General features: G+C 47.6%; 104 protein-coding genes, 2 pseudogenes and 3 riboswitches. Of the genes and pseudogenes, 38 read left to right on the top strand and 68 right to left on the bottom strand.

The window, feature by feature from the left end; all coding sequences use genetic code 11:
• Window positions 1-117 precede the first annotated feature (117 nt).
• Window positions 118-256: riboswitch (cyclic di-AMP (ydaO/yuaA leader) on the top strand.
• A 3-nt stretch (window positions 257-259) separates the two neighbouring features.
• Window positions 260-736 (top strand): C40 family peptidase, encoded by a 477-nt coding sequence (locus QFZ80_RS35375; protein ID WP_307550554.1) that lies wholly within the window; start codon window positions 260-262, stop codon window positions 734-736.
• Between the two features lie 122 nt (window positions 737-858).
• Window positions 859-961, top strand: a riboswitch (guanidine-I (ykkC/yxkD leader).
• Between the two features lie 87 nt (window positions 962-1,048).
• Complete coding sequence (gene sugE, locus QFZ80_RS35370; RefSeq protein ID WP_307563364.1) at window positions 1,049-1,369, top strand: quaternary ammonium compound efflux SMR transporter SugE; 321 nt, start codon at window positions 1,049-1,051, stop codon at window positions 1,367-1,369.
• An 18-nt stretch (window positions 1,370-1,387) separates the two neighbouring features.
• Here the strand turns inward: sugE and QFZ80_RS35365 are convergent, their stop codons facing one another.
• Entirely contained in the window at window positions 1,388-1,837 is a 450-nt protein-coding gene (locus QFZ80_RS35365) for a YdeI/OmpD-associated family protein (protein WP_307550557.1), read from the bottom strand.
• Window positions 1,828-2,325, bottom strand: coding sequence for a DinB family protein (locus QFZ80_RS35360; protein WP_307563362.1), 498 nt, complete (start codon window positions 2,323-2,325; stop codon window positions 1,828-1,830). Before QFZ80_RS35360 ends, QFZ80_RS35365 begins: the two co-directional genes overlap by 10 nt.
• A gap of 188 nt (window positions 2,326-2,513) precedes the next feature.
• On the opposite strand from QFZ80_RS35360, the gene QFZ80_RS35355 reads away from it, so the two are divergent.
• Both QFZ80_RS35355 and QFZ80_RS35350 read left to right on the top strand, forming a co-directional pair.
• Window positions 2,514-2,789, top strand: a complete 276-nt coding sequence (locus tag QFZ80_RS35355) for a hypothetical protein (RefSeq protein ID WP_307563360.1) — start codon at window positions 2,514-2,516, stop codon at window positions 2,787-2,789.
• Window positions 2,790-2,844: 55 nt separating this feature from the next.
• Window positions 2,845-3,039 carry a hypothetical protein gene (locus QFZ80_RS35350; RefSeq protein ID WP_307550564.1) on the top strand — a complete coding sequence of 65 codons (195 nt, stop codon included), beginning with the start codon at window positions 2,845-2,847 and terminating at the stop codon, window positions 3,037-3,039.
• Between the two features lie 161 nt (window positions 3,040-3,200).
• On the opposite strand, the gene QFZ80_RS35345 is transcribed toward QFZ80_RS35350, so the two are convergent.
• On the bottom strand, window positions 3,201-4,094 hold the full coding sequence (locus QFZ80_RS35345) for a methyltransferase domain-containing protein (protein WP_307563358.1): 894 nt from the start codon (window positions 4,092-4,094) through the stop codon (window positions 3,201-3,203).
• Window positions 4,095-4,292: 198 nt separating this feature from the next.
• Between QFZ80_RS35345 and QFZ80_RS35340 the strand changes: the two genes are divergently transcribed.
• Window positions 4,293-4,868 carry a hypothetical protein gene (locus QFZ80_RS35340; RefSeq protein ID WP_307550567.1) on the top strand — a complete coding sequence of 192 codons (576 nt, stop codon included), beginning with the start codon at window positions 4,293-4,295 and terminating at the stop codon, window positions 4,866-4,868.
• Window positions 4,869-4,927: 59 nt separating this feature from the next.
• Here QFZ80_RS35340 and QFZ80_RS35335 read toward each other — a convergent pair whose 3' ends face one another.
• The 3 genes from QFZ80_RS35335 to QFZ80_RS35325 all read right to left on the bottom strand — a co-directional run bounded on the left by QFZ80_RS35335 (window position 4,928) and on the right by QFZ80_RS35325 (window position 8,817).
• Window positions 4,928-5,884, bottom strand: a complete 957-nt coding sequence (locus QFZ80_RS35335) for a hypothetical protein (RefSeq protein WP_307550568.1) — start codon at window positions 5,882-5,884, stop codon at window positions 4,928-4,930.
• A gap of 2 nt (window positions 5,885-5,886) precedes the next feature.
• Window positions 5,887-6,957 (bottom strand): ABC transporter permease subunit, encoded by a 1,071-nt coding sequence (locus tag QFZ80_RS35330; RefSeq protein WP_307550569.1) that lies wholly within the window; start codon window positions 6,955-6,957, stop codon window positions 5,887-5,889.
• Between the two features lie 144 nt (window positions 6,958-7,101).
• On the bottom strand, window positions 7,102-8,817 hold the full coding sequence (locus QFZ80_RS35325) for an ABC transporter ATP-binding protein (protein ID WP_307550571.1): 1,716 nt from the start codon (window positions 8,815-8,817) through the stop codon (window positions 7,102-7,104).
• Window positions 8,818-8,966: 149 nt separating this feature from the next.
• On the opposite strand from QFZ80_RS35325, the gene QFZ80_RS35320 reads away from it, so the two are divergent.
• From QFZ80_RS35320 to QFZ80_RS35305, 4 genes are all read left to right on the top strand, one after another.
• Window positions 8,967-9,749: a lipase family protein gene (locus tag QFZ80_RS35320; RefSeq protein ID WP_307550572.1), complete on the top strand. Its 783-nt coding sequence runs from the start codon at window positions 8,967-8,969 to the stop codon at window positions 9,747-9,749.
• A gap of 185 nt (window positions 9,750-9,934) precedes the next feature.
• Complete coding sequence (locus tag QFZ80_RS35315) at window positions 9,935-10,405, top strand: hypothetical protein (RefSeq protein ID WP_307550573.1); 471 nt, start codon at window positions 9,935-9,937, stop codon at window positions 10,403-10,405.
• Window positions 10,402-10,908 carry a hypothetical protein gene (locus QFZ80_RS35310; protein WP_307550575.1) on the top strand — a complete coding sequence of 169 codons (507 nt, stop codon included), beginning with the start codon at window positions 10,402-10,404 and terminating at the stop codon, window positions 10,906-10,908. The genes QFZ80_RS35315 and QFZ80_RS35310 overlap by 4 nt, the downstream gene beginning before the upstream one ends.
• Before the next feature lie 118 nt (window positions 10,909-11,026).
• Window positions 11,027-12,562, top strand: a complete 1,536-nt coding sequence (locus QFZ80_RS35305) for an MDR family MFS transporter (RefSeq protein WP_307550577.1) — start codon at window positions 11,027-11,029, stop codon at window positions 12,560-12,562.
• A gap of 80 nt (window positions 12,563-12,642) precedes the next feature.
• Here QFZ80_RS35305 and cysK read toward each other — a convergent pair whose 3' ends face one another.
• The gene (cysK, locus tag QFZ80_RS35300) at window positions 12,643-13,575 is read right to left on the bottom strand and encodes a cysteine synthase A (RefSeq protein WP_307550578.1); all 933 of its coding nucleotides are present in this window, start codon (window positions 13,573-13,575) and stop codon (window positions 12,643-12,645) included.
• Window positions 13,576-13,796: 221 nt separating this feature from the next.
• Between cysK and QFZ80_RS35295 the strand changes: the two are divergent.
• From QFZ80_RS35295 to QFZ80_RS39235, 3 genes and pseudogenes are all read left to right on the top strand, one after another.
• Window positions 13,797-14,174: pseudogene (locus QFZ80_RS35295) on the top strand (hypothetical protein); the annotation flags it as partial.
• 226 nt (window positions 14,175-14,400) lie between these two features.
• Window positions 14,401-15,159, top strand: a complete 759-nt coding sequence (locus tag QFZ80_RS35290) for an exodeoxyribonuclease III (RefSeq protein ID WP_307550580.1) — start codon at window positions 14,401-14,403, stop codon at window positions 15,157-15,159.
• A gap of 70 nt (window positions 15,160-15,229) precedes the next feature.
• Window positions 15,230-15,541, top strand: coding sequence for a DUF3817 domain-containing protein (locus QFZ80_RS39235; protein ID WP_373460313.1), 312 nt, complete (start codon window positions 15,230-15,232; stop codon window positions 15,539-15,541).
• Window positions 15,542-15,750: 209 nt separating this feature from the next.
• Here the strand turns inward: QFZ80_RS39235 and QFZ80_RS35285 are convergent, their stop codons facing one another.
• The 8 genes from QFZ80_RS35285 to QFZ80_RS35250 all read right to left on the bottom strand — a co-directional run bounded on the left by QFZ80_RS35285 (window position 15,751) and on the right by QFZ80_RS35250 (window position 23,117).
• Window positions 15,751-16,260, bottom strand: a complete 510-nt coding sequence (locus tag QFZ80_RS35285) for a DUF4188 domain-containing protein (protein WP_307563356.1) — start codon at window positions 16,258-16,260, stop codon at window positions 15,751-15,753.
• A gap of 16 nt (window positions 16,261-16,276) precedes the next feature.
• Window positions 16,277-16,912 (bottom strand): TetR/AcrR family transcriptional regulator, encoded by a 636-nt coding sequence (locus tag QFZ80_RS35280; protein WP_307563354.1) that lies wholly within the window; start codon window positions 16,910-16,912, stop codon window positions 16,277-16,279.
• A 264-nt stretch (window positions 16,913-17,176) separates the two neighbouring features.
• Window positions 17,177-18,748, bottom strand: coding sequence for an ABC-F family ATP-binding cassette domain-containing protein (locus QFZ80_RS35275; RefSeq protein WP_307563352.1), 1,572 nt, complete (start codon window positions 18,746-18,748; stop codon window positions 17,177-17,179).
• A gap of 78 nt (window positions 18,749-18,826) precedes the next feature.
• On the bottom strand, window positions 18,827-20,104 hold the full coding sequence (locus QFZ80_RS35270) for an MFS transporter (protein WP_307563350.1): 1,278 nt from the start codon (window positions 20,102-20,104) through the stop codon (window positions 18,827-18,829).
• Complete coding sequence (locus QFZ80_RS35265) at window positions 20,083-20,754, bottom strand: ArsR/SmtB family transcription factor (RefSeq protein ID WP_307550590.1); 672 nt, start codon at window positions 20,752-20,754, stop codon at window positions 20,083-20,085. Before QFZ80_RS35265 ends, QFZ80_RS35270 begins: the two co-directional genes overlap by 22 nt.
• Window positions 20,755-21,033: 279 nt before the next feature.
• Complete coding sequence (locus QFZ80_RS35260) at window positions 21,034-21,870, bottom strand: sulfurtransferase (RefSeq protein ID WP_307563348.1); 837 nt, start codon at window positions 21,868-21,870, stop codon at window positions 21,034-21,036.
• 30 nt (window positions 21,871-21,900) lie between these two features.
• Entirely contained in the window at window positions 21,901-22,374 is a 474-nt protein-coding gene (locus QFZ80_RS35255; protein ID WP_307563345.1) for a GNAT family N-acetyltransferase, read from the bottom strand.
• An 83-nt stretch (window positions 22,375-22,457) separates the two neighbouring features.
• Window positions 22,458-23,117, bottom strand: coding sequence for a hypothetical protein (locus QFZ80_RS35250; protein WP_307563344.1), 660 nt, complete (start codon window positions 23,115-23,117; stop codon window positions 22,458-22,460).
• Between QFZ80_RS35250 and QFZ80_RS35245 the strand changes: the two genes are divergently transcribed.
• The gene (locus QFZ80_RS35245) at window positions 23,100-23,669 is read left to right on the top strand and encodes a GNAT family N-acetyltransferase (protein WP_307563342.1); all 570 of its coding nucleotides are present in this window, start codon (window positions 23,100-23,102) and stop codon (window positions 23,667-23,669) included. The genes QFZ80_RS35250 and QFZ80_RS35245 overlap by 18 nt on opposite strands.
• Here the strand turns inward: QFZ80_RS35245 and QFZ80_RS35240 are convergent.
• The 3 genes from QFZ80_RS35240 to QFZ80_RS35230 are packed head-to-tail and all read right to left on the bottom strand — an operon-like array spanning window position 23,658 to window position 26,130.
• On the bottom strand, window positions 23,658-23,969 hold the full coding sequence (locus QFZ80_RS35240) for a 4a-hydroxytetrahydrobiopterin dehydratase (protein ID WP_307550597.1): 312 nt from the start codon (window positions 23,967-23,969) through the stop codon (window positions 23,658-23,660). The two genes, QFZ80_RS35245 and QFZ80_RS35240, sit on opposite strands and share 12 nt — an antisense overlap.
• 20 nt (window positions 23,970-23,989) lie before the next feature.
• The gene (recQ, locus tag QFZ80_RS35235) at window positions 23,990-25,798 is read right to left on the bottom strand and encodes a DNA helicase RecQ (RefSeq protein WP_307563340.1); all 1,809 of its coding nucleotides are present in this window, start codon (window positions 25,796-25,798) and stop codon (window positions 23,990-23,992) included.
• Window positions 25,799-25,836: 38 nt separating this feature from the next.
• Window positions 25,837-26,130 (bottom strand): hypothetical protein, encoded by a 294-nt coding sequence (locus tag QFZ80_RS35230; RefSeq protein WP_307437597.1) that lies wholly within the window; start codon window positions 26,128-26,130, stop codon window positions 25,837-25,839.
• 212 nt (window positions 26,131-26,342) lie between these two features.
• On the opposite strand from QFZ80_RS35230, the gene QFZ80_RS35225 reads away from it, so the two are divergent.
• Both QFZ80_RS35225 and QFZ80_RS35220 read left to right on the top strand, forming a co-directional pair.
• Window positions 26,343-27,941 carry an SWIM zinc finger family protein gene (locus QFZ80_RS35225; RefSeq protein WP_307563338.1) on the top strand — a complete coding sequence of 533 codons (1,599 nt, stop codon included), beginning with the start codon at window positions 26,343-26,345 and terminating at the stop codon, window positions 27,939-27,941.
• On the top strand, window positions 27,929-30,805 hold the full coding sequence (locus tag QFZ80_RS35220; protein ID WP_307550603.1) for a DEAD/DEAH box helicase: 2,877 nt from the start codon (window positions 27,929-27,931) through the stop codon (window positions 30,803-30,805). Before QFZ80_RS35225 ends, QFZ80_RS35220 begins: the two co-directional genes overlap by 13 nt.
• Window positions 30,806-31,051: 246 nt before the next feature.
• Here QFZ80_RS35220 and QFZ80_RS35215 read toward each other — a convergent pair whose 3' ends face one another.
• Entirely contained in the window at window positions 31,052-32,239 is a 1,188-nt protein-coding gene (locus QFZ80_RS35215) for an EAL domain-containing protein (protein WP_307563335.1), read from the bottom strand.
• 204 nt (window positions 32,240-32,443) lie between these two features.
• Here QFZ80_RS35215 and QFZ80_RS35210 point away from each other — a divergent pair, with 204 nt between their 5' ends.
• The 3 genes from QFZ80_RS35210 to pyrH all read left to right on the top strand — a co-directional run bounded on the left by QFZ80_RS35210 (window position 32,444) and on the right by pyrH (window position 37,904).
• Window positions 32,444-35,326, top strand: a complete 2,883-nt coding sequence (locus QFZ80_RS35210; protein ID WP_307563333.1) for an ATP-binding protein — start codon at window positions 32,444-32,446, stop codon at window positions 35,324-35,326.
• A 211-nt stretch (window positions 35,327-35,537) separates the two neighbouring features.
• A complete protein-coding gene (locus QFZ80_RS35205; RefSeq protein WP_307564316.1) occupies window positions 35,538-36,833 on the top strand; it encodes an MFS transporter in 1,296 nt (431 codons plus the stop codon).
• A 336-nt stretch (window positions 36,834-37,169) separates the two neighbouring features.
• Complete coding sequence (gene pyrH, locus QFZ80_RS35200; protein WP_307550607.1) at window positions 37,170-37,904, top strand: UMP kinase; 735 nt, start codon at window positions 37,170-37,172, stop codon at window positions 37,902-37,904.
• Between the two features lie 84 nt (window positions 37,905-37,988).
• Here pyrH and QFZ80_RS35195 read toward each other — a convergent pair whose 3' ends face one another.
• Window positions 37,989-39,002, bottom strand: coding sequence for a zinc-dependent alcohol dehydrogenase family protein (locus QFZ80_RS35195; RefSeq protein ID WP_307550609.1), 1,014 nt, complete (start codon window positions 39,000-39,002; stop codon window positions 37,989-37,991).
• A 112-nt stretch (window positions 39,003-39,114) separates the two neighbouring features.
• Between QFZ80_RS35195 and QFZ80_RS35190 the strand changes: the two genes are divergently transcribed.
• Window positions 39,115-39,522 (top strand): winged helix-turn-helix transcriptional regulator, encoded by a 408-nt coding sequence (locus QFZ80_RS35190; RefSeq protein ID WP_307550610.1) that lies wholly within the window; start codon window positions 39,115-39,117, stop codon window positions 39,520-39,522.
• 394 nt (window positions 39,523-39,916) lie between these two features.
• Here the strand turns inward: QFZ80_RS35190 and QFZ80_RS35185 are convergent, their stop codons facing one another.
• Complete coding sequence (locus tag QFZ80_RS35185) at window positions 39,917-40,807, bottom strand: GNAT family N-acetyltransferase (RefSeq protein ID WP_307563330.1); 891 nt, start codon at window positions 40,805-40,807, stop codon at window positions 39,917-39,919.
• A gap of 169 nt (window positions 40,808-40,976) precedes the next feature.
• Between QFZ80_RS35185 and sigY the strand changes: the two genes are divergently transcribed.
• From sigY to QFZ80_RS35170, 3 genes are read left to right on the top strand one after another with little or no spacing between them, the layout of a single operon-like run.
• The gene (gene sigY, locus QFZ80_RS35180) at window positions 40,977-41,498 is read left to right on the top strand and encodes an RNA polymerase sigma factor SigY (RefSeq protein WP_307550613.1); all 522 of its coding nucleotides are present in this window, start codon (window positions 40,977-40,979) and stop codon (window positions 41,496-41,498) included.
• Window positions 41,499-41,852, top strand: coding sequence for a YxlC family protein (locus QFZ80_RS35175; RefSeq protein ID WP_307563328.1), 354 nt, complete (start codon window positions 41,499-41,501; stop codon window positions 41,850-41,852).
• Window positions 41,845-42,066 carry a sigmaY antisigma factor component gene (locus QFZ80_RS35170; RefSeq protein WP_307563327.1) on the top strand — a complete coding sequence of 74 codons (222 nt, stop codon included), beginning with the start codon at window positions 41,845-41,847 and terminating at the stop codon, window positions 42,064-42,066. The genes QFZ80_RS35175 and QFZ80_RS35170 overlap by 8 nt, the downstream gene beginning before the upstream one ends.
• Before the next feature lie 274 nt (window positions 42,067-42,340).
• Here QFZ80_RS35170 and QFZ80_RS35165 read toward each other — a convergent pair whose 3' ends face one another.
• Window positions 42,341-43,144: a helix-turn-helix transcriptional regulator gene (locus QFZ80_RS35165; RefSeq protein ID WP_307550621.1), complete on the bottom strand. Its 804-nt coding sequence runs from the start codon at window positions 43,142-43,144 to the stop codon at window positions 42,341-42,343.
• Window positions 43,145-43,233: 89 nt separating this feature from the next.
• Between QFZ80_RS35165 and QFZ80_RS35160 the strand changes: the two genes are divergently transcribed.
• Entirely contained in the window at window positions 43,234-43,683 is a 450-nt protein-coding gene (locus QFZ80_RS35160; RefSeq protein WP_307550623.1) for an SRPBCC domain-containing protein, read from the top strand.
• 272 nt (window positions 43,684-43,955) lie between these two features.
• Here the strand turns inward: QFZ80_RS35160 and QFZ80_RS35155 are convergent, their stop codons facing one another.
• The 7 genes from QFZ80_RS35155 to QFZ80_RS35125 form a co-directional block, all read right to left on the bottom strand.
• Window positions 43,956-44,627 (bottom strand): GNAT family N-acetyltransferase, encoded by a 672-nt coding sequence (locus QFZ80_RS35155; protein ID WP_307563325.1) that lies wholly within the window; start codon window positions 44,625-44,627, stop codon window positions 43,956-43,958.
• A gap of 21 nt (window positions 44,628-44,648) precedes the next feature.
• Window positions 44,649-45,359, bottom strand: a complete 711-nt coding sequence (locus tag QFZ80_RS35150; protein ID WP_307563323.1) for a GNAT family N-acetyltransferase — start codon at window positions 45,357-45,359, stop codon at window positions 44,649-44,651.
• Window positions 45,360-45,391: 32 nt separating this feature from the next.
• Window positions 45,392-46,249, bottom strand: coding sequence for a carbon-nitrogen hydrolase family protein (locus QFZ80_RS35145; RefSeq protein WP_307563321.1), 858 nt, complete (start codon window positions 46,247-46,249; stop codon window positions 45,392-45,394).
• 50 nt (window positions 46,250-46,299) lie between these two features.
• On the bottom strand, window positions 46,300-47,289 hold the full coding sequence (locus QFZ80_RS35140) for an acrylyl-CoA reductase family protein (protein ID WP_307563319.1): 990 nt from the start codon (window positions 47,287-47,289) through the stop codon (window positions 46,300-46,302).
• A gap of 650 nt (window positions 47,290-47,939) precedes the next feature.
• Window positions 47,940-49,517 (bottom strand): UDP-glucose--hexose-1-phosphate uridylyltransferase, encoded by a 1,578-nt coding sequence (locus tag QFZ80_RS35135; RefSeq protein ID WP_307563317.1) that lies wholly within the window; start codon window positions 49,515-49,517, stop codon window positions 47,940-47,942.
• Window positions 49,518-49,581: 64 nt separating this feature from the next.
• Complete coding sequence (gene galE / locus QFZ80_RS35130) at window positions 49,582-50,568, bottom strand: UDP-glucose 4-epimerase GalE (protein WP_307550634.1); 987 nt, start codon at window positions 50,566-50,568, stop codon at window positions 49,582-49,584.
• A complete protein-coding gene (locus QFZ80_RS35125; RefSeq protein WP_307563315.1) occupies window positions 50,569-51,750 on the bottom strand; it encodes a galactokinase in 1,182 nt (393 codons plus the stop codon).
• Window positions 51,751-51,983: 233 nt separating this feature from the next.
• Between QFZ80_RS35125 and QFZ80_RS35120 the strand changes: the two genes are divergently transcribed.
• Window positions 51,984-52,841: an AraC family transcriptional regulator gene (locus tag QFZ80_RS35120; protein ID WP_307563313.1), complete on the top strand. Its 858-nt coding sequence runs from the start codon at window positions 51,984-51,986 to the stop codon at window positions 52,839-52,841.
• A gap of 155 nt (window positions 52,842-52,996) precedes the next feature.
• Window positions 52,997-53,761 carry an SDR family oxidoreductase gene (locus tag QFZ80_RS35115; protein ID WP_307550640.1) on the top strand — a complete coding sequence of 255 codons (765 nt, stop codon included), beginning with the start codon at window positions 52,997-52,999 and terminating at the stop codon, window positions 53,759-53,761.
• Window positions 53,762-53,811: 50 nt separating this feature from the next.
• Here the strand turns inward: QFZ80_RS35115 and QFZ80_RS35110 are convergent, their stop codons facing one another.
• The 7 genes from QFZ80_RS35110 to ilvA form a co-directional block, all read right to left on the bottom strand.
• Entirely contained in the window at window positions 53,812-55,812 is a 2,001-nt protein-coding gene (locus QFZ80_RS35110) for a methyl-accepting chemotaxis protein (protein WP_307563311.1), read from the bottom strand.
• A gap of 179 nt (window positions 55,813-55,991) precedes the next feature.
• On the bottom strand, window positions 55,992-56,975 hold the full coding sequence (locus tag QFZ80_RS35105; protein WP_171649599.1) for an ABC transporter permease: 984 nt from the start codon (window positions 56,973-56,975) through the stop codon (window positions 55,992-55,994).
• A 1-nt stretch (window position 56,976) separates the two neighbouring features.
• Complete coding sequence (locus tag QFZ80_RS35100; protein ID WP_307550642.1) at window positions 56,977-58,056, bottom strand: ABC transporter permease; 1,080 nt, start codon at window positions 58,054-58,056, stop codon at window positions 56,977-56,979.
• The gene (locus QFZ80_RS35095) at window positions 58,049-59,590 is read right to left on the bottom strand and encodes an ABC transporter ATP-binding protein (protein WP_307550643.1); all 1,542 of its coding nucleotides are present in this window, start codon (window positions 59,588-59,590) and stop codon (window positions 58,049-58,051) included. Before QFZ80_RS35095 ends, QFZ80_RS35100 begins: the two co-directional genes overlap by 8 nt.
• A 129-nt stretch (window positions 59,591-59,719) precedes the next feature.
• On the bottom strand, window positions 59,720-60,793 hold the full coding sequence (locus tag QFZ80_RS35090; protein WP_307550644.1) for a BMP family lipoprotein: 1,074 nt from the start codon (window positions 60,791-60,793) through the stop codon (window positions 59,720-59,722).
• 256 nt (window positions 60,794-61,049) lie between these two features.
• Entirely contained in the window at window positions 61,050-62,588 is a 1,539-nt protein-coding gene (locus QFZ80_RS35085; RefSeq protein WP_307550645.1) for a putative bifunctional diguanylate cyclase/phosphodiesterase, read from the bottom strand.
• A gap of 87 nt (window positions 62,589-62,675) precedes the next feature.
• Window positions 62,676-62,764: riboswitch (cyclic di-GMP riboswitch) on the bottom strand.
• Window positions 62,765-62,825: 61 nt separating this feature from the next.
• Window positions 62,826-64,082 carry a threonine ammonia-lyase IlvA gene (ilvA, locus tag QFZ80_RS35080; protein ID WP_307550647.1) on the bottom strand — a complete coding sequence of 419 codons (1,257 nt, stop codon included), beginning with the start codon at window positions 64,080-64,082 and terminating at the stop codon, window positions 62,826-62,828.
• 167 nt (window positions 64,083-64,249) lie between these two features.
• On the opposite strand from ilvA, the gene QFZ80_RS35075 reads away from it, so the two are divergent.
• Window positions 64,250-64,411: a hypothetical protein gene (locus tag QFZ80_RS35075; protein WP_173184903.1), complete on the top strand. Its 162-nt coding sequence runs from the start codon at window positions 64,250-64,252 to the stop codon at window positions 64,409-64,411.
• 156 nt (window positions 64,412-64,567) lie between these two features.
• Here QFZ80_RS35075 and QFZ80_RS35070 read toward each other — a convergent pair whose 3' ends face one another.
• From QFZ80_RS35070 to QFZ80_RS35060, 3 genes are all read right to left on the bottom strand, one after another.
• Window positions 64,568-66,928, bottom strand: coding sequence for an S-layer homology domain-containing protein (locus QFZ80_RS35070; RefSeq protein WP_307550649.1), 2,361 nt, complete (start codon window positions 66,926-66,928; stop codon window positions 64,568-64,570).
• 260 nt (window positions 66,929-67,188) lie between these two features.
• Window positions 67,189-67,902, bottom strand: a complete 714-nt coding sequence (rluF, locus tag QFZ80_RS35065) for a 23S rRNA pseudouridine(2604) synthase RluF (RefSeq protein ID WP_307550651.1) — start codon at window positions 67,900-67,902, stop codon at window positions 67,189-67,191.
• A gap of 118 nt (window positions 67,903-68,020) precedes the next feature.
• Window positions 68,021-68,188: a hypothetical protein gene (locus tag QFZ80_RS35060; protein ID WP_307563308.1), complete on the bottom strand. Its 168-nt coding sequence runs from the start codon at window positions 68,186-68,188 to the stop codon at window positions 68,021-68,023.
• Window positions 68,189-68,430: 242 nt separating this feature from the next.
• Here QFZ80_RS35060 and QFZ80_RS35055 point away from each other — a divergent pair, with 242 nt between their 5' ends.
• Window positions 68,431-69,054, top strand: a complete 624-nt coding sequence (locus tag QFZ80_RS35055; RefSeq protein ID WP_307550654.1) for an NAD(P)-dependent oxidoreductase — start codon at window positions 68,431-68,433, stop codon at window positions 69,052-69,054.
• 545 nt (window positions 69,055-69,599) lie between these two features.
• Here QFZ80_RS35055 and QFZ80_RS35050 read toward each other — a convergent pair.
• The 3 genes and pseudogenes from QFZ80_RS35050 to QFZ80_RS35040 form a co-directional block, all read right to left on the bottom strand.
• Complete coding sequence (locus QFZ80_RS35050; protein ID WP_307550655.1) at window positions 69,600-69,914, bottom strand: hypothetical protein; 315 nt, start codon at window positions 69,912-69,914, stop codon at window positions 69,600-69,602.
• Window positions 69,915-70,081: 167 nt separating this feature from the next.
• A pseudogene (locus tag QFZ80_RS35045) lies at window positions 70,082-72,137 on the bottom strand (ABC transporter ATP-binding protein).
• 34 nt (window positions 72,138-72,171) lie between these two features.
• The gene (locus QFZ80_RS35040; protein WP_307550656.1) at window positions 72,172-73,917 is read right to left on the bottom strand and encodes an ABC transporter ATP-binding protein; all 1,746 of its coding nucleotides are present in this window, start codon (window positions 73,915-73,917) and stop codon (window positions 72,172-72,174) included.
• Between the two features lie 590 nt (window positions 73,918-74,507).
• Here QFZ80_RS35040 and QFZ80_RS35035 point away from each other — a divergent pair.
• Window positions 74,508-74,690 (top strand): hypothetical protein, encoded by a 183-nt coding sequence (locus QFZ80_RS35035; RefSeq protein ID WP_307550658.1) that lies wholly within the window; start codon window positions 74,508-74,510, stop codon window positions 74,688-74,690.
• A gap of 59 nt (window positions 74,691-74,749) precedes the next feature.
• Here QFZ80_RS35035 and QFZ80_RS35030 read toward each other — a convergent pair whose 3' ends face one another.
• From QFZ80_RS35030 to QFZ80_RS35020, 3 genes are all read right to left on the bottom strand, one after another.
• A complete protein-coding gene (locus QFZ80_RS35030; protein WP_307550660.1) occupies window positions 74,750-75,226 on the bottom strand; it encodes a DUF2231 domain-containing protein in 477 nt (158 codons plus the stop codon).
• Between the two features lie 169 nt (window positions 75,227-75,395).
• A complete protein-coding gene (locus QFZ80_RS35025; RefSeq protein ID WP_307550662.1) occupies window positions 75,396-76,235 on the bottom strand; it encodes a M56 family metallopeptidase in 840 nt (279 codons plus the stop codon).
• A 2-nt stretch (window positions 76,236-76,237) separates the two neighbouring features.
• Complete coding sequence (locus QFZ80_RS35020; RefSeq protein ID WP_307550663.1) at window positions 76,238-76,654, bottom strand: BlaI/MecI/CopY family transcriptional regulator; 417 nt, start codon at window positions 76,652-76,654, stop codon at window positions 76,238-76,240.
• A gap of 165 nt (window positions 76,655-76,819) precedes the next feature.
• On the opposite strand from QFZ80_RS35020, the gene QFZ80_RS35015 reads away from it, so the two are divergent.
• A complete protein-coding gene (locus QFZ80_RS35015) occupies window positions 76,820-77,590 on the top strand; it encodes a pirin family protein (protein WP_307563306.1) in 771 nt (256 codons plus the stop codon).
• Window positions 77,591-77,653: 63 nt separating this feature from the next.
• Here QFZ80_RS35015 and QFZ80_RS35010 read toward each other — a convergent pair whose 3' ends face one another.
• The 8 genes from QFZ80_RS35010 to QFZ80_RS34975 all read right to left on the bottom strand — a co-directional run bounded on the left by QFZ80_RS35010 (window position 77,654) and on the right by QFZ80_RS34975 (window position 87,640).
• Window positions 77,654-77,908 (bottom strand): hypothetical protein, encoded by a 255-nt coding sequence (locus QFZ80_RS35010; RefSeq protein ID WP_057302804.1) that lies wholly within the window; start codon window positions 77,906-77,908, stop codon window positions 77,654-77,656.
• 59 nt (window positions 77,909-77,967) lie between these two features.
• Entirely contained in the window at window positions 77,968-78,435 is a 468-nt protein-coding gene (locus QFZ80_RS35005; RefSeq protein WP_307563304.1) for a VanZ family protein, read from the bottom strand.
• A 94-nt stretch (window positions 78,436-78,529) separates the two neighbouring features.
• On the bottom strand, window positions 78,530-81,040 hold the full coding sequence (locus QFZ80_RS35000; protein ID WP_307550669.1) for a S1C family serine protease: 2,511 nt from the start codon (window positions 81,038-81,040) through the stop codon (window positions 78,530-78,532).
• A 95-nt stretch (window positions 81,041-81,135) separates the two neighbouring features.
• Complete coding sequence (fdhD, locus tag QFZ80_RS34995; RefSeq protein ID WP_307550671.1) at window positions 81,136-81,990, bottom strand: formate dehydrogenase accessory sulfurtransferase FdhD; 855 nt, start codon at window positions 81,988-81,990, stop codon at window positions 81,136-81,138.
• Between the two features lie 5 nt (window positions 81,991-81,995).
• Window positions 81,996-84,350, bottom strand: a complete 2,355-nt coding sequence (locus QFZ80_RS34990; RefSeq protein ID WP_307550674.1) for an FdhF/YdeP family oxidoreductase — start codon at window positions 84,348-84,350, stop codon at window positions 81,996-81,998.
• A gap of 531 nt (window positions 84,351-84,881) precedes the next feature.
• Window positions 84,882-85,241, bottom strand: a complete 360-nt coding sequence (locus tag QFZ80_RS34985) for a Na-translocating system protein MpsC family protein (protein ID WP_307550677.1) — start codon at window positions 85,239-85,241, stop codon at window positions 84,882-84,884.
• 148 nt (window positions 85,242-85,389) lie between these two features.
• Complete coding sequence (locus QFZ80_RS34980) at window positions 85,390-86,400, bottom strand: ABC transporter substrate-binding protein (RefSeq protein ID WP_307550679.1); 1,011 nt, start codon at window positions 86,398-86,400, stop codon at window positions 85,390-85,392.
• A 406-nt stretch (window positions 86,401-86,806) separates the two neighbouring features.
• Window positions 86,807-87,640: a DUF72 domain-containing protein gene (locus QFZ80_RS34975; RefSeq protein ID WP_307555831.1), complete on the bottom strand. Its 834-nt coding sequence runs from the start codon at window positions 87,638-87,640 to the stop codon at window positions 86,807-86,809.
• Window positions 87,641-87,813: 173 nt separating this feature from the next.
• Between QFZ80_RS34975 and QFZ80_RS34970 the strand changes: the two genes are divergently transcribed.
• Window positions 87,814-88,992, top strand: a complete 1,179-nt coding sequence (locus tag QFZ80_RS34970) for a winged helix DNA-binding domain-containing protein (RefSeq protein ID WP_307550681.1) — start codon at window positions 87,814-87,816, stop codon at window positions 88,990-88,992.
• Between the two features lie 58 nt (window positions 88,993-89,050).
• Here QFZ80_RS34970 and QFZ80_RS34965 read toward each other — a convergent pair whose 3' ends face one another.
• The 6 genes from QFZ80_RS34965 to QFZ80_RS34940 all read right to left on the bottom strand — a co-directional run bounded on the left by QFZ80_RS34965 (window position 89,051) and on the right by QFZ80_RS34940 (window position 95,664).
• Window positions 89,051-89,617, bottom strand: coding sequence for a DM13 domain-containing protein (locus QFZ80_RS34965; RefSeq protein ID WP_307550683.1), 567 nt, complete (start codon window positions 89,615-89,617; stop codon window positions 89,051-89,053).
• Window positions 89,618-90,334: 717 nt separating this feature from the next.
• Window positions 90,335-91,069 carry a hypothetical protein gene (locus QFZ80_RS34960; protein ID WP_307550685.1) on the bottom strand — a complete coding sequence of 245 codons (735 nt, stop codon included), beginning with the start codon at window positions 91,067-91,069 and terminating at the stop codon, window positions 90,335-90,337.
• A 67-nt stretch (window positions 91,070-91,136) separates the two neighbouring features.
• Window positions 91,137-92,549 carry a sensor histidine kinase gene (locus tag QFZ80_RS34955; protein ID WP_307550686.1) on the bottom strand — a complete coding sequence of 471 codons (1,413 nt, stop codon included), beginning with the start codon at window positions 92,547-92,549 and terminating at the stop codon, window positions 91,137-91,139.
• The gene (locus QFZ80_RS34950) at window positions 92,543-93,247 is read right to left on the bottom strand and encodes a response regulator transcription factor (RefSeq protein WP_307563302.1); all 705 of its coding nucleotides are present in this window, start codon (window positions 93,245-93,247) and stop codon (window positions 92,543-92,545) included. Before QFZ80_RS34950 ends, QFZ80_RS34955 begins: the two co-directional genes overlap by 7 nt.
• A gap of 203 nt (window positions 93,248-93,450) precedes the next feature.
• Window positions 93,451-93,891, bottom strand: a complete 441-nt coding sequence (locus QFZ80_RS34945) for an SRPBCC family protein (RefSeq protein ID WP_307550692.1) — start codon at window positions 93,889-93,891, stop codon at window positions 93,451-93,453.
• Between the two features lie 108 nt (window positions 93,892-93,999).
• Window positions 94,000-95,664, bottom strand: a complete 1,665-nt coding sequence (locus QFZ80_RS34940; protein WP_307550695.1) for a glutamine--tRNA ligase/YqeY domain fusion protein — start codon at window positions 95,662-95,664, stop codon at window positions 94,000-94,002.
• Between the two features lie 84 nt (window positions 95,665-95,748).
• Between QFZ80_RS34940 and QFZ80_RS34935 the strand changes: the two genes are divergently transcribed.
• Window positions 95,749-96,978 (top strand): aminopeptidase, encoded by a 1,230-nt coding sequence (locus QFZ80_RS34935; RefSeq protein WP_307550697.1) that lies wholly within the window; start codon window positions 95,749-95,751, stop codon window positions 96,976-96,978.
• Window positions 96,979-97,053: 75 nt separating this feature from the next.
• Here the strand turns inward: QFZ80_RS34935 and QFZ80_RS34930 are convergent, their stop codons facing one another.
• Window positions 97,054-97,869 carry a hypothetical protein gene (locus QFZ80_RS34930; protein WP_307550699.1) on the bottom strand — a complete coding sequence of 272 codons (816 nt, stop codon included), beginning with the start codon at window positions 97,867-97,869 and terminating at the stop codon, window positions 97,054-97,056.
• A gap of 179 nt (window positions 97,870-98,048) precedes the next feature.
• Here QFZ80_RS34930 and QFZ80_RS34925 point away from each other — a divergent pair, with 179 nt between their 5' ends.
• From QFZ80_RS34925 to QFZ80_RS34905, 5 genes are all read left to right on the top strand, one after another.
• On the top strand, window positions 98,049-98,993 hold the full coding sequence (locus tag QFZ80_RS34925; RefSeq protein ID WP_307550701.1) for a helix-turn-helix transcriptional regulator: 945 nt from the start codon (window positions 98,049-98,051) through the stop codon (window positions 98,991-98,993).
• A 154-nt stretch (window positions 98,994-99,147) separates the two neighbouring features.
• Window positions 99,148-99,648, top strand: coding sequence for a DinB family protein (locus QFZ80_RS34920; protein WP_307550703.1), 501 nt, complete (start codon window positions 99,148-99,150; stop codon window positions 99,646-99,648).
• A 422-nt stretch (window positions 99,649-100,070) separates the two neighbouring features.
• Complete coding sequence (locus QFZ80_RS34915; protein ID WP_307550704.1) at window positions 100,071-100,925, top strand: SDR family oxidoreductase; 855 nt, start codon at window positions 100,071-100,073, stop codon at window positions 100,923-100,925.
• Window positions 100,926-101,039: 114 nt separating this feature from the next.
• Window positions 101,040-101,780: a DUF421 domain-containing protein gene (locus tag QFZ80_RS34910; protein WP_307550706.1), complete on the top strand. Its 741-nt coding sequence runs from the start codon at window positions 101,040-101,042 to the stop codon at window positions 101,778-101,780.
• A gap of 317 nt (window positions 101,781-102,097) precedes the next feature.
• A complete protein-coding gene (locus tag QFZ80_RS34905; RefSeq protein WP_373460451.1) occupies window positions 102,098-103,150 on the top strand; it encodes an ATP-binding protein in 1,053 nt (350 codons plus the stop codon).
• Here QFZ80_RS34905 and aroA read toward each other — a convergent pair.
• Entirely contained in the window at window positions 103,147-104,502 is a 1,356-nt protein-coding gene (aroA, locus tag QFZ80_RS34900; RefSeq protein WP_307550710.1) for a 3-phosphoshikimate 1-carboxyvinyltransferase, read from the bottom strand. The two genes, QFZ80_RS34905 and aroA, sit on opposite strands and share 4 nt — an antisense overlap.
• Before the next feature lie 109 nt (window positions 104,503-104,611).
• On the opposite strand from aroA, the gene QFZ80_RS34895 reads away from it, so the two are divergent.
• Window positions 104,612-105,493 carry a LysR family transcriptional regulator gene (locus tag QFZ80_RS34895; protein ID WP_307550712.1) on the top strand — a complete coding sequence of 294 codons (882 nt, stop codon included), beginning with the start codon at window positions 104,612-104,614 and terminating at the stop codon, window positions 105,491-105,493.
• A 13-nt stretch (window positions 105,494-105,506) separates the two neighbouring features.
• Here the strand turns inward: QFZ80_RS34895 and QFZ80_RS34890 are convergent, their stop codons facing one another.
• The 5 genes from QFZ80_RS34890 to QFZ80_RS34870 all read right to left on the bottom strand — a co-directional run bounded on the left by QFZ80_RS34890 (window position 105,507) and on the right by QFZ80_RS34870 (window position 112,915).
• Window positions 105,507-106,094 carry a TVP38/TMEM64 family protein gene (locus tag QFZ80_RS34890; protein ID WP_307550714.1) on the bottom strand — a complete coding sequence of 196 codons (588 nt, stop codon included), beginning with the start codon at window positions 106,092-106,094 and terminating at the stop codon, window positions 105,507-105,509.
• Window positions 106,095-106,770: 676 nt separating this feature from the next.
• Window positions 106,771-108,483 (bottom strand): glycerol-3-phosphate dehydrogenase/oxidase, encoded by a 1,713-nt coding sequence (locus QFZ80_RS34885; protein WP_373460302.1) that lies wholly within the window; start codon window positions 108,481-108,483, stop codon window positions 106,771-106,773.
• Window positions 108,484-108,616: 133 nt separating this feature from the next.
• A complete protein-coding gene (gene glpK / locus QFZ80_RS34880; protein ID WP_307563300.1) occupies window positions 108,617-110,125 on the bottom strand; it encodes a glycerol kinase GlpK in 1,509 nt (502 codons plus the stop codon).
• A gap of 24 nt (window positions 110,126-110,149) precedes the next feature.
• Entirely contained in the window at window positions 110,150-110,707 is a 558-nt protein-coding gene (locus QFZ80_RS34875) for a glycerol-3-phosphate responsive antiterminator (protein ID WP_307550717.1), read from the bottom strand.
• A 198-nt stretch (window positions 110,708-110,905) separates the two neighbouring features.
• Window positions 110,906-112,915 carry a GTP-binding protein gene (locus QFZ80_RS34870; RefSeq protein ID WP_307563298.1) on the bottom strand — a complete coding sequence of 670 codons (2,010 nt, stop codon included), beginning with the start codon at window positions 112,913-112,915 and terminating at the stop codon, window positions 110,906-110,908.
• A 165-nt stretch (window positions 112,916-113,080) separates the two neighbouring features.
• Here QFZ80_RS34870 and QFZ80_RS34865 point away from each other — a divergent pair, with 165 nt between their 5' ends.
• Complete coding sequence (locus QFZ80_RS34865; protein ID WP_307563296.1) at window positions 113,081-113,800, top strand: DNA-3-methyladenine glycosylase family protein; 720 nt, start codon at window positions 113,081-113,083, stop codon at window positions 113,798-113,800.
• Window positions 113,801-113,875: 75 nt separating this feature from the next.
• Here QFZ80_RS34865 and QFZ80_RS34860 read toward each other — a convergent pair whose 3' ends face one another.
• Together QFZ80_RS34860 and QFZ80_RS34855 are read right to left on the bottom strand one after the other, a co-directional pair.
• Window positions 113,876-114,445: a TetR/AcrR family transcriptional regulator gene (locus tag QFZ80_RS34860; protein ID WP_307563294.1), complete on the bottom strand. Its 570-nt coding sequence runs from the start codon at window positions 114,443-114,445 to the stop codon at window positions 113,876-113,878.
• A 21-nt stretch (window positions 114,446-114,466) separates the two neighbouring features.
• Complete coding sequence (locus QFZ80_RS34855; RefSeq protein WP_307550724.1) at window positions 114,467-115,192, bottom strand: MBL fold metallo-hydrolase; 726 nt, start codon at window positions 115,190-115,192, stop codon at window positions 114,467-114,469.
• Window positions 115,193-115,343: the final 151 nt, after the last annotated feature.

Genomic DNA, 115,343 nt, shown 5'->3' with positions numbered 1-115,343 from the left:
AAAGGGGCTTTTTTTTGTCTCTTTTCCGAACTATTGACATATTTTTAAGACAAAATGCGTAGAAAAGGAGGAATTTCGATGTTTATGACGAATTACAAGGATTAGCATCAAAAAACCAAATATTTCATGCCGAATTCCCCATTTCTTGGGGAAACGGGGGAACCACACCGGGTGAATTGATCTTGCAAGACAGGGATCATAGGGAACCTTCAACCGAACCCTCCAGCTAACCTCGTAGGCACCGGAAGGAGACAAGCAGTTGAAAAAGATTGTTGCTCTTGTTTTTAGTCTTGTTTTGTTTTTGAGTGTAAGTTTAGGAAGTGTGTCTGCGTCACAATCCACTTTGGATGAAACGGTTGACGGATTGCTCGGAATTCCGTACAGAGATGCGGGAACGACAACAAGAGGCTTTGATTGCTCTGGTTTCACCGCATACGTTTTCGACAAATTCGGCATTGACCTTCCGCATAGCTCATCATCTCAGAATAAAGAAGGCTACTGGATTGACAAAAAGGATCTTCGCAAAGGTGATCTTGTGTTCTTTGACACAAGCGGTGGCAAAGGTATTTCTCACGTTGGTATCTACCTTGGAGACGGTGAATTCATTCACTCTGCATCCAATGAAGGTATAGTGAAAAACAAATTAAGCCAATCTTATTACGCGAAGCGGTATGTATCAGCTCGACGTGTTCTGTGGGATGATATCTACAACCAATTAACTGCTGAATCCAAGTAATTCTTGTACGATTCATGAATAAAGCCCGGACAAGCCCCGCTCGAAAGAGCAGCTTTCAGGGCTTTTATTCATTTACTAATCTTGTAACTTGACATCGCATGTTAGCCGTTCTATAATAACTGCATATTGTTTTCTAGGGTTCCGTGGCGTTCAATGCCAGACTGGTCCGAGGGGAAACACGCAGCGAATACGCTGTGGTCACGGAGGGGAAAAAGCCCGGGAGTCATATCGCTTAGCGATATAACTTCCAGGCTTTTTCCTTTTTTTGCGGCTAAATAGGTCGTATAACAAATTTAAGAGGAGTGATTCATCATGGCATGGTTATATCTCGTCATTGCAGGTGTATTTGAGGTAGTATGGGCGATCTCATTGAAATTTTCTAATGGTTTTACACGTTTAGTTCCTTCCAGCGTCACGATCGCAGGGATGATTGTAAGTTTCTATTTTCTAGCGGTAGCCACGAAAACCCTCCCCATCGGCACAGCTTACGCGGCTTGGACCGGAATTGGTGCTGTCGGTGCGATTATAATCGGCACCCTTTTTCTCGATGAACCCATTAGTTTAATAAGGATCTTATTCATGATTCTGATCTTAGTTGGCGTTCTCGGTCTTAAATTTACTTCTGGACATTAGGAAGTCCGAAAAACTGCGTCACGTAACGCTCAGTTTGGTGACGATTCCTAAGATTCGACGATGCCTGGTATCTTGCGTTTTGGCATCGTCCACCTGCCGGACAAATTCTTTCCGCTTCGAGAATGCCAATGCTTCAAAGGCCTCGATTGCACCCTCCTGAGAAGACAATGCCGCCCTAAGGTCATCCGGAATCTCAACGGTTCGAGGCTCCAGATCAAGGTTGAGTATAACCTCTACCTGGTCACCGGCCTTCAAGCCAGACGCTTCTCTGTGGGCTGCACTCAATGGAAGGAGGAACTCATTCCCCATAACTGCAACAGTGCTGCGATAGGTGTAACCGTTCAAGCTCACCGTGACACTTGGCTTCTTATGTCCACTGAGCGCAGCTATGACCTCAGCTGGAATGGAAATTCCAGTGGCGTTTTTACCCTGTGCTTGCATAACGGAAGTGGTGAATGTTACCCCCATTTCGATTGCTCCCCCTTGGATAACAAAATTTTATAAAGTTTAATGACACTCATGTGCATGCCTTCATGGTACAAGCTAAAGCTGAGGAACTGTTCCGGCGTTTCCAAGGTCATTCCGGCCGACGTCGTGTAAGGTTGAACAACCTTTTCCTGCAAGTGGTCCCTCAGTCCCTCACGTATTCGCTCTTGCTGCCCTTTCAATAAGGTCTCCAACTCTTGTAAGGTCGGGATGTCAACGAAATTCGGAACGTTCAATGGTGAAGTGCCATTCTCAAATTGCTCTTTGAATCCTTCTGGCAAATGAAGCGGAAGCCCTATATATTGAAATGCTATTCTTTCCAATACCACATATATGTGCCCCAGCTGCCAGCGGATCGTATTCCGAAACCCTTCCGGGATCCGGTCGGCGGTTTCCTCCGATACCCCCTCCATCAATTTTAAGGTTTGAGCCCTCACGAAGGCCAGCTGTTTGAACAAATAATGTTCCATCGTTCTCACTCCTTTAGATCGCAATTTATGGGATATTATACCATACTTTTTTGAATAAATCGGACCCTATCTATGCAGATTAATCCATACAAGGATGGAGGGGCGTTATGATGTAAGGTTCGGATTGTAACTAACGTTATTACGGAGTCAATTCAACAGGATAAAAATGTTTAGGAGGGAAATTCAACATGGATACATCGGATGATATCAATCGAAAACAGAATCGCAATGACGGGCTTCTCGGAAATGAGATAGAAGTGGACTCCGATGTTAACGAGGATCGTAACCGAGAGCAGCAATTGGACGATTCGTTTCAGTACTGGTATCGTAACGTCGGTTATTGGGTGCAGCAAAAGGAAGATATAACTCAGGTGCCGAAGGCGAACGTATTCGACGCCGCTGTTGAGATGGATGCCGAGCAGGAGTTAAACGTGACTACGGAAGACGATGAGATGGATAGATAAGGTCAACCGACAGTTCAAATATTACATTTAGAATCTATCATTGGAGGTTGGAACGATGTCTGACAATACGAATAACCTGAATAAAGTTGATGTAAATAAAACGAGTATCTTTAAAAACGGGGTTCAATCAGCAACGAATTATGTACAGAACGCCATTGAAAACGTAACGGCATCCACGCAAGACGCAACTCAGAACTTAGTGAATAATGTAATGAAAAGACGACAAAATGAAGATGAAAATAATAAATAATTAGATTGGCGATATGCATTTAAATGAGGAACTCATTGTGCTATTCGGAATCTCATACGGAAAAAAGCTTAGTCAGAATGCAGCCTCAGGGCTTTGACTAAGCTTTTTTTGCTTGTCTAATGTATATCGTGAGTAATTGCTACCAATAAACTTTCTCTATTTCAAGCAACTGTGTAGCTAACATACCAGAAGCTGTTTCCAACAAATATTTGCAAATGTTGAGATAAAGGCTTAAAAATGTCGTTCAGCTCTTCATACGAGTAGTAGTTTTTGATAATTTCATGCATGGATCCATCAGCCAGCTCGCGTCTTTTGTAGGTATCCTCACTATGTTCTTTCGTTATCAGCTCTCCGCCTCTTCCCGGTACGTAAACATTATCGGCGATAAAGACGCGAGCACCTGTGCCTAAACGTTGGTGGAAACTCTGCAGAAATGACTCAATCCGATTCTTCGGAATATGCGAAAACCAGAAGTTGGCAAGACCAAAGTCGAAAACCCCGTTCACATCGGAGAGCTGGTACGCGTCCCCCTGAACAAATGCTGCATTCGATGCTGGCCACGGCTTAGACTTAGCAATTTGCAGCACTTCAGGACGAATATCAACACCTACGATGCGCTTCGCAGTGCCCGCGGCAATTTCGGTCCAATACCCGGTTCCACAAGCTATCTCAAGAACGTTGCGCCTCTCCACCTGCTTCTTCACCATTTCGCTCAAAAGACCAAGCTCTTGTTGGAACCCAGCGTCCTCTCGGTGATAAATCCATTCATACTCCTCCGCTCGAGCACCGTAGTATTCTTGCATTTTCACTTTTTCTTCGTTTAAAAGCTGATGCTTATCCTTCACTTCGTGGAGAATTCGTTGTCTGGCTGCCAATAAATCAGCGAAAATAGCTCCACCCTGTGCGGAGTAGTTGGCTAGAAGGCCATGCGTGGCCATCACAATTAACTGTGTCATTGACAAGCCTGTTTCGTCAGCCATTTGCTCCAGATCCGACTTTACTTTCTCCGGTAAGTAAACAGAGAGTCTCTTAGTTTTGTCGTTTTTGTCATCCACGTTAGGTTTCCCCCTCATAATTTTTTATTATTTTAACATATAATATGTGTTATTGTAACATTAAATTTACGTTTTCATGATAAATAAAAATTAGGGCAACCTTTTTTAGAACTCTATCAGCTATTAACCCTCGCAAATCTCTCTATCAAACATAGAATACTTTGTAAGTAAATTCATATTTTGATAGGAGATGGTTAGATGATTAAGAAACAACGTATCGCAGGTAGACCGAGTAAAATTGTTAAACTTCCCAAAAGTGCAGGCCTACCGAAAACGAAGGCTATGCTGCTGTACCACGCTCAATTGAGAAAGCACAACAGACTAGGAGCAGGCCGCTTCCTGAGCCAGCGTACAATTTCGATCGGAACCGATAACTCTTGGTTCAACGCCCAGATTATTCCCCGTAATCCAGCATGGGTACCGGTTACTAACGCCAACTATGTGTGGTACTCCGGCAATCTGAGCGCTGAGAATGCCGTCATTTCGACACGATTCTCGCTCTCTCAGCGGAGAGCCATTCTCGCCGCATCCCTCTTCTTGTCGGTCGACAATTACGCTGTAGTGATCATCAATGGTGTGCCGCTGGTCTATGATGCACCACAAAATACCCCTCCATTCTACAACACTGGTCGTACCTTCAACATACGTCGGTTCTTGAGACGCGGCCGTAATGACATCGTCATCGTCGCTTTTAACTTTGGTGGACCTCGTAGTGACGCTGCGCCTGCAGGCGTTGCTGCTAGATTGGACATCCAACTCAGCTCATTGCGATAATTCACATGGAAAAAGGTCGGGAGCCCATCTTTAGGATGGAACCCGACCTTTTTGCTTGCTTACATCAATTGACGTTCACTTCCGTAGCGTCGTTTGAGCTGATTCAAGAAAAACTGCAGCGCTAGGAATAGTCCTGCGAAGCTGGTGCCTGCACTCAGAATAATCCATGGATGCAGTCTAATGTATCTTGAGCCATAGGCGATTAGCGATAACCATTCACCCGATGTTGTGATGGCGATGGAATAGCCGGCATCGCTATCACCAATTGTCTCAATCCCGCCAAGTACAATGTTAAAAACAGCCAACTGCCCTAACAAGAAGAGCACCTGCATGAATTCGCTAAGGAAAATGAACAACATTTCATTTCTCATACACGGAACCAAGTGCCGCATCGTTCGATGGAACACAGAACCGCCCATCAAACGAGAAGCTTCAATATATAGTCGTTCATTATAATAACGTGTCCGATCTGCCACCTGATGGGCTAATGGGAATATCCCAATGAATGTGACTAGGCTAACGAAAGTAACCGTGAACAGCAGCTGGTAATGCGGGTCTGCCTTCAACCCCTGATCGAGCCGCAGCCCAAAGTACATGCCCGCTAAAGGCGGGAACAAGAAAATAAACGCAGGCATAGAGGAAACGACCCACTGCATGGAGCGAAGAATGCCCCATCCTTTGCCCGAGGTTCCGCTCCACAATCCCCATGGCAGAGCAAAAACAAAGCGAAACAAGGTTAACGCTAGCGCCGTGCCCAATGTATATTTCAACCCATTCAGCAATAAACTCAGCACATCAAAGCCCCTATGGTCGGTGCCCAGGAGGAAGGTGCTGTTCGGCGCGTATGGAGGAATACTGTATCTCGTTTTGCCGTCTTCTTGATATTGGAGCATATTAATCTTGTCATCCGGTGTAATCCCATGGGGCATCAGCCATGTGCCGAATATCATCACAAGCAGGATGAGTACGATGAGTGCAATCGAACAGTAGTAAGCAGTTGATGAGCGTTTCATCATCGTCAAGCCACCTCCCCTGTCCGAACAATAAACTTCTTACGTAGGAGTGCGTATAACACATGAAAAGCCATAGCGACTAGCGCAAGTGCCATACAGATAGCCGACATGGAGGAGACATTCTGTAAAGCTGGCGAGACGATAAAGCCTCCCAAACCGGAAATTCCGCAAATGGCTTCCGCAACCGCCATACTGGCCAGTGCCAGTGTTGTTGCTTTGGGCAAGATCGCCAGCAAATCAGCCATTACATTTCGCATAACGTGAGAGATCAGCACCTCTCTGCGGGTTAACCCTTTAGCTAGTGCCGTAACGACATAGTCCTGTCCAAGCTCACGTGCGATCGCAATGCGAAGGGTACCGTAGATAGTGACCGAGGGAATCAGCGCGATCGTGAGAAACGGGATGAGGAACGGCGTCTTATCACCGACTTGAACAATAAGCAGCACAAAGTGCCCCAAATATTTCGTCGCATAGATCGCACCCAATTGGATGAGAACGATTAAGAAAAAATCAGGCAAGCCAACAAGCAAGGCATGTGTACCATCCATTAAGGCACCTAATCGGCGAAACATGGATGCTATCATCGCAAAGAGCACACTAAGCACAATCGCGAGCAGTAAACCAGGAATGAAATAAGTGCATGTGCGAAGAAGCATCTTGGGGAGCTCCCCAAGAACAGCAACCTCTTTCCTATTGAAAGGATTGCGGAATTTGCCAAAGTCACCATGAGCGAAACCTTTGATTTGCTCTTTCAGCGAGTAACCGTAATAACGCCAGGAAATAATGGGATGCTCGAGAGGCACAGTGGTCGCTCGAAATATGCCTTTGATCGTCATTGTCTTTCCGATATAGTCCCACGACTTTCCATAAGGAACAGACAGTAAGCCAGCTTTATCATTTAGAACTTGACTGCCAGGCAACTGCTCACTTATTTTCTGGATGCTCGTATCCGGACCTATTGCGATCCGAATCTGATCCGGCTGCGTAGATAAGAAGGCGTTACGGAAATTGCTCAGAAAGAAGATGCACACGAGTGTAAATACCCCAAGCAACAACCACCGAAATATCGACTTCACCTATCGTCACCTCGTTCTATTATTCACCGTCGGTAGATAACCATTTCCATAGTTTATCACGATTCATTTGGAAGTTCTATCCTATCTTTGGGAATAAAAAGAGGCTGCAGCAAACTAGCCTAAGCTAGCTTACTGCAGCCCGGCTCAAGAGCTGAACTGTGCTTGGTGTAAGCGGCTATACACACCGCCTACAGCGATGAGCTCCTCATGTCCGCCTTGCTCGGTAATGCCTTGCTCTGTCACGACGACGATACGGTCGGCATTCTTGATCGTCGCCAGCCGGTGGGCAATGACTAGCGTCGTGCGGCCACGCGACAGCTCGGAGAGCGACTGCTGAATCGCCGCCTCTGTCTCCGTGTCGAGTGCCGATGTCGCCTCATCGAGGATGAGAATCGGCGGATTCTTCAAAAACATCCGCGCGATCGCGAGGCGCTGCTTCTGACCGCCTGAGAGCTTGACGCCGCGCTCACCGACAACCGTATCCAGCCCCTTCGGCTGCGTCTGAATATAACCCTGCAGCTGCGCGCGCCGCGCAGCATCCCAGATTTCCTCATCCGTCGCGCCAAGCTTGCCGTACGCGATGTTCTCCCGCAAGGTGCCGGAGAACAGGAACACATCCTGCTGCACGATGCCGATCTGACGGCGCAGCGACTCCAGCTGGATGCTGCGAATATCGAGTCCATCAATGGAAATGCTGCCGGCACTCACATCGTAGAATCGAGGCAGCAAGCTGCAGATCGTAGTCTTCCCTGCGCCCGAAGGACCTACGAAAGCAACGGTTTCCCCTGCTCGAATAGATAAGCTGATATCATTCAATACTCGGGCTTCATCTCCGTAGCCGAATGACACCGAGTCGAACGTAATTTGGCCATCTAGATGACTAACCTTCACTGCGTTCGGCAGATCAGCTACCTCAGGCTCCGTATCAATAACTTCAACATACCGTTTAAAGCCAGCAATTCCCTTGGGGTAGCTCTCAATGACATTATTGATTTTCTGAATGGGACCGAGGAAAACGTTCGTTAAGAGAACGAATGCAATAAATTCCCCATAGCTAATCTGCTTGTCAATCACGAACCATGTGCCGCAAATAAGGACAAAGACCGTTACCAGACGCATCAAAATGTAGCTCAGCGAGACATTCCACGCCATGATTTTATAGGAAATCAGTTTCGTCAACCGGAACCGTCCATTGTTATCCTCAAACAGTTTCTTCTCATAGGACTCATTTGCGAAAGCTTGAACAACACGAATCCCGCCAATATTGTCTTCGACTCTTGCGTTAATATCGGCGAGGTCGCCCATCATTCGACGGAACGTTTTCGTCATTTTTTGGTTAAAATACACCGCTATCCATAGCAAGAATGGGACGATAACGAAGGTTAAGAGCGCTAACTTCATATTAATATGAAGCATAAGCAGAAGTGCACCGATCAGGGTCATTACTGCAATGAACAAGTCCTCAGGACCATGATGCGCAACTTCACCAATCTCAAGTAGATCGTTTGCCATACGGGACATCAATTGACCCGTTTTGTTATTGTCATAGAACCGGAATGAAAGCTTCTGCAGATGATCGAACATCTTTTTCCGCATATCCGTCTCGATATTAATCCCTAGCTTATGCCCCCAATACGTGACTATGAAATTTAGCACCGTGTTGAGTCCGTAGACAGCAAGCAAACCCGCGCAAGCCCAAAGAATCCAAATCCAATTCCCGGCAGGAAGCAATTTATCGACGACCTGATTAACAGCAAGTGGGAAACCTAGTTCTAGGAGCCCAGCCACGACCGCACAGATAAAATCCAAAATAAATAAGTGCTTATAGGGCCGATAATACGAAAAAAAGCGTTTTAACACATGTATCTCCACCTTCCTTCGCCTATTATACCTGATAGGATCTGCAAGCTGGAAGTCTCCTAGAAAATAGGCGATTGTCGGAGGACAGCTGTCCACTATTTTCATATATATAGGAGAACAGCATCCTGCGTGTATGGAGGAATGGACTTATGCTCAGCAACTCATTAGATACACGGACGGCTATCTTTCTAGCAGCTATGTGCAGCCAAAGTTATATCCTACTTGCAAATGGTCCCGAAAGCGTTATTATGCCACACAATTACCGGATGGTGTCTTCCTTCAAGGCAACTTCCATCCTGAGTGAAAAAGAGTTTTTCGGCTTTATTGCCGAATCCGATGCGCAAATTGTCATTGTATTTCGAGGCACGCATACGACATCCGACTGGATCTCCGATGCCATTGCGAGGCAAATCCAGTTTCCTTACACAAAAGAGCAGTGCTTCGTACACGAAGGTTTTCTCGACATCTACCGTTCAGCCCGCAAATCGATTGTGACAGCGCTAAACAAGCTTTCCACCGAGAAGACGCTGTACATTACAGGACACAGTCTTGGAGGAGCGCTCGCTGCTTTATGCGCCACCGATATTTCTACAAACACGAAATTCAAAAATCCTTCCGTGTATACTTATGCTTCACCGCGTGTTGGAAATCAGGCATTCGCCAGCTTATTCAACCTTAGGACCGGGCCTCACTATCGGATTTATAATACCAACGACTTCGTCCCTTTGCTTCCGCCTTTCATTTATAGATCTCCTCGAACGGATAAGGTTTACCACTATATTCATGTGAAAAAGGGGGTTGAATTCACTTTTCAAGGGGGCTCTGTCTCCGCTAACCACGCGATTAGCAGCTATTTCGCCGAACTTGCCAAGCTGGATCCCCGCTTCATGCAGCAGTTATACGCCCAGACTCCGGGATTTTGCCCGATCTGAAAAAAGATTGCCAACCACCTGACCAGAAAGGCCGGGTAAGAGGCGATCTTTATTTTTTTACTAGAGGTCAGCGGTCCCCTCCTAAGAGAAAGGTTTAAACAACTCAATAAAGGTAAAAATAGGAGACGATACTTATTTGCATCTTTTTACGCAATTCGATTATTTTGTCGCAAAGGAGCCCTGCCTTGATACTCGTCATTTGCCTGCTTTTTGTTTGGTTTAGTATCCATATATTTGCCTTCCTGCCCAATAAGTTGTCTGTCATTACGAACGTGCTGCTTTACATGTTCTTAGCTGTCGTGGACATTAACAAATTAACGATCTTAAGTGACACTATAGGCGTTTTCCAACTCAGCAAAAAGGTTCCTGAATTCCTTTCGATGATTTTACATAGGGATTTCACCTTTTCATTAACACTTCTAACTTTTGCTAATGTCTATCTGACTACATTGAAACGCCGTACAAAAATAGGCATTTCTCTGTATACATTCTCTTTTATCTTGTGCACAGGCCAATTCCTAAGATTAAATGGTGCAGTAACCTATGTGAAATGGAACATCTTCTATGAGTGCCTAATAATCGTTTCACTTATGATTTTAACTTATTGGTTTGGCCGCTTATTAATTCATCTAATGCAAAAGGAGAGATCTCTATGAACGACGTAACCATTTACGATGATGGATTCAACGGAAATGAATGGTTCGTCATTGCGATGATTGTCGTAGGGGCCCTTGCGATTTGGATATTACCCAAAAAGTTTACCTTAACACAGAGCTTGTTTAATTTATTGATTGGGGTTGTTTTTGGTCTCATGTTTGATCATACCATTGCCGTCCCCCCCTTTGATTTCTACGATGTCGGTGACGAATCCCATTATCAGCCGTTTGATATTTTTTCCTATACGATGTATGCGCCATTTGGTTATATATTTATTTATTTTTACAAAAAATGGAGTGTTCATGGTTTCTACACGATACCCTACATCTTACTCTGGACGTCAATGGGCATAGGTGTCGAGTGGCTAAGCGAACTCGTTGGTATATTTCATTACAAACATGGGTATAAGCTCGTTAATTCGATACCGATTTATTTATTTTTGCAATCTATTCATTTATTACTTTACCATCTGTTTTTTCCGGAGCATAAGAAGATTTCATAGACAACTTCTAGCGATCATTCTTTTCTTCACACGGTTTCAACCCTGACAGACTCTTGTCAGGGTTGTTTGTTTATAATCGGTTTATACAAATTAATGATTGAAGAAGGGAAATGATCACATGACGAAATCAACAAATCAAACCGGCATTGTTTTAGCCGGATTACTGCTAGCCATTCTAATGGCTTCGATGGACAATACCATCGTTGCGACAGCTATGGGCTCCATTATCGCAGACCTTGGAGGACTCGATAAATTCGTTTGGGTAACTTCGGCTTACATGGTCGCTGAAATGGCAGGGATGCCGATTTTCGGTAAACTATCGGATATGTATGGGCGCAAACGTTTTTTCATCTTTGGCATCTTAGTGTTTATGCTTGGATCTGCTCTTTGTGGAACAGCCACCTCGATCGTACAGTTAAGCTTGTACCGGGCCATTCAAGGTATTGGCGGCGGTGCCTTGGTACCTATCGCTTTCACAATCATGTTCGATGCGGTTAAACCGGAAAGCAGAGGCAAACTAATGGGATTGTTTGGAGCAGTGTTCGGATTGTCCAGCATCTTCGGACCGCTCCTTGGCGCTTATATGACCGACTATATTAAGTGGGAGTGGATTTTCTATATTAATTTACCATTAGGCCTGATTGCTTTCCTGATGGTTGCCATTTTCTATAAGGAATCCCTCCAGCATGCTAAACAGCGTATCGACTGGGCCGGCGCATTCTCGCTTGTTGGTGCCATCGTCTGCCTCATGTTCGCCATGGAGCTTGGTGGTAAACAATTCGCATGGAACTCCGCTCAGATCATTAGCTTATTTACTGGATTTGCTCTTCTCACGGTTACTTTCCTCTATGTGGAGACGCGGGCAGAGGAACCTATTATCTCCTTCCGGATGTTTCGGGATCGCCTCTATTCGGCAAGCAATGCGATCGCGATGTTAAGTGGAGCAGCCTTCATTACGGCATCTGTCTACATTCCGATCTTCATTCAAGGCGTTCTCGGAGGAAGCGCAACGAACTCAGGCCTCGTACTTCTGCCTATGATGCTCGGCACAGTTGTTACAGCTACCGTGGGCGGCTTCCTCATTAGTAAATTCTCATATCGAGCCATCCTGATCTCTACCCTCATTCTACTTGTAGCAGGTATGGCACTTCTGATTACGTTGACGCCAGATTCATCGCGTTTGCTTATCACTGCCTATATGATATTAGTCGGTTTGGGAATCGGCGCTTCATTCTCTGTGCTCAGTAACGCTGCTATTCATTCTGTACCTGCCAGTCAACGAGGGGCAGCGAACTCTACGCTGAATTTCCTTCGCTCACTCGGCATGACGATCGGAATCACCATCTTCGGCATTATTCAAAGCCATTCATTAACCCGGCATTTATCGGATGCCTTTACGGGGAGTGGCCAATCTGCGATGCCGCAGGGCCTAGACTTTAAGGACCCACATGCTCTGCTTGACCCCGCGACTCGCACTCAAATTCCGGAGCAATTGCTTGCGAAAATATCAGAAGGACTCTCCTCCTCCATCGTGGCCACATTTGCGTGGGGACTTATCCCTGCTGCACTCGCTTTAGTTGCCGCTTTTGCCATGAGCAAAGAGAAATTTGTTATAGAAACAGATAAAGATACATTCGCGGCCGCATCGCATTAAGGGCGGTTTCCGTATAAACTGCAGCACAGAAAGACCAGAGATCCACCGCGGACCTGGTCTTTCTTTTGCGTGTTAACTTATCACTCATCAAATAGATTCGTAGACAAATACCGCTCACCGGTATCTGGCAGGATAACAACGATGGTCTTCCCTTTATTCTCAGGCCGTTTAGCAATTTCTCTTGCTGCGTAAGCTGCCGCGCCGGATGAGATGCCGACCAGCAGACCTTCCGTTCTGGCAAGCTCACGGGCCGTCGTTACAGCATCTTCATTGGTCACAGTAAATATTTCATCAACAATTGATCTGTGGAAATTATCTGGAACAAACCCGGCACCGATACCCTGAATATGATGTACGCCACGACTGCCACCTGACAAGACAGGTGAATCGGATGGCTCGACAGCTATCACTTGGACGGATGGATTTCTCTGTTTCAGTATCTCGCCTACACCAGTAATTGTCCCTCCCGTGCCAACTCCCGCGATGAAAATATCGACTTTACCGTCTGTATCTTTCCATATTTCTTCGGCCGTGGTATTTCTGTGAATCTCCGGGTTGGCTGGATTGCTAAATTGCTGCGGTATAAAGGAGTTTGGCATCTTTGCAGCTAATTCCTCTGCTTTTTTAATTGCGCCTAACATGCCTTCAGAGGCTGGAGTGAGAACGAGTTCTGCACCTAAGGCCTTTAATAATTTCCTACGTTCAATACTAAAAGAATCAGGCAATATAATGATTAACCGATACCCAAGTGCAGCGGCTGCAAAAGCAAGTGCGATTCCTGTATTTCCGCTGGTAGGCTCAATAATGACAGTATCTTTATTGATCTTTCCTGATTTTTCAGCCTCTTTAATCATCGCGAAACCGATACGATCTTTTACACTGCCAGCCGGGTTAAAATACTCCAGCTTCGCGACAATTTTGGCATCAAGTCCGTGCCGATTATTATAATTCCAGAGCTCAAGCAGCGGCGTATTACCGATTAACTCTGTCAAATTGCTATAAATTTTCGTCATAAGAAAACCCCGCCTTTCCATCTTTATTAAACCTATGAACTTAATCGGATAAACACAGTATATCACGCATGCGAGTGAAAAAATAAATCAATAATGCTGATAGATAGGTACGCTATTTTCTTATATTATGCTTATTTGGTATAATAACCGTAGACGAAGAACGTCCTTTAGCCTTTTGGCGAAAGGGCGTTTTTTTATTTTAGCAGAGGAGGTTTGAGCATTTGGATTTTGAAACTGCGCATCAAGCATTCATTGATCATCATGCTGCTCTCAGAAGTGGTGAAAGAAAGAGGCGTCTCATTAGGGGACATTTATACGCAGAAAAGCTTTTTCTCCAGAATGTCTGGCATCCTCTGTTCGGTCATCTCGACCATTTGCATCCGGAGTATGAAATTTATGATTGGAATCGCAAATCCCAATTTATCGATTTCGCCTATATAACGCCCTTTGGTCGTTTTGGTATTGAATGTGACGGTTTTCAGAGTTATGTCAAAGATATGGATCGCGAGAAGTTTAGTTACTCGCTGAATCGCGAAACGTTTCTAATCGCTATGGGTTGGAAAATGATGCATTTCTCCTTCGATGATATACAGAATCGTCTGAACTTGACTCAAAACCTCGGTATCTGAGCAATAGAGTGGATTTAGTCCAATCAAATGGCTGATTACGTGTAGGGATCAGTAATCTGTTGTATATAATCCAATGGTGGAAGTGGAGGAGCGAATGTAAGGAATATTTCTCATATCTTCATACATCGCTGACGGGGACGAACTTATGGTACACTGAACTATATATGACTGTAAGCAGCAAGGGGAAAAGATGAAGATGAAACTTGTATCCTGGAACGTTAATGGGTTGAGAGCATGTGTAAATAAAGGGTTTATTGATTATTTCGGGCAAATGGAGGCAGATATATTTTGTCTTCAAGAGACGAAGCTGCAGGAAGGACAAATTAACCTAGAACTAGGCGAAGCCTATACGCAATATTGGAATTATGCGGTTAAAAAAGGGTATTCCGGCACTGCCGTTTTTACAAGAATTCAACCGCTATCGGTGAGATATGGTATGGAGGAGAACGAAGAGCCAGAGGGTCGGATTCTCACGTTGGAATTCGACAATTTCTACCTAGTGACCGTCTATACACCCAATGCTAAACGGGATCTCTCCAGGCTGGATTACCGAGTGGAGTGGGAAGATCGCTTTCGAAGCTACCTCTTGCAACTAGACGCCCAAAAGCCAGTTATCGTTTGCGGCGATTTGAATGTTGCCCACCATGAAATTGACATTAAGAATGCAAAAGGGAATCTCAATAATTCAGGATTTACCCCTCAGGAACGCGGCAAAATGACGGAATTGTTGGATGCGGGATTTATTGATACGTTCCGACATCTCTACCCAGATCGGACAGATGTCTACTCGTGGTGGTCTAATATGCCAGGTGTAAGAGCGCGGAATGTGGGATGGAGAATCGACTACTTCCTTGCTTCTACGAGACTAGGTCCTAAGATCACTGATGCACAAATTGACTGCGATATATTGGGCAGCGATCATTGTCCTGTCGTATTGGAACTCGATTTGATCTAATAAAAACAATTCAAAAAACGTTGAAAACGAGAATGGAGCGATTATTATACTTACCTCTTCCTTAGGACGTTTGCGTCTAACAAGCTATATTGAAGGTATCTCCTATCTTTTCCTCCTGTTTATTGCCATGCCGTTTAAATACTTCTTGGAACAGCCTCAACTCGTTTCTGTCGGCGGTATGTTTCACGGCGTGATGTTCATACTTTACATTTTAACGGCAGTGCACGCTTTTGTGCAAAGACGTTGGAACTTGAAGCGAGCACTCCTAATTATTGCCTGTATTTTCATCCCTTTCCTCTTCATCAAGCAAGATCGTATGATCCAAAACGAGGAGTTGGAGCTAAAGAAGGGTCAACCCAATGACCCAAAAAAGAGGGCTTAGATAATGTTCAAGCCGCTTTATTTCATTTTCTTCCATGCACTTCTTCGAACCCTTATATGGGATTCTTTTACAATTCAGCGAGTCTTGAAATTCAAGACTTTTATTAAAGAAAAAAGGCTGCAGCAGCCTGCCCAAAGGCAGCCTATCACAGTCCTTAAAAATTAACCTATTGGGATAATCCGGCCTCTACTCATCCACCACACAATCACTTATGCCGGATTAGAAGGCGTTGGTACAGCAGGCTCTCCATCACGCCCAAGCCTTCTGCTTGCCGTTTCTCGTTTTCCGACGGCGGGAACGTGGCTTCCAGCCTTTGCAAGACCGAAGACAGGCATGTTGTTATACACACATTCGTAATTCCCTTCAGGAATCAGATAGGTTTCATGGTAGATCCCGACAACGCCGTCTGTTCCAACCTTTTTATTAAAATTACGCCACGCTTCTAAATGGGTTGCACCATGCCTTGCATAGTGCTCTAATTGCTCAAACGTTTTCCAATACTGGATAATGGTCACGCCTCGCCAAGAGAGATGAAAACTGGCATCTACAAAACCTAATTCAGGGTTGCGATACAATTCTTGAAGCATTGGATTCATTGCCTTGGCCACAGGCAGCCACTTATGTAGAGCCCATAATTTGTTCACTCTCATCCCAATGATAAAGACAACGAAAGAACCATCCATCTGCGCCGTAAATCTGCCCGGAATTACTTTACTCATGAATTCATCGCTCCTTTTACCTATTTTCAAGCAATTGTAGATGGGTGTTATAAAAGCCCTTAATATCCTTAGAACCATATAGTTGAGCAGTCAAAAATGCTCCGTAAAACACTGTAAACAGAACCTTTACTGCTGTTTCTACCGTAAATTCTTTTCTTAGCTTTCCATCCGTATCCGCCTCGGTCATGCAACGATGAAACAGTTTATACATGTCAGGTGTCTGCGCGCCAACTTCCTCATGACCAGGGAAAAGCAAATGAACCTCTGCTTCACTCAATTCCGGCATGCAAGGATGCATGTTCATTTCTGCCAAAAAAGATATCAAACTTGGCATCAATCCCGCTCTTTCCTCAGTCTCTTCCGCCACTTTATGGAGCACATGCTGGATAACCGAGAATCCCCGTTTACCCTCCGCTTCGATCTCAATGATACGTTCCGTTAACCACACACGCATAAAATAAACGAGCAAATCTTCCTTTTTCTGAAAAAATTTAAAGAACGTAACACGAGATATTTCCGCCTTCCGGCAAATATCGTCGAGCATCGTGTCTCGAAACATCTTGTCTCCTATTAGTGACAAACTGGCTTCATACAATGCCACTTTGGTTCTAGCCTTTTTTAATTCCCTTAAAGAAATAGCTGACCGATCCATGAGTAATCTCCTATATTTTCAGTTAACTTTAGTTAATAAATTAACATGAGTTAAGTTATTTTGTCAAGGTAAAGTAAATTTTAAAATGCCCCCTACGAAGGGCTTCATGGCAGCTCCATCCCATCAGATTTGTTGCAAAGAAACCAAAAAGGGCCGCAACAGGCTACTAATCGTAGCCTGCTACAACCCTTAAACCCGTATCCCGCGCGGTCTTTCATTTCTTACTCCTCATTACGACCCAGCTCCAAATGAGAAACCTCTTTCTTACAAATTCTGCTCGCTTATCCCCAATTCCGGGTCGAAGGTCAGCATTTTTGTCCCGATTTTATCAATAAAGAACCGATCATGGCTTACCGTAATGACGGCGCCGGGAAAATGGATCAACGCCTGCTCCATTACCTGAATGCTCGTTAAATCCAAATGATTGGTTGGCTCATCCAATATAATGACCGCGGCACCGGACAGAAGGCATTTCGCTAGCGCGACCCGAGCCTTCTGTCCGCCGGATAGGTTGCCGATGAACTTGCTTAGATCCATCTCCGAGAATTGCAGCATGGCTAGAAACTTGTTCACCTTTTTCCGCGGGGCATCCAGTCCCAATCCGTACGTATTCACCGCGTGGCTAACGGTATCCTTAGGATTAAGCTCCTCCCACATCCGGTTGAAGTAAGCGTAGCTGACGCCCTTCTCCCAGATCACCTCGCCGGATTCGGGCTTCTCCTGACCCGTAAGCACCTTAATGAGTGTGGACTTCCCGCTTCCGTTTGGGCCAACGATGACTAAGCGGTCTTCCTTCTGAATGTCGAAGCTTACGTTCTGAAAGATCGACCGATCATCGTAGGTCTGCCCGATTTTCTTGACTTCGCATAGCTTGTCAGGAAAGCGCAGTCTCTCATAAATATCAGTGATTAAAACATTGACGGGGTGCGGCTCTATCCGCTTTTTGTTATCCGCCAGTTGGCGGGAGAGACGGTCCTTAGAAGATTTCTTGGTTGCACGGCTGTCGATGGCTTCTGACTCCATGAGAAGTAGCTCTTCCTCCCACTCGAACTGGCGGTCCAATTCCTTCTTGCGCATCTTCTTTTTGCGGATGTAGTCGGTGTAATTCCCTTCATATTCCTGAAAATGATAGTTCTCGATCTCGATCGTTCGCGTGACTACTTTGTCAATAAATTGCCGGTCATGCGACACCAGAATCATAGCGCCTTTGAACCGATACAACCACTGCTCCAACCACGCTATACCTTCCATATCCAAGTAATTCGTCGGTTCGTCGAGCAAGACGACATCAGGTAGCTCAATTAGCATCTTGGCGAGCGCAGCACGGTTTCTCCAACCTCCGGACAACTCATCGATAGGCTGATTGCGAGACCTCTCGTTGAACCCCAGCTTCGTAAGAACTGTGTTAATCTCGACGGATACGTTCCAGCCATCCAAATGCTCCATTTGTTCGAAAAGCTCCGCCTGCCTTGTCAACAGCCGATCCATTTCGCCGTCATCGGTGATCACACCGAGTTTTTCTCCAACTTCCTTAAGTTCACGCTCAATAAGAGCGACTTGCTCGAAGCACATTTCTAGCTCTTGCTGAACGGACAGGCTTCCGCGCATTTCCGAGAATTGGGAGAAGTACCCTACTTTAACCTGCGGATCTATTTCCACTTTTCCGGACGTTGGCTCTTCTTGACCCATAATCAACTTGAAAACCGTCGACTTACCGGCACCGTTCCGTCCGATTAGGCCAATACGCTCTCCTTGGGTCACGCGAAAATAGATATCGCGAAAGATCAGGGACTCTTCATATTTCTTAGTGACGTTCTCCAAACGAATTACACTCATGTCTATCACCCTTCTAACTCCGTCTATCTAGCGTGATTATAACACTAGATCACTATGCTTATCTCTTCTCTTTTTGATCTATCGACCGATCCCTCTGCGCGACCAGATCATAACCGGGATTAGCAGCAGAGACAGGAAGCCGCCCGCCAGAGAGAGGAAGGCAAAGCTGGAATTGGCGACGACCATGCCCGACAACGCTCCACCCGATGCCCCTGCCAATGAGACTAGAACATCCACCGTTCCTTGTGTCTTGGCGCGCGTGGTCGGAGATGTCGCATCGATGATCTGCGCAGTGCCGCTGATTAGTCCGAAGTTCCAACCGAGTCCGAGCAGCGCTAGAGCGATGATGAGCCAGACCATCGAATCGGCCGGCGCCCATGCGGCAAGAAGTCCCGCTAGCAGCAGCGTGATCCCCGATGTGTAGGACATGAACGTGCGCCCGACCTTGTCCACAAGAACTCCCGTTACCAAGGAAGGCAGAAACATCGCCGCGACATGAATGCCGATCACTGTGCCGACCGCACTTAACCCATGTCCGTGATGCATCATATGGACCGGCGTCATCGTCATGATGGCGACCATCACGATCTGCGTCAAGACCATCACGGTCGTCCCGATGAAGATCCCCCGGTTACCGACAGCTGGCGCCAAGAGATTCGCATTAACCGCCGCTTCGGATGGATTCGCTTGTTGTGCTTCGGCGATGGCTTTGGCGACGATATACGGATCTGGGCGGAGCCATGCCCATAACACTAGACCTGCAAGAATAAAAGCGACTGCCGCCAGCATAAACGGGCCCGCCAGAGCAGGGGCGCCGACAGATGTAGCGAATCGTCCCATGACCTCCACCAGGTTCGGCCCCGCAACCGCACCAAACGTCGTGAATACCATGGCTAAGCTGATGGCTCTCGCACGCTGCTTAGGCTGAGCTAAGTCGGTTCCCGCATAACGCGCCTGCAGGTTGGTCGACGTACCGGCGCCATAGATCAGCATCGAAGCGAACAAAAGCGGAAGGTTATTAGCGATGGCTGCGAATACGACTCCGATCGCGCCGATCCCCCCTGCAAGAAAACCTACGGTTAGGCCTACCCGACGGCCGAAACGCCCAGAAAGCCGTCCGACAAGCAGTGCCGATGAGGCCGCGCCCAGCGTCAATAGCGCCGAAGGAACCCCAGCTAAGCTATCCGTCCCGAGCATATCCTGAGCAAGCAGCGCTCCGACCGTGACGCCTGCCGCGAGTCCCGCTCCGCCGAAGAGTTGGGCGATGATCACGATCGTAAGCGATCTCCGATAGAGCTGCTGCTGTCTCTCAGGAGAATGAATGTACTCTCTAATCAATTCGCTGCCTTCAGCCATTCATACTCTCCCCCCTCCAACCGGTATGCCATGATCCCCTCCCGCTGCAACTTGGCTACAGCCTGTGTCGAACAGATGCAGTAGGGACCTCTGCAATAGACCGCAACTTCAAAGGGCCTAGGCAGATTTTGAAGGTATGTTTCCAACTCCTCCATTGGTACGGAGATGGCTCCCGCCAGATGGCCAGCCTCGTATTCGTCTCTCGGACGTACATCGAGCAGGATGATCGCTCCGGCCTCTATCTTCGCCCTCGCTTCCTCCAAAGATAGCGTCCTCACATCCTCATAGCCCTGTAAGAATTCCTGTCTAATCCGCGCGACGTCCGCAAGCTGGCTCTCGCCAATGTTCCACAAAGCAAACAAAAACGCGGCAATGGAAGGATCAGCCAACGAATAGATGACATATGTACCTTTCTTACTGAATTTCACTAGCCTGGCATCGAGCAAAACCTGCAGATGGCGGGATACGTTAGCCACGCTCATCTCCGTGACTTGGGCCAGCTTCTCTACCGACTTAGGCCCCTGAGTAAGCAAGCTCAAGATTTCAAGCCGTTTGTCGCTGGATAGACACTTCCCCACCCGTGCTAACTGCTGAAACAGTTCATTTTTAAATTCTTTTGCGGAAGTGATTGCCTCGGGTACAGATTCCATGATCGTTCGCCCTTTCATATTCAATTCATTAATTGAATAATAGAATGCAACCAGGCTGTTCGTCAAGAAGTAATATCATCGTCATCTGGCATTGACTCCGATACGGCACATGATGAACTTAAAGTGACTTTGAGGCAAAGCTATTCTTCATAGGAGGTTCAGGGGGAGACTTCGGGAACGAAAATAATTACTCTACAAACCAAAAGAGGGCCGCAACAGCCCACCTCTCGGTAACCTGTCACAGCCCTCAAACCCGCGTACGACGCGGCTTCCCAGTACTTACTCCTCGCCCTTCGCAATCGGATTGTCCTCATACGAGATCCAATCGCTCCAGCTTCCACTATAGAGCTTCACGTTATCAAAGCCCGCTTCGCTAAGGCCCAGCACGTTTGGGCACGCCGTCACGCCGGATCCGCAATAGACGATGATTTCATCGGCATCGCGCAGCGCGGCAAAGTGCTTCTCCTGCTCCGCAGCTGACAACCAAGCGCCGTTCTCACCGAGAACGCCTTTCCAGAAGAAGTTGCGAGCGCCTGGGATGTGGCCAGCCACCGCATCGATCGGCTCTTCCAAGCCGAGGTAGCGGCGCTCCTCGCGCGAGTCAACGAGCACGGTGCCTAGGCGGCCGAGCTTGTCCTTGACCTCGTCCATGCTCGCAAGCATAGCGCGATTCACCTTCGGTGAGAAAGTCCGCGGGAACACAGCGGACACTTCATCGGTAACCGGGTAGCCAGCAGCTTTCCAAGCTGCATACCCTTGGTCTAATACGTATACCTCGGAGTGACCGAGGAATTTCAGCATCCACCATAGCCGCGAAGCCATGGCTCCGCCTTGATCGTCGTAAGCCACGACGGTCTTCGTACCATCGATCCCGAGGTTGCCCACGAGGATAGAGAAGGCTCCTAGATCAGGGAGCGGATGCCGACCTCCGTGCGCCATTGTGGCACCGGACAGGTCTTTCTCCAAGTCTACGTACACAGCTCCTGTTATATGGTCTTTCTCATAATTCTGTCTGCCTGATTCTGGTTGTCCTAGCGCAAAGCGGCAATCCGCAATCACGATGTTCGCATCGCCAAGCTGTCCTAGCAGCCAAGTCTGACTTACGATATTTTCCACAGTTTCATGCCACCATCTTTCGTCATTCGATTAATCGCCCATCCCACTCGTTGGATTAACGGAGTACGTCTGCCAATCACTGCGATCTCCACCCATTTTATCGTAAAATGCTTGGGCGCGGAAGTTATCTTTGGCTGTTGTCCATGTTAAATTGGCATATCCATTTCTCGCGGCATATCCTTTGCAAGCAGCAAATAGTTTCCCTGCTGCACCCTGGCCACGTTCAGCCTCAATGACGAATAAGTCGTTCATAATCGCTATTTTGGAAGCACGCAGAGTGCTGAAGGTAAAATATAAGGTCGCAAAGCCGACCAGCGTCCCGTCATCCGTCTCCGCTACGAATTGAATACCTTCCTTCTGCTCAAGCAGTTGGTGAATTAATCCGTTCAACTTCTCATCCTCGGGTTGTCGATACTGATAGAAGTCCACAATATAAGCGAGCATTAACGTTTTCAACTGCGGAATATCTTGCATTACCGCTTCACGAATTGTAACTTGGGTCATCTAGAAGTGACCTCCTATTCCTATGTAAGTCTATATACTCATTGTACCCCAAATCTTGCCTTTATGATGAAAGGTATCCTCGGTTACATGTCTTCCATTTCCTTCCGATACAAGAGATAAATAATCCATCCCAATAGCAAGCATAAACCTGCTGCGAAGTAGAATATGGACGTTATTTCCAACTTAACTCCATAATAAGTCAATGAGAACAGGAGAAATGCGAAGAAAAACACATGCAGCAGGACATTTTTCTGTGGAAGCCAAGCACTTTTGGAGCTTAACTCGATTCGAACGGTAAAACCTAAGCGTTTCTTAACCAGAACCACTGCCGTGAGGTACGTAAGTAATGCAGCCACCATTTTCAAAGCACGATAAGAGGAATCAAGCCCCTCAAAATAAATATCAATTGAAATATGGGTAATGAGCGGCATGATAAATAGAACAATGGCCAAATAAACCGTATAGCCAAGTGAGCCGAGGAACGCTACCATGAGCGCATGCAGCTTTCGCACGCGAAATATATAGTGAATAAAGACCGCTTCCGTTACAATAATGAGCATAGGATGCAAGCTCTCCGCCCACTGCTGGGATAAAAATAATCTAAATAAACATGAAATAACGAAGGAAACAAACAGCACAAGTGGCCATTTTGTTTTCAACGAGATTCGGAATAGGGTTAATCCCAAAACGAGCATAGAAAATAAAGTTATTGTGCTAATTGGAATATGACTATGCCAATCCATTTGAACCTCCGACCAATAGATGAAAGGATGATAAATACGGATACAAAGATACAGGCAAGCTTACTATGGCGCGTCGTTACCCTAACTGAAGCGAATTGCCATGAACTTTGCACTTGGAAGTATTCGCCTCCGTACGATTTATACAATTGGTCTCCTTGGGAGACAATGCTTCACGAACAAGCTGAATTCGCTGACCCTCAAATTCGATCTGAGCAGTATCGAGCCGTGGTGGATGACAACGGAATATTGTCTGGGTTCGTTCAATTCTTCCCCATTGTTGGGGTGACACGTTTAGGGCTAGGACTTCGACCGGATCTTTGTGGAAAAGGGAGCGGAATCGGTACCCAATTCGTCCAACTTCTTATTCAAGAAGCCCAGCACCGGACGCCCCTGCAGGAGATTGATCTAGAAGTTCTTGTCTGGAACGAACGTGCGATCCAGACGTACGAGAGAGCTGGTTTTACGATTACAGACACGTATGAAAAGTGGACTCCGACGGGGATGGCTGCCTTTCACTGCATGGTATTTAACGGACCGAGCTTAATCAGGTGATCCACCGCTAGTAGTAATGTCAGTGAAAGCCTGATCAAATTTAGCAGCGGATTCGAAATCCAAATCGGTTAAGCCGCCTGCATGCCAGGACGTAAGTCGCAGCGTGACCATCTTATAATCGATGGCGATCATGGGGTGATGGTTAACGTCTTCTGCTATGTTCGCGACTTCATTCACGAAGTCTATGCCTTGCATAAATGCCGTAAATCGATATTTGCGCACAATCCATTTGTAATCGTCTGTCGTCCAGCCAGTCACCTCCGCAAGCTTCTGATCAATGGCAGTGCTCCCTAGCTTCACCTATCACCACTCCTCTGATTTTAATCAAAATCATAAGCGACCGCACCCAATTCGCTCTCTCCTGCATACGTGCGGAGGAGGTCCAAGAACGGCTTCCCGTAGTTTCGGTATTTCACCTCGCCGACACCTTTGATTCGCAGCATGGCGGATTCCGATGTCGGACAAATCTCACTCATTTCACGCAGCGTGCTATCCGAGAAAATAATATATGGCGGCACCTTCTCGCGTGCGGCAATTTCCCGACGAAGCAGGCGCAGCTGCTCGAACAAGGTGTTATCGATAGCGGCAGCCTTAACCTGCTGCTTACGCACTTTCTGGTACACCTGCAGCTTCCCTTGAAGCACTTCTGCTGCGGGCTGCAGCAGCTTCACAACCGGATATTGACCATCCGATAGCTGCAAATATCCTTCTGAAATCAACACGTTGATCAGATCAGAAATTTCCTTCTCTGGCAGATCTCGCATAATACCATGCGTCGGCAGACGATCGAAGCGATAGTCGACAATCTTCTTCGCCTTCGAGCCTTTGAGCACGGAGGCGACCATCGAGATGCCGAAACGCTCCCCCATCCTGCGGATGCAGGAGAAAATCTTCTGTGCTTCGACGGTGATATCCACCGTATCGCGATCATCTTTGCACGAGCTGCAATTGCCGCAAGTATCTTTAATATTGGTTTCATCAAAATAGTGCAGAATGACGTTGCGTAAGCAGCGTGGCGAATAGCAAAAGTCGATCATGGTCTGCAGCTTCTTATACTCGTTCGCTTTACGCTCTGGCGAGAGCTGATTCTGCTCGATCAAAAACTTCTGCGTCATAATATCCTGCGCGCTAAAAAGCAGAATGCACTCACTCGGCTCTCCATCACGACCGGCACGTCCGGCCTCTTGATAGTAAGCCTCCATATTTTTCGGCATATTGTAATGAATGACATAACGGACGTTGGACTTATCGATGCCCATCCCAAAAGCGTTCGTCGCGATCATCACCCGAATGTCATCATATAGAAATGCCTCCTGCATGTAGGAGCGTTCCTCGTCGGTTAGACCAGCGTGGTACTTCCCTGCGGCGAAGCCTTTTTTGCGCAATGTTTCATATAGCTCTTCAACATCCTTACGTGTAGCGGCATAAATAATACCAGGCTGATGCGTATGCTCTTTCACATAATTCTGAATGTAATCCCGTTTATTCTCCCCGCGAAGTATCGATAATTCCAGATTATCCCGTGAAAAACCATTGACGAATATACCCGCTTGATCCAAATCAAGCAATCTCGCAATATCTGCTGTGACCTCGGCAGTAGCCGTAGCTGTGAAGGCTGCAACAATCGGGCGATTAGGCAGCTCGCGAATGAACGGAGCAATCGACACATAGCTCGGGCGAAAATCATGTCCCCATTGCGACACGCAGTGCGCTTCATCAATAGCCACAAGCGGAAGATTCAGCGCAGACATTCGAGCACGAAATCGTTCAGACTCCAGCCGCTCTGGCGCGATATACAGCAGTTTATATTTGCCCTGCATGGCGCCTTGCATCCGCTGTTCCACTTCTCTAGCTTCCAGCGTACTATTAATGAAAGTTGCCGGAACACCAAGCACTTGGAGCGCATCCACCTGGTCCTTCATCAAGGAGATCAGCGGTGAAATAACCAACGTCACACCCTCCATGAGCATGGCAGGAACTTGATAACAGATCGACTTACCTCCGCCCGTCGGCATAATGCCTAGCGTATCTCGACCTTCAAGCAGATTCGTAATGATATTCTTTTGGCCCTCCCGAAATTCCGGGTACCCATAAACTTGTTGTAAAACCTTCCTTGCTCCATCCAGCATAACTCCATACACCTTTCTATATCACACTTCTGCCTTATTTAGACCAAATAGATGACGGAAACCAACTTCTCCCCGTCATGAACCTTCAGCACGTGATTATTCGGATCATGGCGAACGGATCCCGCGCCTATCTGCATCACAGGTGCGTTTCCTAATCCGTAAAAAATATCGTCAGCCAGCGTTCGCAGGCATTCTTCCTGTTCGTCCTTATCAAGCTCCAACCAGTCGTCTGCATTCATCTCCAACAGCTCATAAAATCCATCAACCAGCTCAATGCCGCGCACGAAATCAGTGACAATGTCCTTATATTCTCTGCCAAATTTAATACCCACTCGCGCAGTCTCCCTTCAAAAGCATTTCGTATAGCTTCACTTTATCATATTATAGGCAGGAATGCAGGGTGAACCCCTTTTAACCGATGAGAACTTTTTTTCTGATGTGTAAAAAAATACCCTTTGGCATAAACTGTGGAAATGGGCAATTTCGGGAAAAATCTGTTACTATGGAAGAAGGAATGTACCGCTCGGAGGGTAGGAAAGCACACATGCTGAAACTGCAGATTCCCAAAAATCGAATGAACTACCTAATCAAGCAAATCCCGCTTCATTTCGACGCCGTCGTTCTGGAGCAGGGCTGGGAGTATTACCATAAAGGTCGTGTGACCGAAGTCGATCTGAAAGGCATGAACGTTCAGGCGACCGTCGCAGGCAAAAAAATACTGAACACGATGCTTAATTTAGAAAATTTCGCCACTAGTGAGTGCAGCTGCTCCTATGATGGCTTTTGTAAACATATCGGTGCCACTTTCTTCAGCTTGTATGCACCTTATGGACGTCCGGAACTGCTGCTTCAACAGTTAAAACAACAAATACACACACGGAAAAAGCCCTCACGCGGGGCAACTTTGATACAGGAACGCAAAGCCGCTGCGGCTGCACAGGCCAACGTGCCTCTTGAAGAGGCTATGCCAGCTGATTGGCATCGCTTTTTTGAAGGAAAATTCCATGGCTTCTCCATTTCTCATCAGCACTCGATCGAAACCTTCTATGACTCTGCACTCGAGTCCTTGCCAGGCTATGCGGCAGATTGGAGAAGTTCAACCCGCGAGCTCTATATGTTCCATATTGTGCTGTTCATGATGCGGAAAATCGAACAATTTTATCAAGAAACGAAAAGCTCTTATTTGTCTTATTATCACGAGAACGGCTGCAAAATTGCCGCGAAAAATTGTGAGGATAAGCTGGTTGAATTCGTGGAACAAACTGATGTGAATACCTCTTTCGAGGCGGAACCCAAACATTGGCTATCCACCATGAAAATGCTCGGAGAATTCGCCCTGCAGGGTAAGGATAGTCCGATTGATTGGCTGTTTGTGTACCGCTTCATTTGGTGGAAACTGACGAATCATTCTGCAGCACAAAAAGAGGAAATTCAGCGTCTCGACGCACTTCTCACGAAGAAGGACCTCTTAGCTCGGAAGAAGGATACACTTCTGGCGGCAAGAGCGCATTTTGATATTATGCAGGGGGATACGACAAGCGCCTTTGAGCGTCTAGGGCAGCTCACTCATCCCAATGCGAAGGATTACTTCCTTTACCTGAACTATTATTACAACGATAAACAGTGGAACAACATGCTTGTTTGGCTGCGTTGGCTGTTCAAGTCAATTGCGAATGCACATCACGATGATTTCCGGACCTTTTGCCAATACTGGCTCGATACGACCAAGCATCTAGAATCCGATAGCGAATGGGTGCAGGTAATGGAGTCCCTGCTGCCTCGTTCTTATTACTATTACACGGCATATTTATTGCAAACGAAACGGTATCGGCAGTGGGTGGACTTACAATTAGCGAACCGCATATCACCACTGAGTTTATATGGTATGGAGCTTAAGGCGATTGAAGAGCATGATTCGGCTCTACTCCTCCCCCTCTATCACCAAGCGGCCGAACGGGCTGTTCTGGAGAAAAATAGGGCTTCCTATAAGACAGCTGTTCGACTGCTTAAGAAACTGCACGGCATCTATAAACAATTAGGCCAGGACGACCGCTGGGAGCACTACGTATATCGATTAGCTGATAAGTTCTCACGCTTGCGTGCTTTCCAAGAAGAGCTCAAGAAAGGAAAATGGATTCGATGATCGAAACCAGCGCGCTGACAGTTCACGTTAGCTCCATACCTAATGGTTCTTTATTTCTATGGGGTACCCGCGAGAACGGCGGCATTTGGGATGCTCTTGATTTGAAAAATATGCTGTTTGCCTGGCACCGCGCCTCTTTTTTCGGCACGTTCATGGAGCCCAGCGAGTGGCAAAATCGGGAAGGCATCGAGCTGCAACCGCTCGATGCACTCGATTATTTCAGCGATCCGCAACCTGTGCAGCATCTACAGCTTAGCTGGGATCAGGACTGTGCGGATCTGATGCGCCTTGCTCCGGCTGTAAAGGAGGCACTAGCTTCCGGGAGCTTCATGCCGGACTATGAGAAATGGAAAGCTGGCGAAATTGGCTGGAAGCTGCAGCTTCCTGAGGAGCTGCAGGCTCTAGAATCACCAGCCGTATCGCGCTGGATTCATGCGCTGATTCCCGAGTGGGTGGACGCCGACGGCCTCATGAAAGACAATCTGCGCAAGCTCGAAGCCGCGCATCCTTTGATGCGCCGCGGTGAGATCGGCGCTGATCTATGGCTCGACGAGGAGGATTGGCTCGTCGCCATTGGTTGGCGTCAAGACCGGTCGCCCATGCGTACCTGTCTGCAGCTCGTGGAGCCGGACCTGGCGCACGGCGCCGGCTGGCAGCTGCGCGTGCTGCTGCAGGACCGGCTTGCGCCGGAGGTGCTGCGCACCGTGACACCTAGCGGCGAGCCGGTCGTTGGTGAGCTGCCGCTGCCGGAGGCGTGGCTGCCAGAGCTCAGCCGCGTAGAACGCGACGCGGCGAAGTGGGTACGCATCCTGCCGTGGCTGGATGCGGAAGGTGGTGCCGGGCTCCGTCAGACGTTGACGGAGGAAGAGGCTTGGCGCTTCCTCGCAGAGGGAAGCGTCCGGCTTGTAGAGGCCGGGACGAGTGTGTTCCTGCCGGCCTGGTGGGAGCGCATCCGCAAGATGAAGCCGAAGCTGCGCGCGAAGATCAAGTCTTCCGTCGGTTCTGGACGGGAGACGATGTTCGGGCTGACCCAGCTGATGCAGTTCGACTGGAAGCTGGCTGTGGGAGATTTGGAGCTGACGGAAGAGGAATTCCGGCAGCTGCTGGAGGAGAAGCGCAAGCTGATCCAGATTCGCGGCAACTGGATTCAGCTCGACCCGCTGTTCATGGCACAGGTCGAGCAGATTATGAAGCAGGTGCAGAAGAAGCAGGGCCTCTCCTTCCGCGATGTGCTCGAGCTTCACTTCGCTGGCGATGCCGGTGGGCTATTGCCGGCCGAGGATGACCCCGATGCGATGCGCTACATCGAGATGGAGGTCGAGCTGAACGAACAGCTGCGTCACATGGTCGATCAGCTTACGCAAGTGGAGTCCATTCCGACGATACAGCCGCCGCCCAGCTTTCAAGGATCGCTGCGCCACTATCAAGTGGACGGTATCTCTTGGCTGTTGTTCCTGCGCCGTTTCGGCCTAGGCGGCTGTTTGGCCGATGACATGGGTCTCGGGAAGACGATTCAGTGGATTACGTATTTACTCACGGTGAAAGAGAACGAGAAGCCTGACACACCTTCCCTATTGGTATGTCCGACGTCCGTGCTCGGGAACTGGCAGATGGAGCTTAAGCGCTTTGCGCCGTCGCTGAAGGTTCATCTTCACTATGGCCCTCAACGTTTAAAGGGACCTGCTTTTAATGAAGAAGTCGTTGGCAAGGTTGACTTAGTTTTGACATCCTACACGCTTTCCCATCTGGATGAGGTTGAGTTAGGCTCAATTGCCTGGAACTCCATCTGTTTGGACGAAGCCCAAAATATAAAAAATGCTTATACGAAGCAAGCTTCGGCTATTCGCCGGCTCGATGGTTACCATCGCATAGCGTTAACGGGAACACCAATTGAGAATCGGCTCACGGAGCTGTGGTCGATCTTTGATTTTGCAAACCCGGGCTATCTGGGCACGGTGCGCGAATTCACACACCGCTATGTGAATGCCATCGAGAAGACGCGCGATAGTGAGACAATCGGCAAGGTACAGAAGCTGATCCGCCCTTTCCTGCTGCGCCGCGAGAAGAAAGATCCCGCAATTCAGCTGGATCTGCCGGAGAAGAACGAGTCGAAGACGTTCATTTCGCTTACCGCCGAGCAGGGCTCGCTGTATGAGAACTACATCCAAGACATGTTTGATCGTCTGGATAAGCTCTCCGCCATGGAGCGGCGAGGTCTCATTCTCGCCGCTCTGACGAAGCTGAAGCAGGTGTGTAATCACCCTGCTTTGCTGCTCAAAGAAGGCATCCACGCGCCATGGAGCGGACGCTCGAACAAGCTGGAGCGCCTGCTTGAGATGGTGCAAGAGCTGCGCCAAGAGGGTGACAAATGCTTGATTTTCACGCAGTTTGTGGAGACGGGCAACCTGCTCCAGCATGTGCTGCAGCAGGAGCTTGGCGAGAAAGTGCTGTTCCTGCACGGCGGAACACCGAAGAATGGGCGCGATGAGATGATCGCGCACTTCCAAGACGTCAGCCAGCCGGTCGACGAGCAGCGGAATGTGTTCATTCTTTCGCTGAAGGCCGGCGGCATCGGGCTCAACCTGACGGCGGCGAATCATGTGTTCCACTACGATCGCTGGTGGAACCCCGCCGTCGAGAATCAAGCGACGGATCGCGCTTTCCGTATCGGCCAAACGCGCCACGTACAGGTGCACAAGTTCGTGACGCTGGGCACGCTGGAGGAGCGCATCGATGAGATGATCGAGCGCAAGCTAGGCCTCAGCCAGCAAATCGTCGGCTCCGGCGAGAACTGGATCACCGAGCTGTCGACCGACGAGCTGCGCGATCTGTTCTCGCTGCGCCGCGAGTGGGTCGAGGCTTAGGAGTCTGGGGTTCGCGGTTCGGCACACGACAATGCCTCATATACGTTCGTCAGTCTTACTGCCATGAAATACAAAGAAATCCTGCATGGTTTTGTGCAGGATTTCTTTTTGCCTAAAACAGATGTCTGGAGGGTTGAGAAGTTGCTTCAAACACAAAAAAGGCCACCTGGGGTAACCTCTCAGACACTCGTTTTCACATTCTATTTTATACGCGCTCTCTACCTCGTAATCTCTCAATCTATCCTATCAGATCATCAAATCTCCAAACAAATAAAAGCCCTCTCCCAATGCACACGAATAAGTCTGAATCTCATGCGAGGTGTCCAAGTCTGTGTAAGCTTGGGATAGGATCCCTTGTTTTTGCAGGTTCATCATCATGATGCTGGAGATGAAATAGGGCCTCCACGTCCAGTTTGCCCCGCGATAGCTCTCATCTTTGTTCCATGCTTCGTCTTTGCGGCTGTAGTTGGACGAGATTTGGTAGCCGTCCTCCCGACAGATGTACATACGTATACAGTTTTCCGACACGTTGCTAATGATATTTTCGATGACACGATCTGCATCTTCAGCTGTTGATATACAGACAGAAGAATGGATAAGCAAATCTAGACTTTGATGAATGGTCAAAAGGCGGCTATAGCGCCCAAGTTCATCTTGACCAAAGAGTTTCATTTCCTCTTTCAGCATAGACTTAAAGGCATCCCTGTGCTGCAGCTGAGGTTCAGCTTGGGAGAAGAGATAACCCTGTACATACCTTGCTCCGATTTGAAGAGCACTGCGCAGTTCTTGCTTCGTTTCCACCCCTTCGACGAGCAGGGAGGCCCCCATTTGAGCCGCTAGAATGGAAAAGGATTGCATCAGCGCCTTGTAGCCGGCGTGGATGGCGCTTTTTTTCAAAATATTAAGATCGATCTTCAATATCTTCGGTTGTAGACTGGCGATTCGGTCGAAATTGCTAAACCCGCTGCCCACATCGTCAATGGCAATCGTACAGCCGAATTCTCGATATAATTCTACAATTTGCGTCAGCTCATGAAGCTTCCCTGTGAATTCCTCTTCGGTTATTTCGATCACGACACGTGCCGGATTTATTTGATATTTCCTTAATAGCTCGATGGTTGGCAGCACGCCTGTGCGCTTATAGGTTTGATAGATCCATGAAGGTTTTAAGTTGATGAATAAGAAACTCTCATCTTGAGCCGAAGCTAGCTGTTCGATCGCCCGCTCCCTCAAATGCCGATCAATATGAAGCTGCATGTCTTCGGGAATGTCAGGATTTTTGAAAAAAGGCCCCAAACTTTCGACACTACCCTCCCGAATTCGTCTTCCCAGTGTTTCATAGCCGATGATTTCTTGGCTCTGAAGTGAAAGTATCGGTTGGAAGAATGGACGTACTTCGAGTAGTGGCGGAATCCTGCTGTCTTTTACCTGCACGGTGCGCCTCCTCAAGCAAACTTCGATGATCTTAAAACTTAACATCAATCGTGTAATGAATCATATTTTAAACGACATTTCCATATCTTGCAATGCACTGATGGAAGAAAACATAACATGATCGTTTTTAAAAGGATTTTGTTGACTCATGTCGAACTTTTAGAGCATCCATTCATCCTATTAGAATCTAGGTGACCGATTGCTATGAAGACATTCACGAGATCTCGGATCTCCATGCTATACGTTATTTTAATCGTCCTTTTATTAGCCTTTGTGAGTGTCTCCAACTTTATCGCTTCTCGCAATGTGGAAAGGGAAAGCGATGCGATCGTGCACGATTCCATTCCGATTTCAAACACAACGAACAGCCTGCTTAAACATTTAATTAACCAAGAAACAGGTATCCGCGGTTTTGAATTATCAGGGAATGAACAATACCTGGAGCCCTATACATCTGGTAAAAAGCAGCTGGAGCTGGATCTGAACACGATCAGCAAATACGATAAAAAGTACCCCACCTTGCAGCTTATTATGGACACGCAAGCCATACCTGCCATTAATAACTTACAGAGATACTTCGACACACAATTGGAGTTGGTTCGTGCCGGTAAAACAGAAGAGGCGAAAGCTCGTATAGCGTCTGGTAAAACGATGATGGATCGCTATCGAGTAATTCACGTAAGCATCGAAAAGGCAATCGAGCAAATCACGTCAGATGCCTACGCAGCTTCCCTTAAAGCAGGTAAAATCTCTCGTATGATTACAATGGTAGGCAGTCTGATTGCCTTAATTGCAGGCGGTCTGTCCATTTTCATTTCCTATCGAGCCTATCATGCTGAAGAAGAGATTCGCAGAAGCGAGGAAACGTATCGCTATATGGCCGAAAGCTTGGAGACTCAGAATGAGGAGATTATGGCCCAGCAGGAAGAGCAGCAGATAACACTCGCGAAGCTATCCGAACGAGAAAGGGATTTGGAACTCATCTCATCCTATCAGGAGAAGCTTACAGGCTACGTGAAGCTGAAAGATTTCTTGAAACATACGCTCCCAGCACTGCTTAATTCGTTATCGCAGGATGCGGCTCTGGTCGTCATGGAACGTCACGCAGAGGACTCTTCTTCTTATGAAGTCATTCATTCCATTGGTTATCCGAAAGAACATATTAATTTGAATCAGAGAGAGCTTTTCGGACCGGCTAGGCGTGTTTTCGATGAAGGGACACCTTTTGTACATACACGAGATGTATCCGGTCATGAACAAGGTGTCCATGGGGGAATGACACGAGCTGTCGATCAATATGTCCCTCTCTTGGACGATAAACAGCAGGTCATTGGCTTCTTGCTGCTAACGAGCTATCAAAGCTCCGACTTTCAAGAAAATAACCAACGTTTGACCAAAGGTTTAGTTCGTCAGTTCGGACTCGCCTTCTATGCGCAGGTTATGAATGACGAGAGGCTCAAGCAAGCGGCCAGCTTAGCAGAGCTGAATGATCAATTAATAACGGAGAAGCAGCTCATCGAAGGGCAGCGCGATCTGATTCAAAATATTTTGGAATCCGCACATGAGGGCATGATGATGTGTGATTCGCAAGGTACTATCCTTTTCTCTAATCATCGAATGAATCGGTATTTCAATTTAAATGAACACAAAGGTGAGAACCTGGTTGATAGCAGTCACGAAATAGCTGCCGATTCTCCGAGCTTTATAGGCGTCGCTTCATCCATTGAAGCGTTAATTGATGGCTCACTGTCTCATCTCACACAACGCTTTAGTTTCGAGCATGAGGATCAGGTTCAACACGCGGAGCTATATGCGACCGTAGTCAGTGAAGATACCGAACAGCAAGGCTACTTATTCGTATTTCGTGATCGCACCGAAGAAGAACGTATCGATGAAATGAAGAATGAATTCATTAGTATTGTATCTCATGAGCTGCGGACTCCACTGGCCAGTGTACTTGGTTTTATCGAGATCCTGCTGCATCGGGAACTTTCACAAGAGAAACAAAAGAAATACATGGAAACCATTTATAAAGAAGCACATCGCTTATCGAATTTAATTAACGATTTCCTTGATTTGCAGCGGATGGAATCAGGTCGACAACTGTATCATTTCTCCCCTGTCAATCTGCTGCCTACTGTACAAGAGATCGCTGAGCAGTGGCAGGATAAGCATAGCCATCGTATTCTCATTCATCAGCAAGAAACGGAACTATGGGTGCGAGCGGATGCTGATCGTATTCGTCAAGTATTCGACAACTTGATCAGCAATGCGATTAAGTACTCACCAGGAGCAGATCACATCGATATTCACCTAACTGTCGACCAAGGTAAAATCACCGTAGCGATTCAAGATTACGGACTCGGCATCCCAGAGGAAGCCCGTAATCAAATGTTCTCCAAGTTCTTCCGTGTCGACAACTCGGACCGTCGCCAAATTGGCGGTACCGGCTTAGGTCTCGCTATTGTGAAAGAGATTGTAGAAGGACACCACGGACATATCTCCTATACATCCGAAATGGGACAAGGTACGACATTCCGAATTGAGCTTGATCTATATGAGATTTCGAACATGGATGGTCAAATTGTTATTTTCGAAGATGACGATAATCTGGCGAAGCTCATTCAAGTTGCACTGAACAAGTTGGGGCTCCCCTCCATGCAGCTTCGTTCTGCTGAGGAGGGCATTATCGCGCTTAATCGCTGTAAAGGCGAGGGACCGATTCTATTCATCGTCGATATTCATCTGGAGGGTGCCAAGACAGGTTGGGATTTCATCGCTGATTTATACCGTCATCCGGTGCACTATCAGACCCCCGTTATCGTTTCAACAGCGCTCGATCCGCCTCATGATTACCATGAAAAAGAGATTGAGAAATATCTCAAAAAGCCGTTCACAATGGAGCGTCTCGTCCAGGTGGCGAAACGCCTCCTCGATAATAAGCAAAGTAATGCTTACGTTTTCCCAGCTCAAAATAAAGAGAACCTCTCGACCACTCTACAGCGTAACGGCATCGATGTGATTGAAATGAAAGAGAGCATAGATGTAATCGAGGTCGAAATCAAAAAGCCGCAATCGGATGCTTAACGCGTCAAAGAGAGCCTTCGCGTTAGGCATTCCATGCAACTATTGTGGTATCCCCTCTCTCTCTCCTTCCAATTTGATTAGAGGGAGAGTTTTTTTATTGTAAAGACAGAGGGATTTCCATGCCCGGTAGCCAATATACTAGAGAAAATACCAATTGATGAGAAGGAAGGGTGTGACCCTCGTGGCAAAGCTTGAATCCACTTCCAATCCGATGCAAGCACGTAAAGTATGGACCCTGTTCTTCTCCTTACCGATATTCGCTTGGGCGATGTACGATTTCGCGAATACGATTTTTTCCTCCAATATCGTGACTGTGTTTTATCCCTTTTATTTAAAAGAAACGTTAGGCAAGAGCGAAGAGCTGAATCAGATCGCCAGTACTTTCATTACTTACTCCAATGCGATATCCAGCCTCTTTCTCGTGTTATTGTCTCCCTTATTCGGGGTATGGATTGACCGGACAGGTAAAAAGAAGGCTTACCTCGTCCCTTTTACGCTTATTGCTATCACGGCAACTCTCCTCATGGGCGCTTCCGCCCTTTGGCACACAGACCAGCAGTGGATGGGACTCAACACCTCCATACTAGGCGTGATTTTCTTTTTCATGGTCGCCAAATTCTTTTACAATTCCAGCTTAATTTTCTACGATTCAATGATTTCGGATCTGGGTAATGCACGTGAGATTCCCATCATTTCGGGAGTTGGCGTAGCGGTTGGTTATGTCGGCACATTAGTTGGACTTGTCGTGTTTCCATTGATCAACGGCAATCATTTTGAAAATACGTTCATCCCTAGTGCGCTTATGTTTCTGATCTTCTCTTTGCCTATCATGCTTTTTTACAAAGAGAAGCCTCAGAAGCCCGTCAGCGGGAAAAAGTCGCTTCTCAGCGGTTACCGTGAGATCTGGGCTACGTTCAAAGAAGCAAGAAAGTACCGAGCTGCCTTCTTGTTCATGATCGCCTACTTCTTCTTTAACGATGCGATTGCCACGGCGATTGCCGTGATGGCCATTTATGCGAATACCGTTATGGGCTTCACCACGGGGCAATTCATTCTTCTCTACCTCGTTTCAACGGTATCTAGTATCATCGGTTCGTTCCTTTTCGGCTATGTGGCCAGAAATATCGGTCCCAAAAGAGCGGTGACCATCGTCGCCTTCATCCTTATTATTGCCATCTCCTTAGCGGCATTTGCAACAAGTCAGAGCGTATTTTGGGTTGCCGGCAGCTTGTATGGGGTGTCTATGGGCGCTATGTGGGTCACATCCCGGACACTCATTGTTCAGCTAACGCCGGAAGAGAAACGCGGTCAATTCTTCGGATTGTTCGCCTTCTCAGGTAAAGTGTCCTCGATCGTCGGACCTGCTCTCTATGGTACGATTACCTGGGCGCTCGCGTCATCTGGCAATTTGGCTAGCCGTGTAGCCTTAGGCTCTCTCTTGATCCTAGTCGTGATTGGTCTGTTCGTTCATATGCGTGTGCCGCAGAAATTGCATTCCTCCTCTTAATTCGTGTACAATAACTTTTAATGAGAAAAACGTTTATCGACGTACATTCAAAGATGAGCGACCGCGTTAAGCGGAAATTTTTATCGCCAATAAGAAAGCGGTTTTCGGGAACCGAAAACTTATACTTTCTTATGTGGACATAGACGGAAGGTGTGAGGCGTATGAAGGGTCCTGTTGATATTAGCAACGTGGTCTTTTCCTATTTCTCATTCATGGAACACTAAAGCATTCATTGCTTTAGTGTTTTTTTATAGGTACAATCCGCTCACTGGCGCAGGTCGTACTTATGGTGAAGGTCAATGATACTGATTTTCTCATCTGGGAGGAGAGATGGATATGCGGTACAAGAGGGTCCTAATTAAACTTAGTGGCGGGGCAGTAGCTGGAGATAGTGAGTTTGGCTTCGATCCTACGCAGCTTGATCACATTGCCAATGAGATTATGACTGTTGTCAATCTTGGTGTCGAAGTGTGCATCGTGATAGGTGGAGGCAATATTTTTCGCGGAAATATGGGCGAGAGCTGGGGAATCGAGAAGGCAGAGGCTGATAATATCGGTACGCTGGCTACCGTCATCAACAGCTTGATGCTGCGCGGTGTTCTTAAAGCGAAGAGCGAAGCTGAAGTGCGCGTCATGACTGCGATTCCGGTCGCTTCGGTGGCGGAGCCTTTCATCCGACTGAGGGCCATTCATCACTTGGAAAAAGGGTACATCGTTATTTTCGCAGGAGGCAATGGACAGCCTTTCGTCACCACCGATTATCCATCGGTCCAAAGAGCCATTGAAGTCAACTGTGAAGCGATTCTCGTCGCGAAGCAGGGGGTTGACGGTGTTTTCGATAAAGATCCGAAGCACCATAAGGAAGCTCTTCAGTACAAATCACTCCACTATAACGACGTTATCCAAAATGATCTCAAGGTCATGGATCAGTCCGCCTTCATTCTGGCACGAGATTATCATATCCCCATGCATGTTTTCAACTTCGATAAGCCTGGCTCCATGAAAGAGATTTGTGAAGGTCAGAATACAGGCACGATCATCAGCGGTTCATCCGAACTTATTTTTCATTAATACCTAGTTTATCAGGGGTAAGCACCGCTTACCCCAAACCAAAGCATATTTTAAAAATGATAGGATGCCATTTCTTATGTTGAGTTAAAGCGTAATGCAGATCTTTCCGAAGTAAGAACCATTTTCGAAATATTTGAAAGCGTCAATAGCCTGTTCAAATGGGAAAACGCGATCAATCGCAGGACGAAGTTTATGATTCGTAATGGCACGGTTCATGGATTCAAACATCTCTCTGCTCCCCACATTAATAGCCTGAAGCCGCGCCCTGCGCAAAATCGCAGGCACCACTTGGAAACCTTCTACCGAGCCGCCGGAGAGAAGTCCAACGATGCTGATTCGGCCTCCAACACGAAGTGCTGTGATAGATTGATTAAGTGTCTCCGCTCCGCCCACATCAATAATATGGTCTGCACCTCGACCTTCGGTAAGCTTTAGTACCTCTTTCTCCCATTCAGGATGAACCTTGTAATTAATCCCAAAATCCGCACCCAGCTGACGGGCTTTCTCTAGCTTCTCATCGCTGCTTGACGTCACGATAACGGACGCTCCTTGAAGCTTGGCGAATTGCAGTGCAAACAAAGAAACGCCTCCTGTCCCCTGCACCACGACCGTATCACCTGCTTTGACATTCCCTTCTTCAATAATTGCATGCCACGCCGTCACTCCGGCACATGGAAATGTCGCTGCCTCCGCATCTGTCAGGTAATCCGGTACATACACGAGTCCTTGCTCAGGCAAGACCACGTATTCAGCCAGCATCCCGTCTAGGGGACTGCCAAGCGTGCTACTCCAGTTGGCCTGGGTCGCTTCACCAGAAATCCAACTTTGCGTAAAAATGCCGCTGACCCGTTGGCCAATACTGAACTTGGATGCCTGCGCACCAAGAGCAACAACCTCGCCAACAGCATCAGAAGTCAGTACCAACGGGTTCGACAGATCTGGTTGATAGAAACCGGCAATGACACCCAGATCACGGGAGTTCAGGGAAACCGCCCGAACCTTGATAAGCACCTCATTTGGCCCCGGAACCGGTATTTGACGTTCTGCCTGCTTAACATGTGTAAGACCATAACCACCTTGGATTTGAATAACTTTCATAGGGTATCTCTCCTTCACAACTCAACATAGACATATATTAGCCCATCAAATAAAATTGAGTAAGTAGGCACTTATTTGTTCACAGGGCACCAAAAGGTGCATTAGGAGGTAAATGATGTTCTTCACCGACAAAGGAAACCATCCTGACATATCCTTGAAAGTTTGCGGCTACAGCAGGATGCTTGAGATCATTTCGAGCAAATGGACAGTGCTTGTCTTCTATGCCTTGGAGAATGGCAGCGCACGATACGGAGAGATGGGAAGGCGTATTGAAGGCATTTCCAAAAAAATGCTAACCCAAACCTTGCGTCAACTGGAACGGGACGGACTTGTCATGCGCCATCTGACGCCAACCATTCCGCCTCGTGTTGACTATTCACTAACTCCGCTCGGTGAAAGTTTGTTGAAACCGATGCAGGAGTTAAAAAATTGGACGGTCGATCATTATTCCGATGTAGAACAAGCAAGAGATCGTTATGATCAGTCGGCTGCGTCTCATGATTTCGCTGAGAATGAATAACAAACGAACTTCTCTTGCTATCACTGCTCGTTAAGATACCAATCCGCCAACTTCTCGTCTGTAAAGATGAAATATATGGTTACTGACACGATTCCACATCCCCCTCGCGACTGAAATGATGAAAAAGATCGTTACAGCATGTGTACCGGCTGTAGGTTATTGCAAACTTTGCAACAATATGAATATGAATGGGCTAGATCCACTCCCAATGGAAAATGTGCTGTATCTTATACTTTCTTATTCTTTCAAGGATAAACGAATTCGTCGTCCTTCAGGGACGACCGTGTTTGTTAAGGTTGATACGAAGCTACCGTATAAACTTATACTTTCTTATCAACTATAAAAAGGATAGAGAGGCAGCCAAGGCTGCCTCTCTATCCTTTTTACTTCTTTTTTAGCTAAGTAAAAGCACGTAATAGTCATTCGCATTTTTCGTTTTAAAGCCACATGATTCGTATAAGCCTAGCGCCTTTTCGTTCTCAACAGATACTTCCAACTTTATGGCGCTAGCATGATCCCGCTGTTTTAATTCTGTTATCGTTTGGCTCAAAATACGCCGCCCATAGCCTTTACCACGATACGTCGGCACTACACAAAAGCCATAGATGAATCCACTCTCTTCTGCTTCGACCATGGCTCCGATCTTCCCAATGGGCTCTCTCTTCTCGCCAAGCTCCGCGATCCACGTCCGCTCTTTAGCACCGGTAATGGTTTGGGTGACATACTCTCTCGTGTCGCTCTCCGACATGTCGAACCCTGACATATTGAGCTTAACCAGCAGTTCCGTATCCTGCTCATCCGCCAAACGAATGGCAATACCATCATCTAAATCCAAAGCTTGCGGAGTCGCTTCTGCTTGCTCTTGAAACTCCATGACATATTCCGAAAAACTGTATGTTGCACCTAGATTCGTAAGGAAACCTTTGCCGCTTTCCGACCCACGCTCATTAATAAAAATCAGCTTTGGTACTTCTCTGCGCCGACACTCGGCTATCGCTGTTTGAACCAATTGGTCAAAAATACCTTGACGCCGCGCCTCTGGATGCACCATCCCGCTAATCTCTACTTCCGTCGACATAAAGCAATATATAGCCAAAAAGCCGACAATACGGTCATTTTGGTAAAATAAAAAGTCATTCGTCACGCCTGCTGGACGGTCCGATAGTGTGCTCCAGTTCAGTTTAATCTCGATATGGTCATGGCTATTACAAACCTCCCAAAGCTTCCGAACTTCCTCCAACTCCTGCGGTGACAGTCCTGCTCTTGGTAATATGCCTTGTTTCAAAATGTTGTCCTCCATCATTCTAGTGTTCTTACCTGATGTCATTATACATGTCTGAACTATGGCGTGGTAAGCTAATAAATAATTTTACATAAATTTTCGTGCACATTGAACGATGTATTGGAGCTGTTCGTATTATCAATGAATTCAGGCAGAGAGGATGTTCACTCACTTGGAAGAGCACGAATTAATTCGTCAGGCCATACGCGGAGACAATGCCGCTCTGTCCTTGCTGCTGCAGCAGCACTTTGCTTTTGTATACAAGTATATGTTGAAAATTACGCTGGACTCGCATATAGCTGAAGATATTACCCAAGAAACGATGATCAAGTGCATAGAGAAGATCAGGCTGTATAATGGACAATCGAAGTTTTCATCTTGGCTGATCACGATTGCCACGAACCTTTTCTTGGACCAGGTACGGCGCAAAAAGCGGGAAAAGCTCTGGCACCAGCAAGAGCAAGATCAATCGCTGCGCCGGATGCAGTGGCAAGCCGGGCAACAGAACGAGAAATGGCCTGAGGTGCTGAACGCATTAGCCGAGCTGCAGCAGGAGGCTCGCATTCCGGTAATTCTCAAGCATTACTACGGTTATACCTATGAAGAAATCGGTGACATGCTGGGGATTGCTGAGGGTACCGTCAAATCCAGAGTGCATCATGCACTCAAACAATTGCGAAAGGAGCTGGCGTAGATGGAACCGGAAGATCCAAAGAAAAGAGAAGGTTCAGAAAATGGCAAAAGCAAGGATGAGATGACGGCACAACAGCTGCAAGAAGGGCTTCAACGGCTTGATGAGCTCTTTCCGGCTTTCACACCAAGCCCCACTTGGTTCGATCAGCAAATCGTTGAAACGCAAAACAAACAGCGTTCAAAGCTCTGGAGAGACTTGCTCAAATTGTGGATAGCTGCCCTGCTGCTGCTCTCACTCTTATATGTAATGATGAATGCACAGCCTGTTGTTTTCATCATTTTTCAAATTCTCGCTGTTGTAGCGCCTTTAGTCTGGCTGTTCGTTCGCAAACAGGAGGAACACCGCTATGAATGATTCAAAATGGGATCAACTGCCCCTCTGGGCATGGATCGGCATCCCTCTTCTTCTACTCACACAAAGCACATGGCTGTTCATGGATGCACACAAACGCAGCGCGAAATACCCATGGTTTTGGGGGATCTGGGGGATCATTCAAGTGCCGACCCCCTTCATCGTCTATCTATTCGCAGTTCGTAAAATACACCGTATCTGGTCACGCAAAAAGTAATCGTACAAGGAAGTGACAAATGCCAATTCCACTTCATAAAAATAGACGACTACTACGATCTCTTACTTTGTCGATCATCGTGAGCGGCATCGCATTCGCAGCAGGGCACGCGCCTTCGTATGCTGCCGCAGGCTGGCTGTTCTGGAAGCATGGCCTCGCCGCTGCCATCGTTGCGCACATGCTCGTGCACGCAGCATGGCTGCCGCTGGATCTCTGCGTCGCTCGGCGAGCGACCGCTTAATGGGGTGCCGACAATTTCATGCCGGCACCTTTTTCATACCGTCACACGAGCATATTCATCAGGAGTCTGGCCGATAATGGACTTGAAATCCTTGATAAAATGCGACTGGTCATGATATCCGAGATCCATGGAAAGCTTGGACCAGTTATGTCTCCGGCTTAGATCCGTCGTCTCAGCTGCGTTCTGGATTCGGGCCAGCTTGATCACCCACTTGGGGCTAACTCCGACGTAGTGGTCGAACAAGCGCTGCAGCGTTCTTTTATTCACATTGAAGTAATCGCAGAGGGCATCGACTTTGGTCAGATCGGGCTTCTGATTGATATAATCGATGATCTTATTAACAAAAACGACCTGTTCATCCTGTTCGGGAAGCTTGGGCCGGATCAGTTGCTCGATATGATTGACCATATGGCAATCTTCTACCTGTGCAAAAATATTCGTCTCAAGTTGACGAGGATCTATATCAAAAACGCTCATGACACTCATAGGATTGTTCAACAAATCAGAAATCGGCTGCTTTAAAAAAGGGTAAAATCCGCCAGGCTTGAATTTGACGCCGAACACGCATCCTTGGTCTTGCAGATAATGCCCATACTTCTCTTTCCCTGGACCATAGATGGCCGTTCGACCTGGCTCAACGAGGAGATTAACGCAGGGATTCGGGATAACATGCTGCAAATAAGGATCTTGGTTGGTTAAATCCCACCTAACTATCCAGTAATGTCGTATGAAATAGGCTAGATCTTCAGACGGGGTATGTCGCGAAAGCTGGAATTTCTGCTCGCCTTGCTGCAGATTCATAATACCTAGGCTGGGCTTGGTGGCTTTGGGAATCACTTCGCTCTCTCCTTGTCGCGTTTTTACAATACATAGGTTGTTCAACCATCTATAATTAATCATATCACATACCGAAGGAGTGGAAGTATATGGAACTCAAATACGAATTTTACATTGGGGCAGGACTTAAAGAAGTGTGGGATATTCTCGTGACTCCAGAGGGGACGCGTAAGATTCTCTTTGGCAGTGTGCTTCAGTCTACTTTTGAAATTGGATCCGATTATGCTTACGTGGGACCTGGTAATGACGGTGAGGAAACCGTTCATGTATATGGTAAGATTTTAGCATACGAACCGGAAAAGCTCATAAGTTGTACCGAACATGCCGGTCCATCTTACAACCCGAATCATGCGGACTTTGAATCTAGAATGACATTCTCACTTGAGACTGTTGGGAGCTGTACGAAACTAACGCTGGTCAATGATAATTGGACACCCGACCACCCAAGCTTTGAGACTACCAAGGCAAGTTGGTGGATGATTCTGAGCAATATCAAGACACTGGCGGAGACTGGAAAGACATTGGATTTTGGTTGGTAGGGAGTAAACAGGAGCAATTCGTGGTGTTATACAGAGCACTATTACACGATATTGAGCTTCTCAACAAAAATAGGAGTCTGTAGAGACTCCTATTTTTACATTTTCAGTAGATTTAATAAAATAGAAGCCTCTAAGGACTGCTATCTATGCTAAAAAGAATGCATTTCAAAAAAACTTCCCAAATAATAGCCTTTAAGGACTCTAATCTTAATCTTTTACATTAAGTTGATGAAATAGAAGCCTTTAGAGACTTCTATCCACTTTTGATACCCCTACAGAGGCTTAAGTGCCAACATCGTTTTCCCCTCAAGCCCCTCAACCATATCATGCCAAGCCTTCGGCTTATTCGCCAAAACGGAATAATAGCGTTTCAAGAACTTCACAACGAGCCCTGCGTCTAACTCATCTTGATTCTCATCTGTCGGCAAGAAACAGAGGTCGAGTTCCTCAACCGCTTCTCCATTGTTCTCCCAAGAGGGATGAACGTATGGGAAGTCGATCCGCTTATAGCCCAGATGTGACAATACCTCACGCCGTACATAAGGATCCATCGGCTTCACGCCGCCGAAAGCATGATCTTCGATCCGATAGGGATCATAAATCTCAGCGAACATTCCCAGCATCGGCTTGCCAGATTCGGCTGCCAATACTTCTAGATCATTCCAGCGTTTCCGCGCCAGAAAGCGACCGATACCAAGCCCCGCTTGACCAATAATGGTGAAGTCCGTCATCGCCACCTCGAAGTCATCATAGTAGCGATACTCCGTTGTGCCTACGACTTTACCTTCATGAACGGCTACGAATACCCGGATACCAGGGTCCTCGAGCGGTTCTTTCCACAATGCGTATTCGAGCACCTCTTCTGGTGGAAATACCTCTTTCATCAGATCATGCATGCTCCGAAACAAGGGATTATCTATGCTTGTAATCCGTATGTACTCCATAATAAGAACTTCACTCCTTCGTCAGATTCGAAATGGATTCCGCCACTCCATCAAAAGCGCATGGTTAAGTGACTCCTCATCCTGCAAATAGTTTGGCACAACCTGCACAGGCGTCCGGCCGCAGCGCAGCAAAAAAGTAATAACCGGATCCTTCAATATCCCTGCCATGACGGCCCTCACGTAGTCATCCACGCTCATCACAGCGGCATGCTTGTGATAACCTGGCATCCGCCCGCCTCCAAGCAGCCTTCTTAAACCTAGATGCACGACCACTTCGTACATAGACTGCATCATCAACTTGCCGAGACCAAATTTGCGGTAAGCCGGCATAATACATATGTCCACTATATAGAGGGTGTCGCCATCTGGACGATGTGTTCGGATGTACCCGTCGTCCGTCAAAGATGACCAACTATGGTCAGCTGCCTGCTGCTCCTCATAGTCTACGCGAAGCCCTGTTATGGACCCAACAACCTGACCGGCCACCTCTACACAAAGCGCCCCTTCGGGAAATCGGGTGATATGCTCCGTGAGCTGCTCCTCATTCCACCACAGCTCGGATGGAAAAGGCGGAGGGAAGCTTTCCTGCTGAACGCGAATGAGCGCGTCAAAATCGCCTTTTCCATAATTGCGAATCACAGCCTCGATCGGTTTATCCCCGTCGAAGACGTATAATTTTTTAGCGTACAATTTCTCCGGCTCTGTAACTTTCTTGGCAGCTTCTAAATCCATCGTGCACTGTAAGCCCCCTTGATCTCACTTCGTTAGGACCAATCTGTGTACAAATCTGTTCTGCGGTCACGCCACGTGGTGACGGAGCCTTTTTCCCGAACGAGGTTCAGCAACTCCAGATCCAAATCAGCCGTGACAACCATGTCACCGTTGATCTCGCCTTCTACCAGTATTCCCTTTGGCGGAAAAGGCACATCGTTTGGCGTGATCACCGCAGCTTGTCCGAAGTTGCCCCTCATGAAATCAACCGTTGGCAGTGCCCCGACTGTCCCCGTCGTGACCACGTAGATTTGATTTTCAATTGTTCTAGCATGGCACGTATAACGTACCCGATGGAATCCGTGCCGGTCATCCGTACAAGATGGGGCGAACAACACATCCGCTCCGCGTGCTCTCGCCATCCGTACGATTTCCGGAAACTCCACATCATAACAGACCAGAATCGCAATGCGGCCTTTTTCCGTATCAAAAACCTGCAAGGAATCCCCAGCACCCATATTCCATTCCTTCACTTCAGTCGGAGTGATATGCAGCTTCTTCTGCTCCCCAATTCGGCCATCGGGATAAAACAAGAATGCTGTATTATACAGCTTTCCTTCCTCAGAGGTAATGTGAGTGCCACCGATCAAATGCATCCCCGTTTGCTTCGCCAACCCTTGAAAAAGCGTTCGATAAGCATCCGTATACGACGGCAATGCCTCGATGGGCAGCGCCTTACCATTTTCATCCCCTATAGACATTAACTGAGTCGTAAATAATTCAGGAAACAGCACAAATTCCGCTTCAAACTCCTGAGCCACTTTCACATAATGCCCCACCTGCGCGGCGAACTCTTCGAAACTATGTATCGTATGCAAATGATATTGCACAGCAGAAACGCGCATTTTCAACGTCCATCTCTCCTTATTTCATGAAATGAAAGAAGTGTCTGCCTCCGCTTTTACAATCGGACAAGCACTCTTCCTCTGACCTTCGCTTTCAGAACCTGCTTAGCAGCCTCCGTAACTCCATCCAGCGAAACCTCTTGATAAACAGTCTGTTCCAAGCCTTTCGGCTTCAGTTCCTTCGCAATACGATCCCATAGGGGCTTTCTAACCTCCATCGGGCAAGCAACCGAATCAATCCCTAACACATTGACACCTCGCAGGATAAAAGGAAACACCGATGCGGCGAACTCACCACCACCCGTCAATCCACTCAGGGCAACAGAACCGCCGTACTTGATCCTGCTCAGGACATGGGCTAGGGAGTCCCCCCCAACGGGATCGACGGAGCCCGCCCAGTACTCCTTATTTAGCGGCTTGCTAATAGATGGAGAAAGCTCCTCTCGCGTTAATACCCGCTTAGCCCCTAGATCGAGCAGGTACTGATGATCCGCAGACTTCCCAGTGCTTGCTTCCACCTCATAACCAAGCGCTGCAAGCATGGATACACTGCTGCTGCCCACTCCTCCAGTTGCACCACGGACAAGCACGGGTCCTTGCTCCTTGCTCAAGCCATTCTCTTCCATGCGTTGTATGGAGAGCGCCGCGGTAAATCCCGCCGTACCCAATATCATCGCCTCGCGATGGGTTAGTCCCTGCGGAAGAGGCACGACCCAGTCAGCCGGTACACGTGCATAGGTGCTAAATCCGCCGTAATGCCCTGTACCTAGCTCGTAGCTGGTGACAAGTACCTCATCTCCTTCGCGAAACCGCCGATCTGATGAAGAAACGACGGTTCCCGCCAAATCAACTCCTGGTACCATCGGGTAGGCATGCACAACGCGTCCAGTCGGGCTAAGAGCCAGAGCATCTTTATAATTAATTCCAGAATATAAAACACGGATCGTCACTTCACCTGGTGGTAAGTCCTCCAGCCGCAGATCTTTCACATTGGCGGTAAACTGCTCCTCTGATCGTTCCACTATCAAAGCCCCAAAGCTTTCCATCCTGTTTTCTCCTCCTCGATCCAAAACCAGATAACATCAACTAATTACCAACTACTTACTATTTAGTTTACTACTATCAAGCTTAGGATTCAAAAGCAAATAGCGCTTCCCATTCCACCTAAATATAAAAACCGGCATACGCCGTCCTTAGTTGAGCGTGCTTATAATGGTTGTTGCAAAGCAATCTACGCCCAAGTGACGTAATGCTGAGACATTCGCATACTTATCCGTGTGAAGTTGTACTAAGTACAACTTTAGGCAAGCTAATTCACGCTTTCCAACCGATTGTTGCACAAAATACAACATTTCTTGCCTAAAGTAGCTCTATAGCCTATAAAAAGGCTAAATTGTTGTAGAACCTACAACATTCTTAACTTGCCAAGCAGAAATCAAAGAAATTGTTGTACGCCGTACAACTTGCCTTCTTAATTCTCCAATTTTTCAAAAAACCAGGAACAAAACGCTAGAAAAGCATAGTTACTTCCGAATGATCATGCATATCCACAATCTCAATAGCCTAGCAAAAATCTGTAGCTAACTATCCTAAATAAGGTAAGCTTAGTCGCCTTACCCCTAACCCAAAACCAGAAATTCTTATATGCTGACAAAAAAACTCCCCGATCACAGTGACCGGAGAGTTCCAACTACAATTACAACTGTGCAAAGCCCGCAGCCGCCAAAAACCGTCCAAAAGCCGCTTGCCCGGCTTCATCACGTTTGAACACGCCTGCATCCAGCAGCACGTCCATGAACTTGCTGCCGACTTCCGACTGCAGCACCGCATTCGCTCCGTCCTGCGGCAGCTCAGCGCCATGCTTCGCAAGCATCGCTTCAATCCATTCCGCATGCTTATGCAGCGGATGGCTGGCCTCTTCACGGATCTCGCGGCCGAATGCGGCTTCGCCGGTGAGGAGCTTGGCGATATCCGCCAGCTCCTCTTGCAGGCGGCCTGGCAGCACCGCCAGCCCCATAACCTCAATCAAGCCGATGTTCTCCTTCTTGATGTGGTGCAAGTGCTGGTGCGGATGGAAAATCCCATCCGGATGCTCTTCACTGGTGCGGTTGTTGCGCAGCACCAGATCAAGCTCATACTCGCCCCGTGCATTGTTGCGGGCGATCGGGGTGATCGTGTTATGCGGGACCCGCTGTCCGTCCTTCTCGCTGAAGGCGAGGACGTCCGCTTCCGCATCACTGTATGCGCGCCAGTCTTCGAGCAGCTTGCTCGCAAGCATATAAATCTGCTGCTTGTTGTGCCCGCTCAGGCGAAGCACCGACATCGGCCACTTGACGATGGCGGCTTTCACACCGGCAAACTCAGCATGTGAGAATGCCTTCTCACTTGGTGCTTTTTCCATCGGAAATTTATGGCGTCCGCCTTGGAAATGGTCGTGGTTCAGAATAGAACCACCTACGATCGGCAGGTCCGCATTCGACCCGATGAAATAATGAGGAAACTGATCGATGAAATCCAGCAAACGGTAGAACGTGTGCGCCGTCGTTTTCATCGGGATGTGTTTCTCATGGAAGATGATGCTGTGCTCGTTGTAGTACACGTACGGTGAGTACTGGAAGTACCATTTCTCGCCATCCAATTCCAACGGAATAACACGCAGATTTTGCCTCGCCGGGTGATTCACACGGCCTGCGTACCCTAAGTTGTCAGCGCATAGCAGACATAAGGGATAACTGCTTTGCGGCAGCGTTTTGAGCAGGGCAATTTCCTTCGGATCTTTCTCCGGTTTGGAAAGGTTGATCGTGATTTCGAGATCGCCATACGTTGTTTCGGCCAACCAGTAGGCATTTTTCTGAATGCGATCCATCCGAATATAGTTGGAATCGATGGATTGCTTGTAGAAGTAATCCGTCGCCGCCTCAACGCTCGTTGTTTTGGCAGTGTTCCAAAATTGATGCACGACCTCGGATGGACGAGGCATTAGGAGCCCCATAATCCGTGCGTCCAGCAAATCACGGTACGTTGTCGTATTCTCTTCCAAGAGGCCTGCCTCAAAAGCTGCATCGAGCAGTTCTTCTAGCAAGGCAACCGGACTGCTCAATTTCTCTATCGGCACTTCGCCTTGATAAGGTTCAGCCAGACCGAATAAATCTAGCAAAGCATTGCGTGAAATATATACATCAAGGTGCTCAATCAGCCCATTTTGCATAGCGAACTGAAGGAGCCTTTCTATGGTCAATGCGGCATGCTGCGATGCTTTAACTGTCCGTTCCATGTGCCACGTTCCTTTCTACAAAACAAGCTTCTGTTCAGCTCCGTTCTGCACGGTCTTCCCTACTCTACTCTTCGTACCCGTTCGGATGATTTTGGTGCCAGTTCCACGCGCTCTCGATAATGGATTCCAAGGAATCACGTGTTGGTTTCCAACCAAGCTCAGCTCTTGCACGCTCAGAGGAGGCAATTAACGTTGCTGGATCACCGGCTCTACGCGGTTCGATGACGGCAGGAATCGCATGTCCGGTCACTTTACGGGCGATTTCGATGACTTCTTTGACCGAGAATCCTGTGCCATTGCCTAGGTTGTAAATATTGCTTTCTGCTCCGCCACGCAGCTTCTCAACCGCAAGAACATGGGCGCTTGCCAAATCGCTAACATGAATGTAGTCGCGAACACACGAACCATCTTCTGTTGCATAGTCTTCTCCGAAGATGGAAATATGCGGCCTTTGACCAAGAGCCACTTGAAGAATGATAGGAATCAGATGCGTCTCTGGGCTATGATCCTCCCCAATTTTGCCTCCAGCATGAGCCCCAGCTGCATTAAAATAACGAAGCGATACATATTTGATGCCATGCGCGATGTCGAACCATTTCATCATTTTTTCCATAGCCAGCTTCGTCTCGCCATACGTATTCGTCGGCAAAGTGCGATCGCTTTCTAGGATGGGAATATTTTCAGGCTCACCATACGTGGCAGCCGTAGAGGAGAAGACAATTTTCTTCACGCCGTATTGCGTCATTTTCTCAAGCAAGCAAAGCGTTCCGTACACGTTATTGTGATAGTATTTCGCAGGATTGGTCATGCTCTCGCCAACTAACGAATTCGCTGCAAAATGGATGATAGCATCAATACTGTTCTCAGTGAAAACCGTATCCAGAAACTCGCCATCGCGCAAATCACCTACGTACAGCTTGCCCCCAAGCACAGCGTTTCTGTGCCCTTGCTGCAAATTATCAACGACAACGACTTCTTCACCTTTGGCAACCAGCTCTGCTACCGCATGAGATCCGATATAGCCTGCTCCGCCCGTTACTAGAATGGCCATTTATAACGCCTCCCCGACTTGTTCGACACCATTACCGATATTACAAACGTAGAAGCTTGGTGTCAGGCCTGTTTTTTCCGTATATTCTTTACCCACTTGATCGATAAACGTCTGTACACTGTCCTCATGAACTAAAGAAACCGTGCATCCGCCGAAACCTGCGCCAGTCATACGTGCCCCAAGTACACCCGGAACCTTCAGTGCTGCCGCAACCATCGTATCCAGCTCTACCCCTGTTACTTCATAAAGATCGCGAAGCGAGTCATGGGACCCGATCATCAGCTTACCGAAAGATTCCAGGTCGTTCGCTTCCAGCACCTCTATGGATTTCAGTACACGGTCAATTTCTTCAATAACATGCTGCGCTCGTTGGCGGATGGTTTCGTCTGGAATTAGATGTTTGAATTCGTTAAATTGCGCAAGGTTCAGTTGACCAAGCAAAGTGATCGAAGGAAACTGCTTTTGCAAATAGGTCACAGCCTGCTCACATTGGCTTCTTCTCTCATTGTATGCGGAGTCTATCAGACCTCTGCGTTTGTTCGTATTCCCTATAACCAGCTTGTAGCTGCCGCTTTGAAAAGGCACATGGCGATACTCAAGCGTGTCGCACATGAGCAGAATGGCATGATCTTTTTTGCCATTGGCTACCGCGAATTGATCCATGATGCCACTGTTGACGCCAACGAATTGGTTCTCTGTTTTTTGAGCGAGCAATGCGATTTTCACGGTATCAATCGGATACTTTTCAAGTGTTAATAAGCCAAAAGCTGTAACGACTTCAATGGAAGCCGAGGACGAAAGTCCGGCACCATTCGGGATTTCACCGTGGAACAAAAGATCGTAGCCCTGCGTAACAGGGAAACCTTCTTTTGCCAAGTGTACGAAAATCCCTTTCGGATAATTGATCCAGTCATCCTCTTCTTGATAGGACAAGTCATCTATGGAAATTTGTTTGCGAAGTGCCAGGTTTGTCGATGCAAATCCAATTACACGATCTTGTCTTGGACGAATGATCAACGTTGTTCCGAACGTTAGCGCTGCCGGGAAAACATAACCGCCATTGTAATCCGTGTGCTCACCGATCAAATTCACCCGACCTGGAGCATGAAAAGCTGAAATTGCCGTTGTAGAATTCCCGTAAATTTCAATAAACGTGTTTTTTAGAGCTTGCAAATCTGCCATTCTGGCACCGCCTTTAGTGGTTTTAGAAGTGATTTCGCTCGTCATCTGAGGATGATGGAGTCGTTATGCTTGGTATCTTTGTAACTTCAGTATACGAGAAGAACGTGTAATTAGCTATGGAGGCATGTTATTTCCACATGGAAAAATGTGATCTCAGGCTCACTACTTTTTCATAAGATTTATGATAAAGTGATGGTATATGAAGATGCTTCGATCGGAGATGAGGAGTAGGCATGCCAAAGTCAGAGAGCTATTACGTTGTTTCGAATCCACTACCTTCCCAAGAGAGTGAATTAACCGTGCTGTTTGCGGGTGAGAGCCAGACGAAGCCTGAGCATCGGTTAGGCCCCAAAGTATACGACTACTATCTGATCCACTATGTGATATCGGGTAAAGGGGTGTTCTCCTCTCAAGGCGAAGAGTACGAGCTTGGCACCGGGGACAGCTTCGTCATTGAGCCTGAACAGCTCATAAGCTATGTCTCCGATGAGACCGATCCGTGGCACTATTGCTGGATCGCTTTTACAGGTACGCAGGCCGCGGCGTTAGTTGCTTCAACAGGAGTTATTCCCTTGCAGCCCATTATTCATACCAAACGCAACCGCCACATCCCTGTCCTTTTTCGCCATATTCAGCAAGCTCTAAGATCCAAAAAGGCAAACGCACAACTGAAATCCATCGGATACCTGCACTTGTTACTCGGTGAATACTGTGAAACATTATCAGCTTCCACATTAGCCGGCGTGGTCACGGAAGCCGAGAGTGATCGCATCGTGCAGCAAGCGATTCACTACCTTTCCACCCAATACGCCGAGCCAATCACTATTGAGCTGATGGCCGAGAGTTTGGGCTACAACCGCGCGTATTTATCGCGCATGTTCAAGCGCCATACCAAGGTAACACCCGTAACATTTCTTCTGAAACTGCGTGTGGATAAAGCTCGCCTGCTGCTTCGAGAACGGCTGGAGCTTACCATCGAACAGATTGCATCATCCGTAGGTTTCTATGATCCGCTTTACTTCTCTAAACAATTCCGACGTTGGTACGGCGTCTCGCCAAGCGAGTATCGGAATCATATCAAATCGCTTTAATTTTAAGGTCGCAGCTGTCCCTGCTGATGACTCCATAACCTCAAACTTAAATCTACTCATGTCGATCATAAAAGTTTATTCGGAATGAGAGAGCAACATTTCGAATGTCACCCTGTGATAAAACTATTTATGAAAACATTGAAGGAGATGAGGATATGAGCAAGCTGACAGGTAAAATTGCTTTAGTAACGGGTGCAGGCCGGGGGATTGGACGAGGGATTGCACGGCGTCTAGCGCAGGATGGAGCCATTGTCGCCATCCATTACAGAATGAATCATAACGCCGCAGAAGAAGTGGTTCGTGAGATTCAACGTAAAGGCGGCTCCGCCTTTACACTCGGTGCGGACTTGAATGCCGTAAACGGCGTTCGTGATTTGTATGTGGGCTTGGACGAAGCCCTCGAGAAGCACACTGGTGGTAATCAGTTTGATATTCTTGTTAATAACGCCGGAATCGGGCAGGGTGGAACCATCGAGGAGACGACAGAACAATCTTTTGATGAAGTCATGGGCATCCATGTCAAAGCACCGCTTTTTCTTATCCAACAAGCATTGCCGCGTCTGAGAAACGAAGGCCGCATTATCAATATTTCTTCGGCTGTTACCCGTTTGGCTTTCCCTAATCTTCTGGGCTACAGCATTTCGAAAGGTGCGCTCAACACACTAACCTTCGTCTTAGCTCAGCATCTCGGGAATCGCAGCATTACGGTGAACGCCATCCTGCCTGGTATCATCGATACCGATATGAATGCTGCAACATTGCAGGATCCAAACGGGCAGAAATTCGCTACCGGTCTCTCCCCTTTTAACAGATGGGGACAACCGGAAGATGTGGCCGATGTTGCGGCCTTTCTCGCCTCTTCAGACAGCCGCTGGATAACAGGGCAATTGATTGATGCAAGCGGCGGATCTCATCTATAAATAAACAAAGCACCTCACCGATAGTCGGATGAGGTGCTTTACTCCCTATTTTATTTCAACTTGAAGCGGTTGATTTGATCCTGTAGATCGACCGTCAACATGCTAAGCGATTCGGAGGAGGAGTTGATCTCTACCATCGATTGCAGCTGCCCACTTGCCGACTTGGCAATGGCCTGCAGTTCATCCATAGCCTGCTTTACGATACTGACTGTCTCCTGAGAAGAAGCGGCCACCTCTTCGGTTCCCGCTGATATTTCTTCTGATGCGGCCGATACTTCTTGGATTTGGTCATTTACATGCCCAATAGAGGCCAGAATCGATTGGAATACTTGCCCAGCCGCTTGAACGAGAGCCGAACCTTTTTCAACCTCTGATAGTCCGCCCCGCATCGAGCTTGATGCTTCTTTCGTAGCACTAATCGTTTCACCGATAATGGAGGAAATGTTCACGGTCGCGCTACTTGTTTGCTCCGCCAACTTCTTAACCTCGCTAGCGACGACGGCGAAGCCTCTGCCATGTTCGCCCGCCCTTGCCGCTTCAATGGAAGCGTTCAAGGCAAGCAGGTTGGTTTGTGTAGCAATTTCGGAAATAAAGCTAACAATCTGGCGAATTTGCTCGGATTTCTCCTCTAAGCCGTGCACGAGTTCGGCAGTATGTTCTACGGTATGACTGACCTGTCGCATTTGGGTAATTGCTTGTTGAATTTCCCCGTTTCCACGACCGACTTCTTGAACGACACTTTGTGCTGTTTCCGAGACATTCGTGGATGATTCGGCAATTTTCTGCACGCCCGATGACATTTCACCCATTGCGGTCGAAATTTGTTCGGATGCCTGATAGTTCGCTTCGGAACCCTGCACGACCTGTTGGACAGCTACGGTGATATGTTCGGAAGCTTTCGTCGATTCACTCGCTATGGCAGTGAGCTGCTCGGAAGATGCGGCGGTGTGCGAAACAGCTTCTGATATTTTGCAAATCATCTCGGAAAAAGAATCGAGCATCGCATTGATGTTCTTGCTCATCGAGGCGATTTCATCATCTCCATGGGTTTTCAATCGACCAGATAGATCACCTTGCCCTACTCGCTGCATGAGGGATGAAATCGTCGTGATTGGGCGAATCATCATCCGCGAGACGAGCATAGCTATTACAATAACAAGCAGCGCAGCAACAGCCAGCATGATGGCTGAATTTTTCTTTAATTGATTTACTTTTTGGAATACTTCCGAATGTTCGGCGGTCAAAATAAGCTTCCAACCCGTGGCATCAATGGTTTGATGAGCAGCTGATTTCAGTGTGCCATCTGGCTCTTTGTATAGGATATACCCGCTCTTATCCTTGAATACCGTATTTTTGTAAAGATCCATCTTCTCTGCCGTGGATGATTCCGCCAATTTTTGTCCCATTTTCTTCGAGTGAACGAGATATGTACCGCTTGGTGAGAGCAGGTAGCCGTAGCCTGTTTCGCCGAATTTGATGCGATTGATGATGGACAGCATTTGTTCAGGAAAGAGGAAAGATTGCACGATGCCGCGGAAATCGCCTTTGCCGTCCACGAGGGGAACATCGATGATGATAATGTTTTTGCCGCTGCTTTCCTCCTTTATGATTTCGGACACCGATACTTTCTTATCAACGGCAGCTTTCTTAAAATTATCAAATTTGCTTGCGTCCAACTTATCGCCAGCTGTGTCAATGGACACCCCCTGCGGGTCAATATATGCAAAACGATACACTTCCGGATCGCTCTCGGCCATAATTTTCAGAACGGGTAAGATCGCGTTTGACTTACCGTCAATAAAATCTGGATGGGCTTTAACAACAGATTGCATAGAAGCAATTTTGCCATTCAGCCAGGCATTGATCTCGCTCGTACTAAGCTCCGCAATATGCATTTGCTGATCTTTGGTGTCCGACTCAACAAGAGAAGAGGATTGAGAGGTAAGAATAAGTAGAGAGACCAAAAGAGGGATCAGTGAGACGGCCAGCAGCAGCAGCGTCAATTTCACCTTGAGCGACTTGGCTCCTAACAAGGTTCGTAAAACAGACATTTGTGACATTCATCCTTCCGCTGTCATATGTAATAGATTATGAAAAATATCGAGTGGATTGGGATTTCGCCATCATTCGACATATTCCCTGTATTTTCCGACACGTATCGGTTGGAAATTGTTCACAATAAAAAACATGCACCGCTACAGGGATATTCCCCTAGCTGTGCATGTTTTTTTTATCGTTTACCTGGATCGTAAGGTTCACCAAGAGCTGATGGTGCTTTAGCCCTACCTACTGCGCCTGCCAGTACTAAGATGGTCAGTACATAAGGCAGCATGTAGAGGAATTCCTGCGGAATATTTTTTGAGAATTCGAACAAACGCATGAAGTTGTTGAGCGCCTGCGCCATTCCGAAGAAGACTGCTGCGCCCAATGCGCCAACTGGATGCCATTTACCGAAAATCATCGCAGCCATAGCAATAAACCCTTGACCTGAGATCGTGTTATGCGAGAAGGCACTTGTTGTTGTGAGCGTAATGGTCGCCCCGCCAAGTCCGCCTAACAGACCACTAATCAACACGGCGATGTAACGAATACGCTTCACTTTAATCCCTACGGTATCCGCGGCACTCGGGTGCTCCCCAACGGACCGAAGACGTAAACCGAATGGTGTCTTGAACAGCACATAGTAAGTAACCGCTACGAGAATTAAAGCAATGTATGTTGTCGGATAAGCATTGAAGAGAGCATATCCGATATACGGTATTTTGGACAAAATCGGAATTTCCCATTTGGAAAACACATCATTTAACGTTTCTGTTTGACCAGCACCATTGAACAGTACTTTAACCAAATACAACGTTACGCCTGCTGCCAAGAAGTTAATTACAACACCGCTGATGACTTGATTGGCTTTGAACGAAATCGTTGCTACCGCATGAATCAGAGCGAATATGAGCGCAAATACCATGGCTGTCAGCAAACCGATCCACGGGGACCAGATCCCCATATTCGCCTCTTCTGCATAATAAGCACCAACGGCCGAAGCGAATGCCCCGGAAACCATGAGGCCCTCAATCCCGATATTGACGACTCCAGAGCGCTCCGAGTAAATCCCGCCCAAGGCTCCAAAGATGAGCGCCGTCGAATAGACGAGCGTCGTGTTGATAAGTTCACTAAATTTCGTGAAAAACGCGTTAAGCATGGTGAGCAGGTCCATGTTACGTAGCCCTCTCTTTCTTGCGTTTACTATAGAATGGGATGAGCACCCATTTAACGATACCTTGGGTTGCGACGAAGAAGATAACCGAACCGATGACAATACGGATAATCTCCGGCGGCACATCAGCTCCGAAACTCATTCCTGCTGAACCGTAAGACAATCCACCAAACAGTGCGGCCCCGAGCACAATCCCGATTGGATTGTTAGCACCTAGCAGGGATACCGCAATCCCATCAAACCCGTAACCTGGGAAGCCTGCTGAAACAACTTGATAGTGGAATACACCAAGGACTTCAAACACGCCCGCAAGCCCGGCAAACACGCCAGAGATAAACATGGCTTTAATAATGTTCTTCTTCACATTCATTCCGGCATATTTCGCGGCATCGATGTTATGACCAACGGCACGCAGCTCGTAGCCTTGCTTCGTTTTCCACAAGATGATGTAGAATACAACCGCTGCTAGTATCGCAATGAGTGTCCCCCAGTGCATCCTCGCATTATCCAGCAGAGCTGATAGCCATGTGATGCTTAGAGATGCCGAGTCTTGGATCATGTAGGAGCGCTGCTGCTTCGGCTCCAGAAGAAATTGATTAATAATATAATTCGACAGGAACAAAGCGATCCAGTTCAACATAATCGTTGAAATAACTTCATTAACTCCACGCTTTGCTTTCAAATAGCCCGCAATAGCCCCCCACAATCCACCAATAAGTGCACCGACGATAACAGCTAACGGAGCATGAATAATCCACGGAAGACCTGTCAATTTGACACCGATAAATGTAGCCCCCGTCATACCCATGACGAATTGCCCTTCGGCACCGATATTAAACAAGCCTGTACGAAATGCGAATGCAACGGATAATCCCGTCAAAATAAGAGGGGTAATCGCACGAATGGATTCCCCTATATCATACGAATTACCGAAAATCCGAGAAAATAACGCTCCATAGGCAGCTAACGGATTATATCCACCTGCCAGCATAACGAGCGCTCCGAATAACAGCCCAAGTAGAATCGCCACGATCGGATTCACCGCTGATTCACTTGTAAAAATACGAGCAACCTTATTCATGAGCAGCTCCTTTCTCTGTGCGCTTACTGCCAGCCATAAGCAAACCAATCTCTTGATCGTTCGTCTCCTGCGGCAGTACTTCTCCCACAATCTGTCCTTCATAGATGACGGCAATGCGATCCGACACATTCATAATTTCATCCAGCTCAAAAGAAATCAACAAAACCGCTTTGCCTTTGTTCCGCTGCTCGATCAATTGACGGTGCACGAACTCGATTGCACCGACATCCAATCCCCGCGTTGGTTGCGCGGCAATGAGAAGATTGGGGTTTTTGTATATTTCCCTGGCAATAATCGCCTTTTGCTGATTACCACCCGACAAGGATCGCGCTTTATTGTAGATACTTGGCGTTCTAACGTCGAACTGCTTAATTAACGCTTCCGCATGGCGATCGATCGCTTCATAATTTAAGAAACCAGCTTTGTTATAGGCAGGATGAAAATACGTTTCCAGCACCATGTTTTCGCTCATTGTAAAATCGAGTACGAGTCCGTGCTTGTGCCGATCCTCAGGAATATGCGACAATCCAGCCTCAGAGATTTCTCTCGGCGTATGGTTAGTAATATCGCTTCCCATCAGCAGCACACGACCGCTATCAATGGAACGCAACCCGGTTAATGCCTCGATTAATTCACTCTGCCCGTTGCCATCAACGCCGGCGATCCCCAGGATTTCTCCGGCTTTCACCTCAAAGTTAAGCCCCTTCAGAGCAGGCAAACCCTGCTGGTTACGCGCAACTAGTTCTTTCACCTGAAGTACGGGTTCTCCAAGCTTCACTTCCTGCTTGTTCACTTTGAAGGAAACGTCGCGCCCGACCATCTTCTCCGCCAGAATCTGTGGATTCGTCTCCGAAATTTCCAACGAATCAATCACTTTGCCCCGACGAATGATCGTCACGGTATCGGCAATCTCCATAATTTCTTTCAGCTTATGTGTAATGAGAATGATGGATTTGCCCTCTTTCACAAGATTGCGCATAATCACCATCAATTCACTAATCTCTTGCGGCGTTAGTACTGCTGTAGGCTCATCAAAAATAAGAATATCGGCGCCGCGATACAGCGTTTTCAATATTTCCACACGCTGCTGCATACCGACGGAGATATCTTCAATTCTCGCTTTTGGATCCACACGCAAACCATATTGCTCCGATAACTTGCGTACTTTGTCTTGCGCTGTTTTGTAATCAATTTTGGACCCTTTTTTGGGCTCCATACCCAAAATGATGTTTTCTGTCACGGTAAATGGTTGAACCAGCTTGAAATGCTGATGCACCATACCAATGCCAAGCTCGATAGCACGATTCGGGCTATCGATAAATACTTCCTTGCCTTGCACTTTAATATTGCCTTCATCCGGCTGATAAAGTCCGAACACAATGTTCATTAGTGTTGATTTACCCGCACCATTTTCGCCAAGCAAGGCATGAATTTCACCCTTCATCAGCTTTAAGCTAATGGCATCATTCGCCACTATTCCTGGAAACCGCTTCGTAATGTTGCTAAGTTCAACAACAGGGACTACTTCATTCATCAGATCACCCTAAGGATCAATTTTTTTAATTACCTCTAAAACTAAAGAACAAGGCTAGTTATTATAACTAGCCTTGTTTGAACAGAAGTACACATATCGTTCGTAACCGCTACGACTTTTATACCTGCATTAAGGTTTTTCAGGAACTTTGATTTCGCCGCTAATAATTTTTGCTTTGAACTCGTCAACTTTTTTCAAGATTTCAGGTGTTACGTTTTTCTTGGAAGTTTCAGGAAGGCCTACGCCATCGTCTTTAAGACCAAGTGTAACGACTTTACCACCTTGGAATTTGTTGTCAATAACATCTTTGGATACACGAGCAACCGCTGTGTCAACACGTTTCAACATGGAAGTCAGTGTTACTTCATCACCGAACTCAAGGGATTGATCTTTATCTACGCCGATAACCCAAACTTTTTTACCGTTTTTCGCACGGTCTTTTGCTTCGTTGAACACACCATTACCTGTGGAACCAGCTGCGTGGAAAATGACATCAGCGCCATCGTTGTAGATGGTTGCTGCTGCTGCTTTACCAAGGTCAGGCTTATCGAAAGCGCCTGTATAGTTAATTTGTACTTTGGCATTTGGATTAACCGCTTTAACACCAGCTACGAAACCAGCTTCAAAACGTTTGATAACCGGGATGTCGATACCCCCAACAAAACCGATTTTGTTCGATTTAGTTGTTAGACCTGCAACCACACCAACAAGGTAAGAACCTTCTTGCTCTGAGAACGTTACGGACTCAACGTTTGGAGCTTCAACAACATTATCAATGATCGCTAATTTAGCATTTGGGTTTTGTGTTGCTACTGTTTTAAGTGCATCACCCATCAAGAAGCCGATACCCCAAGTCAGGTTGTAACCGTCTTTAACGAATTGGTTTAAGTTAGGTGTATAATCCGCATCGCCTTTAGATTCAAGGTTTTTCACTTTCGCTCCTGTTTGTTTCTCAAGAGCCTTCAAGCCTTCCCATGCGCTTTGGTTAAAAGATTTATCGTTGACGCCACCAATATCGGTAACCATTCCGATTTTGAAGTCTTTACCGCTGGTGTTGCTTGGCGCCGCTGAAGCTGTTGCCGCTGCAGTAGTAGCCGGAGTTGCTGAAGCCGCCGGTTTCGTTTCTTCTTTTTTGGCACAGCCGGAAAGAGCTAATGCAGAAACCGTTACAGCCATAAGAGCTGTTGAAAGCATTTTCTTCATGATTATTACCCCCATAAGATCATTTAATTTAAAACCATGAAATCTCACATTGTAGGTTGACCACAATTAGTTAAATTATGTAAGACTGCCTATAGATGAGTGTATCATTTTGAAACCTATGAGAAAAGCGATACACCAGCAAAATAACATAATTCGTTATGTCATACAAGTTGACATGGTCTTTTTGTAAGCCCCTACAATATAGGTTCCAAGCCCCAATTATTTATTATACTACCACTGGTTAATAAAATCTAGATTACCCTTTGTTAATTTTATCGTTCATAAGTCGCAGGAATTGTTCGGGTCCTAAAGGGCTGCTAAACAGCACTCCTTGCACTTCCGTACACTGCAAAAGTCTTAAGTGCTCCAGCTGTTCCTCTGTTTCGACACCTTTTGCAATTAAATTTAGACCTAGACGGTGAGCCATACGAATAATGGCAGCAGCCAGCAGCTGATTCTCATCGTCGTCTACCAAATCCCGGATCAATGTGCTATCCAATTTAACGCTATCGAGCGGCATACCTTCGAGCCCGCTTCGTGTAAATAAACCTGTACACAAGTCATCCATAACGATACGTACACCGAACTTCTTCAGCATAATCAATTTCTCGCTAGCCTCTTGTACATTGGAAGATGTGATACTTTCCGTAAGGTCCAGTTCCACCAACATCGGATCTATACCTGTCTCTTTCAAAACAACGGCAATTTCCTCAATAAAATGCTCATCTTTAAACTGTGAAGCCGTTACGGCTAGGGTCATTCTCAGCGGTGCGTAGCCCTCATCCTGCCAGATTCTCATCTGTCTGCATGCCGTTCGTACAGCCCATTTCCCGATGGGTAACATGAACCCCATTTCCTCGGCCGCTTTCTTCCAATCCATACTGGATGCGAGGAGGGCGTCTCCCTTGCTCCAATGAATGATCGCTTCCATTCCGATTAATTTCCGGTTTGTTATTTCATATTGAGGCTGATATAGGATTTCAAACCGATTGTTGTCTAAGGCCGATCGAAGCTCTTTCTCCATGTGAGCTTTGCTCTTCACCATGGCATCGATGTCAGAAGCATAGAATTGGAACTGGTTATGTCCTCTGTTTTTGGCCGTATACATCGCTTCATCTGCATACGCCATGAGCTGCTCAGGCAGCATACCGTCTAACGGATACAATGCTATCCCAATACTAGCTGTTATGGTTACAGGCATTCCATCTAGGATAAAAGGCTCTTCCAGAGCCATTTGAATTCGGGAAGCTACAACTCTTGCATCTTCAGGCTTTGCAAAAGATTCTAGTAAAATAGTAAACTCGTCGCCACCTTGTCGGTACACCGTATCCGACCCCCGCAGGCAGCTCAGCAAACGTTCTGCTGCAAGGCGAATTAAACGATCACCATAAGCATGACCTAATGAATCGTTGACATCCTTGAATCGGTCCATGTCCAAGAACATAACAGCCGCCAGCTGTTCATTGCGTTGCGCATGCAGGAGTGCCCGCTCCAGTCGGTCATTAAACAATCGGCGATTGGGTAATCCTGTCAATGTATCGTGATACGCCAGAAAGGCTAGTTGTTTGCTCTTTTCTTCCTGCTCTCTACTAGTAAGAAGCAGTTGCCCTACACTCTTCGCAAAAAATAGACAGATTAGTGCTTGAACAAGCATACTAATGAAAACGTAAGGCGAAAAGGAGAAAGAAGAAGCAGCAAGTAGATTAATGGTCAACAAAAAGAAGCCCAGCACGCCCAGATAGACCAACGTTTGCGCTTTCATATGCTGTATCCACTTAGAAAGTATGCCTTTCATTCTTGAACCTCCTTATCTGATATGAGAAAAAAGGCTATTCCGAATCGGAATAGCCGTAGGTGTACCTGTCTAGGTAAACTGCAACCTGTCGGCAGCCCAGCCATCATTGTTGCAAAGGCAACCTTAGACCTGCAGCTTTGCGTCCTTACCTTTCGATAAGTTTGCCTTTACGATATTAAGGGAATTCATGGGACTAATTAACTATATCATATCCATTCCGCATTTGGCTAATTTTCCTTAAATAAGCAAATTAAAGAGCTTGGGATCCTTATTTATTTCTATATAGCCATAATCCTTCTGGGATAGGCGCTCAATAAGCCCCTCATAATCATCTTTATTTTTGAGCTCAATGCCGACCAGCGCCGGAGCATCGTCCCTGTTATTTTTTTTCGTATACTCAAATCGGGTAATGTCGTCTGTGGGTCCTAAGACTTCTTCTAGAAATTCGCGCAATGCCCCAGCACGCTGCGGAAAATTAAGAATAAAGTAGTGCTTCAAGCCTTCATACACGAGTGATCTTTCTTTAATCTGCTGCATACGGTCAATGTCATTGTTGCCGCCGCTGATGATGCAGACTACATTCTTACCGCGAATCTGCTCCCGATAGGTATCAAGTGCTGAAACCGGGAGTGCGCCAGCGGGCTCAATGACAATCGCGTTATTGTTGTAAAGCTCCAGAATGGTTGTACATTCCTTGCCGGAAGGAACAATTACGATATCCTCCAGCTTTTCTTTGCAAATGTCAAAGGTAAGCTCGCCGACCTGCTTTACAGCTGCGCCGTCTACAAACTTCTCAATCGTAGATAAGGTCACGACCTTCCCCTGCTTGAGCGCTTCCGTCATACTTGCCGCGCCTTCTGGCTCAACACCGATAATACGTGTACGTGGAGAAACACTATCCACATACGTCGCAACTCCCGCTGCAAGGCCACCACCACCAATTGTTGCGAAGATGAAATCAGGAGATTCGGGCATTTGATTCAAAATCTCGAGGCCAACTGTGCCTTGCCCGGCAATCGTACGGACATCATCGAAGGGGTGTATGAACACCTTATTCTCTTGAGCACAGTAGGCTTTGGCATGGTTAGACGAATCATCGAATGAATCACCTGTGAGAATAACTTCAACAAAAGATCCGCCAAATAGCTTAACTTGGGAAATCTTTTGTCTAGGCGTTGTCGTTGGCATGAAGATTTTTCCTTCAATACCAAGCTGTTTACAGGAATAAGCCACACCCTGCGCATGATTGCCGGCGCTCGCACACACGACACCCGCTTCGCGTTCCTCCGGTGTTAAACTTTGGATCACGTTATACGCTCCGCGAATTTTGAAAGAACGAACAATTTGCATATCTTCACGTTTAAGATAAACGTTGCATTCATACAAGTTAGAGAGCAGCTCATTGCGTTGCAAAGGCGATGGTTCGATCACCCTGCTGAGCACATGATTGGCCCTAATAATATCTTCCAAACCTACTTTACTGGAAACAACCATTTTCTCTTACTTCCTTTCTCCACATTGTGCTATTAAAGTTTTAAAGATTATTGTAGCACAACTCTGCCCGCCTGTACGAAAATAATATTGGTATAGCTTTATCCTATGTTTCACTTCATGCCCAGCAGGGTATTACATAGCAATACAACTTCAAAGGAGTGATTCAAATGTCGACGCAGCCTCGCAATATCGATATCGAAGAACGCCATGTGGAGAAAAAATCGGATTCCAGTTTAGTTGCTTCTACTTTCATCAAATATGCGGCTTACATCGTCATCATCTTCGGTGTTCTGTATTTCCTAGTTCGTTATGTATTTCCAATGTTCTAAGCTAGGACGTAAGTTGTGTTGTGTCCTCATCAATGAGGGTACGATCACATCTGGAGCTAGCACAACCACAAGAAGCCTCAAACCCACTAACAAGTGGATTAGAGGCTTCTTGTATTTGTTAGGAGAGGTGTTTGCCAACTCCCCTCAACCACTTATTTAGTAATAGTAACGAGGCTGCTCCTGCAGCTCAGACCGTCTTTGCAAGAAACGGTAGAAGGCACTGGCCGCCTGTGCTTTCGTCACTTCTTGTTGAGGTATAAATTGTCCATCGTTCAGAGACATAATATTCAGCCCCACCACAATAGCTGCATCACCAACATTCTTAAGCTTAGCAGCATCTGCGAAATTGCCATTGAAGATCCCATCGAACTTCGTCAAGCTCTTGTAGCCAAGCGCCTTCACGATTAACTGTGCCATTTCTTCCCGATTCATCGCAGCTTCTGGATTAAATTCAGCACCTACATCTAGCAAACCGCGATCAACCGCATTTTCGACATACGCAAAATAAGGAGAAGATTTGCTCACATCGGCAAAAGATGCCTTCCGTTCTGCCCCGTAATAAATACCACCGTTACCGCCATTCATGGCAATAACGAGCATTTTGACTAACTCGCCACGTTGAATGGTTTGATCCGGATTCACTTTGCCATCCTTCACATCCAGCGCTTGATAATCGAGCATAAGCTGAAGCTCATTTTTAGCCCAGTGATTGTCAATGTCGCTTACTGTCACTTTATCCAAAGAAATCACTTCACCCGTTTCACTATTCCGCCATTGACCGTTTTGCGCATCCAAGAGGAAAGGTTCACGGTTGAATTTGGGAACGAGTGAATAGACAAGCTTGGCATCTAGTTTCCCGTCTGCCTTCAGATCCATGGATTGTGGGACATCCCCAGCTGCCATCATCACTCTGTATTTCTCCAGTGGAATTCCACCGGTGAACCCGCTGCCTTCCACCACATAATTTAACTTGATGTCAAACTGTGCAAGCCAAAGATCCTTGGCTTTATCAATGGCCAGCACCTGCGGCTTTTGCTGTGGATATGGCAGATTGCTGATGGAGAAGTGATACCCAACAAGTTGGCCGGTCACACGATCGATGCTTACCGTTACTTCTTCATTTCCGGCAATTACGCCATCAATTACTCGCTTAAAACTAATATCCCAATTGCGCATATGTTTCAGTTGATCTTCCGAATAATTTTTAGCCGCCTGTACTTGAAGTACCAACTGATCGGTGTAAGAAGGAAGCTGCTTTTTCACAAAATCAACACCTGTTGTTATCGCATCTTCCAGAGCAATTTTACCCTCTATATCTTTATTGTCTTCAGGACCGTAAGGGATGTAGCTGCTAAAATTCGTAATCTCTCCCGTCTTGCTATTCACGCTAGCCCATGCGCCTTTGCCGACGATTTTAACTTTGGAATCCTTCTCAGAGGCTTCATTCCAACTTAAATTCCAGTTCGAACTGGTTTCCCCTGTTTCAGGGTTGGTCGATTCATTATAGGATGCTTCTTGGAGTTTATAGTCGGAGGATAGATTGAAAACGGTTGTTACCTTCTTCACAGCCTCTTCCTTCGTCAGGTCCAAGGTAGCTGCCGGCTTAGCAGCCAATGGCTTGTCGGTTAACGGCTTATTCCCCTCAGCTCCTTCCATCCCTTTGACTGGGCTCCAGATCTCACCGGTTTCAGCATTCAAAGAGAAGGCGCCCAGCATGTAAGAAATAATGGGCAACTTCTTTCCTTTGGCACCGTAAGGAATCTGATACTGCAAAGACAAATTCGCCTTGTCGCGGAACATTTGGGCAGCTTTATCCTTAGTAATCGGCGTTACATTCTGCTGAAACGTGACATTGTCATCCCAATTGTAGTTATAATTCGTAACCTGTCCTTCCCCATTGACGACCACATTGATACCATTCAGAGCAAAAGGCACACCGCCAACAGATCGATCGAACCGAATATTGTACTGATAATTACCATTCAGCGGTGTACGATATGCGTTCTCCTCAGAATCATTGTAAACAAGCACCTTCTGCTTATCTGGATTCACTTTGCCTATAAAGGCAGAAGCTACTTCCTTGGCAGCTTTGAAATCCACCTTCGGTGGATAGCTAGGTTTGTGGTCAGGGTCATTATCATTCATGGAATAAGAGGTCAGCGTTCCGTCCAAGCCGTTAATCGATACATTTAAAGAGCCGTAATGCCGATCTTTGACTATTTTGGTGTAATTAATGTTCCACGTCGGGAAATTTCGGCCATTCATGCTGTAATAAGTGTTCAGACTGATGGATTGAAACGTATAGCCTTCCGGCAGCGTTATATAGGTCTTAGCTCGTTCAATGGCTTGTTCTTTGGTAATTTTGGCATCCAGCTGCTTATCCTCTTTACCGGGAGATACAGGGAGTGAAATGGACGTGCTTCCTACAGCATCTTCAGCCGCCCAAACCCCAGGCGCAGCAGTGAGCAGCAGTGTCGAAGCGAGTACCCATGTTCCTGCTTGTTTGATTAATTTCAAAGTCATCTTCCTCCTCAACGTTTTACGTTCTAAAAGACAGCTTTAAAGCTTTAAAACATAGAGATTCCATAATAATCCTTGACGTGTAAAACTGGAAAAAAGTTGCTTTAGAAACTCGATAACGACTATATATTTTTATTTACACGAAATGTCACTAGATCGAAACGGTTTATAGCTAAAAAACTCGGATTACTCAACAAAAAACACATATCTGAGCACCCTTTTATCGAATGCACAAACATGTGTAAAATTTACTGCCATTATGATCTTGATTGGGTGTTCTCTTTGCTAAGTGTGTGCATTAAATCCTGCATTTCACCTTGCGTCAAATTCCGCCATTTGCCAACCTTCAAATTGCCCAGATGGATATGCATGATCCGAACCCTCTGCAGACGTACCACACGATACCCAAACGCTTCGCACATCCGGCGAATTTGCCGGTTAAGCCCTTGCGTGAGAATAATTCGGAAAACGCGGTCGCCAACTTGGGTTATCTCACACGGCTTCGTCATCGTGCCCAAAATTCGGACCCCACTAGCCATTCCTTGCAAAAACATCGGTGTAATCGGCCGGTTCACCGTCACGATGTATTCTTTATCATGGTTGTTCTCCGCTCGCAGAATCTGGTTCACAATATCTCCGTTATTGGTCAAAAGGATGAGCCCTTCGGAATCTTTATCCAGTCTACCTATTGGGAAAATACGCTCCGAATGCCCAACGAAATCAACAATGTTACCTCTGATATGCGCTTCAGTAGTACTTGTGATCCCTACAGGCTTATTGAGTGCAATATAAACATGTTCCTTCTTCTCGCCAATCGGTCGACCGTCGATCCGAACCTCATCCCCAGGGCCAACGACACTCCCCAGTCCGGCAACCTCGCCATTAATCGTAACTCGCTGCGCCTCTACCCACTTGTCCGCTTCCCGTCTGGAGCAAACACCGGTTTCGCTAATAAATTTATTAATTCTCATGCTTGGGAAATTCCCTTCTATGCCGTAATCAAGTACCTACTATTATGCTGGATTCGCTCACTCGGTTCAAGTAGCGTTCAAAAGGATCGATGTATGGGACATATTTGCAGAAAAAGATCTATTTCGGCGATGCGGCGCGAACGATACGTAGTTGCTTTCGTTGACCTTCCGTTAAAGGCCGAACATAAGCATAGTTTCCCTTAGGAGCAGCTCCTGTAACCCCTCCTGCTTTGAAACCGCCTGTACCTGCAGGAATGGCTACCCGCAAACCAAACGTATTCGCCACCCATAAAATTCAGAGCAGCCGCAAAACCGCCTCTCATCCATACGGAACCGGAATCGCTAATCCCAGGCCGCCGCAAACAAAGGGAATTCTGCCCCGTCTGAATAAAGAGGTCAGGACGGATGAATCAATTAAGTTAAGAGGATACGAGCACGAGATCCTTTTTGGTATGTGAGGAAATTTCCTCCCCGAGTGTGATAAGCGTATAATAATGACAACCATTAACGTAACAAGGAGGTCCTATCATGCAAATTCTCATACTAGGAGCCACAGGTAGAGTAGGAAGAAGAATTTTGGAAAAAGCGCTAGCGGACGGACACGAAGTCACAGCACTCGTTCGAAGCGTGGAGAAGCTGACGGGGATTCACTCCGAAAGCTTAACCCTACTTCAAGGGGACGCTCGTAATGGAGAAGATCTACATGCTGCCTTACGAGGGGCGGAGCTGGTCATAAGCTGCCTTGGCACCGATGGCGGCACGGTGCTGACCGAGTCTACGCCTCTACTTATAGAGGCTATGAAAACACAAGGCTTAAGCCGAATAGTCACTGTCGGTACAGCCGGCATCCTGCAAAGCAGAGAGCATCCCGGCTTGCTGCGCTATGAGGCGCCGGACTCCCGGCGCTCCTCTACACGAGCCGCCGAAGAGCATCGCAAGGCGTGGGAGCAGCTCGCCGCCTCGGGCTTAAGTTGGACAGTCGTCTGTCCAACTTACTTACCCGACGGCGAGCCACAGGGGCAGTACCGCGCTGAGCGGGACTACTTGCCCGAAGGCGGGATGTCCATCTCCGTGGGCGACACCGCGGCTTTCACGTATCGAGTCGCTCTCGAGGGCGAGTATGTGTGCTGTCGTGTGGGGATTGCTTACTAGGGGTTATCAAAATAAACAACAAACAAAAATCAAACAAAAAAACGACTTGCGCCGTCCTTGGTTGAGTGTGTATATAAAGGTTGATGCAACGCAAATTAGGCCCTGAGAGGTAATGCTTATGCTTACTTATCCGTGTAAAGTTGTACAAAGTACAACTTTAGGCAAGCTAATCCGCTGTTGTCCACGCGATTGTTGCAAGAAATAAACAATTTTGCCTAAAGTAGCTCTATAGGCTATAAACGGGCGAAATTATTGTAGAATATACAACATTCTTAGCATGCCAAGAAGAAATCAAAGAAATTGTTGTACGCAGTACAACTTGCCTTTCCAATTCTCCATTTCTTCAAAAAGCTGCTAACAAAACGCTAGAAAAACATACTTACTGACCGAACGATTATGCATATCTACAATTTCACTTAGCCTAGCTAATATCTGCAGCTAACTATCCTAAATAAGGTAAGTTTCGTCACTTTACCCCCTAACCCAAATAAAAACGGATGGAAGCCAGTTAAACCGGCGTCCATCCGTCTTTGTTATACGAACAACTAGTAACCTCTGCTTCTTCCCTTCGCCAATGCCTGGATGTTGATCCACGAAATAACAATCCCAATCACGCGGAAAAGGTACCCCGCAACAGGGATAAAACTCAAGAAAGCCATAACAATATTGATGACCGTCTTTGTTGTGGTCCCATTGCTTGTAAGTATGGCAAAGACCAAGTTGACGAACACGAGGGGAATCACCCACGCGCACGACCACAAATATACAAACGGAATAAGACCAATCAAGTATCCGACAGCAATAGCAATTTCGGACAGCAGCTGTAGTAAGTTTAACAATCGAATCGTTTCTGGACGCATGATGCTCCTCCATTTCAAATAGGGAAATATTACTTATTGTAGCATAGCGCCGACAGATAGTCTTTAGCCTTGTTAATGAGCTTCGTCCACGAAATGGTGGTGTAGTTGAGCTTACGGACGAAAAACAAGGGACGACGGAAACCCGCGTCCCTTGTCTCCTGGCCAATCTACCGGCCGCTACGCACTTCGCTCTCAGCGGCCGATGCCGTTTCCGGATGTCCCTGCTGCAGCTGGTACATCTGATAGTACCGACCGAGGAGCTCCATCAGCTCCTCGTGGCTGCCGCGCTCGACGATCTCGCCATGGTCGAGCACAAGAATCTGGTCGGCGCTCTTAATCGTCGACAGGCGGTGGGCAATGATGAAGGTGGGTCCGCCCCTTCGAAAGCACTTCGAGCGCGGCCTGAATGATGGCCTCGGTCTCCGTATCGATGGATGCCGTCGCCTCATCGAGGATCAAAATCGCCGGGTCGAACGCTAGCGCCCGGGCAAAAGAGATCAGCTGCCGCTGCCCAGCTGACAGCGTGCTGCCCTTCTCGATCACGGGCTCATCGATGCCGTGCGGCAAGCTCTTGAACATCTCATCTGCGCCAACCTCGCGCAGCGCAGCCTCTACCCGTTCCCGGGTGATGGACGGATCGTCCAGACTGACATTGGACGCGATCGTCCCTGTAAACAGGAACGGATCTTGCAGCACGATGCCCATATGCTGACGCAGCAGCTGTTTGGGCATCTCCCGTACATCGCGGCCGTCCACCGTGATCCGGCCTTCCTTCACATCGTAGAAGCGGAAGAGCAGATTCAAGATCGAGCTTTTGCCTGATCCGGTATGGCCGACAAGCGCCACCGTCTGCCCTTGTTTGGCCTCGAAGGAGATGTCCTTGAGCACATCCTCCCCTTCTTTGTAGGCGAAGCGAACATGTTCGAACTTCACATTGCCCAGATAGCGGTCCGCTTTCTCCACAGCCACGTCGATGCCCTGCTCATCAAGCAGCTCGAATACACGGTCAGAAGATACTAGAGCACGCTCTAAATTCGGAAGCTGGTTGACTATCCCGACCATCGGATGAAACATCCGATTCAGATAATCGACGAAAGCGTACAGTACACCGACGGTGATCAATGTGTTGATTGAACTACCCCCGACATACCAGATCAGGCCGAAGAAGAACAAATTCCGAACCACATTCATCAGGTTATGAGAGGTCAGCGAGTTCAAGCTAAGCAATTTATTCTGATATCTCGTATATTCATCGTTCAATTGTTCGAATTCTTGGGTCGTTTCCTTTTGCCGGCGAAAAGCTTGAATGATCGCCATGCCTTGAATTGCCTCATTGATCATCCCATTGATCGAGCCGATCCGTTCCCGAATTTCATGATTATAGAAGGAAGCGTATTTACGGTAAACAATGATCCATACATAAAGCAGCGGAATAACCGGGAGTGTGAATAAAGCCAATCTGTAATCTAGAACGAATAAAGCCGCGATGATGCCTACGATATAGATCGTACCTGTAAAAAAGTTCGCAAGCACCTGAACATACAGATCCCTCACAGACTCTGTATCATTTGTAATCCTCGATACAATTTTACCAGCAGGCTGATTATCAAAATAGTTGATCGGCAGCCGCTGAATTTGTGCAAAAACATCACTTCTCATGCGCTGAATAATCCGATTCGCCGCCGATTGAAGTAAATACTTCTGTCCATAGGTAAAGCCTGCTCCAATAATAATTAGCAGCAAATATAAACCTGCAAGCTTCATTAGACTGTTAAATTCCGGTTTATAGAACGTGTAAAGCTCTTGAATACTCAGCTTCTTAACCGCATACTCCGCTTTTTCCGTCCCCTGTGTAATTGTAAGCTTACCCTCGTCTGCTAGATTGCGTACGCCATCAAAGGCGATCGGCTGATCCACCCAAAGGAACTGGCTGCCCACCTGTAAAATGCGAACCTCCTTCCCCTTCGGCTCACCTTCTGCAAAGTTATCGATTCGCTTATAAAAAGTCCCCTCCCAAGGGACAGCCTTCTTAGTTTGCGTCGCTGATGTAGTCTCGTACCACGGCTTCTCGATACCGAGAATGTGGGTATCAATCATCTGTCTCGCGATAAAAGGTCCTGCCAGCTCCGTTGCCACCGCGATCGATAAGAATACCAGCGCAATGAGCAGGGGCTTTTTGAATAACGCTGCGTATTGAAATAATCGCTTACCTGTCTGTTTCAGGGTTCTCACCTTCTTTTCTTCGGATATCTATTTACTAAACCTTCGTCTGTTCTTCTAGCTGCTGACGGTCATACTGCTCTTTATACCAGCCGCCGAGCGCGACAAGCTGCTCATGCGTACCTTCTTCAACGATATACCCCTCATCCAGCACAAGAATCCAATCCGCATGCTGAACAGCGGAGAGTCGGTGCGTTGTGATGAGTGTTGTTTTACCGGCTCGTTCCGAACGAATGCCGCGAATGATTTCAGCCTCTGTTTTGGCATCTACCGCAGAAAGAGCATCATCCAGCATGAGAATTTCGGGGTCTACATAAAGCGCACGCGCAATAGAAACGCGCTGCTTCTGACCACCTGATAAGGCGACGCCTTTTTCACCCACCAACGTTTGAAGGCCTTCTGGTAAGAACTCCACGTCCTTGCGGAACGCGGCCAGTTCAAGCGCCTGCAGCAGCTCTTCTTCCGTTCCTTGGCTGCGCCCGAACATAATGTTCTCTTTTACTGTTTTGGAGAAAAGAATCGGCTCTTGCGGCACGTAACCAATCCAGCCATGAAGCGTGTCGATGGTTAACTTCTCGATCGGCGTTTCCGATATAGCAATCGTACCTTGACCTAATGGATACTCCCTCAGCAGCTGTTTAAGCAGTGTTGTTTTTCCACTTCCAGTACGTCCTACAATTCCGAGCGTCTGCCCACGCAACAGGTGGAAAGAAATATTCACCAAGTTATCAATAGAAGAGGAAGGATAGCGGAAGGTTACTTCCTTAAAACTAATCGTGTTTGGCAGCAGCAGTGTCGTCGCTTTAGGGTCTTCTTTTACATCCGGCTTGTAACCAAGTGTTTCATTTACCCGATCGAGGGAGGCATTCCCGCGCTGCATAATGTTCATTAACTCGCCAATGGCGAACATCGGCCAGATCAGCATCCCAAGGAATGTATTAAAGGACACGAGCTCTCCGAGCGTCAGTTCACTGTGAAATACCAAATATCCGCCGTAACATAATCCGATTAAGTAGGAAATGCCCACTAGAATTTTGACCGTTGGTTCAAAAAGGGCGTCGATCACGGCAACCGCGATATTTTTGCGATATACATCGTCTGTCATCGTTTTAAAGCTTTGTTCACTGGCTTTCTCTTGTACAAAAGCACGGATAACGCGAACCCCTGCAATCGTCTCAAGCACTCGATCATTCATCTGTCCGAAGGCATTCTGAGCGAGTAAAAACCTTTCATGGATGCGTCCCCCATAGATCGTAATCGCAACTGCCATAATGGGCAGCGGGAGAATCGAAGCAATCGTTAGCTTCCAGCTAATGAAGAAGCCCATCATGCCTAGGATGGTAAGCATGAATAGCGTCGAGTCTACGAATGTCAAAATCCCAAAGCCCGCTGTCGTCGACACCGCTTGCAGGTCATTCGTTGCTCTCGCCATTAGGTCACCCGTCCGGTTGCGCTCATAGAAGGTAGGCGTCATCCGCAGCAGCTGCCTCATTAACCGGGATCGAAGAATACGTTCCAGCACGAAAGCGCCGCCAAATAGCTGATACAGCCAGATGTAGGATAACCCGTACCCAGCTATAATTAAGGCCCCCCAAAAAGCGAGCAATTGGATCAATTTACTGCCCGTTAAAGTTCCCATGTGTATACCATCAATCGCGTAGCCAATCAATTTCGGTGGAATTACATCAATGATTCCAACAATAATAAGCAGTCCAATGGCGATCGTGTAACGTATCCAATTCATTCGAAAAAACCAAGCCAACTTTTTTAATACCGTAAACATGTATCATGTCACTCCTCTCAAATGGTGCTGTCCAAAATGACCTAAATCCACACAAAAAAGGCACACCGCACGCAGCGATATGCCTTCTATGAAACAGAAAAGCGCTCGTTACGAACTTCTTCGTAACCCGCGCTTTTAATTAGCGTATGTGAAGGGGCGGCAGCAGCCGAACAAGCACAAATCATGCGCTTCCGGCTAACAATCGGGTTACAAAATATGAAATTGTATGGTTTTTATCTGTAAATCTACGATGAGCAATAGGATCCATAACCATATCAATCATTTTGAAACCCTCCTTTAGTGTTGTTGTAATGTCGTAAGTATCTTCTTTTCCAAAAGTTGTATATTCGTGCTTACAGAGGTGATCTTAACATCCTTGGCGAGTCTGTGTCAACCGGAGAAAAAGACTATAAACGAACTATCTTACCTCGACCTTTCGGATGAATTTACTCGCCTTTTTAAGCCCTTTGAATTGTCACACATGTTTCAAAATATGGCGGCATATCCATAGTATATAGGTTCATAGCGCATAGGGCCAACGCTTACGAAGATAGCTTTCCTACGGAAAGCTTTAAGGGGAGTGGATGTGCATGGTCGATCAAGTGTTTGCTCTAATGGGTTGGATTGTCGTTTTCGGAGTTATTATTGGGGGAGTCATCGCAGGCATCGCCCGTTTTGTCGAAAGGGACTCGACACAGTACGATATGACATTTTTGTGGGAGCATCGTTATACACTTGAGGAGTTGGAGTTGGATCGGGACAAGCAGCTCTGACCAATCAACACAAAAAAAGGGCTATCCACAAGGCACAAGCCTTTGGATAACCCTTTTCACTATTTCGCTGGTGCTACTGAAGGCGTCGGTGCAGTGGATGCACCTGGTGATGCAGCTGGAGCAGTCGTCTTAGCCGGAATCGGTTTATGTACCATTTGACCACCAATGTGCCCTGTATAGCCAACAAGGATAACTGCCGCGAGCGAACCAACCAAGTAGATGGGGTTACGACCCAATTCATTCTTTTTCCAGATCAGTAAGCCAACACGTACAATCGCTAATACGATAGCCAAAAACATCGTTAATCTCGCATAAAACTCATGCGGAACCACTAGTGGATTACGCCATGGGGACGGGCCTGTAAGGACACTTGCGATAGCTCCGAGTGCGCCCACAACTAGACAAAGCATACCAGCGGAGTGCCATTCACGTTTTTTCACAATGATTGCGATGAGATCAAAAATAAAACTAAAAATAAGAAGTGCAATTGGTACATGTGTTACGATGTAGTGTAAATTTTTAATGATATAAGCCAATTTTCTCTCTCCCCCATAATAAAAAAGCTATATTTTTCCACACTACAAAGTGTAGTTTTGGGGACCGAAAAAGTCAAGCTTTTTCTGCAGTTTTTGTCGAAGCCCGTCAAATTATCTGACATGGGCTCCGACTGCTCAATGTGAATCATTATAATCAGGGTATCCTATCTTAGATAAGTCCCACAAGTAAAATAATTGTTAAGAGCGAAATGAGTAGCCGTACAAGGGGCCATTTGAATGAGATTTTCATCTGTGGATCGAGAATGTGCATAATGCGAACATTCGTTGATGTTTCGGCGAATGAGGCGTGAGATAAGGATACATGTGGTGTTGGTGCTTGTTTGAGTAGTTTGAGGAGAGCACTGCCTAAGTGTGTGGACTGTTTCATTTGTGTAATGGCATACTTGTCTGCCCGAAGCTCAATCATAATGGGGTATTTCTCTGCCATCCAAGCGAATATCGGAATGTACCACATCGACTTGGATATCATCGAAAGCAGGAAGATCGCGAGTGGATCTCTATACCTTATATGGCATTTCTCATGTTCGATAACGGCATGCAGCTCGTTTGGCTCCAGCATATCCATAAGTCCTGATGATAGGATCATCCGCGGCTTCCACAGCCCTATGGTCATTGCGATGGGAGCTTTGTAAGAAATGATCTGGAACTGACCTTCACCAAGCTGAAATTTATCGCGGAACTGATCGGATAACAAAGGGTCATGATACATCTCAACGAGCTTCATCGCTTTAATGGCGTCCTTGGCATGCCTTGCCGATATCCAAAGGATTGCACTAAACGAGTAGAGGATAAGAGCATTTACTACATTAAAAGCAATGGGTGCAGGTACATGAAGATCTTCAAATAAAATAACACACAAATCAAATATATTATACAACGATCTCCATTTGAAAATATGCTGGAGTGCATAGAGTAACATTTGTCCTAAAATAGCCCCCGATAAGGCGAGTGTCGTAATATACAACCATTTAAACCGTTTTTCCATCATCGTTATCGATCCTTTTTGATTTCTTTAATTTTTTGCTCCAGCTTGTCAAGCAGATCGGGGTCTACTTTATCAAGCGCATCCACCATATGGGTGACTGCCAAAGAACCAAATTCTTCGATAAGGTCAAAGGTAAGCTCTTTGGATTGGGTTTCCATGAACTCATCTCTCGTAACGACGGGTTTGTACTTAAATGATCTTAAAACGGATTTCTTTTGCAGAATTCCTTTGGCTACCAAGCGATTCATAACGGTCATAACGGTATTGAAATTGATGATTTTGGCTTGATCCAATTTCTGTTGGACATCTTTAATCGTCATTTCAATCGAGTTGGTCCAGAGAATTTCCATAATCTTTGCTTCAAGGGGACCAAAAAAGCGATTAAGTCCGCTTCCTTCATATTTAAAGTTTTGCATTTTCATTATGATCACACTCCTTACATTAGAAATTGTAGTTCGGGGTAGATGCGAAGTCAAGATCTATCCAAATTTGACAAGCGATAAGGCTTTGACAGGCGGATAAAAAAGACTTATAATACTTACATATAGTAAGTAATTAAATATTTTATAGCAATGGAGTGGTGCCTTATGAAAATTCAAGTATTTTCAGCTGAACAACAGGGCGTTGGCGCTTTTGACGGAGGAAAGTTCCTAGAACAAAGAGCTATCAGCTTTCCGGGTGAGAAAACGGCTGTAGACCGCGTCGGTTCCTTATTCTATTGGGCTTGGGGCAAAGCCTCCGAAGTATCTGAGATCGGTATGCATCCTCATAAAGCGTTCGAAATTGTCACTTATGTCATTGATGGTCTCGTAGAGCACCAAGATTCCCTTGGTTCCTTGGAAACAGTAACAAATGGCGGCGCGCAAGTCATTCAAGCCGGCTCCGGCGTCTATCATTCGGAAGCATTTCGCAGAGCTGGCAGCGAAGCGATGCAAATCTGGTTTGAGCCTCACCTTAGTGAAACCGTGAAAAAGCCAGCCGCTTACCATCAATATGAACATGAGAAATTCTCAACCCTCCATAATGGTGGAACAACAATGAAAACTGTAATAGGTGGAGATTCTCCCATTAAGCTGGATACGGATGTTAACATGTACGATTGGAGCCTTGAGCCTGGTTCCGAGTTCAGTTACACACTTACGCCAAGCCGTCCGCTAGCTTTCCTTGTTATTCGGGGGCAAGGCACAAGTGAAATCGCCGCGGAGAAGCTTCAAGCATGGTCCCACAAAGACTTCGGGATAGTCCAAGCCACCACGGAAGGTGAAGCTCTTCACCTGAGAGCTGATAGCGATCAAGGACTACGTATCATTGCTATTGAAGTGCCTGAAGATCCCGGCTATACGTTATATCATAAATAAGCAGCAAATAAGCAGCAGAAACGTAACAGCCCCGCTCCTTTGTAGGAATCGGGGCTGTTTATATTATTGGTTACTCTGGAGCCTTGCCTTTTCATCGTTCAGTGATTGGACGGCTTGCTGCACGGCTGGCGAATCGGATTGATCCGTTGCCTGCTCTAGCGCTCTTTCCGCATGAGTGATTGAATTCTGAGCCTCTTCCGTCGTCTGAGACGTTGGATGAGACATCGCACGAGAAACGGCTGCATGGACATTTTCTACCGAGTTTTGCGCTGAGGATATCGGATTTTGTGATTGTAGACTTGAATCTGGCTGTGTCATGGCTATTAAATTCCTCCTCTGGGGTTAATTCGTTACACCCGCTATGTTGAGGCATTTGGTCACATTTTATACCTTCTATTTGATTCTCTTCCGGCTAAACTTCGTTTAGCGGCTGCGAAAAGAACAAAAGATATACTGGCGCCTAGTAGATTCAATATCACATCATCGACATCGAAGCTGCCTACTCGCAGCAGCATTTGCAGCAACTCCAACCCTACAAGAGGACATCCGAAGTACAGGAGAAACGTACCATAACGTTTTGCGGAGCGAAATAAATAAGGCAGTAAAATACCATAAGGCATGAAGACACCAATATTGCCAAACAAATTAATGACCCAAGTCCTGGTAGAAAACGAATCGACATGCAGCACATACATACCGATTGTTCGAAAAGGGACAACATTGTAAGCAAGTTGACCTGTCGTGTGCATATTCCGCCCGAAGCCTAGAAACATCCAATACACCAAACAGCTCGTGTAGCCTATGAAAAGCAGCCAGATGAGCGGCCGAGCGAGCTTGATAGTCATGTGTTTGTATCCCCTTTAGTGAAGTCATCTAAGGTTAAAACAAGAAACCTCCCTTCAGCCTGGACCGATGAGAGGTTTCCCGATTAGCGCAGCTCTATTTTTTCACACCGTCCAAAAATTTGAACGACTCAAAAGCCTTATTGAGCCGAGCCTGATTGGCTTCGGTGCGTACCGCATCATCAATACGGAGCGTTGCCGTGTAAGAAATATTATTTTGATTGAAAATGTAGATCGTTTCCTTGTAAGGAATCTCGGCACTTGCATAGCTGATCTCATACTTTTTGGCTTTCACATCACCAAAAAGCGAGATTTCCGTATCGGTAAACGTATAGTCATTATCGTTATCGTGACTTTTCTTCTGAGCGGCATCTTCCTCTTTAACCATCTCTTCGTAAGTCGTTTTCGTCTCTGCACCAACGCTCAAGTACCCGCCTGTGAAGAGGAACGTCTTATTCACTTGATCTTTGTTATCGTACGAGTTGCTGCTGGTCCAGATCTCTGGAATTTGCAGCGTGTATTTGAACTTCTCATTTTTGTAAGTAACTGTACGATTCGGATCCATGAGTTCATCCAGATCCTGAATGAAGCCAAGCTCTTGATCCATGCTGTCTTTGTCCACTTTGATGGTAGCCGTTAAGGTTTTCAAGAGATCCTCAAGCGCTGCCCCCTCTTCCTCTTGCGGATAGCTCACGTCCACCTCATATTTATACTTATCCTTGATAAAAAAGAGGGAATAGCCCGCACTCCACTTATTGCCTAACGTACTTGCATAGCTTACTTTCAGAGCAGGCACACCGGCTAAAGTCAGCTCCTCGGGTTCTTCCATACTGCGGTAACTAGGTGCATATGCCTCTTCAAACTGTTTGCGCTGACGATCCACCCACGCTCCCAGCGTATCACCGGAGGAGGCAGAGGTTACGCTGACTTGAAGCATTTGGGAATAGTCATCACTAAAGAAGGAGGAGCCGGCCGTATAACCGCCTTGCTGCCAATTGGAGGGCAAATCAAAGGATAAGCCATACTCATTCGTATAAGTTGTATTGCCGCCAGAGTAGACAGAAATGTCTTTAAGCGACTCATCCTTATCATTAAAGGAAAGCTTGAAACTATCCAACAGATCGTTGTAGCTATTTTGCTTAAAATTGTTATTGTAATGCTCTTTTGATACAAATAATTGCACCGTATATAAGCTGCCTTGGTGAAGGTATCCACGGGTCTGGATATATCCTTCATCCCCTGAACGACCGACAATTTTGGCATAGGGATTACCTTCACGCTTCACATACTGACGCTCCAAAATGGTTGAAGCCGCGCCGGAATAATCGTCCTCATCCTCACTAACCAATCGGTTCAGAAGTGCCGAAGGTGACAGTTCGTCGCTTTGATTGCCTTCTACTTGAATCGTTAGGGAGAAATCCCCCTTCGCATCCACGAAACTGACGGAGTCGCCATCATCAGACTGATGACCTTTCACTAAGCCCGCGGGGTATTTCATGGACCATCCATAGTGGCTGTCGCCGATTTTCGTTTTGCCGCGGTCCGCATCCAAATAAGATCCCTCAGCGTCCTGCGTACGTATCGTTTCCTGATGCTGCGCTTCTCCGAGTGTAACCGACTTCGATTTGGTGGAACTACCAGACTGAATCGTTAATTCAATCGCTTCACCCGGCAAATACTTCTTAATCGCCTCATTGTAATCCACCAGCGTCTTCACTTTACTTGCACCGATCGATACGAATAGATCATCTTGCTGAATGCCAGCCCCAGCCGCTGGTGAATCTGGATCTACGTAAGCAACTCTTAAACCCGTAGAACTTGGTAAACCAACAACCGCTTCCCAGCTTTCTTCCAACTCCAGACCGAGATAAGTACGTTTTACTTTGCCGTAAAGTTGAAAGTGCTTTAATACATATTTAACAGTATCCACCGGAATCGCAAACCCGAGATTTTCGACGCCGAAATCCGCATACTTCATCGTATTAATACCAATAACTTCGCCATTCATGTTGATCAACGCGCCCCCGCTGTTACCAGGGTTAATCGCCGCATCCGTTTGAATAAGCTGATATTGCGAGTTCACAGAGCGGTCAAGCCCGCTGACAATCCCAACGGTGACGGAGTTCCTTAGGGCAAAAGAAATCGGAGTCCCGATTGCGGCTACGGTTTCACCCACTTTAATATCGGAAGAAGAGGCGAATTTCGCAGGCGATAAGCCAGTGGCATCGATTTTGACCAAGGCTAAATCGCTCTCCTCGTCGATATTCGTTGCACGTCCATTATACGTTGTCCCGTTCGATGTAACGACGACGATATTCTTCATATCTTTGACCACATGCGCATTCGTCACGATGACACCGTTCGATTCCACAATAACACCCGTGCCGTGCGCGAGATTAAAGCGGTTCATGTCTAAGGATTTATCCGAATCAGATGAAGGCTTTCCAATAATGGCTACAACAGAAGGTGATGTCTTCTCAATGACCTTCGGAACCTCAGCATTCACTTCGGCTGCATAAGATGGTGCAGGACCCTGCAGAGACACAAGTAAGAAGGCTGCAAGCAGCACGGTGATCCCTTTTTTCGTAAAAACATTCCAATTCCCCATTGTTGAGTTCCTCTCTTAACAAAAGATGGCAATAGCTAGAATCTAGCATAATTAAGATAGAGAAACAATACAAATATTTCCACAAAAAGGGGCCTTTATCGACATTCCGTTATGCGTTCGGGGTGCGTATACACCGATAATTGATCCCGCCGGATGAAGCCAACAACCGTAATCCCTAGATCCTGAGCCAAGCGAAGCGCCAGATCTGTCGGGGCAGATTTCGACAAAAGGATACCGACGCCGATCTTTGCGGCTTTGAGAGCGACCTCGGAAGAGACTCTTCCACTGAAGGCTATGACCTTATCACGAACAGGAATTCGCTGCCTTAACAAATGTCCATAAATTTTATCTAGTGCGTTATGCCTGCCGATATCTGCTCTGCTGAGGAGCAGTTCGTTAGCCGTGCAAAGGGCTGCATTATGAAGACCTCCCGTGGCCTGAAAATCAGCCGATTGCTTCTGCAGCTGATTCATAAGATGAAAGCACTGCTGAATCGATAGTTGGAGCTTCGTGCTAACGGTTTTGGCCGTGCGAGCGTCGTTGTGAAAATAGAACTGGCGGCTTTTCCCGCAGCAGGAACCGATGAAGCGTTTGGATACCATCTTTTGGCTTAATTGATGGAGATGACGAAGTTTCACATGAACGAAGCCCCGCTCCTCTTCCAGCGTTAACGACTCAATCTGATCCACGAATCGAATCAGGCCTTCGGAGGCTAGAAAACCCGTAACCAGATCGATGGTATCCGTCGGTGTATAGACGAGTGTTGCGAATTCCTCGCCATCAATTTTGATGGTGAGCGGCGCTTCTGTTGCGATGGTATCCTCTTGAGAGAGTACCTCCGTTCCGTTATAGCGGTATATCCCCCACGATGTCGTTGATTGAAGTGGGGGGTGAGCTTGAGATGCTGTATCTCCATTAGGAGCATGTAAGTAGTCCTGTTCTTCGTCCATCGTCTTCACTCCACTTCTGTCTCCAGCTCTTGTATGCGCTGCTCAACGTAGCGTATATCCTTATGAGCGTGATAGGTTTCTGCCTTCTCTACTATGACAGCTGTGTTATACTCCGGGATTCCCGCATACTGCTCATAAACACCCTTAGGAATCAAGGAATTACCTTCAGGCCAATGTACCTCTATGTTGCCTTGTTTTACCTCGGCACGCTTAACCCTTCCGTGCATGCTGCCGTAGCTGTTGTAGATGACGATCGCCTCTCCTTCTTTCAAAGAGAGAGCGCTAGCGTCGTCGTTATGAATAAGCACATCGTAGCGATCTGCTTCATTGAATGGATCGATGTCGCTATAGATCATCGAATTGAACTGCTTGCCGCGGCGCGTCGTCACCGCGAAATGCCCTTCCGGCTTCCGCAGCTCCGGAAGCTCGATCGGCAGCAGCGCGCCGCGGCCATCCGGCGTCGGACAGACGCCGTCCTCGCACAGCCACGCGCCGCCGTATTGAAACACATCACCGCGCTCACGCAGGTGCCCAATGCCGTTGTAGCTCGGCGCGGCTAGAGCAATTTCCGCGCGGATGGCTTCTGCGCTGCCGCAGCCCAGCAGCCCGGCGGCATCCGGCTTCACGCGGCGGGCGAGATCGACGTAGATCGCCCACTCCGCGCGGGCTTCGCCGATGCGAGGGCCGGCGATCTCGGGTGAGAAGTACACCATCCGCTCCGTCGAGGTGGACGTGCCCCCTCCGGGCTGCTCGTAGCGCGTCATCGCGGGCAGCACCACCACAGCCTCCCGCGCGTCAAGCAGCGTGGAGGTGTTCAAGATGATGTCCTGGTGGACACGGACATCGATGCTTGTAAGGGCTTCGCGGACGAATGCCGGGTCCGGCATCGTCTCGAGGAAGTTGCCGCCGGATGTGTAGAACATCCGGAGCTTCCGCTCCTGCTCCTCGGGCAGGAGCGCGTTCTCGAGGGTGACACCCACGATGTCACCCTGCCAGCTCGGCAGCTCGAACCCCCAGAGCTGCTCGATTCTTGCACGGTCGGCGGCGCTGGAGATGTCGCCGCCTGGCAGGCTGAAGGGATCGGCGCCCATTTCGCCGGATCCCTGCACGCCGCTGTGGCCGCGGATGGGCATCAGCCCGCAGTGCTCGCGGCCGAGGAAGCCCCGCAGGAGGGCGAGATTCGCCACCTGCGAGATGTTGTCCGTGCCGAAGCGGTGCTGTGTGAGCCCCATGCTCCACACGAAAACCGCGCTCTTGGCACGCGCCAGCAGCTCCGCGAACTCACGCATGCGTTCGCGGGTAAGGCCGGACGACTGTTCCAGCGTCGTCCAATTCTGCTGCGCCACGTGGGCGCGCAGCTGCTCTAACCCGTTCGTGTGCGCCTGCACGAACGCATGGTCAATCGCGGAGCCAGGCACGCGCTCCTCCATCTCGAACCATACCTTCATGACGCCGTTCATGAAGCCGATATCCCCGCCGATGTTCACTTGATACACATCGTCGGCCAGCTTCGTCCCGAATAACGCGGATTCGGGAATCGAAGGAATCCAGTACTGCTCCATGGACGGCTCGTAGTACGGGTTAATGACAATGATCTTCGTCCCTTTGCGCTTGGCCGCGTACATATACTTCGTCGATACCGGCTGGTTATTTGCGGCCACGCTGCCCCAGAACACAAGGACGTCCGTACCGATCCAGTCCTTGTAATTGCACGTCGAAGCGCCCACGCCAACGGAACGCTTCAGTGCCGTCTTCGACGGGGAGTGGCAAATACGCGAGGCGTTGTCGATGTTGTTCGTACCGAGCAACCTTGCCACCTTCGCTGCCACATAGTACGACTCGTTCGTAATGCCTCGAGCCGTCAAGTAAAAAGCCATCTGCTTCGGATCAATCTCACGCATCTTTTCTGCAACCAAATCCAGCGCCTCATCCCATGTGGCTCGACTGAATTTCCGCTCCCCATGGCGGCGGATGAGCGGATAAGGGATACGCCCGAGCTGTCTGAGCTCGGTGCTGCTCATGCGGCTCAGCTCGTCAATGTCCGCATGCAGCAGCTCCTCGCGAATCGCCGGCATCGTGTTCAAACGCAGCACATTCAGCCGCGTTGTACAGAGATGCGGCCCCGCCAGCGTTTGGTCGTAGAGCCCTGACACGCCTAGCGCGCAGCCGTCGCACACCCCCTGCGTTAGAATACGATACGCATACGGCAGATTATCGCGATTCTGCCAGGCGATTTTTGCCGTTTCGCGAATATGCTGCGGCTTTATTTTCCCGAGTCCGAACGGCACTTTGCTGACCCACAGCTTCGGATCTGGTTTAGCGGGCAGCTTAATTGGCCCCGTATGCTTCGTTTTCCCCATCTTAAAAACGCTCCTTCGGTTCTATTTTTTTCTCTTCTACTCTTCTACTCTTTTGCCCGTGCTCTTGCTACTGCTCTTACTCTACTCTTACTCTTAATCTATGTTATTTTTGCACCTTCGTACCAACGAACAATTCCCCGATAACACTTACTCAAACACTCTACTCTAGCCACTATCCCTTTGGCTCAGATTCCCGAGTTACTTCCCCACTTCCTTCTCGCAGAGCATCCTATCGCTATCGCTTCCCCCTACTCCGCACACCCAATTGCTGCCCTAGCAACACCCCAGCAAGCAAAAAACCACCGCAAAACAATCCCCAGACCTCCTCTCATCAGAGGAAATCTCAAGTCTTGTCTTACAGTGGTTAGTCTCCGGCAGGTTCGCTACCAAGTGCCAAGCACCTTTACCTATGTATATGCTACTAATTGGACTGATATTTATAGAAATTCTCTTACTAAGTGGCTTCCATTTGCATCGCTACTGCATAAAGTGCAGCAAACAGGCATGTCCACGTCAATAACGCCAACATCTCTATTTACAAAACTTCTTTTCCAGATCCTTATCAAAAACGAACACCGACATCCCCTCATCCAGCTCAATATCGATATCGACGAACAGCTTAACGAACTTCGCGCCAAGCAGCTCCTCCATCTCGACAGGGGGGTGGTCCTTATAAATCTCTTTCACCATTTCCGTACGAGCCGTGCGGAGCATTTGTCTGCCATCGCCGGTTTTCGCCATAAACTTCTCTACGGGAGAGAGATTTCCTGCCATTTCGCATATCGCCCAGCACTTACAGAAGGTCGTCGTCACGCGCTCCGGTCCCTTGCCCATATGCTTTTTGCGATAAGCCTTCACTAGGTTACTAAATTCGGCCTCCATTCGGTTCATCGGCCAGCCACCTTTATATGTACTACTTCAATCATAGCAAGAAAGCGTATACCTGACAACTGAACTGCTAGAATCATTTATAAAAAAAGAGCGGACAACATTGTCCACTCTCTCACTTGTTATTATAAGTAATTCTGCTTTAAACGAATTATTTTTTCGGAAAATACTTCTCCAAGTCATCCAGCAATAAATTAGCCGCTTTAATTCCGCCTGCCGTATTCCAAACCGCATCACTTACTTTATGCACTTTGCCTTGTTTCACGACATCAAGGTTTTTCCAAAGCGGGTCATTCGTCCATTCTTGCTCGATTTTATTCGCTTCTCCCTTTTCGTTATCCCATGTGAAGTAGAATAGAATGTCCCCATTCATATCTGGAATACGTTCTTTCGTCAGATCATCTGCGAATTTATCTTGATTCTGCGAAGCAGGACGCTCGAAGCCTAGTTTATTGAGAATAACACCTGAGAATGTATCCTTCATATAGATACGAACTTTACCCGGCATAAAACGAACGATCGAAATCTTCGTCTTTAACTGATCGCCTGCTTTTGCTTTGAAATCTGCTATGCGTTTCTCGAAATCACCAATGATTTTATCGCCCTCAGACTTTTTGTTCAAAGCTTCTGCATACAGTTTGAAGTTGATCTGCCAATCGCCCGATAATCTCTCCGAAAATACGGTAGGAGCAATAGCTGACAGCTGCTCATATACTTTTTCCTGACGCACCTTATTTCCGATGATTAAATCAGGCTTTAGGGAAGCTATCATTTCTAAATTCGGTTGGTTTTCGTCCCCAACTATTTTCACGCCTTCCATATCTACTTTGATATGATCATACCAATCCCCTAATGTAAAAGACTTCACCGCACCAATAGGCTTAATCCCCATCGAGAGAACGGCTTCCGTACCTTCATTCGTTAACACGATAACCTTTTGGGGAGTGCCCTTTACCTTTGTTTCGCCCATGGCATGCTTAACGGTATATTCTTTGGATTGAGCGGGTTGACTTTCTTTCTTCGTATTCGTGGTAGCTGCAGCATCCGACTTCGAATTGTCTGTTTGTTGTCCGCAACCAGCTAGAATTAGCATAATTATCGAAACGAAAAGAAGCAGCTTACCTCCAAATGTACGGTTTGCAGCAGAAAAACGGTTAAGCATAATGACGTATCGCTCCTTTAAATGGTTAAATATGTGAGAATGATTATCATTATCTTAAAGCCTTTACTTGCACATGTCAAATTCCTAACGATTCATGCTCTTTTTCAAAGAAAAAGCCAACCCTTCATTTCAGGGCTGGCGCAATAGCATTCCATCTTTTATTCAATATCTTTTTCTATCCTCAATCGTTATTCGTTATCCTCTTCATCCCATTTACGGGAGTACGCTTTCTTCGTTACCCAGAATGTCAAACCCACTATGATCAAAAGGGCAATAACACCTAAGATGATGGCACCAACCATTGTCTGACTCTCCTCTTTTGCTTATACTAAGCCCCAATGAAGTATAACCCTTACTATAGCCCGAAAATCTGTAAACACGCAAACAAACAAGCCCTTTTCAATTGCTAAAACAAATCCAACTGCCGTGGTCCCAGCCCTTCATATTCTAAACCGAGCAACCCCATCAATTCCTTCGCATTCCCTGCGGCATGTCCGCCTGAATTGTTATTGAAGATCACGCATATCTCTCGCGTGTGCTCCTGGAGCTCTAGCAGCCACGCCTTCCACTCCAACAGCTCCTGCTGATTGTAATGGTATAAGTACCGTACGTCGCGCCAATTCGCTTCGTTGTTTTGCACCCAACCTCCAACATTGCGGCCGTGGAATCGAACCATCGTCATCTTGGGGTGTGTAACCTCCAGCACTGTCGGCACCGAACCAATCCCTGCCTGCGGCTCGTCACAGATGCTGTGCATCCAACCCTCTCGCCGCATAAAGGTGAGCGTCTTTTCGCGCATTTCCTCCGTAAACCAGCTCTGATGGCGGAATTCCAGCGCTACGGGTACATCGCCCATCTTCTCTTTAGCATCACGCAGCACATCTACATTCGTCTTGTTACAATCAAACCATGGCGGGTACTGAAACAGAACAGCTTTAAGCTTCCCCGCTTCTTGAACAGGTTGGATCGACTGTAGGAACACCTCAAACATCTGCTCTATCCCACCAGCAAAAGGACTCTCTCCCCTCAGGTGACCCGTCATCCCTTGGTAAGCTTTAATAATGAAACCAAAGCGTTCTGGTGTCTCTTGGTTCCATTTTATATAATTACGCTCAGGTTGGATTGCGTAAAAAGAAGTATCAACTTCCACAACCGGAAAGTGTGCGCCATACTCCCGCAGCTTCCCTTTGCTGCCGCCTAACTCATGGTCGCCCCATCCGGCTAAACCGATGTTGATCATGCCTTTCACCTCTCGGATATTCGTTAATTCCATTGTATCGTGCTGATACCAACAGAAACAACTTATCTGATCATAAAACATGCATTCCTCCCTGACATTACGTTGTCAGTAACTTGTTATATAATGGAATTTACAAAGCAAATGATCGTTCAAATCATAGGAGGCATGTGCACATGTCGTTAATTAATTCTTCAGACGAGGGCTGCGCTAAAACGGACATTCCTAAACCAGCCATGACCGGCTGTGCTAGCCAAATCCTCAGTCAGCGTGCCTTAAACCGAGCACTATTAGCTCGGCAATTGCTCCTCGAGCGCTCGGACATGCCCATCTTCCAGGCTGTCCAGCACCTCATCGGCCTGCAGGCGCAAGCTCCTAACCCACCCTACGTGGCGTTGTGGACTAGACTGCAGAACTTTGGCCATGAGGAGCTATCTCAGCTCATCATGGACAGAAGCATCGTGCGCATCGCCCTCATGCGCTCGACGATCCACCTCGTCACGGCCGAAGACTGCCTGACGCTGCGCCCCGCCCTGCAGTCCGTGCAGGACCGCGCCTTAAAGGGCACGTTCGGCAAGAAGCTTGCCGAACTGGATCTAGACGCACTCGCCGCCGCCGGGCGAGCGCTTCTTGAGGCGCGGCCGCTCACCTTCAGTGAGCTCGGCAAGTGCCTCCAAGCCCAGTGGCCGCAGCGCGATGCCACGGCTCTGGCTCAAGCGGTGCGCTGCAGCCTACCGCTTGTCCAGGTGCCGCCCCGCGGCATCTGGGGCGCCAGCGGGCAGGCCGCCCACACCACGGCGGAGGCTTGGCTCGGCCGCCCGCTGGCACAAGGGCAAGACCCCGAAGCCATGCTGCTGCGCTACCTAGCGGCCTTCGGACCTGCATCCGTCAAGGATATGCAGGTCTGGTCCGGGCTTACTCGGCTGCGCGAGGTGATCGAGCGGCTGCGCCCCAGCTTACTTTCTTTTCGCGACGAGCAAGGAAACGAGCTGTTCGATCTGCCGGACGCACCTCGGCCAGACCCTGCTACCCCAGCTCCGCCACGATTCCTATCGGAGTTCGACAATATGCTCCTGTCCTACGACGATCGCACCCGCATCATGCGTGATGAAGATAAGCATCTGGTGTTTACGGACAATGGCATCATCCGAGCCACGCTGATTGTCGATGGTTTTGTTCGCGGTATATGGTCCATCACGCAGAAACGCAAATCGGCTATTTTGACCATCAACTTATTCGAGCCATTATCCCAGGTTGAACACGCAGCGGTTGCCGAGGAAGCGGAACAGTTGTTTGATTTCATCGCACCTGATGCCAATACGCGAGATATTCTCTTTACTAATCAAAAAAAATAAACCCCGAGGCTGCCCTCGAGATTTTCTAATTTATAGGGAACTATGGTGTAATGGACTACTAGCTTTTCTTAAGGTCAGAATAGCCAAAATCCACACTAAATTGCTTGCAATAGATAACAACCTTACTATAGACGCTAAGGTCTGTATCCTGTGGAAGCTCATAGTTCTGATTTCCAATGTTGCCTTTCAGTTTACCCAGGTTAATGCCTTCACCTGTTTTACTTCCAGGCTTCGCCAAGAATACGTACAAATCCGGTCCATTGGTCGCATCCAGATCTTCTAGACGAAGAATCGTCGTATCCCCATTAACGAACGTAACGACTTTCCCCTTCGCATGGTGCCCTGGCTCCCCATCGACAAAGGCTCCTTCAAACATGGCAGCAGTCTGATTAGCTGTCTCCATATCCGCAACTGCCATGGTCGGAGTTTTGTTCTCCAAATCGCCGGTTTCTTTGTCCTTATCAGCTGTCTTTTCGATGCCTTGCTCGATTTGGGATGCGATGGGCAAGGCTTCATTAACTTCCTTATCAATAAACAAAGGCTTCAGAAGCCACCATCCTACAACCAGCAGAGCGACACCGAAACCAACTGCCGTAATTTTCAAAGTCTTCTGCAGCTTTCTCATGCCAAACACCTCCATCACCTACATGAATTTAAGCTCTACTATCACCATAACGTAACTATCTTAAGAAAGTCTTACGAAATCCATACAAAATCAAGTTTGTATTCGAGCTATCGGCTTATGCTGTCATTTTTGATGATCGTGTTTATCAATGTTCCTTGCAGAAATATAAGTTGGATTCGGTAAAATTTATCATTATAAAATTATTAGCCAGTCCGAATGTTTGATCAAAGGGAATCTTGTATTTTGTACAACAATGGGATGGCTATTTCGCATTTTCCCGGCCATTGTTGTAGAAATTGCAACATTTTCTCCCAAAAGTAGCTCTATAGAAGGAAATTAGGTTATATTGTTGCACAAAATACAACTTCGACAGCTCAAGAAGAAGAAATCAACGAAATTGTTGTACGCTGTACAACTTTGACCCATTAGCCAAGAAAAAATGAATACAAAAAACAAACCCCGAGACCGCCCTCGAGGTTTGTTCCTATCCTTACCCTGTTACTCTACAATTCCAGTACTATTTCAGTACTTCTTCTCTACTTCTTCTGTATTTCTTCTGTATTTCTTCTGTACTTCTTTTGTACTTCTTTTGTACTTCTTTTGTACTTCTTCGGTACTACTTCAGTACTTCTTCTGCACTTCTTTATTACTTCCCCTGTATTCCTGCACTTCTCCTGCACTTCTCCCGTACTTCTCCTACACTCTCCCACCCTACTTCTACGCCTGCTTCTCCCATTTCGCTTTCAATGTGCTTTCTATTTCAGCCAATACCTGCTCGGATGTCTTACCTTCCGTGGAGATGCCTAATTTAGCGGCTTTTTTATTCACTGCTTCTGCCTTTTTGCCCTCTTTACTCACCTTTAAAGCAGCGCGTATTTCTTTGGCTGTCTTGCCTTCCGTTGTGACACCCGCTTCTGTTGCTTTCTCTTGCAGTTTTGATAAAGCTGCCGCTTGCAGCTCGGTTCTAATCTCTTTATTTGTTTTTCCATCAGTAATAACACCAAGATTAGCCGCTTTTTCCTGCAGTTTCGGTAAAACGGCTGCCTTAAGCGCTGTTCTCAGCTCTTTATTCGTTTTCCCATCCGCACTAACACCTAGCTTAACTGCCTTCTCTTTCAGCTTCACCTGAACAGCAGCTTGAATATCAGCTTTAAGCTGTTCCGCTGTTTTGCCGTCTGTGCTTATGCCCAGCTTCGCTGCCGCTTTGTTCAGTTGCTCCGTGTGTTTGGCTGCACTTAAAGCTTTAAGCTCAGCTTTGATCTGCTCACTCGTTTTGCCATCTGTTGATATACCGAAAATTTGCGCTTTATCCTGAAGCAGCTGCTTAACTGGTTTAGTGGACTTGCTTGTTGGTGCTGCAGCAGCCTCCTGTATGTTCTCGGCAAAAACCGCCACCGGAACAGACAATACAATCGCGCCTACCAACGCAAGGCCTGTTAATTTTTTCAACATAAGTATCGCTCCTCGATTCGTTTATGGTTATGTTTACCTTACAAACCTATCTTACCGAATAGTTATGTCATAAGTTTGTCATGCGGCGAAGCTTAGGCGACTGCAAAAATATTTTAAATACCGTACCCCTTTGAAGTTGAGATTCCACTCGAATCGAACCACCATGAGCTTCAATGATATGTTTACTGATTGTCAAACCGAGGCCTGCGCCGGAACGGTTGCGACTTTCGTCCGCTTTATAGAAACGATCAAATAGATGCGGCAGTTTCTCAGGTGCGATTCCTGGACCGTTATCCCACACTTCGATCCAGCGTTCATTTTTGACCACTTTCACCCTTATACCTGCACTAGATCCTTCGGGAATATGGTTAATGGCATTATCCAGCAAATTGATAAAAACTTGCCTCAATCGGTCTGCATCCGCATAAACCAAGTAAGGCCCCTCCGCCTCCGAACTCAACTCGATCTGCTTTGCTTTGGCTTTCATCTTGAGTTGGGTAACCACCAGCCCTATTAAGTCAGGTACATCGACATCCTGGAGGTTTAATTTGACCTGCTTCTCCTCAAAAGATGACAGCTCCATCAAATCATCAACCAAATGGCTTAGTCGAAGGGTCTCCTGAAGAGATACTTGGATGAATTCCTTCGCATCCTCAGGCTCAACAACGCCATCCGTTATCCCTTGCAGGGAAGCTCGAATTGTGGTCAACGGCGTCCGCAGTTCATGCGAAATTTCGGATAGAAATCGCTTACGCCCCTCTTCTACCTTCTGCAATTTACCGGCCATACGATTCAGAGATCCTGACAGCGAGGCGATTTCGTCCTTACCTCTGACTGGCACCCTTCCGCTGAAATCTCCCAGGGCCAAAGCCTCTGCGGTTTTACTCATGAGCTGAATCGGCTTCATGAAATGTCTGGAAACGAAGTACAGGATAGCAATCGCTAGTAACGCAACCGTTAAGGCAGATATGAATATCGCTCGATTAATGCCATTGATAGTCCCTTGAATATTGATAATTGGCGTGTATAAGAAAATCCCGCCAATGATGCGGTTCTCCTGCATGACAGGTCGCCCGACAATGAGCATTTTCACCGTACTATTTTGAGCAAAATTGCTACGCACCGTCACTTGATTACCCGACAGCACTTTATCCACCCATTCCTTACGTGCTGGGGCCTCGCCTACCGACTGAATCTTATCCAGATTTGCTCTTGGATGCTTGATAACGGCAACGCGAACGTTCGACGTTTTCTCAATGGCGCTAATCTGCTTACGGAAATCCTTCAGCTGTGTTGAGTTATCGAACAAGTCCTTGGCCAGTTCATCCACTTGCTCCACCTTTTCTAGCAGGAGCTTCTCGCTGCGTTCATAGGTTTTCTGTTTCATCGTATAGCCAATGGTTCCTGAAATGGCAAGAATGGACACAACCGTTATAGAAATATAGATAAATAACAGCTTACGGTAAAAGGAGTTCAGCATGCACCAGGACCCTCAAACTTATACCCGACACCCCATACGGTACGGATGCTCCAGTCCTCTTTCCTATTCGTCAAAACAGAAAGCTTTTGTCTCAAACGTTTAATATATAAATCCACGACGCGGTCTTCGCCCTCGAAATCCCAACCCCATATCTTGGCGATCAGGTCCTCCCGGGTAAATACTTGATTCGGGTTTCGTACGAAAAACAGCAGCAGCTCATACTCTTTCTTGGGCAAGGCAACGAACTGCCCTTCTACAGTCACGTCATGGGACAGACTATCCACTCGCAAGCTGCCCACTTCATATAGATGAGCAGGCGCAGCAGCTTCTGTGCGGAGCAGCGTCCTGCGGAGAATCGTGGTCACACGAGCAACCAGTTCATTCGGGTCAAAGGGCTTCACTAAATAATCATCGGCGCCCATCTGCAAACCTTCAATTCGCTCATCCACGTGACCTCTTGCCGTCAGCATGAGAATGGGAACATCACTCTTCGCACGAATTTTCTGGCAGACCTCCCAGCCATCGCGTTTTGGCATCATAATATCAAGTACAATGAAGTCTGGGTTCAGCTCATCGAACTGGGTTAGCGCCTGTTCACCGTCATTTGCGGTTATTACCATATAGCCATTTTTCTCCAAATACAACTTCGTAATCCGGCAAATATTTAGATCATCATCTACCACCAATACGGTTGTCACGCGGCACTCTCCTTAAGAAGCTGCTTTCTATATGATTTCGTTTATGAGACCTGTTTTCGTCTCTTCAATCAAATAGTACAGGAATATTTACCAAAAAGCATTAAACGAGAATCTCCTAGCACAAAAAGAACCCGATCCTTCCCTAGCCAATTGCAGCAAGGAATAATCGGGTCTACCGTTTTTTTCAACTCAATCGAAATAACTTACAAGCTTTCAGCCAACGATTTAAATGCCTGCATCTGCTTCCTAAAAATCCTTTTCGTGAACCATCCGAACAGCGACCCCATCAGCCGCGCGATCCAGTGATGAAAGGTAAGCTCACAATCATACTGCATCCGCGTTCCCCCGCTGATCTCCGTAAAACGGTAACGTACGTCAACACTAAACATCTTATTGAAAAGCTTCACCCCAAGCAGTTTCGGTTTTTCATAAGCTGTCACTTCACCATCATACTCCTGCACCCGGCCGCCTTCTTTGATTTTCTGCTTAAACTTGGTTCCTACAGGCTGGTTTGGATCATATTTCCCTATATATTCCGTACCAACTAGCCCCTCCATCCAAAGCTTTTGCTTCTCTTCCTCATCCACACATACAAACACTTTTTCAATTGGAGCTTTGATGTCCTGTGTAAACGTTAATTGCATAGAAATGCCCCATCTCTCATCCTATCTATTATGGAAAAAGTTTGTCCACCTTCTGGAATCTGTATGCAAAAAAGGGAGTCACCCCTGTGACCCCCTAATTAATATTGCTTACACTTCAAACGAGCTTTTCAACGAGACAATCAGGTTAAACACCAGTTTGTCGCTTGTGGTATGTTTCGGATCTACGTTGAAATAGCCGTGGCGGAAAAATTGGAACTTATCATGCGGCTGCGCTTGCTTCATATTATCTTCCACGAAACCTTGCACAATTTGCAGCGAGTTCGGATTCAAGTTCTCCAAGAACGAAGCATCCTCGTTCTCTTGGTTATCGAGAATCAACGGCTCATACAGGCGGAACTCCGCAGGTACAGCACTCTTTGCATCCACCCAGTGAATCGTTCCTTTGACTTTACGACCGGTAAAGCCGCTGCCGCTTTTCGTTTCCACGTCATAGGTGCAGTGCAGTTCAACCACTTTGCCGTTCTCATCTTTGATGAAATCATTGCACTTGATGAAGTAGGCGTTCTTCAACCGCACTTCGTTGCCGGGAAATAACCGGAAATATTTGTTTGGCGGATTTTCCATGAAATCGTCTTGCTCGATGTAGATCTCGCGGGAGAACGGAATTTGGCGATTGCCCATATCCGGATTCTCTGCGTTGTTCTCCATATCCAGCATTTCGACTTGATCCTCAGGGTAGTTCGTGATCACGACTTTGAGCGGATTCAGAACACCCATCGTACGCATCGCCTTCAACTTCAAATCCTCACGGATAAAATGATCCAGCATCTTCGCATCGACAACGCTATAGCTGCGAGCTACGCCGATTTCGCGAGAGAAATTGCGAATGGATTCAGCCGTAAAGCCTCTGCGGCGCAGACCGGAGATGGTAGGCATCCGCGGATCGTCCCAACCGTCAACGGCTTTCTCGTCGACAAGCTGTTTCAGCTTTCTTTTACTCATCACCGTATTCGTTAGGTTGAGGCGTGCAAATTCATACTGTCTAGGCACATTCGGCATCTCACACTCGCGAATAACCCAATCGTAGAACGGGCGTTGGTCTTCGAACTCGAGCGTACAGATGGAATGCGTAACACCTTCGATGGCATCTTCCAGTGGATGTGCGAAAGCGTACATCGGATAAATGCACCAAGCATCTCCCGTATTATGGTGATGGGCATGCACGACACGGTAAATGATTGGATCGCGCAGGTTGATGTTCGGCGAAGACATATCGATCTTAGCACGAAGAACACGCTCTCCATCTTTAAATTCTCCGGCACGCATACGTTCAAACAAGTCGAGATTCTCTTCGATACTGCGTTCGCGGTAAGGACTGTTCGTACCCGGCTGTGTAAGCGTCCCGCGGGTTTCGCGGATTTCGTCTGCTGTTTGGTTATCCACATACGCCAAACCTTTGCGTATCAGTACCAGTGCGCGGTTGTACATTTCCTCGAAATAATCCGATGCAAAGAACAAGCCATCCCACTGAAAACCAAGCCATGCCACATCGGCTTTAATAGATTCTACATATTCTGTATCTTCCTTAACCGGATTCGTATCATCGAAGCGAAGGTTCGTTAACCCTTTGAATTCATCCGCAAGCTCAAAATTAAGACAGATCGACTTCGCATGTCCTATATGAAGGTAACCGTTCGGCTCCGGGGGAAATCGGGTAATGACCTGACTGACTTTGCCTGATTTCAGATCTTCGTTTACAATGTTCTTAATGAAATTGGATGGAGTGCTTATCGTTGTACTCTTCGTTTCCATATTCGCCCAGCCTTTCTCCCACGGGTTAAAGTTTTATTTTCTATCATACACTAAATCTTACTAAAATATAAAGGAGCCAGCGACATGGAGACATTCGAACATTATTTAGATAAATATGCAGAGCTTGCGATTCGTGTAGGATTAAACGTACAAAAAGACCAAACTGTCGTCATCATGACTCCGATCGCCTGTGCTGACTTCGTGCGCAAGCTAACGAAAAAGGCTTACGACGCTGGCGCCAAAGATGTCGTCATCGACTGGGACGACGATGAAGTGAAGGCGCTGCGCCTCAAGCACGCTCCGGAATCCACGCTTCGCGAGTACCCCATGTGGCGAGCAAGCGGCCTAGAGGAGATGGCGAAGGACGGTGCAGCCTTCCTCCAAATCTACGCGCCTAACTCCGATTTGCTTAAAGATGTAGACCCTGAGCGGGTCGCCATCTCTAGCAAAACTACGGCTACTGCGCGTGAAGGGTTCCTGAAATATTTGCGCAGCAATCAGGTGAACTGGCTGATGGTCTCCTTCCCAACAGCGGAATGGTCGGCTAAGGTATTCCCGGATTTGAGCGAAACCGAGCGCATCAACAAGCTGTGGGAGCAAATTTTCAAACTAACTCGCGTGGATAAAGAAGATCCTGTTGCCGCTTGGAAACAGCATATCGAAACGCTGACAGACAAGCAGAACCTGCTGAACAACAAAAAGTACAAGCAGCTGCATTTCAAAGCTCCTGGTACAGATTTATACATAGAGCTAGCCCCTAAGCATCAATGGGTCGCTGCAGGGAGCGAGTCAGAACGAGGTATTTTCTTCGTGCCGAACATCCCAACCGAAGAGGTATTTACGATGCCTGCACGAAATGGCACGAACGGAACCGTTCGCAGCACCTTGCCTCTCAGCTATCAAGGTTCCCTAATCAATGGCTTCAGCCTGAAATTCGAGAATGGCCGAGTTGTTGAAGCGACCGCTGAGGTGGGTCAAGAAGTGCTGAATAAGATGCTGGACATGGATGAGGGCGCTCGTTACTTGGGTGAAGTGGCACTTGTGCCTTATGACTCCCCCATTTCACAGTCAGGACTCATTTACTTCAACACCTTATTCGACGAAAATGCTTCCTGTCACGTAGCCCTCGGTAATTCATATCCGTTCACGATTGAAGGCGGAACGACGATGAGCCCTGAGGAGTTAACCCAGAATGGTTACAATAAAAGCTTAATCCACGTTGACTTCATGATCGGCGCAGCTGACATGGAGATCGATGGCATTCTGGCAGATGGAAGCCGCGAACCTTTGTTCCGCAAAGGAAACTGGGCATAAGAACGGCACCGCAGGACTTAATAAAAAGACCGCCACAACATGGAACAATATTCTCCGTGAGATGGCGGTCTTTTTTTAACGTAACTTGCCAGGCAGCGTTTTGACAATCGAGGAGTCCTTTAAAATCCATTTTCCCTTTTTCCATTTCCAAACGGAGAGGGCGTATCCAAGTGTATCTGCATTCGCAATACCTGTGATTCGCTGAATACCCCTCAGCTCACAGTACCCATCCCGATCTACATCCATCGGCTTCAGAGCGCCATAATCATTGACATTCACAATAATGGGCTTAACTACCATGCCATTTTTGTACACACCGAATTTATCATAATCGTCCTTGCGGTCTTTGAGATCAATTTTGAATGACTTCCCTGTCTCTTCTAGTTTCAGCTGTACCACATAGTTTTTCTTAAAGGTAGCCTTTACACGAAGGGGACTAGGCAGCGGGATCGCAGTCGGAACATTATTTTTCAGAGAGTAAATATAGTAGTAGGATAGCCCCCCACTGCCCCCTGTTTCGGCGGATACATATATTTGAGGCAGCTTGTCCTGAATAAAGTCACAAAAATCCATCTGGGGGTTATATCCACCTTCAAGCGGGATGACCACTTGGGTCTGAACCGGTCCTACAACGGTAATAAATAGCTTATCATAGTACGGGCTGCTATTATCCGACTTCATCCCTATCAGGGATACCGTATCTGGTTTGCCTTCACCAGTGACATCAATTTCACGCGTTTGTATAAGTTCGCCTTGCTGTGCAGTTTGTGGCGGCGGTGTTGGCGGTAACTCTTCAGCGGACACGGGTCCACCTCTCCATACGGATGTGCTGCTCAATAGCAAACTAATTACTGCTGTGTGTAGGACGATTTTAACGTATTTTCTAAACATGTAATCCGACTCCTAATATAGGGATCTTTGAGCGTAGCTCAAAGTCTCTCCGCTTTGAGATTTGAATTCGGCTTATTATTTCAAAATTTTCCATCGGGTATGCGGAACTCCACAAAGGGAATTCTTTCTCTGAAATCGAATGTTAAAGTTAACATATATGAATCGATGAGGTGCTTTTCTTGAAAATTGATCGTCTGCTTGCCATTACCATGCTGCTTCTCAATCGAAGAAGAATTAGCGCTAAAGAGCTTTCGGAGCGTTTTGAAGTGTCTTTACGTACGGTTTACCGAGACGTTGAGGCCATTAACCAAGCTGGCGTTCCTGTCGTTTCTTATGCAGGGATGAGCGGTGGCTACGAAATTATGGACCAATATCGGCTGGATCGCCAATTTCTGTCCCTTGATGAACTCCAATCTATTATTGTAGGCCTTAAAGGAATCCGCTCTACCGTCGGCGACCAAGAGATCAGCAACCTTCTTGATAAAGTCGGTGCTCTCGTGGCGAAATCGGAACAAAACACCGTCGCTAACCTAAACAATCAACTTATTATAGATATGAATCCTTGGCGTGGCAGCAATCAGGACAAAGAGAAGCTGAGTACCCTGCGCACTTCAATTAAGGAATCCAAGCTGATTTCCTTTCAATATATTACTTCCCAAAGTGAGCAGTCTGTGCGAACTGTAGAACCTATGGGCATTGTGGTCAAAGGCTTTGGCTGGTATCTGTACGGCTACTGCCTGCTGCGTCAAGATTTTCGCGTCTTCCGATTATCTCGTATGAAAGAGATTGAAGTGCTTCAGAGAACCTTTGAACGTAAAGAAGGAACCTTAGAACAGCTAGATCATACCTGGGGCAAAAGAGACCCCTCCTCGCTCATTAAACTCGTGCTGCATGCGCAGCCGAACGTTCGCGCTCAAGTAGAGGATTATTTCCGTCCTGAGCAAATTATCGTTCAAGCTGACGGCTCTTTGATGATTACCGCCACTCAACCGGATGAACCATGGCTGCATGGCATGCTTCTTAGCTATGGTCCCAGCCTGCGTATTCTCGAGCCGGTCCATATTGCAGCCATCATCAAAGATAAAGCTGAAAAAATTGTTCAACTCTATGCAAATGAACACTGACAGGACGTTGTCAGTGGTGGTTGTCTATAATGAGGTTATGAAGTAGGCGAAACCAATTTATGAATGCTTACTATGCCGGTTTTTCTGGCGAAAAACGCAAGCTTATGCTTACGACGTCAGTTTTTCTGGCGAAAAACTCTAAGGAGGCTCACCCATGTTTAGAACAATCGAAGATTTTGTAAATGAATGGAACAATGAAGCAAAAGCTACCCAGCGCGTAATGGACACTTTGACAGATGCTTCACTTAAACAGCAAATTGCGCCCGACTTCCGCTCTCTAGGACAATTGGGTTGGCATATCGCCACTACCATTCACGAAATGATCTCACGTACTGGTCTTACATTCGATGCTCCCGAAGGCGAAGAACACGCGCCAGCATCCGCCAAGACAATTGCCGACACCTACCGCTCCTCCTCAGCCGGGCTAGCCGAAGCTATCCAGGCCCAGTGGACGGATGCTAAACTCGCTGAAAGCACCGATATGTATGGCGAACTGTGGCCCAATGGCCTAACGCTGCGTATGCTTATTTCGCATGAAATTCACCATCGTGGTGAAATGATCGTCTTGATGCGTCAAGCCGGACTTCGAGTCCCGGACATTTACGGTCCGACTCGCGAGGACTGGTTGGAGCGCGGCATGCAGCCGTTGGTGTGATTTTTAGTAGATCAATAGTTATGAAGTCGTTGAGAACGAGCTAGTCAGTGGAATAGCATGAAAGAACATGAAAGAGCTTGGAAGAACTCGAAAGAACTTGAAAGAACTTGAAAGAACTTGAAAGAGAATGAAAGAGCTTGGAAGAACTCGAAACAGCTCGAAAAAGATGAAAGAGCACATCCGTGTGCTCTTTTTGGCTTTTTAGGGATTGTATATATTTTGAACGTCATTCGATGGGAATTTCCTTAAACGCCAATTTTACTCAATAAACAGTGAATTCCATTGTATACTTTACAACAGAAGCTCCTGCAGCTTCCTCTCTCTCGGATACCACTGTATTTGTTACAACAGAATTTAATGATAACCCCTCAAACAATACAAGGCATACGCTATGAGCTATTCCAAAAAAAGGAGGCGAACCGATGCAAAATCAAAGGGTTATCGTAACGGGCGCTAACTCAGGAATGGGCCTGGCTACCACCGTGGCGCTAGCCAGCCAAGGCGCCAATGTCATCATGCTATGCCGCAACCGCCAAAGAGGCGAGCAGGCACTGATCGAGGCGCGGAAGCAGAGCGGCTCGGAGCGCATCGAGCTTATGCTGTGCGACCTCGGCTCCCTTGCGAGCATCCGTTCCTTCGCCGCGGAATTCCATGCCAAGCACAGTGTGCTGGATGTGCTTGTGAACAACGCGGGGGTCATCACCGTGAAGCGGCAGACTACAGCAGACGGCTTCGAGGCGATGATGGGTATCAACCATCTCGGCCACTTCCTGCTGACCAACCTGCTGCTGGACGCTATCGTCAGCTCCCCGCAGGGGCGGGTCGTGAACGTCTCCTCCGGCGCCCATAAAATCGGGCGCATTGATTTAACCAACCCTCACCTCACCCGAGGGTATCGTGTCTGGAGCGGATACGCCCAGTCGAAGCTGGTGAATATCCTGTTTACCCGCGAGCTGGCGAAGCGGCTCGCAGGCACTTCCGTCACGGCCAACTCCCTGCACCCCGGGGCCGTCAGCACGAACTTCGGTGTCGATCGCGGCACCGGGTTTGGCAAGGCCGTGCATGCGATGCTGCGGCCATTCTTCTTGACGCCGGCGCAAGGCGCCGAGACGGCGGTGTATTTGGCCACGAGCCCGGATGTACGAACGGTCAGCGGCGAGTACTACTACAGGCGGAAGATCGCGCCTGTCTCAGCCAGAGCCCAAGACGAGGAGCTAGCTCGTCAGTTTTGGACTTGGAGCGAACGCCAAGTAGGATTAACACCAACAAAAGAGTAGGCATTGGAATCCCCTCAAGAATCCCTTCAGTCTTACCATCCAGCATGGATAAAAATTGGAAAACAAGGAAACATTATACGAGCATTTACCCTCATTTTCGGAGTGTGACGTGAATTGGACTTCTTTCATAGCCAAGAATCTCTAACCACGATCCAGTGGATATTGCGCGCTGTGGTAGGCTATCTCTTCTTATTAATTGCGGCCAAAGCTTTGGGGCAGCGCTCCATCTCCCAATTGCGTTTTCTGGATTTCATAATTGCTCTCATTCTAGGAAATATTATTGCCCACCCGCTCTCGGACGAGAAATTAGCATTAACTGGCTCCATGATCACCACGATTGTACTCATAGTCCTATATCTGACAACCTCCTGGCTTAGTCTAAAGTGGAAATTCCTTAAGCATTATTTAGACCCGCCACCTCTTAGGTTAATTAAAAATGGACAGATTCAAATGAAAAATCTGCGCAAAGCCAAAATTTCCGTTGATCACCTATTCTCTGAACTACGCAAGCAGCAGATTGAGGATATAACCAAAGTCGCACTTTCGCTGTGGGAGCCAGGAGGAATCATTTCCGTGTTCCTCGAGCCTCAGTATCAACCTGTCACCGCAAAAGATATGAACATACCAACATCGTCGTTCTCTCTCGTGAAGCCGATTATTGTTGAAGGTTCCAGCGATGATAAATTGCTTGCTCAGCTGGGAAAAGACCACGCATGGCTGGAAGCTCAGATTCAGGCAATACATCTCGATATGAAGGATGTTGACCTAGCTACCATAGATGATCAAGATCAAATACGTGTATATACCAATTTAGATACCAATGAGAAAACCTCTATCGAGGCCAATCAAAGATGAGCGACCGCGTTTAGATGTAGGTTTTATCGCCAATAAGAAAGCGGTTTTCGGGTACCGAAAATTATACTTTCTTATGTGGTAAAAAAGACGAGCAAACGCTGTCCTGACAGCCTCTGTTCGTCTTTTTGGCTTTTAGATGAGAAAGCGTTGGATCTATCCATTATTTATCCCTTAATTTGGAATTTAAAACTATACGACATTCGCAATTTATGTTATTATTTAATTACGTAATTACGTAAATAAATAATTTAGATGAGGTGATCCTTTTGACCACAATACGGGATTATGGTACCGAGCTAGATGCGTTGCAGGCACAGATGAATGATCTTCAGCAGCTTGTCAGGCAATTGATTCCTAACCAAGATGAGAATAACAAAGTGTTTACTGAGAACAAAAGTTCAGCAGCTGAGCTTGGGAGTGTATTTTACTCCGGACAATATCGGGGAGATCAGGCTAGCTTCCGGTGGGAGCCCCAAGAAAAGCATGTCCGTCAGTTAATCCAACTGGACGGCGATAAAGCAGCCAAAATTTTGGGCGCTCTTGCTCATAAGCAGCGACTTGATATTTTAAGATCCGTCTTGCAAGAACCTCTTACCGGACCGGATCTGGTAGAACGACTGAACATGGGGACAACGGGACAACTCTACCATCACATCAAGGCATTAGTAGGTGCGGACCTTCTCGTTCAAGAAGAGAGAGGCGGCAAGTATACCATTCCAGGCCCCCGTGCGCTTCCACTTTTATTACTGCTGGCGGCGGCTTCTGACCTCATGGATACTAGTGACTATTTAGCGATGACTGAGGCAAGGACGAATGCGCATGCTTATTTGGGCGGAGCACAAGAAGTATATGATCCTCACTTACTGCTATGGGCTGTTGTTGAGAACTGCATTCTGGAGCATCTGCATGGCACCTGCAGCGAGGTTAGCCTCTTTTTACATGCGGATAGCAGCATCACAGTTGCAGACAATGGACGTGGTATCCCCGTTCAAGCGCTTCCTGGTAGTGAACACCCACGTGTTCAGACTGTTCTTACAGACATGAGCCGACTAAGCACAAGTGCTACATTTTTTGCACCCGGCAGTGAAAAGGGCATCAGCATGCCCGTCGTCAACGCGCTATCACTCAAGCTTTCCGTTGAGATCAGACGCGACAGCCGAGTGTTCCAACAGCACTATAAGCATGGGATTCCGCAAAGCGAGCTCCAAACCGTAGGCTTGACCAAGGAAACCGGAACGAGTGTTACCTTCCTGCCAGATCGCGATATTTTTAGTAAATCATTTGAGCTAAGCATGCTTGAGAAACAAGCCGAAGATCTTGCCGTTTTGTATCCAAAGCTAAATATTCATGTGTATAGTGATCTTGCTTAAATAACCTCCACCCCGACACCCAGCTCTCGCCAACGATCAAAAAAGTCTGGGCATGTCTTCGAAACACAGCCCGGATCCGCAATCCTGACGCCATCTACCCTTGCGCCGATCAGCGAAAGCGCCATCGCCATCCGATGGTCGTCGTGGGGGTCGAGCAGCGCGGGTTGCGGCTCCCCTGGGTACACCGTTAACCCATCTGCATGTTCCTCCACCTGAATGCCAAGTTTGCCAAGTTCCTCACACATCGCCGCAATGCGGTCGCACTCGTGATGTCTGATATGCGCAGCATCCGTCAGTGTAATAGGACCATCCGCGAATGGGGCCAGTGCAGCTAGTGTAAGCGTCTGATCCGACCAACGCTGCATACTTACCGTGAAACCGCCTTTAAGACGGTTTGTACCCCGAACTTCAATGTAATGTTCACCATGTGTCACCGAACAGCCCATTTTCTCCAATACAGACAATAGCTCTATATCCGGTTGTCGTGTCTGCGCGGAAATTCCCTCAATACGTACACGTCCATTCGTCAGGGCAGCGAGAGCCCAGAAGTAACCGCAAGTTGATACATCGGGCTCCAGCATGAATGTACGTGCTTCATAAACACTCGGCTGAATCGTAATCGCTTGCCCATCCTCATGAACCTCTGGCCTCACACCGAACGCCCACATCATATCCAATGTCATCTCGACGTAGTCCCGCTGCACAATTTGATCAGCGATCTGAATGGTTAGAGTTTCTTTGGCATAAGGAGCTGCGAGCAGCAAGCCACTAATAAACTGACTGGAAACCGCTCCGGAAACCGTTACTTCTCCTCCGTTAAGGCCGTCCGCATGAAGTGTCAGCGGTACACATCCAGGATTGCCCTTATATCGGATATCCGCTCCCAAACTGGATAACGCATCCAATAAAGGCGCAAGAGGCCTTTCGGTCATACGCTTACTGCCATCAAGTGTCCACTCCCCACGACCAACTGCAAGCGCCCCAGGTAAAAAGCGTGCAACCGTACCCGCAGCTCCCACATACAAATCCGCTTTCGAGACAGACCAATGTCCTTCATTTCCCTTGATCGTAACTGTATCCCCATCCATCTCAATTTCAGTTCCCAGCTCTCTGAGCGCGTTCATACACCAATAGGAATCATCGCTTTGTAAAATACCCTGCAGTTTAGTAGTCCCCTTCGCTAGAGCCGCAATAAGAAGTGCGCGGTTCGTGAAACTTTTGCTGCCCGGTATCTTGATAGTCGCATCTACCGCTCCATGAAGCGGAGACAACCGTACCTCCTGTCCTTCCAGATGCTGCGACCATGGAGATCTAGCCCTCCGATCTGGCTCGTGTTTCGTTGAATTTTGCATCTCATCCACCCTCTCCAATTGTGCGTATCCTTTAAGCCAATTATAATGGGAGGCAGAGGCATAGATGAAATCACCAAATAAGCACCTTCCCATAAAGGAGCTCTATATCATGATCCATTTAGAATGGTACCGAATTTTCCTACATGCCGCCAAAGCAGGCAATTTAACCAAAGCAGCTGGGGAGCTTTACATTACCCAACCATCCGTCAGCTATGCGATTAAACAAATGGAACAGGCTTTATCCATGAAGCTTTTTCATCGGCAATCCAAGGGTGTGGAGCTAACAACTGAGGGGAAGCAATTACTGCTTTATGTGGAGCAATCTTTTGCGCTTTTGGAGGCTGGAGAGAAAAAAATGTCCGCACTCAAGCACCTCACAGGAGGCGAACTTCGTGTCGGAGCGAGTGATTCGTTATTCAAGCACTTCTTGTTCCCTTATTTGGATACCTTTCATAAACAATATCCCGATGTCCGCATCCGCCTTTCTCACGGCAAAACATCCGAGATTACAGCTCGAGTCAAAGAGGGCAGCATCGATTTCGGACTTATTCATTTGCCAATTGCCGATGATCCTCATCTCGATGTCCAAGCGATCATGACCCTCCAAGACTGCTTTGTGGGCGGTGAAGCCTATCGTGATCAAGATGACCACTCACTTTCCGCGCAGGATATCAGCCAATTCCCCTTACTGCTCCTATCTCCCGGAAGCAGCACTAGGCGCTTCATTGAGCAATGGTTTGCATCCCAAGATGTCACGATCGAAGCCGACATCGAGCTCGGCAGCATTGATCTGCTTATCGAATTCGCCAAGCTAGGCTTTGGTGTTGCTTTCGTCCCTCGGTCTTACGTCGTAAAAGAATTGGCTGAAGGTAATCTGCATGAGCTAAAAACTACAAAAGCCATCCCTGCCCGCAGCATCGGAATCACGACCCGTCGAGATATGACGTCGTCTGTTGCGGCAGCTAAATTTCTTGAGATGCTTTCGTCTTAATTACATAAAAAAATTACATAAAACGCTTCTCGATTTTTTTGCTAATCACGAGTGAGATCACAATAAATAAAGCCACATAGATCAACTCATATGGATTCTCAATGAATCGCTTAGGATCGTGTCCGATGAAGCTAACCGACAGCACCATGACCGCTTTTCCCGCCGCAACCGCAACCAAAAAAGAACGAAACTTCATGCCTACCAGCCCAGCTGCCATATTTATCACAACGAAAGGTCCTACCGGAAAAAGACTGAGTATAAACACATAGTTGAAGGCCTGACGGCGCGCCCAGAGGAGACTTTTTTGGACTTTGGGCTTTTGTGCCCAACGCTCTAGATAAGGATGGCCGGCTACTTTTTTGACGATAGCAAAAGTCACCAAGCACCCGCACACAATACCTATCCAAGAGTAAAGAAAACCAAGCCATAGCCCATATACAGCTGCATTTACACTAATAATGACAAGTGTAGGAAGCGGCGGAACGAATGATTTCATGAAAGGTAAAAGAAGGCCGGGCAAGGGGCCGAGTGATCGATACTTGTCCAGGATCATCGCCAAATTTTCTTCCGTGAGGTAGGACAAGAGTTCTGTTATACCCATATGTATGTACACCTACTCGCTTAACAATTAGTTGAAGACAAGGATAAACGTTCGAATTAAAGAAGGATAAAGGCTTACGCTGTCCATAAGGATGAGTTCGCTTGTCAAAGCTGATGCGAAGCAGCGAAGTTGCTAACTTATAAATTCGATTCAACTGAAAAAAAGAACCTCTTAGGCATAATAGCACATGGAGGTTCTGGTTGCTTATTTTTAAGTTAAAAATACGAAATTGACACATGAAGGATTTCGCCTGCGGATGCTCTACATTAGCCACAAAATTGTGCAAAACCACTAACTTGTCTGCTCTCAGCAGATGAGAAGTCTTTTTCAGACGTCTCGCGCCACTTTCGCTCCATTCGAGCCTCCGAGACAGCCTTTTCTGCCTTCTCAGGCTGCAAAACCACTAACTTGTCTGCTCTCAGCAACTGAAAGGTTCTTCTCAGACGTCTGCCGGGAAGTGGCCAAATTGTTGTATTTTTTGCAACGATGCACCTAATTCCTCAGAGCCAGTATTGCTCCAAATTGTTATACAAAATGCAGCATTACTTGCCCATTAGTGGGCTTTGACCGACTCGTGGAGCTAACAATGAGTTACTGGCGGAAAAAAGTAGCAGTGGAGCAAATGGTGGAAATGCTAAACAACTGAAACAGCTAGAACAGCTGGCGCCGCTGGAGCTTACGCCTCCAGCGGGTTCACCGCTTCATGGAGCAGCTGCTCCAGCTCAGCGGTGTAAGCCTCCAACTGCGCTTCGTCCCAGCCGAAACGCTCCGTCATGAAGGCGATCGCAGGCGCCTTCCACTGCTTTGCCCACGCAATGTCGAAGAAGAGGGCACCCGTGCGGCGGATGAAGAAATCCGCCGGCTTCACGACCATCTCGCGTTCGATCGCGTACACGAGCGCAGCGAGTACAGCGGCGGGCATGCCCCGCTGCGCCGCCTCAGCCCGGTGCTGCTCCAGCAGCTCGAATACGGCATCCACGTTGGAGCCGTACCTGTGCGCGAGCAGCGCAGCCTCTGCCTCAGTCAGCCCCAGCCGCAGGCCTTGGCTGACCTTGCCTCGCAAGAACGGCGCCAGCTTCGCGGAGCCGCCCACATCGCCGCCGGAGATCGGCAGCGTCCGGGTACGGCTCGCCGGCAGCGCCGCCGAGACCTTGCCCTCCGCCAGCAGCATGGCGGCGATCTTGTCCACGACCGACTCCGCCATTTTGCGGTAGCCGGTCAGCTTGCCCCCGGCCATCGAGATAAGGCCGGAGTCCGACACGAAGATTTCATCGCGTCGCGAAATCTCAGAAGGATCCTTGCCCTCTTGATGAATCAGAGGGCGCAGCCCGGTCCAGCTCGATTCTACGTCCGCTTCCGTCAACCCGAGGGACGGAAACATCTCGTTCGCGGCACGCAGCACATAGGTGCGATCCGCTTCGGTAATACGGGGATTCGAGATATCCCCTTTGTAATTCGTGTCGGTCGTCCCGATGTAGGTTTTGCCGTCCCGCGGAATGGCAAACACCATCCGCCCGTCCGGCGTATCAAAATAAATCGCCTGCCGCAGCGGGAACTTGCTCTGATCGAATACCAGATGCACCCCTTTGGTCAGATGCAGCGTCTTACCATGCTTTGAGCGGTCCATCTCGCGCAGCGTATCGACCCACGGCCCGGCCGCATTAACAACCTTACTTGCGTAAAGCGAGTAAGATACCCCACTGCCGCCAATCTGATCTACCACAAGCACACCAACCAGCTTGCCATTCTCCACCAGCAGCTCTTCAACCTTAGCGTAATTCACCGCCAGAGCCCCCAGCTCAACAGCCTTTTTCATGACTTCAATCGTTAAACGCGCATCATCTGTGCGGTATTCCACATAGTAGCCGCCGCCTTTGAGATCCTTCTTCTTCAAAAGAGGCTCATGAGCTAGGGTTTCCTCTGGGCGAAACATCTTGCGGCGCTCCGATCTTTTGACACCCGCCAAGAAATCATAAACCCGCAGACCCAGCGAGGTTGACAGCTTCCCGAACGTGCCCCCTTTATAGAAAGGCAGCAGCATCCACTCCGGCGTCGTCACATGCGGCCCATTTTCATACACAATCGCACGCTCTTTACCAACCTCAGCAACAACCTTCACATCTAGCTGTTTGAGATAGCGCAGCCCGCCGTGAACCAGCTTTGTCGAACGGCTCGACGTCCCCGCGGCGAAATCCTGCATATCAATCAACGCGGTGCGAAGCCCTCTGCTTTGTGCATCCAGCGCAATACCCGCTCCCGTAATCCCACCTCCAATTACGATCAAATCAAGTGTTTGCTTCGACATGGCCTGCAGCATTTCTGTTCTTTTCAGCGCATTAAACCCCTGTTGTTGCCCTATATCATTGGTTTGCTTAAGTTCCTTCGTCATCTCAATCTCTCCCTCGCGGATATAAAATAAAAAAACCACAACATACCTAACACGTTTACACGTATAGGCCGCTGTGGCTTCTCCTAGTCTCCAACCGAATATTAACTTGTTATTAGTATATCATTGCACACGCTTATTTAAAAGCCATTGCGGCATTTACTGCTTTTTTCCAACCGTCATACAAACTCTCTTGAAGCTCAGCTTCCATTTCCCGTTCAAAAGCCTTATCCACCTGCCACTGCGCCGCAATCTCCGCTTGATCCTTCCAAAAGCCTACAGCCAGACCCGCCAGAAAAGCCGCGCCAAGCGCTGTCGTCTCACTAATCATCGGACGTTCCACCGTGACACCCAGCATGTCACTTTGGAACTGCATAAGGAAGTCGTTCTTCACAGCACCACCATCCACCCGCAGTTTCCTAAGCTGAATGCCGGAATCATCCTCCATCGCCTGCAGCACATCCTTGGTCTGATAGGCAAGTGATTCGAGCGTTGCCCGAATGAAATGCTCCTTCGACGTCCCCCTAGTAAGCCCGAAAACCGCGCCCCGAACGTCGCTGTCCCAATATGGCGTACCTAGTCCGACAAACGCTGGCACCACATACACACCATCTGTTGATGCAACACGCTTCGCGTACTCTTCACTATCCTTCGCCGATTTAATCATCCGCAGTCCGTCCCGCAGCCACTGAATCGCCGATCCTGCCACGAAAATACTGCCTTCCAGCGCGTACTCCACTTTCCCATTCAATCCCCAAGCAATGGTGGTCAAAAGTCCGCTGCACGATGGAATCGCATGATTGCCGGTATTCATCAACATAAAACATCCTGTGCCATACGTATTTTTGGCCATCCCTTTTTCAAAACAAGCTTGCCCGAACAGAGCCGCCTGCTGATCCCCTGCCGCACCCGCAATTGGAATCGCTGAACCGAAAAAGAAGCTTTCATGCGTATAACCATACACCTCAGAAGAGGAGCGAACTTCCGGCAGCATGGAAGCTGGGATGTCCAAATGCCCCAGCAGCTCTTCATCCCACTTCAGCTCGTGAATGTTATAGATGAGTGTGCGCGAAGCGTTCGAATAGTCCGTCACATGCGCTTTCCCGCCTGTCAGTTTCCAGATCAGCCACGTATCCATCGTGCCAAAAAGCAAATCCCCACGTTCCGCCTTCTCTCTGGCACCGTCAACGTGATCGAGAATCCATTTAATTTTGGTCCCCGAAAAATACGCATCAATCAGCAGCCCGGTGCGCTTCCGAAACAGGTCACTAAGTCCCTGCGCTTTCAGCGCTTCACAAATATCTGCTGTCTGCCTCGACTGCCATACAATCGCATGATACACAGGCATCCCTGTGTGCCGATCCCAGACAACCGCTGTTTCCCGTTGGTTAGTGATGCCAATTCCCGCGATCTCTGCAGGCTGCACCCCAGACTCCGACAAAACCGCCGCAATGACGCCCTGAATCGACATCCAAATTTCGTTCGCATCATGCTCTACCCAGCCCGGCTTCGGAAAATACTGCTTAAACTCCTTCTGGGCTGTATGCACAATACTCCCTTTTTCATTAAATAAAATAGCTCTAGAGCTTGTTGTTCCCTGATCGAGGGAAAGGATATAAGAAGGTTTTGTCCCCGTAGTTGCCATTGCCTTACCTCCAAATGTTCAGGATTATTGATGATAGTGCTGCCACAGCTCCGTATTCGATGTAGTGACTGCCGTTGCTCCGGCTCCTAGCGCAAGCTCCACATCCTCCACCGTACGAATGAGTCCTCCTGCAAAAATAGGAATGCCCGAACGCTCCTTCACTTCCGTGATAATGTGCGGAATTATACCGGGAAGCACCTCAATGAAATCAGGTTTTGTCCTTTCCAAAAGCGTGTAGCTTTTATCCAAGGCAGTGCTATCTAGGAGAAAAAGCCGCTGAATGGCGATCAAGCCATTCTGTTTTGTCTTCATAATTACATTTCCCCGCGTCGAAATGATACCCGCAGGACGAATACTCTGACACAGAAATTCCGCCGCATAATCGTCGTTTTTGAGCCCTTCTATTAAGTCAGCGTGCAGCAGCAGCTTCTTTCCGTTTGCTTTGCCCAGATCCACGATACTTTTTAACTGCCCAATATGACAATCTAACAGAACAATATACGTATAGTTAGATTTAAATAGCTTCTCTAGGTCTCTCATTTTGCGAATGGCCGGTAAAATACGCTGCTCTTCCAAAGACAAAACCATCGCCCCCGTTTCTTGAAAATGATCATTACTCCAGAATAAGTGGAAATGACAGCAAAAAAACTCACCAAGTATTGCCAATGATATTCAATGGGCAATCCAAGTGAGTCTCCTGTCTCCGTCACATGTTATTAACTTACCTTCATTGTACTGAGGTGAGTACATCATGTCAATGACAATGATCATCCAGCTACCTTAGGTCGACAGGGCCTTACGTACGGCTAAAATATACTTCGACTGATCCAGCGGATTGACCCCACGCCGCTTACGCTCCGCATGAACGTCCGGCGGACTTGGCTGATAGCCTGAGAAAGAGGAAGTTATCACACCTCGTCCGCCTGACATTGCACTCAGCTTCACTGGATATTCCAGTGACGTAGCGACAGGCAGACGACCCTCGACTACAAATCTGCCTCCTGTAATTTGCGGCGGATCAAAAGCCGCTCTCATCTGCACAAGGTCGCTGAGCACCTTGCCGCCGAACTCTTCAGGCACGGTAATGCGAACCTGCAGCAGCGGTTCGAGCAGCGCCGTGCCCGTCTGCGCAAGGCCTTGCATGATGCCCATCGGCGTAGCGACAGCAAAGTCGAGCGGGTGAGTGTGCCACACGTGATGCTCACCCTCGACAAGCGTCACCTTCAAGTCGGTGACTTCCCAAGCGAGCAGCCCTTGCTGGAGTGCCTCCGGCACGCGGCGCTCCACCTCGTTCTGGTACTGCACGAGCAGATGCTCGCCGCGTACCAGCGACTCATACACGAGCCCGCTGCCTGGCGCCCCAGGCTCGATGCGAAAGCGTAAGATCGCCCAGCACGGCTTGGGCATCGTATAGGCAATGAAGCCTTCGCCCACTTGCGAAGGCGTTTCTTTGTAGATCACGGAAGGTTGGTCGAACTTTACTTGGAGCCCAAAGCGCGAATTCAAGAGACTCGTGAGAATCTCGAGCTGAATCGCGCCCATGACTTTCATATGCAGCTCACGTTCCTCCTGCAGCCACTGCAGATCGAGCAGCGGATCCTCGTCCGTCAGCTCCTGCAGCGCTGCGACGAGCGCCGGGTACTGCGCCTCGCTTTCGGCGTGAACCTGTACGGTCAAGAGCGGAACCGCCATCTGCGGCGTAGGCGGCACACTATCTGCTCGGCCTAGTACATCGCCGATCCTCACCTGCGTAAGGCCGCAGACAGCCGCAATATCGCCGGCCGTAACAAACCCGATATCTTCAGCTTTACGGCCGTCGATTTTGCGAATCTGGGTCACCTTCTCCTCCACGCCCTGCGTGACATTGACGACGGTGTCCCGGTTGCGGATCGTCCCCTCGTAGAGGCGGACGTACGCCATTCTCCCCATGGTCTTGTCCCGCTCGACCTTGAACACCACGGCCGAAAGCGGCTGCTCCGCAGAGCCGCTCGGCCCAGGCAAATAATCAAGGATCGCTTCCATCAGCTCCTTGATACCGAGCCCCTTGCTGGAGGCGCCCACCAGCAAAGGAAAAACCTCCCCCTGCCGCGCATACCGCTGCAGGGTTGCTTTCACCTCGCGCGCCTCGATCGGCGTGCCTTCAATGTAGCTCGTGAGCATCCGCTCGTCTAGCTCCGATAGCTTCTCCACCGCGGATGCCAAGTCGAATCCGCGTACCCCATCCGCGGCGTCCGCATCCGTCGCACCATCCACCAACACGTTCACCGCACCGCGGAACGTGTCCTCTCGACCAAGCGGTGCATGGATCGGCACCACCATCTCCGTGAGCTGCTTGTGAATGTCGCGCAGTACGCGCTCGGGATCCGCGCCGACACGGTCCATTTTATTCATATACAGCAAAGTTGGTATCTTGAGGGATTGCAGCGTATGCCAGATCATTTCCGTTTGTGACTGCACGCCTTCTACCGCTGAAACAATAAGAATAGCCCCGTCCATCACCCGAAGTGAACGCTCCACCTCAGACAAGAAATCGACGTGCCCCGGCGTATCTACAAGATTAATCAACGTATCCTTCCATGAAAAAGAGGTCGTCGCGCTGCGAACCGAAATCCCCCGCTCTCTTTCCACATCCATAGAATCGGTCTGCGCAGTCCCGTTATCTACACTACCAAGCGCACGAATTCGCCCGCTATGATAAAGAATATGCTCTGTCGTTGTCGTCTTACCCGCATCCACGTGCGCAAAAATGCCCACATTTCTTCTGGATTTTGCTTGATTATCATCCCTCATCAGAGCTCGAATCCCTTTCTATCACTATCTTACTTTCATTATACTAAAAGTGCGTACAATTGAGTAAGCTTGCCTGTTACCAATAAACTTTTTTCAAATTTTACTATACCTGAAGACTGTTGGCTATTATGATGGAAATACTGAACCTAAGGAGGTTTTCACGCCATGGAAACTACGGAATTCGAGGAGTCAAGCAAGTCTATCCAACCTGAGGTAACTACCATACTATTGAATAAAATGCATCCTGCGATAAAAGCCTTGTCCCAAGCAGACAGCAAGCTAGCTAGTCTCATTGAACTGATCGGTGACCTTACACTCACGCCCAGCTACAAGCCATTTGAGTCGCTCGTAATGTCGATTATTTCCCAACAACTCTCTGCAAAAGCGGCAGCAACGATTAAAGCCAGAGTGAAGCTTATCATACCGAACGTCACACCTGAGCTTGTGCTCGCTGTGGAAGAGGAGGCTATTAGACAATGCGGGGTCTCCTATCCCAAAATCCGTTACATCCGGGACCTCAGCACAAAGGTGATAACCGGCGAGGTGGCACTCGACAATCTGCAAGATTTAGATAACACAGAGCTGCTCAAACAGCTCACAAGTGTCAAAGGCATCGGCGCATGGACGGCGGAAATGTTCCTCATTTTCACATTAGGCAGACCCGATGTTATGTCAATTGGTGACGCCGGCCTCCAGCGTGCGGCCAAATGGCTGCATACCCTTGCCGATCGCAAGGACGGTAACTATTTAGGCGAAATCGCACCAAACTGGGCGCCTTATCGCAGCTTTGCCTCGTTATATTTATGGCGTGCGATTGATATGGGCTTTGTGGACTCAGGCCTACAGGTGGAGGCTTGCACGAAACCCAACTTGGAGCAAGGATAACCGACTTAAGCCTTCTATTCCAAAACCTATAATCTAAAAAAGCGCAAGAAGCCATCCGGCCCCTCACGCTTATTCTCATTTCACTGCCATTCGTAATCCTCTTAAATATGTTTGAAGCAAACGCCGTAGACTCTCGTCTTTTTCCAGCTCCATTCGGAAGCCATTTCTATGCTCGAGTGAGGCAAAGCCATGCACCATGCTCCGAAATCCTCGTACTACGTGCAGTGCATCTTCTTCACTTAGTCCATAAGGTGCTAAAATGCGCAGTAGGAAGAGCACAACTTGGCTGCCAGCTTCCTTCAACTCAGGATCCTCGTAGTCAGGCAATGAGGAGATGGCCTCGTATAACCCCGGCTGCTTCCTAGCGAATATGACGTAAGCGAAGCCTGCTGCCAGAAGCGCGTCATCTTCAGATTTGCCGATAGCAGCTTCTACCATCGCTTCTTTAATGAGTACGAGACCTCGCCTTGAAAGCTGCTTTCTAAGGTCAGGCAAGCCTTTGATATGATTGTATAGTGACGGTGTTTTTACGTTCAATTTAGCTGCTAATGCAGCGAGTGTCAGCTGCTCAACACCTTGTAAATCGGCCATTTCAATTGCTGCTTGGAGCACAGTCTCTGCGTCTAACCCCTGTCGGTATGCCACGAAAGTTCCTCTTCTCTGTCTCTAAATTGTTGCTGCATCTGTATGAAACTTTTTAGCTGCTTCTTCCAAAATACGATCCATAGTAGGGATCGGCTGCTCAATCATCCGTCCGTGTCCGACGGCCAGAACGCTTGGCTCTAGCTGTCTCAGCTTGCGTGCACTCTCCAACGACACTTCTTTATTCCAAGTCGCCATCGCTGGGAACGGAAACCAGAATTTCATAACGCCCGAGACCGCTGCACCGCCACGAACTTGAAAAGCGTCCCCAGCAATCAACGCCCGACTGCGCACATCTAGGAAAGCCATCATCCCTGGCGTATGCCCAGGAGCTGATACAGCTTGCAGCGATCCTACGCGGTCGCCATCCTCCAGCAGTACATCCGGCTTCGTCTGTACAGACTTAGGAACATCTCCCTTAATCGGCGAATTCGGTTCGCCAGCTTCTAATTCTTTGCTGCCCGCCAGCAGTTTGGCATCTCTTCTTGAGATATAGACCTTAACATTCGGCAGCACCTTTTTCAAACCGTCAAGTGCCCCAATATGGTCTCCATGTGCATGTGTAAGGACGATGCGAGTGATCGGCTTTCCAATCTGTTCTGCTGCTTGAAGAATGCCTTTGACACTGAACGGCAGCGCCGCATCAATAAGCGTTAATTCATTCTCTTCCTCCACTAAATAACAATTCACCGGAAAAAATCTCGGCATAAAAGCCAGTTGATACAAAGAACCGATTCGTGTCATTTTCATAATAACGCCTCCCGTTTACTATTTATATTAGTATAATAACTAATAACATTAGTTTTGTAAATAGAGAATTGCCTTAAATCCATTTTTTTCTGCATTATGGTAAAATAGATCTCATATTTGCACCAAAGCCTATTTCGATAAAGTGAGGAAC

Origin of the sequence: Paenibacillus sp. V4I7, assembly GCF_030817275.1 — a bacterium.
GTDB lineage: Bacteria > Bacillota > Bacilli > Paenibacillales > NBRC-103111 > Paenibacillus_E.
Note: the sequence above shows the minus strand (reverse complement) of the source record. Positions and strands in the feature narration are given on the sequence as shown.

Bases quoted from the DNA above. Each gene is read 5' to 3' on its own strand.
- sugE (WP_307563364.1), top strand. From the start codon at position 1,049: ATGGCATGGTTATATCTCGTCATTGCAGGTGTATTTGAGGTAGTATGG.
- QFZ80_RS35365 (WP_307550557.1), bottom strand. From the start codon at position 1,837: ATGGGGGTAACATTCACCACTTCCGTTATGCAAGCACAGGGTAAAAAC.
- QFZ80_RS35360 (WP_307563362.1), bottom strand. From the start codon at position 2,325: ATGGAACATTATTTGTTCAAACAGCTGGCCTTCGTGAGGGCTCAAACC.
- QFZ80_RS35355 (WP_307563360.1), top strand. From the start codon at position 2,514: ATGGATACATCGGATGATATCAATCGAAAACAGAATCGCAATGACGGG.
- QFZ80_RS35350 (WP_307550564.1), top strand. From the start codon at position 2,845: ATGTCTGACAATACGAATAACCTGAATAAAGTTGATGTAAATAAAACG.
- QFZ80_RS35340 (WP_307550567.1), top strand. From the start codon at position 4,293: ATGATTAAGAAACAACGTATCGCAGGTAGACCGAGTAAAATTGTTAAA.
- QFZ80_RS35335 (WP_307550568.1), bottom strand. From the start codon at position 5,884: ATGATGAAACGCTCATCAACTGCTTACTACTGTTCGATTGCACTCATC.
- QFZ80_RS35320 (WP_307550572.1), top strand. From the start codon at position 8,967: ATGCTCAGCAACTCATTAGATACACGGACGGCTATCTTTCTAGCAGCT.
- QFZ80_RS35310 (WP_307550575.1), top strand. From the start codon at position 10,402: ATGAACGACGTAACCATTTACGATGATGGATTCAACGGAAATGAATGG.
- QFZ80_RS35305 (WP_307550577.1), top strand. From the start codon at position 11,027: ATGACGAAATCAACAAATCAAACCGGCATTGTTTTAGCCGGATTACTG.
- cysK (WP_307550578.1), bottom strand. From the start codon at position 13,575: ATGACGAAAATTTATAGCAATTTGACAGAGTTAATCGGTAATACGCCG.
- QFZ80_RS35290 (WP_307550580.1), top strand. From the start codon at position 14,401: ATGAAACTTGTATCCTGGAACGTTAATGGGTTGAGAGCATGTGTAAAT.
- QFZ80_RS35285 (WP_307563356.1), bottom strand. From the start codon at position 16,260: ATGAGTAAAGTAATTCCGGGCAGATTTACGGCGCAGATGGATGGTTCT.
- QFZ80_RS35280 (WP_307563354.1), bottom strand. From the start codon at position 16,912: ATGGATCGGTCAGCTATTTCTTTAAGGGAATTAAAAAAGGCTAGAACC.
- QFZ80_RS35275 (WP_307563352.1), bottom strand. From the start codon at position 18,748: ATGAGTGTAATTCGTTTGGAGAACGTCACTAAGAAATATGAAGAGTCC.
- QFZ80_RS35270 (WP_307563350.1), bottom strand. From the start codon at position 20,104: ATGGCTGAAGGCAGCGAATTGATTAGAGAGTACATTCATTCTCCTGAG.
- QFZ80_RS35265 (WP_307550590.1), bottom strand. From the start codon at position 20,754: ATGGAATCTGTACCCGAGGCAATCACTTCCGCAAAAGAATTTAAAAAT.
- QFZ80_RS35255 (WP_307563345.1), bottom strand. From the start codon at position 22,374: ATGACCCAAGTTACAATTCGTGAAGCGGTAATGCAAGATATTCCGCAG.
- QFZ80_RS35245 (WP_307563342.1), top strand. From the start codon at position 23,100: ATGACTATGCCAATCCATTTGAACCTCCGACCAATAGATGAAAGGATG.
- QFZ80_RS35250 (WP_307563344.1), bottom strand. From the start codon at position 23,117: ATGGATTGGCATAGTCATATTCCAATTAGCACAATAACTTTATTTTCT.
- recQ (WP_307563340.1), bottom strand. From the start codon at position 25,798: ATGCTGGATGGAGCAAGGAAGGTTTTACAACAAGTTTATGGGTACCCG.
- QFZ80_RS35225 (WP_307563338.1), top strand. From the start codon at position 26,343: ATGCTGAAACTGCAGATTCCCAAAAATCGAATGAACTACCTAATCAAG.
- QFZ80_RS35220 (WP_307550603.1), top strand. From the start codon at position 27,929: ATGGATTCGATGATCGAAACCAGCGCGCTGACAGTTCACGTTAGCTCC.
- QFZ80_RS35210 (WP_307563333.1), top strand. From the start codon at position 32,444: ATGAAGACATTCACGAGATCTCGGATCTCCATGCTATACGTTATTTTA.
- QFZ80_RS35205 (WP_307564316.1), top strand. From the start codon at position 35,538: ATGCAAGCACGTAAAGTATGGACCCTGTTCTTCTCCTTACCGATATTC.
- pyrH (WP_307550607.1), top strand. From the start codon at position 37,170: ATGCGGTACAAGAGGGTCCTAATTAAACTTAGTGGCGGGGCAGTAGCT.
- QFZ80_RS35195 (WP_307550609.1), bottom strand. From the start codon at position 39,002: ATGAAAGTTATTCAAATCCAAGGTGGTTATGGTCTTACACATGTTAAG.
- QFZ80_RS35190 (WP_307550610.1), top strand. From the start codon at position 39,115: ATGATGTTCTTCACCGACAAAGGAAACCATCCTGACATATCCTTGAAA.
- QFZ80_RS35175 (WP_307563328.1), top strand. From the start codon at position 41,499: ATGGAACCGGAAGATCCAAAGAAAAGAGAAGGTTCAGAAAATGGCAAA.
- QFZ80_RS35170 (WP_307563327.1), top strand. From the start codon at position 41,845: ATGAATGATTCAAAATGGGATCAACTGCCCCTCTGGGCATGGATCGGC.
- QFZ80_RS35160 (WP_307550623.1), top strand. From the start codon at position 43,234: ATGGAACTCAAATACGAATTTTACATTGGGGCAGGACTTAAAGAAGTG.
- QFZ80_RS35155 (WP_307563325.1), bottom strand. From the start codon at position 44,627: ATGGAGTACATACGGATTACAAGCATAGATAATCCCTTGTTTCGGAGC.
- QFZ80_RS35150 (WP_307563323.1), bottom strand. From the start codon at position 45,359: ATGGATTTAGAAGCTGCCAAGAAAGTTACAGAGCCGGAGAAATTGTAC.
- QFZ80_RS35140 (WP_307563319.1), bottom strand. From the start codon at position 47,289: ATGGAAAGCTTTGGGGCTTTGATAGTGGAACGATCAGAGGAGCAGTTT.
- QFZ80_RS35135 (WP_307563317.1), bottom strand. From the start codon at position 49,517: ATGGAACGGACAGTTAAAGCATCGCAGCATGCCGCATTGACCATAGAA.
- galE (WP_307550634.1), bottom strand. From the start codon at position 50,568: ATGGCCATTCTAGTAACGGGCGGAGCAGGCTATATCGGATCTCATGCG.
- QFZ80_RS35125 (WP_307563315.1), bottom strand. From the start codon at position 51,750: ATGGCAGATTTGCAAGCTCTAAAAAACACGTTTATTGAAATTTACGGG.
- QFZ80_RS35120 (WP_307563313.1), top strand. From the start codon at position 51,984: ATGCCAAAGTCAGAGAGCTATTACGTTGTTTCGAATCCACTACCTTCC.
- QFZ80_RS35115 (WP_307550640.1), top strand. From the start codon at position 52,997: ATGAGCAAGCTGACAGGTAAAATTGCTTTAGTAACGGGTGCAGGCCGG.
- QFZ80_RS35110 (WP_307563311.1), bottom strand. From the start codon at position 55,812: ATGTCTGTTTTACGAACCTTGTTAGGAGCCAAGTCGCTCAAGGTGAAA.
- QFZ80_RS35105 (WP_171649599.1), bottom strand. From the start codon at position 56,975: ATGGACCTGCTCACCATGCTTAACGCGTTTTTCACGAAATTTAGTGAA.
- QFZ80_RS35100 (WP_307550642.1), bottom strand. From the start codon at position 58,056: ATGAATAAGGTTGCTCGTATTTTTACAAGTGAATCAGCGGTGAATCCG.
- QFZ80_RS35095 (WP_307550643.1), bottom strand. From the start codon at position 59,590: ATGAATGAAGTAGTCCCTGTTGTTGAACTTAGCAACATTACGAAGCGG.
- QFZ80_RS35090 (WP_307550644.1), bottom strand. From the start codon at position 60,793: ATGAAGAAAATGCTTTCAACAGCTCTTATGGCTGTAACGGTTTCTGCA.
- QFZ80_RS35085 (WP_307550645.1), bottom strand. From the start codon at position 62,588: ATGAAAGGCATACTTTCTAAGTGGATACAGCATATGAAAGCGCAAACG.
- ilvA (WP_307550647.1), bottom strand. From the start codon at position 64,082: ATGGTTGTTTCCAGTAAAGTAGGTTTGGAAGATATTATTAGGGCCAAT.
- QFZ80_RS35075 (WP_173184903.1), top strand. From the start codon at position 64,250: ATGTCGACGCAGCCTCGCAATATCGATATCGAAGAACGCCATGTGGAG.
- rluF (WP_307550651.1), bottom strand. From the start codon at position 67,902: ATGAGAATTAATAAATTTATTAGCGAAACCGGTGTTTGCTCCAGACGG.
- QFZ80_RS35055 (WP_307550654.1), top strand. From the start codon at position 68,431: ATGCAAATTCTCATACTAGGAGCCACAGGTAGAGTAGGAAGAAGAATT.
- QFZ80_RS35050 (WP_307550655.1), bottom strand. From the start codon at position 69,914: ATGCGTCCAGAAACGATTCGATTGTTAAACTTACTACAGCTGCTGTCC.
- QFZ80_RS35040 (WP_307550656.1), bottom strand. From the start codon at position 73,917: ATGTTTACGGTATTAAAAAAGTTGGCTTGGTTTTTTCGAATGAATTGG.
- QFZ80_RS35035 (WP_307550658.1), top strand. From the start codon at position 74,508: ATGGTCGATCAAGTGTTTGCTCTAATGGGTTGGATTGTCGTTTTCGGA.
- QFZ80_RS35025 (WP_307550662.1), bottom strand. From the start codon at position 76,235: ATGATGGAAAAACGGTTTAAATGGTTGTATATTACGACACTCGCCTTA.
- QFZ80_RS35020 (WP_307550663.1), bottom strand. From the start codon at position 76,654: ATGAAAATGCAAAACTTTAAATATGAAGGAAGCGGACTTAATCGCTTT.
- QFZ80_RS35015 (WP_307563306.1), top strand. From the start codon at position 76,820: ATGAAAATTCAAGTATTTTCAGCTGAACAACAGGGCGTTGGCGCTTTT.
- QFZ80_RS35010 (WP_057302804.1), bottom strand. From the start codon at position 77,908: ATGACACAGCCAGATTCAAGTCTACAATCACAAAATCCGATATCCTCA.
- QFZ80_RS35005 (WP_307563304.1), bottom strand. From the start codon at position 78,435: ATGACTATCAAGCTCGCTCGGCCGCTCATCTGGCTGCTTTTCATAGGC.
- QFZ80_RS35000 (WP_307550669.1), bottom strand. From the start codon at position 81,040: ATGGGGAATTGGAATGTTTTTACGAAAAAAGGGATCACCGTGCTGCTT.
- fdhD (WP_307550671.1), bottom strand. From the start codon at position 81,990: ATGGACGAAGAACAGGACTACTTACATGCTCCTAATGGAGATACAGCA.
- QFZ80_RS34990 (WP_307550674.1), bottom strand. From the start codon at position 84,350: ATGGGGAAAACGAAGCATACGGGGCCAATTAAGCTGCCCGCTAAACCA.
- QFZ80_RS34985 (WP_307550677.1), bottom strand. From the start codon at position 85,241: ATGAACCGAATGGAGGCCGAATTTAGTAACCTAGTGAAGGCTTATCGC.
- QFZ80_RS34980 (WP_307550679.1), bottom strand. From the start codon at position 86,400: ATGCTTAACCGTTTTTCTGCTGCAAACCGTACATTTGGAGGTAAGCTG.
- QFZ80_RS34975 (WP_307555831.1), bottom strand. From the start codon at position 87,640: ATGATCAACATCGGTTTAGCCGGATGGGGCGACCATGAGTTAGGCGGC.
- QFZ80_RS34970 (WP_307550681.1), top strand. From the start codon at position 87,814: ATGTCGTTAATTAATTCTTCAGACGAGGGCTGCGCTAAAACGGACATT.
- QFZ80_RS34965 (WP_307550683.1), bottom strand. From the start codon at position 89,617: ATGAGAAAGCTGCAGAAGACTTTGAAAATTACGGCAGTTGGTTTCGGT.
- QFZ80_RS34960 (WP_307550685.1), bottom strand. From the start codon at position 91,069: ATGTTGAAAAAATTAACAGGCCTTGCGTTGGTAGGCGCGATTGTATTG.
- QFZ80_RS34955 (WP_307550686.1), bottom strand. From the start codon at position 92,549: ATGCTGAACTCCTTTTACCGTAAGCTGTTATTTATCTATATTTCTATA.
- QFZ80_RS34945 (WP_307550692.1), bottom strand. From the start codon at position 93,891: ATGCAATTAACGTTTACACAGGACATCAAAGCTCCAATTGAAAAAGTG.
- QFZ80_RS34940 (WP_307550695.1), bottom strand. From the start codon at position 95,664: ATGGAAACGAAGAGTACAACGATAAGCACTCCATCCAATTTCATTAAG.
- QFZ80_RS34935 (WP_307550697.1), top strand. From the start codon at position 95,749: ATGGAGACATTCGAACATTATTTAGATAAATATGCAGAGCTTGCGATT.
- QFZ80_RS34930 (WP_307550699.1), bottom strand. From the start codon at position 97,869: ATGTTTAGAAAATACGTTAAAATCGTCCTACACACAGCAGTAATTAGT.
- QFZ80_RS34920 (WP_307550703.1), top strand. From the start codon at position 99,148: ATGTTTAGAACAATCGAAGATTTTGTAAATGAATGGAACAATGAAGCA.
- QFZ80_RS34915 (WP_307550704.1), top strand. From the start codon at position 100,071: ATGCAAAATCAAAGGGTTATCGTAACGGGCGCTAACTCAGGAATGGGC.
- QFZ80_RS34905 (WP_373460451.1), top strand. From the start codon at position 102,098: ATGAATGATCTTCAGCAGCTTGTCAGGCAATTGATTCCTAACCAAGAT.
- aroA (WP_307550710.1), bottom strand. From the start codon at position 104,502: ATGCAAAATTCAACGAAACACGAGCCAGATCGGAGGGCTAGATCTCCA.
- QFZ80_RS34895 (WP_307550712.1), top strand. From the start codon at position 104,612: ATGATCCATTTAGAATGGTACCGAATTTTCCTACATGCCGCCAAAGCA.
- QFZ80_RS34890 (WP_307550714.1), bottom strand. From the start codon at position 106,094: ATGGGTATAACAGAACTCTTGTCCTACCTCACGGAAGAAAATTTGGCG.
- QFZ80_RS34885 (WP_373460302.1), bottom strand. From the start codon at position 108,483: ATGACGAAGGAACTTAAGCAAACCAATGATATAGGGCAACAACAGGGG.
- glpK (WP_307563300.1), bottom strand. From the start codon at position 110,125: ATGGCAACTACGGGGACAAAACCTTCTTATATCCTTTCCCTCGATCAG.
- QFZ80_RS34870 (WP_307563298.1), bottom strand. From the start codon at position 112,915: ATGAGGGATGATAATCAAGCAAAATCCAGAAGAAATGTGGGCATTTTT.
- QFZ80_RS34865 (WP_307563296.1), top strand. From the start codon at position 113,081: ATGGAAACTACGGAATTCGAGGAGTCAAGCAAGTCTATCCAACCTGAG.
- QFZ80_RS34855 (WP_307550724.1), bottom strand. From the start codon at position 115,192: ATGAAAATGACACGAATCGGTTCTTTGTATCAACTGGCTTTTATGCCG.